The organism is Streptomyces sp. Z423-1 (assembly GCF_013009255.1).
GTDB classification, from domain to species: domain Bacteria; phylum Actinomycetota; class Actinomycetes; order Streptomycetales; family Streptomycetaceae; genus Streptomyces; species Streptomyces gossypiisoli.
Genome location: NZ_CP053109.1, coordinates 2,272,501 through 2,387,843, shown reverse-complemented (window position 1 = coordinate 2,387,843; position 115,343 = coordinate 2,272,501). Strand labels below are relative to the sequence as shown.

Below are 115,343 nucleotides of genomic sequence, written 5' to 3'. Positions count from 1 at the left end.
TGCGGCTCCAGTTGGAGGGCCAGCGGCGCGAGGTCGCCGAGGCCGTGCGGTGGCTCGACGACGAGGACCGGCAGCTGCTGTCGCTGTGGTGGCTGGAGGTCGCCGGCGAACTCACCCGGCGCGAACTGGCCGCCGCCGTCGGCGTCACCCGCCAGCACGCCGCCGTCCGCGTCCAGCGGATGAAGGAACGGCTGGAGACCGCCCGAGGCATCGTCCGCGCCCTCGACGGCGCCTGCCCCGACCTGCGCGAGCTGACCGCCCGCTGGCCCGGGCGGCCCGACTCCGTGTGGCGCAAGCGGCTGGCCCGGCACATCCGGGGCTGCGGCTACTGCTCGGACGCCCGCGAGTCCGTCGTACCGGCGGAACGGCTGCTCGTCGGCATCGCGCTCGTCCCGGTCCCGGTCGGTTTCACGCTGTCGCTGGCGTTCGGCGGCAAGACCGCCGTGGCCGCCACCTCCGTCGGCTGGTCCGCCAAGGTCATGACCGCGCTCACCAAACCGGCCGTCGCGGTGACGGCCGGAGCGACGATCGCCGCGGGCGGCGCGTACGTCGTCACGCAGACCCCGGAGGACACACCGCGCCCCCCGCAGGCCGCGGCCCCCGCCGTCCCGACCGCGACGAGCACGCCCGCCCCACCGGCTCCGTCGTCCCCGTCGTCCCCGTCACCCACGCCGTCGCCCTCGGTGACGCAGCGGAAGACCGACCTCTACGGCACGGTCGTCGACGCCGTGGACCGGGCGCCGGACCCGAACGCGCGCCCCGCCGCCCTGCCGCGCCGCCCCGAGACCGGGATCACCAGCACCGGCGGCGCGCACGCCGTGATGAACCACCGCGGCGACAGCGTCACCCTCACCGGCCGGGGCTATGTCCTCGTCCGCTGGCAGATCTCCCCGAAGTACCGCCCCGGCGCCCTCGTCATGCCCACCTGGACCGGCCTCGACGGCAAGCTCTTCCACGTCGCCTCCGGCGGCGGCCGCCGGATGGACGACCCGCTCCAGGGCAGCCCCGACGGCTACGCCACCGGCATGGGCGGCCCGGACATCGGCTACGCCGAACTGCCGCCCGGCACCCAGCAGATGTGGCAGAACGAGTACTTCTACGTCGACGGCGCCGTCACCCTCACCGTCAACGAACGCGGCGCCGACTACGGCGTCAGCGTCTTCCCCTCGACCTGGGACGACGTGACCGAGGACGTCAACCATGGTCCGCCCGACGGCGCGATCCGCTACGGCCTCGTCCGCGACACCGGCAGGGACGACACACCCGTGCCGCAGTACGTCACCCGCGACCGCCCGGCCGACCCGGCGACCGTCCCTCAGCGCTCCCGCGTGTAACGCTCCTGCGCGGCCATCAGGTTCTTCCCAGCGGGGTGAGTTCGTACGTGCGGGGCGCGCGGGCCCTCTGGAGGCGACGGCCGCGCTGTTGACCGGGCTGTGGGAGGGGGAGGGCGCGGACGCGCAGGCGGTCGCGCCGCCCCTCGCCTATGCGACGGGCGGCTGAGCGGTGCGCAGGGCGCACAGGGCGTCGACGCGGTTGGTGGTGATCGAGTCGACGCCCAGGGCGAGCAGGCGGCGCATGGTGCGGCGGGTGTCGGGGGTCCACACGGACAGCAGGTAGCCGTCCTTGTGGACGCGGGCGGACAGGTCGCGGCTCACCAGGCCGAAGCGGTAGTTGAGCCAGCGCGGGCGCACCGCGTCCAGCAGGGCCGGGCGCGGCGGGGCCAGCGTCGTCCACGTGAGGGCGATCTCCGCGGCCGGGGCGGCGGCCCGTACCGCGAGCATCGCGGTGGCGCCCGCGCAGTAGTACACGCGGTCCGCCGCCCCGCACTCCCGTACGACGTCCACGACCCGGCGTGCGGCCCGGACGTCGGGCGTGCCCGGCAGATCGAGCATCACCCGGTGTCCGTCGGTCGCCGTGAGCGCCTCCGCGAGCGTCGGTACCCGGCCCGCCGTCAGCCCGCGCACCTCGTCCGCCGACAGCGACAGCAGCGGCCGGTCGTGCTCCCACAACCGCTTCAGCGTCTCGTCGTGCAGCAGCACGGGCACACCGTCCCGGGTCAGCCGTACGTCGATCTCGACCGCGTCCGCGCCCAGTCGGAGCGCGGAACGCAGCGAGTCGATCGTGTTCTCGCGGAAGTGGTAGGGGGCACCGCGGTGGGCCACGGCGGTCACGTTCGGCATGGGGCCATTGTGGTGGGTCAGCGCGCGAGCCACGCCGCTGTGTAGGTGTCGATCTCGGCCTTGATACGGCTCTTGCCGGCCTCGTCGAGGAAGGAGGCCTCGACCGCGTTCCTCGCGAGGTCGGCGAGGCCCCGCTCGTCGAGGTCGAGCAGCCGGGCGGCGACGGCGTACTCGTTGTTGAGGTCGGTGCCGAACATCGGCGGGTCGTCGGAGTTGATGGTGACGAGGACGCCGGCCCGGGTGAACTCCTTGATGGGGTGCTCGTCGAGCGTGCGGACCGCGCGGGTGGCGATGTTGGAGGTCGGGCACACCTCCAGCGGGATCCGGTGCTCGACGAGGTGCGCCAGCAGCTTCGGGTCCTGGGCCGAACTGGTGCCGTGGCCGATGCGCTCGGCGCGCAGGTGGGTCAGCGCGTCCCACACCGTCTCCGGGCCGGTCGTCTCACCGGCGTGCGGCACGGAGCGCAGTCCGGCGGCTATGGCCCGGTCGAAGTACGGCTTGAACTGCGGCCGCGGCACGCCGATCTCGGGCCCGCCGAGCCCGAAGGAGACCAGTCCCTCGGGCCGCAGCTTGTCCTCGGTGGCCAGCCGCGTGGTCTCCTCGGCCGCCTCCAGCCCCGCCTCGCCGGGGATGTCGAAGCACCAGCGCAGTACGGTCCCGAAGTCGGCCTCGGCCGCCTTGCGGGCGTCCTCGATCGCGTCCATGAACGCCTGCTCCTCGACACCGCGCCGGGTGGAGGAGAAGGGGGTGATGGTCAGCTCGGCGTACCGCACCTGCTGGCGGGCCATGTCCCGGGCCACCTCGTACGTCAGCAGCCGGACGTCCTCCGGGGTGCGGATCAGGTCGACGACGGACAGGTACACCTCGATGAAGTGGGCGAAGTCCGTGAACGTGAAGTAGTCGACCAGGGCCTCGGGGTCGGTGGGGACCTTGGAGTCGGGGTGGCGGGCGGCTAGTTCGGCGACGATCCGGGGGGAGGCGGAGCCGACGTGGTGCACGTGGAGTTCGGCCTTGGGCAGTCCGGCGATGAAGGCCTTCAGGTCCCGTGGGGCACGGGGGTCGACGAGATGCTCGGTCAAGGGTTCCTCCCCGGAACGGCGCCCCTGCCGGCGCGTGGCGGGCGGGGTGCGGGTGATCGGCTGATCGGTGACTCGGGGTCATCGTAGGCGGTGGGGCGGCGCCGCTTTCAGAGGGTGGGCCAGAGCCGCTTTCAGGGGGTGCGGCTCCGCCGCTGTGTGCGGCTCCGTCGCGGGGGCTGCGAGGAGCCTCCACACACCCGCATGTGGCTCGCAGCGGACGGCCCCGTAGCATGGCGACACGATCGACCCAGGGGGGATGCGACATGACGGACGCGACGCAGCCTGGCGGAGGCGGCCACGACCCGTGGGCGCCTCCCCAGAGCAAGAGCCCGCTGGAGAAGAATCAGGCGCCCGACGCCGCACCGTCCACACCGCAGCCGCCCTCCGTGCACGACCATGCCACGGTCACCTCGATGCCGGGCGCGGGTTTCACCCCGCCCGCCGGGACGACACCGTTCGACCACTCCGGCACCGGCTCCGGCCCCGCCGTCCCACCCCCGCCCGTCGCCCCCACCGGCCCGGGAGCAACCGGCGGCTACGGCTACGGCTACCCCGGCTATCCCCAGGGCGGCTACGGCTGGCCCGGGATGCCCAGGCCCCCTCAGAACGGGATGGGCATCGCGGCGATGGTGCTGGGCATCGTCTCGTGCACCCTGTTCTGCCTGTACGGCGTGGTCTCGGTCGTGACCGGCATCCTCGCCGTCGTCTTCGGTCTCAAGGGCCGCAAGCGGGCCGAGTCCGGAGTGGCCGACAACCACGGTCAGGCCCAGGCAGGTCTGATCATGGGCATCATCGGGATCGTCCTCGGCCTCGCGGTGATCGTCCTGATCGCCGTCGGGATCACGGCCGCCATCAACAGCGACCAGCCGTACGAAGACGACCCGTACTACGGCGCCCCGGCCCCCGTGGCCACCGCCCCGGCCCACCACTGAAACAGCCACCCGCCGCGACGATCAGGGTCACTGCGGTGCCCGCGCAGCCGAGCAACGGCATGAGGACCACGGGCCTGGTGCTGGGCATCATCCGCGTGGTGTGCAGCGCGGTGAGGCCCCCAACAAGGGCGCGGCGACTGTCGGCCTCGCCGGCATCATGGGCGGGGTCGGCGTAGCCGCTCCCGCGCCTCCATCAGCGCGAACCCCAGCAGATTCGGCCCCCGCCACCGCTCCGGATCCGACGCCGCCTCGTCGTCCGCGGCCAGCCCGATGCCCCACACGCGGTCCACGGGGCTCGCCTCCACCAGCACCCGCTCCCCGGTGCCCAGCAGAAACTCCCGCAGATCGGCATGCGCGGCGAACTTGTGGACGCTGCCCTCGGCCACGATCCCGAACCGCTCGCGCTCCCACACGGCCTCGTCGAAGCCCCGCACCAGCCGCCCCGCCTTCTTCGCCTCGGCGGGATGCCCGGCCGCCAGCACGCGCCGCTCCGCCTCCGCGTCGTCGAAGAGCCGTGCCTTGCCGGCCATCATCCAGTGCTCCGCCGTCGCGTACTCCACCCCGTCCACGGTGAACGGCGACGGCCACCACTGGCTCAGACAGCTCGCGCCGATCCGCCCGTCCGGTCGCGGCCGGTGCCCCCAGAAGTGCAGATACTTGATCCGAGCGCCCGCGCGGACCTCCCTGACCAGCGCATCCCGGGAATTGATCACTCCCCGGACCCTGTCCGTCCTCTCCATGCATGCGAGTCTGGCAGGCACCACTGACACTCCGTCCCCCCTTTTAAACGCCGACTCGACACCTGGTCGACAGATTCCGTCGCTTAACCAAAAGGCAACAACGGAATCACTTGTTGGACGCCCGCCCCTCTGTCAGGATCGGCACTCAAATCGAGCTGGAGCTACGCCACCCGCCCCCAGGGACAGCGGGGCGACGGCGGAGGAGAGCGACATGCACAACCCGGGCAGGAGCACCCCGGAACGATTCCCCGCCCAGGACCGTTTCGCGGACGGCGCGCAGTACATCGCGGGCCGCCTCACGAAGGGCACCTCGGGCCGGACCCACGCGGTCGTCGACCCAGCCACCGGCGAGGAGGTCCTCACGTACGACCTGGCGGGCACGGACGACGTGGACGCGGCCGTCGCCGCCGCCCGCGAGGCGTTCCCGGCGTGGGCCGGCGCCACCCCCGGTGAGCGTTCCGACGCGCTGCACCGCTTCGCCGCCGTGCTCGCCGAGCGCGCGGAGGACTTCGCCCGCGCCGAGTCCCTGCAGTGCGGCAAGCCGCTGAAGCTGACCCGCGAGTTCGACGTGCCGGGCACGATCGACAACACGTCCTTCTTCGCGGGGGCCGCCCGGCACCTCCAGGGCCAGTCCGCCGGTGAGTACTCCGGCCACCACACCTCGTACGTCCGCCGCGAGCCCATCGGCGTCGTCGGCTCCGTCGCGCCCTGGAACTATCCCCTCCAGATGGCCGCGTGGAAGATCCTCCCGGCGATCGCCGCGGGCAACACGATCGTCCTCAAGCCCGCCGAGCTGACCCCGCTGACCTCCCTGCTGTTCGCGCAGGCCGCCACCGACGCCGGGATCCCGGACGGTGTCGTCAACATCGTCACCGGCACCGGCAAGGAGGCCGGCGAGCACCTCGTCGGTCACCCGGACGTGGCCATGACGTCCTTCACCGGCTCCACCGCCGTCGGCAAGCGCGTCGCCGAGATCGCCACCGCCACCGTCAAGCGGCTGCACCTGGAGCTGGGCGGCAAGGCACCCTTCGTGGTGTTCGACGACGCCGACCTGGAGGCCGCCGTCCACGGCGCGGTCGCGGGCGCGCTGATCAACACCGGCCAGGACTGCACCGCCGCCACGCGCGTGTACGTACAGCGCCCCCTCTACGAGGCGTTCGTCGACAAGACCTCCGCCCTCATGGAAACCGTCCGCCTCGGCGACCCCTTCGCGGCGGGCACCGACCTCGGGCCGCTCATCTCGCACGTCCAGCGGGACCGCGTCGCCGGTTTCGTCGACCGGGCGCGTGCCTACGCGCGCGTGGTCACCGGTGGGGAAGCCCCGCAGGGCGAGCTCAAGAACGGCGCGTACTATCGGCCCACCCTCGTCGCGGACGCGCCCCAGGACAGCGAGATCGTCCAGTCCGAGATCTTCGGACCGGTCCTCGTGGTCCTGCCCTTCGACACCGACGACGAAGGGATCCGGCTCGCCAACGACACCCCGTACGGTCTCGCGGCCTCTGCCTGGAGCCGTGACGTCTACCGCGCGAACCGCGCCACCCGCGAGATCAAGGCGGGCTGCGTGTGGGTGAACGATCACATCCCGATCATCAGCGAGATGCCGCACGGCGGATACAAACAGTCCGGCTTCGGCAAGGACATGTCCGTGTACTCGTTCGACGAGTACACGCAGCTCAAGCACGTTATGTTCGACAACACGGCGGTCGCTCGGAAGGACTGGCACCGCACGATCTTCGGGGACCGATGACCACTTCAGGCCGCCCGAACCGCGGCCGCCCATCCCGAAAGGGCACCACGCGCATGGAGCAGTACGAGCCCGACCGCCCGTCCGCGGCCCAGGTGGCCGCCATGCGGCGCAGCCTGCGCAGCGGCAGGGCCTCCCTCACCCGCCGTTCGCTGTTGCGCGCCTCCGCCGGTGGCGCGCTCGCGGTCGGTGGCCTGGGGGCGCTGAGCGCCTGCGGCATTCCGCCGGCGGCGCAGACGTCCGGAGTGTCGTCCGAGGACCACTCGGCGAAGGAGAAGACGGTCAGCTTCTCCAACTGGACCGAGTACATGGACGTCGACGAGAGCGGCAAGCGTCATCCGACGCTCGACGAGTTCAGGAGGCGCACCGGCATCACCGTCAAGTACACGGAGGACATCAACGACAACGTCGAGTTCTTCGGCAAGATCAAGCCGCAGCTGGCGGCCGGCCAGGACACCGGCCGTGATCTGATCTGTGTGACCGACTGGCTCGCCGCGCGCCTCATCCGCTTCGGCTGGGTCCAGAAACTGGACGCGTCCAACCTGCCCACCGCGTACGCCAACCTCTCCCAGCAGTTCCGCAGCCCCGACTGGGACCCGGGACGGGCGTACTCCTACCCCTGGACCGGCATCTCCACGGTCATCGCCTACAACAAGAAGGCGCTGGACGGCGTCGAGGTGAAGTCCGTCTCCGACCTGCTCGACAACCCCAGGCTCAAGGGCCGCGTCGGCTTCCTCACCGAGCTGCGCGACACCGTCGGCATGACGCTGCTGGACATGGGCAAGGACCCGGCCACGTTCACCGACGACGACTTCGACGCGGCGATCGCCCGTCTGCAGAAGGCTGTCGACAAGGGCCAGATCCGCCGTTTCACCGGCAACGACTACACCTCGGACCTCAGCAAGGGCGACTTCGCGGCCTGCCTCGCCTGGGCCGGGGACGTCGTCCAGCTCAAGGCGGACAGCCCGGACGTCGACTTCGTCATCCCCGACAGCGGTTACATGACGTCGACGGACAACCTCCTGGTGCCCAACAAGGCCCGCCACAAGACCAACGCCGAGCGGCTCATCGACTTCTACTACGAGCCGGGGCCGGCCGCGCAGCTCGCCGCGTACATCAACTACGTGTGCCCGGTCGACGGGGTGAAGGCGGAACTCGCCAAGATCGATGAGGACGCGGCGAACAACCCGCTGATCATTCCCGACGAAGAGATGGCCGCCAAGTCTCACGCCTTCCGCTCGCTGAGCTCGAAGGAAGAGACGGCGTACGAAGAGAAGTTCGCGAAGCTCACAGGGGCGTGACGACGACGATGACGACGAAGGACAGCAGCGGCGACGTCCGCCTCTCCGGAATCAGCAAGACCTACGGCTCCTTCACCGCCGTACATCCGCTGGACCTGACCGTCCCGCAGGGCTCCTTCTTCGCCCTGCTCGGCGCCTCGGGCTGCGGCAAGACCACCACCCTGCGGATGATCGCGGGACTCGAGGAGCCGACGAGCGGCACCGTCTCGCTCGGCGACCAGGACGTGACCGCGCTGCCGCCGTACAAGCGGCCGGTGAACACGGTCTTCCAGTCCTATGCCCTCTTCCCGCACCTCGACATCTTCGAGAACGTCGCCTTCGGTCTGCGCCGGCGCGGCGTCAAGAGCGTGAAGAAGCAGGTCGAGGAGATGCTCGACCTGGTCCAGCTCGGCGAGCAGGCCCGCAAGAAGCCGCACCAGCTCTCCGGCGGCCAGCAGCAGCGCGTCGCCGTCGCCCGCGCGCTGATCAACCACCCCAAGGTGCTGCTCCTCGACGAGCCCCTCGGCGCCCTGGACCTGAAGCTGCGCCGGCAGATGCAGCTGGAGCTCAAGCGCATCCAGACCGAGGTCGGCATCACCTTCGTGCACGTCACGCACGACCAGGAGGAGGCCATGACGATGGCCGACACGGTCGCCGTGATGAACGCGGGCCGGGTCGAGCAGCTCGGCGCCCCCGCCGAGCTGTACGAGAACCCGCGCACCACCTTCGTCGCCAACTTCCTCGGCACCTCCAACCTGATCGAGGCCGAGGTCGACACCAAGTCGGGCGACGACGTCGTCCTCAAGGCGGGCGGCGGCAAGCTCATGCTCCCCTCGGAGCGCTGTTCCGCGTCCACCGCGACCGGCGGCAAGGTGCTGGTCGGCGTGCGCCCCGAGAAGATCTCCCTCGTCCACGCGGACGACGCCGGGGAGATCCCGGAGGGCCGCAACCGGGTCACCGGCACCATCGCCGACGCCAGTTTCATCGGCGTCTCCACGCAGTACGTCATCGACAGCCCCGTCTGCCCCGAGCTCGCCGTCTACGTGCAGAACGTCGAGCGCGACGGCCGCCTCACGCCCGGCGCCGACGTCGTCCTGCACTGGAGCCCCGCGCACACCTTCGGCCTGGACGCCACGCAGGACATCGACGCGGGCACCGAGGAAGAGGCCGCCTGATGACGACGCTCACCGAGGCGCCACCGCCGCTGGTGCCCGCACCGGCGAAGAAACCACCGCGCAGACGCGGCCGCCTCACGCCGTACTGGCTGCTGCTGCCCGGCATCCTCTGGCTGCTGATCTTCTTCGCGCTGCCGATGGTCTACCAGGCCTCCACGTCCGTGCAGACGGGCTCCCTGGAGGAGGGCTACGAGGTCACCTGGCACTTCGTCACGTACTGGAACGCGCTGTCCGAGTACTGGCCGCAGTTCCTGCGCTCGGTGGTGTACGCCGGGTCCGCGACGATCCTGTGTCTGCTGCTGGGCTATCCGCTGGCGTATCTGATCGCGTTCCGCGCGGGCCGCTGGCGGAACCTGATCATGATCCTGGTGATCGCGCCGTTCTTCACCAGCTTTCTGATCCGTACGCTCGCCTGGAAGACGATCCTCGCGGACGGCGGCCCGGTCGTCGGCGCCCTCAACGCGCTGCACGTCCTGGACGTCACCAGCTGGCTCGGCATCACCGCCGGGGAGCGGGTGCTGGCCACCCCGCTGGCGGTCGTGTGCGGTCTGACGTACAACTTCCTGCCGTTCATGATCCTGCCGCTGTACACCTCGCTGGAGCGGATCGACGGCCGGCTGCACGAGGCGGCGGGCGACCTGTACGCGAAGCCGTTCACGACCTTCCGGAAGGTCACCTTCCCGCTGTCGATGCCCGGTGTCGTCTCCGGCACGCTGCTGACCTTCATCCCGGCCGCCGGTGACTACGTGAACGCCGATCTGCTCGGCTCCACCGACACCCGCATGATCGGAAACGTCATTCAGTCGCAGTTCCTGCGGATTCTGGACTATCCGACGGCCGCGGCGCTGTCCTTCATCCTGATGTTCGCGATCCTCATCATGGTGACGCTCTACATCCGCAAGTCCGGCACGGAGGATCTGGTTTAAATGGCCTTCGTCAACTGGCTCAAGCGCCATCTCGTCGTCATCGCGGGGATGTTCACGCTCGGATTTCTGCTGCTGCCGAACGTCGTCGTGACGGTTTTCTCCTTCAACCAGCCGAAGGGCCGTTTCAACTACGAGTGGCAGGAATTCTCCACGGCCGCCTGGACCGATCCGTGCGGCGTCGCCGACCTGTGCGGCTCGCTTTCCCTGAGTCTCCAGATCGCCCTCTGGGCGACGCTGGGCGCCACGGTCCTCGGCGCGATGATCGCCTTCGCGCTGGTGCGGTACCGCTTCCGCGCGCGGGGCGCCGTCAACTCGCTGATCTTCCTGCCCATGGCGATGCCCGAGGTGGTGATGGCGGCCTCGCTGCTGACGCTCTTCCTCAACATGGGTGTCCAGTTGGGATTCTGGACGATCCTGATCGCGCACATCATGTTCTGCCTCAGCTTCGTCGTGACGGCCGTCAAGGCGCGTGTGATGTCGATGGACCCGAGGCTGGAGGAGGCCGCGCGCGATCTGTACGCCGGTCCGTTCCAGACCTTCGTCCGGGTCACGCTGCCGATCGCCGCCCCCGGAATCGCGGCGGGCGCGCTGCTCGCCTTCGCGCTCTCCTTCGACGATTTCATCATCACCAATTTCAACGCGGGCTCGACCGTCACCTTCCCCATGTTCGTCTGGGGCTCGGCACAGCGCGGCACGCCTGTTCAGATCAATGTCGTCGGTACGGCCATGTTCGTCGTCGCCGTACTGTTCGTCCTGGCCTCCATGGCCCTCGGCAGCCGCCGAAAGCGCCAGAAGGCGATGCACCCGTAGGCCAGAAGGCGTAGCGCATCCGTAGGGAGTTGAAATCATGGCCCCAAGCGCCATGAGCCGTGGCAACGACAACGACACCTGGACGAAGTCCCTTTCCGAAGCACAGCCGGTCGCGTACTGGCTGGACGACCCCGGCAGGCCCCACCCCGAGCCCGCGCTGACCGGCGCCGAGACCTGCGACCTGCTGGTCGTCGGCGGCGGCTACAGCGGGCTGTGGACCGCGCTCAATGCCAAGGAGCGCGACCCCGGGCGCGATGTCGTCCTGCTGGAAGGCCGTGAGGTGGGCTGGGCCGCCTCCGGCCGCAACGGCGGCTTCTGCGCCGCCTCCCTCACCCACGGCCTGCCCAACGGCCTGACCCGCTGGCCCGACGAGATCCACAAGCTCCACGAGCTGGGCGCCCGCAACCTCGACGGAATCGAGGCGGCGGTCGCCCGGTACGCCATCGACTGCGACTTCGAGCGCACCGGCGAGATCGACGTCGCCACCGAGACCTACCAGGCGTGGGAACTGCGCGACTGGTACGAGAAGATGGAGCGCGAGGGCCTCGCCGAGGGCGTGGAGTTCCTGGACGCCGAGGCGGTGCGGGCACAGGTCGACTCGCCGACGTTCCAGGCGGGCCTCTGGGACCGCCGCGGCGTCGCCATGCTCAACCCCGCCAGGCTCGCCTGGGGCCTGAAGCGGGCCTGCCTCGACCTCGGCGTGCGCATCCATGAGCACACCCCCGCCCTCACCCTCAGGCCGTACGGCGCCGGAATGGCCGTACGCACCCCCTACGGCCAGGTCCGTGCCCGCAAGGTCGCGCTCGGCACGAACATCTTCCCGAGCCTCGTCAGACGCGTCCGCGCGTACACCGTCCCGGTCTACGACTACGCCCTGATGACCGAACCGCTCACCGCCGAGCAGCTCGACGCGATCGGCTGGAAGAACCGGCAGGGCCTCGGGGACAGCGCCAACCAGTTCCACTACTTCCGGCTCTCCGCCGACAACCGCATCCTGTGGGGCGGCTACGACGCCATCTACCCGTACGGCGGCCGGGTGCGCGCCGAGTACGACGACCGCCCGGAGACGTACGCCAAGCTCGCCGGGCACTTCTTCACCTGCTTCCCGCAGCTGGAGGGCGTCCGCTTCACCCACGCCTGGGGCGGCGCGATCGACACCTGCTCCCGCTTCTCGGCGTTCTTCGGCACGGCGCACGGCGGCAGGGTCGCGTACGCGGCGGGCTACACGGGGCTCGGCGTGGGGGCGACGAGATTCGGCGCCGACGTCATGCTCGACCTGCTGGCCGGAGAGCACACGGAGCGCACCTCGCTCGACATGGTCCGCAAGAAGCCGCTGCCGTTCCCGCCGGAGCCGTTCGCCTGGACCGGTATCGCCCTCACCAAGTGGTCGCTGGCCAGGGCGGACGCCCACGACGGGCGGCGCAACCTGTGGCTGAAGACGCTGGACAGACTGGGGCTCGGCTTCGACAGCTGAGCGTGACTCGGTTCACTCCCATGGGGTGCGGAAAGCCGCGTAATGCCCGGCAGGAGACCTCCCTCTCCCTCGTGACGCGGCCAGCGTCCACGAACAGAGAGGGAGGTTTCCTCATGACAGGGGCGAAGACGGCCGTCGAGTGGCTGGCATCCGTCGCACCGGACCCCGAGGCCTGCCGGTGGGAATGGGAGCGCAACCCCCTGGGGGTCGCGCTGCTGCCCGCCGGCCGGGTCTGGGACGTACTGATCCTGCCGGGCAGGCTCGGCCATCGCACGCTCGACGTCCTCACCCGCATCCTCGACCGACCGGGCCCGGTGCTCGTCGACTTCGGCGACGCCCGGATGGGGTTCTTCGTACCGCCGGGCACGGCGTGCCGCTGGATCGGCACGGGCATCCGCACCGCCGGAGCCGGCGTCTGGATCGTCGTACCGTACCCGGGCCGCTCCATCGGCAAGGTGCGCTGGCTGGTCCCCCGGACGGCTCGGGCACGCTGACGGACCCGACGCTGCTGGAACTGGCAATGCACGAGGCAGCGGCGGGCCTGGCGACGCAGGAGGGGGGCTAGCCGACGAGAACCCTTGACAAGCGAGATTGGTCTGGACCAAGTTGTGGGCGCTCCACCCTCCAATTCCCCCCTGCCTGGAGGCACTTGTGGACCGCTTCAGACCCCTCGCCCTCCTCACCGCCGCGGCACTGATCCTGCCCGGCGTCACCGCGCTCTCGTCGGCCGCCCGTGCGGCCGACGCGGACCTCGCCCGCAACGGCGGCTTCGAATCCGGCCTCGACGGCTGGACCTGCACCTCCGGTACGACGGTCAACTCACCCGTGCGCAGTGGCAGTTCCGCGTTGCAGGCGACCCCGGCGGGCAGTGACAACGCCCGGTGCGCGCAGACGGTGACCGTGCGGCCGGACTCCTCCTACACGCTCAGCGGTCACGTCCGCGGCTCCTACGTCCACCTCGGCGCCTCCGGCACCGGCACCACCGACGTATCCACCTGGACCCAGTCCGCCCCCGCCTGGCAGCAACTGACCACCACCTTCCGCACGGGCCCGTCCACCACGCGCGTCACCATCTACACGCACGGCTGGTACGGCACCGGCGCCTACCACGCCGACGACATCACCCTGATCGGCCCCGGCGGCGACGTCGGACAGCCGCCCGCCCCGCCGACGGGGCTGAAGGTCGGCACGGTGACCTCCGCCGGCGTCGCCCTGTCGTGGTCCGCGGTGACGGGTGCGTCCGGTTACGCCGTCTACCGCGACGGTGTGCAGGTCCAGACGGTGAGCGGCACTTCGGCCACGGTGACCGGACTGTCGCCGCAGACGGCGTACGCCTTCCAGGTCGCCGCCGTCAACGACGCGGGCGAGTCGGCGAAGTCGGCGACCGTGATCGCGACAACCACCCAGGGCGGCGGCAGTTCCCCCGACCTCCCGCCGCACGCCCTGGTCGGCTATCTGCACGCCGGCTTTGCCAATGGCTCCGGCTACACCCGCCTCGCCGACGTGCCCGACAGCTGGGACGTCATCGACCTGGCCTTCGGCGAGCCGACCTCGGTCACCTCCGGCGACATCCGCTTCGACCGCTGCCCGGTCACCGAGTGCCCGAACGTCGAGAGCGACGCCGAGTTCAAGGCGGCGATCCGGGCCAAGCAGGCGGCGGGCAAGAAGGTGCTGATCTCGATCGGCGGCCAGAACGGCCAGGTACAGCTGACGACCACGGCGGCCCGCGACACCTTCGTGGCGTCGGTGTCGAGGATCATCGACGAGTACGGCCTGGACGGCCTGGACATCGACTTCGAGGGCCACTCGCTGTCCCTGAACGCCGACGACACCGACTTCAAGAACCCCAAGACCCCGGTGATCGTGAACCTGATCTCGGCGCTGAAGACCCTGAAGGCCCGGTACGGCGACGACTTCGTGCTGACCATGGCGCCGGAGACCTTCTTCGTCCAGCTCGGCTACCAGTACTACGGCACCGGCCAGTGGGGCGGCCAGGACCCGAGGGCGGGCGCGTACCTCCCGGTCATCCACGCGATGCGCGACGACCTCACCCTGCTGCACGTCCAGGACTACAACTCGGGCCCGATCATGGGCCTGGACAACCAGTACCACACCATGGGTGGCGCCGACTTCCACATCGCCATGACCGACATGCTGCTCACCGGCTTCCCGGTCGCGGGCGACCAGAACAACGTCTTCCCGCCGCTGCGCCCGGAGCAGGTGGCGATCGGCATGCCGGCGTCCACACACGCGGGCAACGGTCACGTCCCCCCGGCCGAGGTCGTGAAGACCCTCGACTGCCTGACGAAGAAGACCAACTGCGGCTCGTACACCACCCACGGCACCTGGCCCGCTCTGCGCGGACTGATGACGTGGTCGATCAACTGGGACCGGTACGCGAACTGGGAGTTCCAGCGGACGTTCGACGGCTACTTCGGCTGAGTGGGTCGACGCGTCCGGCGTGTCCGGCACGTCCGACGCGTCCGGCGCTGCCGACGTACAGCACATAGCCGGTGATCAGCACCGTACAGAGGCACCAACTGGCCACGACGTCCAGTGGCCAGTGGTAGCCGCGCCGGACCAGCCCGAAGCCGACGCCGAGATTGAGGGCGAGGCAGACGGCGAGCAGCGCGCGGCGGACGAGCGGGCCGCCCGGCCGGGAGAGGAGGAGCAGGGTCGCGCAGCCGTAGGCGACCGCGGCCGTCGCGGTGTGCCCGGAGGGGTAGTAGCCGGTGGCCGGGGGCTCGACGGGGGTGCCGGGGCGGTCGGTCAGTTCCTTGAGCGGGACGACGAGGGCCGGGACCAGGGCCATCAGGACGACGGCGGCGGCACCCGGCAGCCACCAGCGGTGCGTCCCCGCGCCCCGGGCCCGCCACGCGCTGTACCCCGCGACCAGGACGAGCACGGGGACGGCGATCTGGACGTTGCCGAGATCGGCGAGGAGTTCGGAGAACCGGTCCGGCTGGACGAGCGCGCGGCTGAGCCGCTCGTCCAGCCGGACCAGCGGCCCGTCGGCGACGACCTGCCAGGTGATCAGCACGAACAGGACGGCGGGCAGGGCGAGCAGCAGAGGAAGCACGGGGAACAGCTTCGCAGGTGGCAGCAGCCACCCTCACAGGTCTGGACGACTGGCACGCCAAAACACACCCCAAACACGCCGAAAGGCCGACGCAAGGGGGGGTCTGCGCCGGCCTTCAGGGGCGTACCGCTCCCAGGCGGCCGTCCGGACCGGAACGTCGCGCGCCCCGGGGGGTTTGGGGCGAGCGACCGTCCGATCGGTGAGGAGACCCGGAGCCGAGGGCCCCGGTTGTGTGCGCGAGGCACGACCAGGTCGAAGCTGGGGAGGCCCCGGCCTGATGTCACCCACAGTTCCCTGTGGGCGGGGTGTATCTCATCGCGTCAGAATTTACGGCAGGCGCCGCGGGTGCGACAGACGCAATCCCGACCCGCCATCCACCTCGCACACGTTCTTCACACGCTCTGACGTGGGGCGCCGGATGAACAGGCCCGTGCTCATGCCCGTGCTCAGATGCGTGCTCAGGCCCGTACTCAGATGCGTGCGAACGCCTGCTCGATGATGTCGAGGCCCTCGTTCAGCAGGTCCTCGCCGATGACCAGCGGCGGCAGGAAGCGCAACACGTTGCCGTAGGTGCCACAGGTCAGGACCAGCAGGCCCTCGGCGTGGCAGGCCTTGGCGAGCGCGGTGGTGGCCTCGGGGTTGGGCTCCTTGGTGGCGCGGTCCTTGACCAGCTCGATGGCGATCATCGCGCCCCGGCCGCGGACGTCGCCGATGATGTCGAACTTCTCGGCCATGGCGGTGAGGCGGGCCTTCATGACCGCCTCGATGTTCTTCGCCCTGGCGTTGAGGTCGAGCTCCTTCATGGTCTCGATGGCGCCGAGCGCACCGGCGCAGGCGACCGGGTTGCCGCCGTAGGTGCCGCCCAGGCCACCGGCGTGCGCGGCGTCCATGATCTCGGCGCGGCCGGTCACGGCGGCGAGCGGCAGACCGCCCGCGATGCCCTTGGCGGTGGTGATCAGGTCGGGGACGATGCCCTCGTCCTCGCAGGCGAACCACTGGCCGGTGCGGCAGAAGCCGGACTGGATCTCGTCGGCGACGAAGACGATGCCGTTGTCGGCGGCGAACTGCCGGATTGCGGGGAGGAAGCCCTTGGCCGGCTCGATGAAGCCACCCTCACCGAGCACCGGCTCGATGATGATCGCGGCGATGTTGTCCGCGCCGACCTGCTTGGACATCTGGTCGATGGCCTGCGCGGCGGCCTCCGGGCCCGCGTTCTCCGGGCCGGTCGGCCAGCGGTAGCCGTAGGCCACCGGCACCCGGTACACCTCGGGCGCGAACGGGCCGAAGCCGTGCTTGTACGGCATGTTCTTGGCGGTCAGCGCCATGGTGAGGTTCGTCCGGCCGTGGTAGCCGTGGTCGAAGACGACGACGGCCTGCCGCTTGGTGTACGCGCGGGCGATCTTGACGGCGTTCTCGACGGCCTCGGCGCCGGAGTTGAACAGCGCGGACTTCTTGGCGTGGCCGCCCGGCGTCAGCTCGGCGAGCGCCTCGGCGACCTCGACGTACCCCTCGTACGGCGTGACCATGAAACAGGTGTGCGTGAAGTCGGCGAGCTGGGCGCTCGCCCGGCGTACGACGGCCTCGGCGGACGCGCCGACGGACGTCACGGCGATACCGGAACCGAAGTCGATGAGGCGGTTGCCGTCGACGTCCTCGATGATCCCGCCGCCCGCGCGCGCGGTGAACACCGGCAGCACGGAGCCCACGCCCTGGGCGACCGCGGCGGTACGACGGGCCTGCAGTTCCTGCGACTTCGGGCCGGGGATGGCGGTGACGACGCGGCGCTCCTGCGGGATTGCGGTCATGAGGGGCTCCCTGGTTGATCTTGCGAACCGGATCATTCCGAACCGGATCATTCCGGTGAACCGGACGTTCCGGGTGGGGGTTTTCGGACGCTTGCCTTGTTTCTTCGCAGGCTAGGGCCGGGGGTGGGGCGTGGGCATGCTCCATGTGGGCGTTGTCGCCGGAACGGGTTGTCCGTGGTGGACATAGCAAGGTGGGGGCGCCTCATCGCCACCCCGGCGCGCAATCGCCGAACTGCCCCTGCGAGGGCGTTAGATTGACTCGCTGATGGTGGACGGAGCGGCTGGTCAGGGGGCAAGGGCGATGGACAGCGACGGGACGCAGGACGCGCGGCGCGCACAGGCCAACCCTGTGCCACGCCCGGCGGGGCCGCCCCCCATGCCGGCGATGCCGCCGCGGCCGGACGGCTCCGCCTTCCTCGCCTGGCTGCGCACGCCCCGGCCGGAGGCGGCGCCCGGGGTGTGGCGATTCGGGTACCGGCCGCGGCCGGAGCAGGAACCCGAGGCAATTCCCGCGCGGCAGTTGCTGAGCGGTGCGCTGATCGCCTTCCTGGTCGGCTGGCTGATCTGGTCCCTGCTGCAGAACGGCTACCTCGGCACCTGGTGGTGGATTCCGTTCGACCTGATCGTCCCCGACTCCTGGCGCGGCGGCGACAGTCAGATCGGCGAGGTGGGCACCTTTCTCGTGTACCGGGGCTACCAGGTGCTCGTGGCCTTGACGATCATGGTCGGAGCGGGTCGGCTCGGACGCTGGAACGAGGTGTGGCGCCGCTTCCTGGCCCCCCGCTTCCGGCGCCCGCGGCCCCAGGAAGCGGTCCCCGCCCCTGCGGACGACCCCGCCGGGTGGAACCAGCTCCGGGCCGCCGGTGCGGTCGAGGTCGCCGAGCGGCTGGCGGGTGACGCGCGGGCCGGGCTCATGCGGGACGTCGACCACGCGCGAATCACGCGGGCCTGGCAGGGGGTGCGCAGCGGGCGGCACAGCCTCGCCACGTTCACCTCGGCCGTGCTGAAGGACGGCGCCATGGCCTGTCTGCACCCCTCCGGGGAGCGAGACCTGCCCGGCCGGCTGGCCCAGCACGACCTGGTCACCGGGCAGGTGCGGCTGGGGGTCACCGTCGACGACCCGCGCAACCCCTATGCCTACCGGGGCACCGGCCTCGCCCTCGGCCCCGATCTGCTCGGCACCTCACTGCTCGCCGTCGGACCCGCCGGTTCCGGCAAGACGGGGCGCGTCGTGTGGCCCGTCGCCGAGTCGCTGTGCCTGCACGCGCTCGCCGGACGCGCCGCCGTCGTGGTCGTCGGAGCAGCGGGCGCGAGGCTCGGCCCGGCCGACGCCTACGACGTCGTCGTCCGCATCGGCAACCCGGAGTCCGTCCACGACCTCGACCTGTACGGCGGCACCACCGACCCCGACGAGGCCGCCGCCATACTGGCCGAGGCGCTGGTCGGGGACCTCGCCGACCCGCACCCCGGCAGCGACAGCCGCCGCTCCACCACCGTGCTGGCCCAGCTCCTCGGCCCGTTCCGCGCGGTCCACGGCCGCTTCCCCTCCGTACCGGAACTGCGCGGACTGCTCGATGGCGCGCCCGGGCCGATGAGTGAGCTGCGGACGGCGCTGCAGGACGCCGGGCAGGACTCCCTGCTGCGGGAACTCGACGCCCGCGAGCGGCAGCTGGGCCACCCGGGAGACGTGGGCTGCGTGCTCGCCGACCGGGTGGCGCTGCTGGACCGTCCCGCCTTCGCGGGCTTCTTCGACACCTCCGGACAGTCCCGGCCGTTCTCGCTGAAGGCCCTCGACCACCCCGTGCGGGTCCGCATCGACCTGCCCGAACGCGGGCACGCCGACGCCTCCCGGATGCTGGCGCGTCTGGTCCTCGCCCAGTTCACGGCGAGCGTGACGGTACGGGAGGACCGCTCGCTGTTCGCCTGCCTGGTCCTGGACGACGCGACCGGCGTCGTGACGCCCGAGGCCGTCCGGGGCATCCAGCGGCTGCGGTCGGCGCACGCCGGGGCCGTGCTGACGCTGCGCACCCTGGACGACGTACCGCGCCCGCTGCGTGGACCCCTGCTCGGGGCCACTGGGTGCAGGGTCGCCCTGTCCGGGCTCACCCCGTGGGACGGGCAGGACTTCGCCGAGGTGTGGGGCACGGAGTGGACCGAGACCCGGGACGTCACCGACCGGCAGATCATCGCCGAAACCCCGGCGGGCAAGGCCGTGCACATGCTGCGCCGGGTGATCACCGGCAAGGCGCCGACCGCGCGGGCGGTCACCGTCCGGCAGGTCGAGCGGGAGCGGTGGTCCGCGTCCGAGCTGGCGCACGCGGTGCCGCCCGGGCATGCCGTGCTGTCGCTCACGAACGTGAAGGGTGAGCACGCGCCGCCGCTGCTGGTGGATCTGCGCGACTGAGGATTTCGGGGTGCCGGGACCGTACGGTGAGGCAGAATCGACACAGGTCGTTCATACGTGGCGGCCAAAAGATCACAATGATCAGCCCACCCCCGCAGACCTGAAGGCCCGATGCCCCCCACGCTCGCCTCCCTCGTCCACCACTCCGCGCTCAAGCTCACCGTGCGGGCGGGCGAGGACCGCCTGGACGTGCCCGTGCGCTGGGCACACGTCAGCGAGCTCGCCGACCCCGTGCCGTACATGGAGGGCGGGGAACTGCTGCTGATCACCGCGCTCAAGCTGGACGCGGAGGATCCGCAGACCATGCGGCGCTATGTGAAGCGGCTGGTCGGGGCGGGCGTCGTCGGGCTGGGCTTCGCGGTCGGGGTGAACTACGACGAGATCCCCAAGGCCCTCGTCGACGCGGCCGAGGAGGAGGGTCTGCCGCTGCTGGAGGTGCCCCGCCGCACCCCCTTCCTCGCCATCACCAAGGCCGTGTCGGCCGCCATCGCCGCCGACCAGTACCGGGCGGTGACGGCGGGCTTCGCCGCGCAGCGCGAGCTGACCAGGCAGGCGCTGAGCGAGGGCCCCGAGGGGCTGCTCGCCGTGCTCGCCGGACAGGTCGACGGATGGGCGGCGCTGTACGACGCCTCGGGCGCCGTCGTCGCCGCCGCGCCGGAGTGGGCCGGCCGCCGCGCCGCGCGGCTCACGGCGGACGTGGAGCGGCTCCGGGACCGGCCGGCCCCGGCCAGCTCGGTGGTCGGCGGCCCCGAACACGAGGACCGCGTCGAACTGCACACCATCGGCACCGGCCGCCGCCCCCGCGCCGCCCTCGCCGTCGGCACGGCGGCCGCCCTCGGCACCGCCGAACGGTACGCCCTGCACTCGGCCATCGCCCTGCTCACCCTGACCACCGAACGCTCCCGCTCCCTGCAGGCCGCCGAGCAGCGGATCGGGGCGGCCGTGCTGCGGATGCTGCTCGCCGGTCAGCCGGACCACGCCCGCGCCGTCGCCGGTGATCTGTGCGGCGGCCTCCTCGACGCGCCCTACCGGATCGTCCTCGCCGAGTCAGCCTCGGGGCACGCGGGCATCGCCGAGGCGGTGGAGGCGGCCGCGGCCCGGTCGGGGGAGTCGGTGCTGGTCGTACCCGAGGCGGACGGGGAGCGGCTGGTGGTGCTGGCCGCGGACGGGGGCGGGGCGGTCGCGGCGTGCGGGGAGTACGCGGCGGCGCGGGAGGCCGCGCGGGCCGGGGGCCAGGAGCCGTCGGCGGGGGAGGAGGACGACCTGGTCATCGGCCTGTCGGCGCCGGCCGGGCCGATCGCGGCGGCCGCCGCGTACAAGCAGGCCGAGCAGGCGCTGTCGGTGGCGCGGCGCCGGGGCCGGGTGCTGGTCGAGCACGAGCAGCTGGCGGCGGGGTCGGTACTGCCGCTGCTCGCCGACGACGCGGTCCGCGCCTTCGCGGACGGCCTGCTGCGCGCGCTGCACGAGCACGACGCCACCGGCCGGGGCGACCTGGTCGCCTCCCTCCGGGCCTGGCTGTCCCGGCACGGCCAGTGGGACGCGGCCGCCGCCGACCTCGGCGTCCACCGGCACACCCTGCGGTACCGGATGCGCCGCGTGGAGGAGATCCTCGGGCGGTCGCTGGACGATCCGGACGTTCGGATGGAGCTGTGGCTGGCGCTGAAGGCGACGTCGGCGGAGTAAGCAGTCTCTTGTCGGTGTCGGCTGTCGGCTGTCCCCTATCGGCTATCGGCTATCGGACTGTCGGCTATCGGCCATTGGCCATCGGTGGCTGTTGGCGCAGCGAGGAGGCCAAAGCGGTGCACCCCCGCCCTCCACTGCTACGAATCGGACAACCGCACCACCCGCCCCGCACCCCTACCGTGGACCGGGAACGCCGAACTTCAAGCACACCTCTACGCGGAAGGGGCCGGGACTCATGACCTCCACCCACGCCTTCTGGCTCGCCGGCCGTCAGGCCACCGGCCAGGACACCTTCGACGTCACCTCCCCGTGGGACGGCCGCCTCGTCGGCCAGGTCGGCGTGCCGACCGCGGCCCAGGTCGAGGAGGCCGTGGCCGCCGCGTACGCCGTACGGGACGCCTTCGCCGCGACTCCCGCCCATGTCCGCGCCGCCGCCCTGGACCACGTCAGCAGGCGGCTGGTCGAGCGCACCGAGGAGATCGCCCGGCTGATCTCCGCCGAGAACGGCAAGCCGGTCAAGTGGGCGCGCGGCGAGGTCGGCCGTGCGGTGTCCGTCTTCCGGTTCGCCGCCGAGGAGGCCCGCCGCTTCAACGGCGGCGAGGCCCAGCGCCTCGACACCGACGCCGGCGGTCAGGGCCGGCTCGCCCTGACCCGGCGCTTCCCGAAGGGCGTCGTCCTCGGCATCGCGCCCTTCAACTTCCCGCTCAACCTGTGCGCCCACAAGGTCGCCCCGGCCATCGCCGCCGGCGCCCCGATCATCCTCAAGCCGGCGCCCGCCACCCCGCTGTCCGGCCTGATCATCGGCGAGCTGCTCGCCGAGACGGACCTCCCGGCGGGCTCCTGGAGCATCCTCCCGGTCCCGAACGAGGCCATGCCCGCCCTCGTCCAGGACGAGCGCCTGCCGGTCATCTCCTTCACCGGTTCCGAGAAGGTCGGCTACGCGATCATGGACTCGGTGCCGCGCAAGCACTGCACGCTGGAGCTGGGCGGCAACGGCGCGGCCGTCGTCCTCGCCGACTACGCGAGCGACGAGGACCTGGACTGGGCGGCGAACCGCATCGCCACCTTCTCCAACTACCAGGGCGGCCAGTCCTGCATCTCGGTGCAGCGCGTGATCGCCGACGCGTCGCTGTACGACCGTCTCCTCCCGCGCATCGTCGCCGCCGTCGAGGCGCAGGTCACCGGCGACCCCTCCGACCCCAGGACGGACGTCGGCCCGCTGGTCAGCGAGGACGCCGCCCAGCGCGTCGAGTCCTGGGTCGACGAGGCGGTCCAGGCGGGCGCCAAGCTGCTGACCGGCGGCAAGCGCGACGGCGCCTCGTACGCGCCGACCGTCCTCACCGACGTACCGGCCGATGCCACGATCTCCTGCGAGGAGGTCTTCGGCCCGGTCCTGACGGTGCAGAAGGTGGACGGCGAGTCCGAGGCCTTCGCAGCCGTCAACGACTCCAAGTACGGCCTCCAGGCGGGCGTCTTCACCCATGACGTCCAGGTCGCCTTCCGCGCCCACCGCGCCCTGGAGGTCGGCGGCGTGATCATCGGCGACGTCCCCTCCTACCGCGCGGACCAGATGCCGTACGGCGGCGCCAAGCAGTCGGGCGTGGGCCGCGAGGGCGTCCGCTTCGCGATGGACGACTACACCTACGAGCGCGTCCTGGTCCTCACCGGCCTGGCGCTCTGACACACCCCACGGTCCAACGGCCGGAGCCCACTGTGCGGGGGCTCCGGCCGTTGTCGTACGTCTGCGTTCTCACCTGCGGCAACTGGCGCGAGCTTCAGGCAACTCGAAGGTCAACGCCGATACCTCTATCTAATGGGAACCATTTTCAGGTAGGCTCTCCGGTGACGCGAGCTCGTCGTCCCGAAGGGGCCCGGCACCGATGCCTTCCGGTGCCGGGCCCCTTCCCTGTGTCGGCCTGGTCCGGACCCTCAACCGGAGAAGCCGACATGCGCCAGCCGCAGCGGGCCGCGCAGTCTGAGGTGGACGTCGTGGACGCCGGCGGCGGTGACAGCGGCGGACGCTGTCGTGTAGTCGTGCGGGCCCGGAGTCGGCGTACCCAGGGTGAGCGTCGCCAGCGTCGGGCCCCCGTCGAGAGACAGTTCGACCTCGCCCTCGCCCGCCACCCGTACCGTCACCTCGGCGACCCCGGTCCCGAAGTCGCAGGCCCGATAGACGAGTTCGCCGGTGCCGCCGCCCGCCGGCGTCACCGCGTCGCCCGAGGTCTTCGTGCGATCGACGATCTCCGTGCCGCTCTGCTCGTCGAAGTCCGCCGCGTCCAGGCCGCGTCGGACGACGGCACGCGGCGTCGCGGGCTCGCCGTCGAGCGTCACGGTCGTACGGAGGCGGATGTCCTCGCTGGAGGCGCCGATCAGGACGTCGTACGGGCCCGGGGCCAGGCGCCACCTGCCGTGGGCCACGTCCCAGTACGAGAAGGAACTCAGGGGGAGGTCGAAGGTCAGCTCCTCACGCGCGCCGGGGAGCAGTGTCACGCGCCGGTGGGCGAGCAGTTCGCGGCGTGGGCGGATCACCGACGGGTCGGTGGCGTGGCCGTACACCTGGGCCACCTCGTCGGCCGTGGTGTCGCCGGTGTTGGTGACCGTGAACGAGACGTGCACCGTCTCGCCCTCGACACGGGCCGTGACGTCGGCGTACGAGAAGGACGTGTACGACAGGCCGTGGCCGAAGGGGAACAGGGGCGTTCCCTCGAAGTAGAGGTACGTCTGCCTACCGCCGATCACGTCGTAGTCGAGGAGGTCGGGCAGGTCGGCGTCGTCGGCGTACCAGGTCTGGGGGAGGCGGCCCGCCGGGGAGACGTCGCCCGCCAGGACGCGGGCCAGGGCGGTGCCCGCGGACTGGCCGCCGTGTGCCGTCCAGAGGATGGCCGGGAGCGGGGTCGTGTCGATCGCGTACGGGTAGGCGGAGATCAGTGTCAGCACCGTGCGCGGGTTCGCGGTGCGGGCGGCGCGCAGCAGGCGCTGCTGGTGCTCGGGCAGGCGTAGCGTCGTACGGTCCTCGGTCTCGCGGCCGTTGATGTGCGGGTCGTTGCCCGCGACGACCACGACGACGTCCGCCCCGGCCGCGGCCCGCGCCACCGCGTCCTCGCCGCGTTCGACGTGGACGACCTCGAAGACCTCCGGGTTCTCCGCGGCAACCTTCACCCCGTCGGCGGCAACAGAGACATGGTGGCCCGTGCCCAGATGCCGGAGGAGGTGACCGTTCTCGTGGGGTTCGAGGTGGAAGGTCTCCTGGACCACCCAGCCGCCGGGCTGGTCGGCCGACGCGCGTACGTAGCCGTCCTCGGCGACGGACAGGTAGCGGCCGTCGGGTGCGCGCAGGGTCAGGACGCCGCCGCCCCAGTCGATCAGGGCGAGTTCGGTGCCGGTGGCGTCGGTGGTGAGGGGCGGGAGGTCCGTGCGGCCGGCGAGGAGGGCCGGGTCGAGGGCACCCTCGGCGCCGCGCACCTCGTCGGCGGCGTCCGCCGCGGGCACGTGCAGGAACGTACCGGCGGATGTCCTCAGCCGCACCCGGTCCACGCCCTCCGCGAACTCCACCCGGTCGGCGCCGAACCGCTGGTACAGGCCCTCCAGAGGTGTGGACCGGTGCAGGAGCGTGCCGCTGTACCAGTCGAGCTTGCACTCGTCGGCGAGCAGACCGACGACCGCGATGCGGGTGTCGGGGGCGAGCGGCAGCAGACCGTCGTTCCGCAGCAGGACGATCGCCTGCTCGGCGGCCTCCTGGGCGAGCGCGCGGTGCTCAGGAGTGTCGAAGGCGCCCGCCTCCTTGTACCCGTCCTCGTCGAACTCGCCGAGCCGGAAGCGCACCGAGAGCTGACGGCGCACGGCCGTGTCGATGTCGGCCTCGGTCAACAGGCCCTGTTCCAGGGCGCCTCGCACCCGCCCGATGATCTGCGAACTGTCCGTGCCGTGGTCGGTGAAGCTGTCGACACCGGCGAGCAGCGCGGCCGCCGTCGCCTCCTCGTGCGTGTCGAAGTAGTGCTCGGAGTCCACCAGGTTGGAGGGGGCGCCCGCGTCCGAGCAGACCAGCAGGTCCTCGTCGATCCAGGTGCGCAACTGCTCGCGCAGATACGGCGAGAGGTGGTTCGGGCGGCCGTTGACCAGGTTGTACGCCGGCATCACCCCGGCCACCGCGCCCGCCTCGATGGTCTCCCGGAAGGCGCGCAGGTCGTACTCGTGCAGCACGCGCGGGCGCACCGAGCTCGACGAAGTGGAGCGGTCCGTCTCGTTGTTGTGCGCGAGCCAGTGCTTCAGGACGGGCGCCGTGCGCCAGTACGTCGGGTGGTCGCCGCGCAGGCCGTGGGTGTAGGCGGTGGCGATCGCCGAGGTGAGCTTCGGATCCTCGGAGTAGCCCTCCTCGTTACGGCCCCACAGCGGGTGGCGCAGCAGGTTCACCGTCGGCGCCCAGACGTTGAGGCCGATCCGCTCGTCGCGGGTGCGCATGGCGCGCACCTCCTTGGACACGGCCTCGCCGACCCGTCGTACGAGGTCCGGGTTCCAGGTCGCGCCGAGCCCGACCGCCTGCGGGAACACCGTCGCCGGGCCCATCCACGCCACGCCGTGCAGCGCCTCCTGGCCGGTGCGGAAGGCCTTGACGCCGAGCCGTTCGACCGCGGGCGCGAACTGGTGCAGGAAGGCGACCTTCTCGTCCAGGGTGAGCCGCGACAGCAGGTCGTCGATGCGCTTCGCGAACGGCAGGCGCGGATCGCGGAAAGGCGGCGGAGGCGGCGTTTGTGCGGTCACGTGGGGTTCCCCTTGCGATGGAGCGGCGAGGCGCTTTCGAAGCGCTTCGATGCTCAATCGACGGGCCGGTGGGTGTCAAGGGAAAGGCATCGTCACTTCAAGTGGTGCACGAGGAAAGGTCGCTTGCGGTGCCCCGGAGGAATCTTGGAAGCGACCCTTGTGCACCCCCGGGTGTTCACTTAACCTCACAGCAACATCGAAGCGCTTCGACTACACCGGCCCCTTGGTCGCGGGGCGAAGGAACGCTTCAGCTCAGCCAGTTCCACTCAAGACACCGCAGCCGACGGCTCCACCGCCGGGTGTCCTGGTGCGCCACGAAGGGTTGACGCAATGACGCCGAACGCCGCCTCCGCCGCCCCGAGCCGGAGAAACTTCCTCGCCTCCACGGCGGTCGCCGCCGTCGCGGTGGGCGGGGGGATGCCGTTGCTTGCCGCCTGCGGGGGATCGCAGGAAGGCCGGAAGGACGGTACGACCTCCGGGAAGGACGCCCAGAAGATCCTTCCGGCGTTCGTGGCGTCGAGCGTGGTGGCGCCGGACATTCCGGCGAAGAACGGGTCGGCGGCCGGATTCACCAAGGCGATCGCGACCGCCGACCTGAAGACCTCGGTGCCGAAGAAGCTGGGCAGCGGCGGCAAGCTCACGGTCATGTCCCCGTTCTGGGGCACCCCGCCGAAGGGCGACAACCCGTACTACACGGCGATGAACGAGGCCATCGGCGTCGAGGTCACCTGGCAGAACCAGGACGGCGTCACCTACGACCAGAAGCTCGGCGCGGTCCTCGCCGGCAGCGGCATCCCCGACGTCGTGGTCGTGCCCGGCTGGAACCTGAACGGCCGGATACCCAGCGCCATCAACGCCAAGTTCGCCGACCTCGGCCCCTACCTGTCCGGCGACAAGGTCAAGGACTACCCGAACCTCGCCGCCGTCCCCACCGAGGCCTGGCAGCGCGGCATCTTCGGCGGCCAGCTGCGCGCGGTCCCGATGCCCGGCTCGTACGTCACCGACATCGCGCCCCTGTACCGCCGGGACCTCTTCAAGGAGAAGGGTTACAGCATCCCGAAGAGCCCCGACGAGTTCCTGTCCTGGGCCAAGGAGGCCACCGACGCCAAGTCGAAGGTCTGGGCCTGCGACGACATGAAGTGGTCGGCGTTCAACATCTTCAGCGTCTACCCGGGCAGCGACAAGGCGCTGTGGTGGAACCTGCGGGACGGCAAGCTGGTCAACCGCATCGAGACGGAGGAGTACCTCGAAGCCCTGGAGTGGGTCCGGAAGCTGTACGCGGCCGGGGTGGTCCACCCGGACGCGGTCCAGGGCAAGGCCGGCGGCACCGCGGGCAACCGCTTCACCGCCGGGGAGGTGCTGGTCTACAACAACAACATCTCCGACTGGTGGGGCAAGATGGCCGAACAGCGCACCCAGAACGCGGACTTCGACGTGGCCGCGTTCGACATCTTCGGCGCCGACGGCGGCGACCCCTCGCTGTGGGCGAACCAGCCGGCCAACATCTTCACCTTCGTGAGCAAGAACGCGTCCGAGCAGCAGATCAAGGACTTCCTCGCCGTCTGCAACTACTGCGCCGCGCCGTACGGCACCAAGGAGTTCATGCTCACCGCCTACGGCGTCGAGGGCACCGACTACGACATGAAGGACGGTCTGCCCGTCAAGACCGAGCAGGGCGTCAACGAGGTCAACGGCGCCTTCGACTACACCGGCAACCCCGCCCCGTACGTCGCCTACCCCGACTTCCCCGACGTCACCAAGGGCATCGTCGAGTGGCAGCAGCGCATGGGCGCCTTCACCAAGAAGACCTCCTTCTTCGGGCTCACCATCACCGAGCCCAACCGCTGGAGCAACCTCGCCGACAACTTCGAGCAGTTGGAGGACGACGTCGTGCGCGGCCGCAAGAAGATCAGTGATGTGCAGCAGGCCGTGTCCGACTGGAAGAGCAAGGGCGGCGACGGCCTGCGCGACTGGTACCAGAAGCTGCTCGACGACTCCGGCTCGGCGAACTGACCCGGGACGGACGCAAGGAGAAGGCCGTGTCCCACAGCACGGTGCCTCGGAGCAGGTCCGAGGCGAAGACGCCCGAGAAGACTCCGGTGGCCCCCGGCGGCGGGAAGCAGCCGGGGCGGTCGGGAAAGCTGGGTTTCGGGCTCAGATTCCGGCGCGACCGCACACTGCTCCTGATGACCGTGCCGGCGGTGCTGCTGGTCCTGGTCTTCAACTACGTACCGATCCTCGGCAATGTGGTCGCCTTCCAGGACTACGACCCCTACCTCAGCGAGAACGGCTTCGTCGCCATCCTCGAAAGCCCCTGGATCGGCTTCGAGCAGTTCGAGCGGATCTTCGGGGACGCGGCCTTCTGGCACGCGGTGCAGAACACCTTCGTGTTCTTCTTCCTCCAGCTCGTGCTCTACTTCCCGATCCCCATCCTGCTCGCGCTGCTCATCAACAGCGTGGTCAGGCCCCGGGTGCGGGCGATCGCCCAGGCGGTCATGTACCTCCCGCACTTCTTCTCCTGGGTCCTCGTCGTCACGGTCTTCATGCAGATCTTCGGCGGCGCGGGCATCATCGCGCAGACCCTCCGCCAGCACGGCTACGAGGGTTTCGACCTGATGACCGACCCGGAGCTGTTCAAGTACCTGGTCACCTTCGAGACCATCTGGAAGGACGCGGGCTGGGGCATCATCGTCTTCCTCGCGGCGCTCTCGTCGGTCTCCAACGACCTGTACGAGGCCGCCGCCATGGACGGCGCCGGACGCTGGCGGCGCATGTGGCACATCACTCTGCCCGCCCTGCGCCCCGTGATCGCCCTGCTGCTGGTGCTGCGCGTCGGCGACGCCCTCACCGTCGGCTTCGAGCAGTTCCTGCTCCAGCGACAGGCGGTGGGCGTCGACGCGTCCGATGTCCTCGACACCTATGTGTGGTGGAACGGCATCCGCAACCAGGACTTCAGCTATGCCGCCGCCGCCGGCCTCATCAAGGGCGTGGTGGGCCTGGCGCTGGTGCTGACCGCGAACAAGGTCGCCCATCTGATGGGTGAGCAGGGGGTGTACAAGAAATGAGCGCCGTCCTCGACCAGCGGGCGGACGACAAGCCGCGCGTCAAGAAGCCCAGCCCCTGGGCGGCACCGCCCCGGCCGGTCTGGGAGGAAGAGCCGTCCAAGGCTGGACTGGCGGGCAAGGGCCTCGTCCTGGGCATCGCCTGCTTCGCGATCCTCTTCCCCCTGTGGATCGTCATCGTCACCAGCCTCCAGTCGAAGAAGACCATCGACGAGGCAGGCGGTCTGGTGGTGATCCCGAAGGGCATCACCTTCGTCGCCTACCAGGAACTCCTCAGCGGTGGTCAGGTCCAGAAGGCCGCGCTGGTCAGCGTCGGGGTGACGGTGGTCGGCACGCTGTTCAGCATGACGGTCTCCGTGCTGTGCGCCTACGGCCTCTCCCGCAGTGGCTCGCTCGGCCACCGCTGGATCCTGATGACGCTGCTGGCCACCATGTTCTTCGGGGCGGGCCTCATCCCGACCTACCTGCTGGTGCAGGCGCTCGGACTGATGGACACCTATCTCGCGCTGATCCTGCCCAGCGCGGTGAGCGTGTTCAACATCCTGGTCCTGCGTGCCTTCTTCATGAACATCTCCCAGGAACTCATCGACAGCGCACGCATCGACGGCGCGGGCGACTGGCGCATCCTGTGGAAGATCGTGCTCCCGCTGTCGCGTGCGGTCCTCGCGGTGATCGCGCTCTTCTACGCGGTGGGCTACTGGAGCGCCTGGTTCAACGCGTCGATCTACCTGACGGACCAGGAGATGATGCCGCTGCAGAACGTCATGATCCAGCTGGTCCAGATGCAGGAACGCCCCGTCGGCCTTCAGACGCAGATCAACACCGGTCAACTCTCCCCGATCGCCATCCAGATGGCCGTCATGGTCCTGGCCCTTCTCCCGGTCGCCGTCCTCTCTCCCTTCGTCCAGCGGCACTTCAAGAAGGGCATGCTCACGGGGGCGGTCAAGGGCTGAAGCCCGAGCTGGTGGGGTGCGGGGGGCTTCCGTTGTGTTTCGGCTGCGGTTTCGTCGTGGCTGGTCGCGCCCACGTGGCGGAGCCGCACATCGATACAGCCCGCGCCCCTAAGGGCATTGACCGTCCCCCCAAATTCGTAGCGAGGTATGTCATGCACATGTTCCAGCCCAGCAGACGCGCCGTTCTTGCCGGGGTCGCCGCCGGTGCCGCGCTCACCGCTGTTCCCGGCATTGGAATCTCGGCCGCCCACGCAGCGACCGCCCCCACCTACCGCTGGCGCAACGCCGTCATCGGCGGCACCGGATTCATCACCGGCGTGCTCTTCCACCCCTCCGTGCGCGGCCTCGCCTACGCGCGCACGGACATCGGGGGTGCCTACCGGTGGGACGACCGCGCCGCGCGCTGGACGCCGCTCACCGACCACCTCGGCTGGGACGACTGGAACCTCCTCGGCGTGGAAGCCATGGCCGTCGACCCCGTTCACCGCAACCGCCTCTACCTCGCCCTCGGCACCTACTCCCAGTCCTGGGCCGGCAACGGCGCCATTCTGCGTTCCGAGGACCGCGGCGCCACCTGGACCCGTACCGACCTCACCGTGAAGCTCGGCGCCAACGAGGACGGCCGGGGCACCGGCGAGCGGCTGCTCGTCGATCCGCGGGACTGCGACACCCTGTGGCTCGGCACCCGGCACGACGGACTGCTCAGGTCCACCGACCGGGGGGCCACCTGGGCAGCCGTCGGCGGCTTCCCGGTCACTCCCACCGCCGACGGCCAGGGCGTCACCCTCCTCGTCGCCGCCGGGCGGGCCGTGTACGCCGGTTGGGGCGACGGCGACGGCACCTCCGCCAACCTGTTCCGCACCACCGACGGCACCACCTGGACGGCCGTCCCCGCTCAGCCCACCGGCGCGCACGCCAAGGTCCCGATCCGCGCCGCCTACGACCGCCACACCCGCGCGCTGTACGTGACGTACGCCAACGCACCCGGCCCCAACGGCCAGTCCGACGGCAGCGTGCACCGGCTCGCCACCGCGACCGGCACCTGGACCGACGTGACCCCGGTCAAGCCGGGCGGGACCGCCTCCGACGGCTCCACCGACAGCTTCGGCTACGGGGGCGTCGCCGTCGACGCCCGCCGCCCCGGCACCGTCGTCGTGTCCACCAACAACCGGTGGGCCGCCGTCGACACCCTCTACCGGTCCACCGACGGCGGACGCAGCTGGACCTCCCTCAAGGACACCGCTGTGTTCGACGTGTCCGAGACTCCTTTCCTCAAGTGGGGCGCGGACCAGCCCAAGTTCGGCTGGTGGATCCAGGCGCTCGCCGTCGACCCGTACGACTCGAAGCACATCGTCTACGGCACCGGCGCCACCCTGTACGGCACGCGGGACCTGAGGCACTGGGCCCCGCAGATCCGTGGCCTGGAGGAGACGTCCGTGCGCCAGCTGATCTCGCCCCCGGTCGGAGAGGCGCACCTGATCAGCGGATCCGGGGACATCGGCGTGATGTACCACGAGCGGCTCACGGCATCCCCCTCCCGCGGCATGGCGACGAACCCCGTGTTCGGGTCGGCGACGGGACTCGCGCAGGCCGCGGGCAGGCCGGCGTACGTCGTGCGCACCGGGTGGGGCGACCACGGCAACGGCGCCTACTCGAACGACGGCGGGCGGACCTGGGCGCCCTTCGCGGCCCAGCCCGACATCGCCAAGAGCGCACCGGGGCCGATCGCCACCAACGCCGACGGCAGCGTGCTGCTGTGGTCCTTCGTGCACTGGGACGGCACGAAGTACGCAGCCCACCGGTCCGCCGACAACGGCGCGACCTGGTCCGAGGTCTCCTCCTTCCCGAAGGGCGCCACGCCGGTCGCCGACCCGGCCGACCCGACGCTCTTCTACGCGTACGACACCGACACAGGAACGCTGTACGCCAGCACTGACAGTGGCCGTTCGTTCACGGCGCGTGCGACCGGGCTGCCCTCGGGGGACAGCCAGTTCAAGCTGGTCGCGGCGCCGGGCCGGTCCGGTGACCTGTGGCTGAGCGTCAAGTGGAACGGCCTCTATCGGTCCACCGACGGCGGGGTCACCTTCACCAAGGTCGACAGCTGCTGGGCCTCGTACACCCTAGGCTTCGGCAAGGCCGCCGACGGCGCCACGTACCCGGCGATCTACCAGGTCGGCTCCACCGAGGACATCACCGCCGTCTACCGCTCCGACGACGAGGCGAAGACCTGGGTGCGGATCAACGACGACCGGCACCAGTGGGGCTGGATCGGCGAGACCATCACCGGCGACCCGCGCGTGTACGGCCGCGTGTACCTGGCCACCAACGGGCGCGGCATCCAGTACGGGGAGCCCGCCTGATGCCGAACCTGACCGACGCCACCCGCTCCCGCCTCCTCTTCGGCGGCGACTACAACCCCGAGCAATGGCCCGAGGAGACCTGGCCCGACGACGTACGCCTCATGAAGGCCGCCGGCGTCAACTCCGTCACCCTCGGCGTCTTCTCCTGGTCCGAACTCGAACCGGCCCCGGGACAGCGCACCTTCGGCTGGCTCGACCGCCTGATGGACCTCATGCACGAGAACGGCATCGGCGTCGTCCTCGCCACCCCCACCGCCTCGCCACCCCCCTGGCTGGGCCGGCTGCACCCCGACACCCTGCCCCGCGACGCCGACGGCCGCGTCGAACTCTGGGGCGGCCGCCAGCACTTCTCCCACTCCAGCGCCACCTACCGCCGTTACGCCGCCGCCATCACCGAGGACCTGGCCGCCCGTTACGGCAGCCACCCCGCCCTCACCATGTGGCACATCAACAACGAGTACTGCACCTTCGACTACGGCGACGAGGCCGCCGAACGCTTCAGAAACTGGCTGAAGGCCAGATACGGCACCCTCGACGCCCTCAACACCGCCTGGGGCACCGCCTTCTGGAGCCAGCGCTACGACACCTGGGCCGGCATCCTGCCGCCACGCCACGCCCACTACATGAAGAACCCCACCCAGCTCCTCGACTTCCGGCGCTTCACCTCCGACATGCTCCTGGAGTGCTACGTCGCCGAGCGCGACATCGTCCGTCGCCGCACCCCGCACATCCCGGTGACCAGCAACTTCATGCCGCTGTGGATCGGCCAGGACGCCTGGCGCTGGGCGGAGGAGGAGGACGTCGTCTCCGTCGACCTCTACCCGGACCCGCGCGACCCGCTCGGCGCACAACAAGGCGCGCTGATCCAGGACATGACCCGCTCCCAGGCCCGCGGCCCCTGGATGCTCATGGAACAGGCCGCCGGTCCCGTCAACTGGCGCGGCGTGAACCACCCCAAGCCCCGCGGCCTCAACCGCCTGTGGTCCCTCCAGGCCGTGGCCCGGGGCGCGGACGCCGTCTGCTACTTCCAGTGGCGGCAGTCCCGGCAGGGCGCGGAGAAGTTCCACTCCGGGATGGTCAGCCACGCGGGCGAGCAGGGGCGGACGTACCAGGAGGTCAAGCAGCTCGGCGCCGAGCTCAAGACCATCGGCCCGCACGTGTCGGGCAGCCACAGCACCGCCGACATCGCCGTCCTGCACGACTGGCACTCCTGGTGGGCCGGCGTCCAGGACGGCCGTCTGTCCACCGAGGTCGACTACCCGGCCGTACTCCGCGCCTGGCACCGCGCCCTGTGGGAGGCCCACCTCACCACCGACTTCGCGCACCCCGAGCACGACCTGTCCGGCTACCGCCTCGTGGTCGTCCCGCAGCTCTACCTCCTCACGGACGCGGCGATCGAGAACCTCCTCGCGTACGTCCGCCAAGGCGGCACCCTCGTCTGCGGCTTCCTCACCGGCGTCGCCGACGAGGACGACCGGGTACGCACCGGCGGCATGGACGCCCGGCTGCGCGACCTGTTCGGCATCCGCACCCTGCACGAGTGGTGGCCGCTGGACGCGGGGGAGTCGGTGTCCTGCGACGGTTTCGACGGCACCCTGTGGTCGGAGGAGATCGAGGCGGAGCCGTCGGTCACCGAGACGATCCCGTACAAGGGCGGCGAGCTGGAGGGCCTCCCCGCCGTCCTCCGCAAGGACCGCGCCTGGTACGTCTCGACGCTCCCGGAACCGGACGCGCTGCGCGAGCTGCTCGCCCGTGTCGCCGCCGACGCGCGGGTCCGCCCGGTGCTCGACGGACTGCCCGCCGCCGTGGAGGCCGTACGCCGGGGCGATCTGCTCTTCGTGCTCAACCACGGGCGCGAGCCGGTCACCGTCCCCGTCCCGGGCACCCATCACGACCTGCTCACCGATACGACCGTCCAGGACGAGGTCCGTCTGGACCGCTACGGAGTGGCGGTGCTGAAGCCATGACACAGCCGGGCCCTGTCCACGGCACCTGGGAGCCGCACCCGGCCGCCCGCTGGGAGGACGCCTTCCTGAGCGGCAACGGCCACCACGGCATCCTCGCGTTCGGTGACCCGAACGACGACCGTGTCATCGTCACCCATCACACCCTCGTCCGCCCCAACGGCTCCGAGCGCGCCCGCCCTCCGCAGCTGGCCGGGGAACTCCCCGCCCTCCAGGACCGGTTGCTCGCCGGTGACCTCACCGCGGCGGAGGACTTCACGGACGGGCGGCCGACACTGTGGGTGCAGCCCTTCCATCCGGCCTTCCAGATCCGGCTGAAGCGCCGGACCGGGGAGCCGACCGACTACCGGCGACATGTCGACTTCTCCACCGGCGAGGCGACCGCCCGCACCACCGACTGGACCAGCCGCCTCTTCGTCTCCCGCGCCGACGACGTCATCGTCCACGAGATCACGTCCCCCGGCCTGACCCTGGAGGTCCACCAGGACCACCACCTCCCCAACGCCCCCACCCGCCTGGCCCTCAGCCACGGCTCCCTCCTCACCCCCGAGGGCGCCGCCCTCACCCTCCGCGCCCGCTACCCCGACAGCGATCGCGCGTACACCGGCCTCACCCTCGTCGCGGTCACCGGCGGCCGCACCACCCTCGCCCCACCCGGCGTCCGCGTCGAGGGCGCCACCTCGGTCCTCCTCCTCACCCGCACCAGACGCCACACCGCCGAGCTGGACGTCGTGGCGGAGACCCGGGCCCTGCGCACGCTCGTCCGGCCGTACGACGAACTGCTCGCCCGGCATCTCGCCCACCACCGCACCGCCTACACCCGCGTCACCCTCGACCTCTCCGCCGACCAGGACGAACGCGCCCTCCCGGGCTCCGAGCTGCTCAAACACCCCCAGAGCCCGGCCCTGCTCGAACGCCTCTTCGCCGCCGGCCGCTACCACCTGCTCTCCTCCAGCGGCCTGAAACCACCCCGCCTCCCCGGCCTGTGGACCGGCGACTGGGACACCGCCTGGTCCGGCGCCTTCACCACCAACGCCAACCTCAACCTCCAGACGGCATCGGCGGCCTGCGCCGCCCTGCCCGAAGTCACCGAGGCCCTCGCCTCCCTGATCCACGGGCAACTGCCGCACTGGCGTGACAACGCCCGCGCGCTCTTCGGCGCCCGGGGCATCGTCGCGCCCACCCACACCGACGGCGAGTCCGGGCACGCGTACCACTTCTCCCGCCCATACCCCCTGCACCTGTGGACGGCGGGCGCCGACTGGCTGCTCAAACCCCTCGTCGACCACGACGAGACCCGCGGCGAACGCGACGCCCGCACCGCCGCCGCCCTCGCCGAACTCGCCCAGTTCTACGAGGACTTCCTCACCCGCACCGACGCCGACGGCCACCTGGTCGTCGTCCCCTCCTACTCACCCGAGAACCGCCCCGCCAATGCCAGTTGGGGCGCGATCAACGCGGCCATGGACCTCTCCGCCGCCCGGCACGCCCTCCGCACCGCCGCCGCGTACCACCCGGACACCCCGGAAGCCGACCGCTGGCGCGCCCTCGCCGGCCGACTCCCACCGCACCGCGTCAACGCCGACGGCGCCCTCGCCGAATGGGCCTGGCCGGGACTGGAGGACTCCTACGACCACCGCCACCTCAGCCACCTCTACGGCGTCTGGCCGCTGGACGAGATCAACCCCTACGACACCCCGGACCTCGCGGCCGCCGCCCACCGCGCGCTCGAACTGCGCGGCGCGGAGAACGACTCCGCGCACGGTCATCTGCACCACGCCCTGATCGCCGCCCGCCTCCGGGACGGCGAACGGGTCGCCCACGCGCTCGGCCAGGTGCTCCAGGGCGACTACTTCCACGCGTCCCTGATGAGCGCGCACTACCCCCACCGGGACGTCTACAACGCGGACGCCGCCCACGCCCTCCCGGCCGTGCTGATCGAGACGCTGATCCAGTCCACCCCCGACCGGCTGGTCCTGCTCCCCGCGCTCCCGGCAGCCCTGCCGCACGGCCGCCTCCGGGGCGTCCGCACCCGCTTCGGGGCGGAGGTCGACCTCACCTGGGAGCCCGACGGCGCCACGGCGGTCGTACGACCCACCCGCACCCTCCGCATCGAACTGAGGACTTCCTCCGGCGCACAGCCGCTCGACCTCGTCGCCGGAGAAGACCGTGTCCTCCCCCTGGAGGCGCGGTAATCCCCGCAACTCCCCCCACACCCATGGAAGGGACACCATGGCAACACGCACCCTGAGCAGCAGAATCACCAAGGCCCTGCTCGCCCCCGCGCTCGCACTCGGCGCCACCGTCGGTCTCGCCTCCGCCCCGGCCCATGCCGCCGTCTGGAACTCCTGCGACCAGTGGGGCAACACCAGCCTGAACGGCTACACCCTCTACAACAACATCTGGGGTCAGGGCGCCGGCAGCCAGTGCATCTGGGCCAACTCCGGCACCAACTGGGGTGTCTGGGCCAACCACCCCAACACCGGCGGCATCAAGTCCTACCCCAACGCCAAAAAGGTGATCAACAAGTCGATCACCTCCCTGGGCTCGCTGAACAGCAGCTACAACGTCACGGTGCCGTCCGCGGGTGCGTACAACACCTCGTACGACGTCTGGGACACGGACTACGACTACGAGATCATGCTCTGGGTCAACTACAACGGTGACGTCGGCGCGCTCGGCGACTACCAGGGCAACGCCACACTCGGCGGCCACAACTGGAACGTCTACAAGGGCCGGGTCTACCGGGCCGACGGCACGTACTGGGACGTCTTCTCGTTCCTGCGCACGTCCGACTCCACCTCCGGCACCGTCCAGATCCTGTCCATCCTGAAGTGGATCAAGGACACCAAGCGCTGGATGGGCAACGAGACGATCGGGGACGTGCAGTTCGGCTTCGAGATCACCTCGTCGTCCGGCGGCCTGGACTTCCGCACCAACAACCTGACGGTCAGCAGCAGCTGACGGGTGATCCGGATTCGGTCGGCCGTGCCGTCAGGCGCGGTCGACCTCGGCCCGCAGGGCGTTGTAGTCCGCGAATGCCGACTCGACGTCGGCGCGGGTCAGGCCGTAGCGGGACAGGTCGTAGCGGTGGGGGCGGGTGCCCTTGGGACGGGCCGTGATCCCGGGGAGCCGGGCGGCCTCCGCCTCGGTCCAGCGGGCGCCGACGGCGGCGTAGAGCTTCGGGGCGCCGAGGGCGGGGTCGGACCCGAGCCAGGAGTACGGGACGTCCACCAGGGCCTCTCGCGGGATGGCGGCACGGGACGCCAGGCCGCGCGCCGCGGAGCGGCTCAGCAGTTCGAGCCAGGTGGCGCCGATGCCGTGCAGGTCGACGGGGCGGGTGCTGAGGGCCATGCCGTGCTCGACGAGGCTGCAGAACGACGCCATGACGGTGGCCGGGTCGCGGTGGGTCCATACGATCGTGGCGTCCGGGAAGACCGTGCGCAGCGCGTCGAGGTTCTCCAGGTGCATGGGGGACTTCAGGATCCAGCGGCGGCGCGGGCGGCCGTACTGAAGGACCTGGTAGACCTGCTTGAGGTGGCGGTAGTCGGGGACGAAGTCCCGCTCGTAGTGCCAGGCCTGGTACTCGGGTATGCGGGCCGAGGACAGCGGCATCAGGGCGTGCGGGAGGGCGAAGGTGCACTCCTCGGGACCCTCGGCGACCAGGGGATGGATGTCGCGGAAGCGCGGGGCGAACAGATTGGTCCCCTGGACCAGGTGACGCGCGGGCGCCGTCGCCTTGCGCCGCCGGCCGGGCGGTACCTCCAGGTCGGGCGTGAGCAGCTCCCACAGCAGGGGGCTGCGGTGCTCGCCCGAGAGGGACAGCACGCCGTGGGTGAGTGTCGTCGCGGTGCGCGGCAGGCCCACCACGAACACCGGCTTCTCGACCGGCTCCTGCTCGATCGAGGGACACTCGGCGATCAGCCGCCGGATCCGGGCCCGGTTGGTGAGATGCCTGCGGACGTGGGTCTGCGCGGACTGCCAGCCGACCGGAGTGAGGTTCTCCGCCTTGGCCCAACAGCGCAGCAGGAACCGGAAGTCGTCGACGAACTGCTGATCCCCCTCCGCCTGCCCGGCCTTGGCGACGAGCCGGTCGAAGACCCGGTCGGGCACGCGCCGGGAGCCGAACCCCGGCCGGAGCAGCAGATCGGCCAGGGCGAGGGGGAGCGGAGCGGAGGACATCGGGGACGGCTTCCCTTCGTGGGCGAGACGACGGCAGGCTCGACGGGGGCGAACGTATCTCATCGAACGGGCTTGCTGTGCCTATAAGTACACAGTGCCTATAAGTACACAGGGAGGGCCGCCTATGCGCCCGAAGTGAGCCGGACCAGCAGCACGCCGGGCGTGCGCGGCAGCGACACCCTCAAGCCGTCGCCGTCGCCGTCGCCGTCCCAGACCGCCGAGCCGGCGCCCGGAGCAGACGGATGCAGGATCTCCGTACGGACCTCGCGGGCCGCCAAGTGGGCCATCCGGCCAATCCCCAGGCGGAGTTCGGTCCGGCGTGAGGTCCCGCCCTCGGCTTCGCCGCCCCGCCGCCACACCAGCACATACGACGGCCCGTCCGGCACCCGCATCCCCAGCGCCACCCACTCGTCCGTCCACCCCGGCAGCCCCAGCGGCCAGAACGGCTCCGTCCGGGCGAGGTCCCCGCGGATCGCCTTGTACGTCGCCACCGCGTCCCGCACGAGTCCGAGCTGCCGCTGTGACATCCGGTCGAGGTGGCCGGAGAGATGGATGCGGCCGAGCAGCGCCCCGCCCAGCGTGAAGGCGATCAGGTCGTCGTCGAACTCCGGCTGCGGGTAGGCCCAGACGGCGCTCTGCTCGGGCGGCACGGCACTCGGCGCGGCGGCGGCGATGGGCGGGTAGCGCAGAGGGTCCTGCTGGTCGCTGGTGGACTGGAGCTGGGTGACGGCCAGGCTGGCCCCGTCCATCCGCATGCCGCCCGAGGCGCAGTTCTCGATCACCAGGCCGGGGTACCGGTCCAGCACCTCGGACAGCCACTCCAGGTACGCCCGGGCGTGGCCGAGCAGCCCGGCGCCCGGTGCGAGGTCCCCGGGCGCCTGGGTGCCGGGGGAGACCACGATGTTGTAGTCCAGCTTGAGATAGCCCACCCCCCAGTCGCCGACGATCCGGTCCACCGTCTTGTCGAGGTGCGCCCGGGCGGCCGGATGCCGCAGGTCGAGCTGATGCCGCCCCTGCTCGGTGAGGCGTACGCCGTCCCGCTGGAAGAAGGCCTCCGGCGGCAGCGCGGCCGCGACCGGGCTGCGCACCCCGACGACCTCCGGCTCCAGCCACAGCCCGGGCACCATGCCGCGTTCCCGGATCCGGTCCAGGACCGCGACGATTCCCCCGTCCGGGAAGCGCCGAGCCGACGGCAGCCACTCGCCGACACTGTCCCACCAGCCCCGCGTGTCGTCGTCGTACCAGCCGGAGTCGATGCAGAAGTACTCCGCGCCGGCCTCGGCGGCCGCGTCGATCAGCGGCAGCAGTTTCTCCGTCGTCGGGTCGCCCATCAGCGTGTTCATGTAGTCGTTGAAGACGACCGGCAGGGTGGTGTGGTCCGGGTGGGGGCGGCGTACGGCGCGGCGGTACGAGGTCAGCGCGGCCAGCGCCGCGTCCAGGCCGGAGCCCAGCGCCAGCACCCCGGGCACCGTCGTGAACTCCTCGCCCGGTGTCAGCCGCACCCGCCACTGGTGCTCGGCGTCCGTGGGGCCGTTCAGCGCGAGATACGTGCCGTGCGCGCGTTCCCCCAGGTCCCAGCGCCAGCCCGCCGGGGACTCCACCTGCCACACCCAGGCCCGTCCCGCGCCGCCCCGCTCCGTCAGCGCCCCCATCGGCAGATGGCCGTCGGTGGGCCAGCTGCCGCGCCCCACCAGGCAGAGCGCCGCCCGGCTGTCGTGCTGATGGGCGCCGGCGTTGATGTCGGCGACCGCCGCCCGCAGCGGCTCGGCGTACCAACGGCACTCCGCCAGCCAGTCGTTGCGGGCCCGGTGCACGTCGAGGGTGTCGGGGGAGGGCAGGCCGCCGAGCAGCAGGCTGCTGACGGACTGGACGACGAGGGGTTCGGTGCCGTCGTTGCGCAGCCGGACCCGGGAGCGCAGCACCGGCAGTCCGGTGGGGGAGGAGAGTTCCACCGACGCCGTCAACCCGGTCAGGGGGTCGTGGAGTTCGACCGTCAGCCACTCCCAGCCCGCCCGCGTGCCGCTGCGGTGACCCCGGTGGCGCAGCCGCGTCCCGAGGGCCGTACCGGTGAAGCGGGGTCCGGACCAGCCACTGCCGTGTCCCAGGGCGGTCAACTCGACCAGGGGGAGGGCGGCTTCGAGGTCGCCGGGCGCGGGCCCGCCGCCCAGCCGGACCAGTCGCAGGGGCCCGTCCGAGGCCGTCGCGAACTCGACGTCCAGCGCCGAGTGCCCCCAGGAAAAGCGGTTCCACGTCCCGTCCGCCGCCGTACCGGTCAAGGTGCCCCCTCCCGGCCCCGCGCGTTGCCCGCTTCGGCCGTGTGAATCCGTCGTTACGGTGTCTTGACGACCCCTGTGTGACCGGTCACAATCCTGGCATGAATGTGACCGGTCACACAAGGAGACCGGCGAGCATCAGGGACGTGGCGACCGCCGCCGGCGTCTCGTACCAGACCGTCTCCCGGGTGATCAACGGCCACCCCAGCGTCAAGCCGTCCACCCGGGAACGCGTGCTCGCCGCCATCGAGGAACTCGGCTTCCGCCGCAACGCCACCGCCCTCGCCCTGGCCAGCGGACGCACGCGGGCCGTGACCGTGCTCACCGCCAACACCACCCACCACGGCTACGCCTCCATCCTCCAGGGCATCGAGGAGGAGGCCCGCGCCGCCTCGTACACGATGGCGATCGGCGTCCTGGAGTCGGCGGAGGAAGCCGCCGTCGCCGCCGCGGTGCAGCGGGCGGCGGACGCGGGCGGCGGGCTGATCGTGATCGCCTACGATCCGGCAGGCGTCCGCGCCCTGGAGGCCGTCCCCGCCGAACTGCCCGTCGTCGGCGTCGTCGAGACCCCCGCGGGGCGGCCCGGCGACGACCGGCCCTGGGTGTGGACCGACGACCGCGAGGCCGCCTACCAGGCGACCCGCCATCTGCTCGCCCTCGGCCACGAGACCGTGCACTACGTCGCCATCCCGTCCAGCACCCGCCGCACCAGCGCCCGTACGACGGGCTGGCGGCAGGCGCTGCGGGAGGCCGGAGCCCCCGAACCCCGTCCGTTGCAGGGCTCTTGGGGCCCGGCGGGCGGATACGCGGCAGGCCTGCGACTCGCCGAGGACCAGAACGTCACCGCCATCCTGTGCGGCAACGACGACCTCGCCCTCGGCGTCCTGCGCGCCCTGCACGAGACCGGCCGCTCCGTCCCCGGCGAGATCAGCGTGGCCGGTTTCGACGACGCCCCGCACTCCGCCTATCTGACCCCGTCCCTGACGACCGTACGCCTGGACTTCACCGGCCTCGGACGGGCCGCGTTCGCCCTGCTGCACGGGGTGTTGGAGAAGTCCGCGCGGATCGCCCCGCACCCCGTCTCCGTACCGGAACTGGTGGTGCGGGAAAGCTCGGGGCCGCCGCCCGCCCACGACTGAACAAGCCCGGTACCGCCGCCTCCTGGACCCCCGTTCGTGAAAGGCACGTGAGGTACGTGATCATGAGACGAGCCCTCCCCGCGCTGGCCCTGATATGCGTCTCCGCCCTGGCCGCCACCGCGTGCAGCGACCCCACCGCGGGCGACGCCGGTACGGACGACAAGCAGGCGGTGGTCGACCCCACCGCCCGCCTGGACGGCGTACGGCTGACGATGTGGACGGCGCAGAACACCGTCAACGCGCCGAAGCAGGTCATCGACGCCTTCGAGAAGGCCACCGGCGCCCAGGTGGAGACGCAGGCGATCCCGGACCTCTACGAGCAGAACGTGCCGACGAAGCTGGCCTCCGGCGACCGGCCCGACCTGATGTTCTGGCAGCCGTCCATCTCCACGCTGCCGTTCGTGCAGCCGCAGCAGAACCTCCTCACCCTCGACGGCGAGGAGTGGGTCTCGAAACTCGGCGACACCGAGCGGTCCCTCGGCGTCATCGACGGCAAGCGGTACGCGGCGATCGTCACCAGCCCCGCCATGCTCGGCGTCTACTACAACAAGGACGTCTTCAAGCAGGCGGGCCTCGGTGAGAAGGACTTCCCGCAGTCGTACGACGAACTGCTGGCGCTCGGCCACCAGGTGGTCGACAAGACCGACGCGGCCGGCTTCTACGAGGCCGGCGGCGACAAGTGGCCCCTGCAGTGGCAGATGCAGGTCCAGCTCACCGACCTCGACCAGCAGTGGTGGGCGGACCTGAACCGGAACAAGGAGAAGTGGACCGCCCCGGCCGTCGTCGGCGCGATCAAGAAGTACAAGGAGCAGCTGCTCGACGCCGGACTCGCGCAGAAGAACTACCGCACCGGCACCTTCACCGGCCAGGCCGACGCCCTGTGGAAGGGCGAGGCCGGCATGGTCCTCAACGTCACCTCCTTCCAGAGCCAGTTGCAGGCCAAGTACTCCACCGCCGAGATCGACCAGAAGATCGGCTGGTTCCCGATCGCCAACTCCTCCGCCACCGGCATGTACTCGCCCGACCAGACCAACGGCGTCGTCGCGTTCAAGACCGGTGACGAGAAGCGGCAGAACGCCGCCCGGCAGTTCCTCGCCTTCTGGCTCGGCCCCGACTACCCCGCCTACATCGAGGAGATGAAGATCCCGTCCGTGCAGCCGTCCGTGCCCACCCCGGACGGGCTGCCGCAGACGGCCAAGGACCAGGTGGCCGCGCTGCCGACGGCGATCGGCGTCTTCCAGGCCAAGGCGATCGTCGCCCCGGACACGCACCTCTACCTCGCCGACATGCTCTACGACAAGAAGACGCCGGAGCAGGTCGCCCAGGCCATCCAGGACCAGTTCACGCAGGTGGCGAAGGCCCAGGGCGCACCCGGGTTCCAGCCATGACGGACACGGTCGTACGCACCGAGCCCCCGCCCGTGACGGGCGTACCGAAGAAGGCCGGGCGGCTGCCGCGTGCCGCCGTCCACCACCCCTGGTGGTTCGCGCTGCCCGCGATCGCCGTCTTCGCGGGCTTCTTCCTGGTGCCCAACCTGCTCAACTTCTACTACCCGTTCACCGACTGGTCCTCCTACCACGCGGACATCGCCTTCACCGGCCTCGACAACTTCCGCACCATCGCCGCGGACGGCTCCCTCCTCCGCGCGATCCGCACGACGCTGCTCTACGCCCTGCTGGCGGCGCTCTTCCAGAACGGCTTCGGGCTGGTGCTCGCGCTGCTGCTGGAGTCCGACACCCGCTTCAACCGGTTCTTCCGGGCCGTCTTCTTCCTCCCGGTGCTCATCTCGGCGCTCGCGACCGGTTACGTCTTCCAGACCCTCCTCGACCAGGACGGCGCCGTCAACTCGGTGCTGGGCACGGACATTCCGTGGCTGGGCTCGACGACCTGGACGCTCGTCCTCGTCACGGTCATCCACGGCTGGAAGTGGATGGGCCTGTCGATGCTGATCTATCTCGCCGGGCTGAAGGGCATCCCCGGCGACATGCTGGAGGCCGCGAAGTGCGACGGCGCCGGCCCCTGGCGGACCTTCTGGTCGGTGCGCTGGCCGATGCTCGCCCCGGCGGTCACCTTCAACGTCACCACGGCCCTGATCGGTTCGATGAACACCTTCGACATCGTGCAGGCCACGACCGGCGGCGGCCCCGCGGCCTCCACCGAGGTCTTCAACATCTACATGTTCCGGATCTTCGGCCAGGGCCTGTACGCCCAGGCCTCCGCGATGAGCCTCGTGCTGTTCCTGGTGGTGGTCGTCATCGCGATCCCGTTGGTCGTCGGCCTGCGGCGAAGGGAGCAGCTGCTGTGACCGCGGTGGTGTGGCGGTACGGCCGCCCGGCCCTGGTCGTCCTGCTCGCCGGGCTCGCCGTCGGCGTACCGCTGTGGCTGGTCCTGGTCACGTCCGCCAAGCCGCAGGCCGAGGCCATCAAGCCGAACCTGGACATGCCCGGGCACTGGCAGCCGGGCGGCAACTACCAGGACGCCGTCAGCCAGGGCGAGATGCTCCGCGGCTTCCTCAACTCCCTGCTCGTCGTGGTGCCGTCGGTCGTCCTCGTCCTGATCCTCGGCGCGGGCGCCGCCTGGGTCTTCGCGCGCCGCAGGTCGAAGCTGGTCTCGGCGGCGTACGCGCTGTGCATCAGCGGACTGCTGCTGCCGCCCGCCGTCATCACCATCGTGATGGAGCTGCGCCAGCTCGGCCTGGCGGGCACCCGCCCAGGAATGATCGCCGTCTACACCGGCATGTACCTCTCCACCTCCATCTTCTTCATGACCGGCTTCATCCGGTCGATCCCCATGGAGCTGGAGGAGGCCGCGCGGATGGACGGGGCCGGGCCGCCGCGGATCTTCCTGCGCATCATCCTGCCGCTGCTCAGGCCCGTCATCGCCACCGCGACGATCATGGTGATGCTCTATGCCTGGAGCGACATCTTCTACGCGTTCTTCGTCCTCGGCGGCGGAGAGCGGGCGACCCTCCCGCTCAACCTCTACAAGGTCGCCAGTACCCAGCTCTACCTCAACAACTGGCATCTCGTCTTCGCCTACGTCGTGGTGATGAGCCTGCCGATGGTCGCCGTGTTCCTGGTGGCCCAGCGAAAGATCGTGTCCGGAATCACCAGTGGAGCCGTCAAGTAGCACTCAGTCAACGGAGGTCCAGCGTGAGCCCCCGCACCAGATCCCGCACGAGATCCCGTACCAGAACCGCCCTGGTCACAGCCGCACTTGGAGTCGCCACCATGGCAGGCACACTCCCCACCGCGGGACCGGCCGCAGCTGCCGGCCCGCAGCGCCTCACCGTCGACCTCGCCGCCTCCGAGGGCCCGGTGACGCTCGGCGCCAACGGCGCGCTCTACGGCCTCAGCGACGACGGCGTGCCCAGCGACGCGGCCCTGGAGCCCCTGAAGATCACCAGCATCTCGCAGAAGCCGGAGGGCGGCGCCCAGCACCCCAACGGCGACGCCCTCACCGTCTCCCAGTCGTTCTTCCGCAACGGCGGCGGCGAGATCAACGTCATGATGCAGGACATCTACGCCAAATGGCCGTACGAGGACCTCGGCATCGACGACTACCTCCCCAAGGTCGACAAGATCGTCAAGCAGGTGGCGGCCGACCCGAACAGCGACCGTTTCGTCTACATCCCGTTCAACGAGCCCGACCAGATCTGGTACCACCTCGGCGTCTCCGACCAGGCCACCTACGAGAAGAACCGCGACCGTTTCTTCCAGGACTGGAAGACGGTCTACCACCGCATCCGCGCCATCGACCCGGACGCGAGGATCGCCGGTCCCAATGAGGCCGCCTACCACACCCGTCTGCTCCGCGACTTCCTCGCCTTCGCCAAGCGCGAGAACGTCCTCCCGCAGATCATGACCTGGCACGAGCTGGGCCCCGGCTCGCTGCGCGACTTCCAGGCGCACTACGACAACTACCGCACGCTGGAACGCGAGGCGGGCATCGCACCCCTGAAGATCAACATCGATGAGTACGCCAACCGCCGCGACCTGTCCGTGCCCGGACAACTCGTCCAGTGGGTCTCGATGTTCGAGCGCAACAAGGTGTACGCCAACGCGGCCTACTGGGACGCGGCCGGCAACCTCAGCGGCCATGTCGTGCGCAGCAACATCCCCAACGGCGGCTGGTGGTTCTTCCGCTGGTACGCCGGGCTCACCGGCGACACGGTCAAGGTGACCCCGCCCCAGCCCCACACCGTCGACACCCTCCAGGGCCTCGCCTCCCTCGACCGCTCCCGCCGCCAGGCCCAGGTCCTGCTCGGCGGCTCCGCCGGCGACTCCGACGTGGTCGTGCACAACGTCCCCCGGTCGCTCTTCGGCCGCACGGTCACCGCGGCCGTCGCCGAGGCCGCCTGGTCGGGGTACGAGGGACAGCACGCGGCGCCCCGCGTCCTCGCCCGCACGAAGCTCACCGTCGCGGCCGACGGCACGGTGACGGTCCCGCTGCGCGGCATGCACAAGATGTCGGCGTACCGGATCGTCCTCACCCCCGGCGGCTCCGGCACCCCGGCCGCCCCCGCCGTCCCGTGGTCCGCCTCGTACGAGGCCGAGGACGCGGCGATCACCGGCGGCCGCGTCTACACGCAGGGCACCGTCAGCAACGCCAACGGCTACGCGGCCTCCGGCACCAAGGACGTCGGCTCGCTCAACACCCCCACCAGCAAGGTCGACTTCACGGTGACGGTGCCCGAGACCGGCACCTACGACCTGGCGATCCTCTACGGCAACCAGTCCGGCGCCCCCGCCACCCAGAAGCTGTCGATCGACGGCGGGGAACCGGTGACGGTCACCTACCCGTCCACCGAGAACTGGACCTACCGCGCCAAGCGGGACGTCACCGTCCGGCTCCCCGCCGGAACCCACGTCCTCACCCTGGCCAAGGGCGACGCCGAGGTCACCCTCGACCGCATCGACCTGACCGCCCGCACGGGCGAGCCCTCGACGTCGTACGAGGCCACCCTCGCGGACATCAGCGGACGGCCCTCCTACGACTACTCCTCCTCCACCGGCGTCGGCACCGGCGCGCTCGTCCTGCGGGGCGGCGACAAGGCGGTCTTCGACGTGTACGCACCGCGCGACGGCTACTACACGGTGGTGCCGAGGGCGTCGGCGGCGGTGCGGATCGCGCTGCACGGAGAGACGGTGACGGCGGCACCGGGACGGCCCCTGCGCCTCTACCTCGTCGCGGGCAACAACCGCGTCGCGATGACCGCGGGCCACGCCGCCGTCCGCTCCCTCGACGTCTCGGGCGGCGGCTCCACCGCGGGCACGCTCTCCTACGAGGGCGCCACGGCCACCCTCGCGGGCGGTGCCCGGCTGGTGGAGTCGGCGTACGCCTCCGACGGGTCGTACATCGGCCGGCTGGGCAACAGCGCCGACAGCACCGCCGAGTTCACGGTCGACGCGCCCAGGCCCGGCCGCTATCTGCTGGTCGTCCACTACGCGCACAACGACCGGCGCGACAACGGCCACGCCTACAACACGGACATCATGTCCCGTACGGCGGACATCACCGTCGGTTCCGGCGCTCCCCGGAAGGTCACCTTCAAGAACACCTGGAGCTGGGACGACTACTGGACCCTCGGGGTCCCCGTCGACCTGAAGAAGGGCTCCAACAAGGTGACGTTCGGCAACGCGACCGCGTGGGCACCGGACATCGACCGGATCGAACTGGGCCGGGTCGTCGGATAGCCGTCTCCGCGGGGCCTTGGCCGCCGGGACCTCCCGGCGGCCAAGGCCCTTCGCTACTCGGCGACCGGCAGCGAGACCCCGTCCCGCAGGAACAACGGGATACGGTCCAGCGGGGCGTCGACCGTCACGGTCGCACCGCCCTCGTACGACTCACCGGTCCACGCGTCCGTCCAGCGCGCGCCCTGCGGAAGATACGTCGTCCGGGCCGTCGCGCCCGCCGTCAGCACCGGCGCCACCAGCAGATCCCGGCCGAAGAGGTAGGCGTCGTCCACCGACCAGGTCGCCGGATCCTCCGGGAACTCCAGGAACAGCGGCCGCATCACCGGCAGCCCCTCCTCGTGGGCCTCGCGCATGACGTCGAGGACGTACGGCTTCAGGCGCTCACGCAGCCGCAGGTACTTCTCCAGGATCGCGCCGGCCTCCTCGCCGTACGACCACACCTCGTTCGGGCCGCCGGTCATCTCAGGGCCCAGCGGCATGCCCGGGTCGCGGAAGCCGTGCAGGCGCATCAGCGGGGACAGCGCGCCGAACTGGAACCAGCGGACCATCACCTCGCGGTACTCCGGGTCGTACGGGTCGCCGCCGTGGAAGCCGCCGATGTCCGTGTTCCACCAGGGGATGCCGGAGAGCGCGGTGTTGAGACCGGCGGCGATCTGGCGGCGCAGGGTCGGGAAGTCGGTGCCGATGTCCCCGGACCACAGGGCGGCGCCGTAGCGCTGACTGCCCGCCCAGGCCGAGCGGTTGAGGGTGATGATCTCGTCCTCGCCGGACGCCTGGAGGCCTTCGTGGAAGGCGCGGGCGTTCTCCGCCGGGTAGAGGTTGCCGACCTCCAGACCAGGGCCCGCCCAGTAGCGCAGGTTCTCCTGGAAGCCCGGCTTCAGCTCGGGCTCGCAGGCGTCCAGCCAGAAGGCCTTGATGCCGTACGGCTTTAGGTAGTTCGCCTTCACCCGCGACCACACGAACTCCCGGGCGTCCGGGTTCGTGGCGTCGTAGAAGGCGACCTGGACCGTCGACGCCACCTCCTTGTCCGGCCAGTCGGCGTGGGCCAGCGGGCCGTACTGGGTGCCGATGAAGTAGCCGCGCTGCTCCATCAGGGAGTGGTTCTCGGACAGCGGTGAGACCGAGGGCCACACGCTGACCACCAGCTGCACGCCCAGCTCGGCCAGCTCGCGGACCATCGCCGCCGGGTCGGGCCACTCCTTCGGGTCGAACTTCCACTCGCCCAGGTGGGTCCAGTGGAAGAAGTCGCAGACGATCACGTCGAGGGGAAGCCCGCGCCGCTTGTACTCCCGTGCCACGGCGAGGAGTTCGTCCTGGGTGCGGTAGCGCAGCTTGCACTGCCAGAAGCCCGCCGCCCACTGAGGCAGCATCGGCGTCCGGCCCGTGACCGCGCTGTAGCGGCGCTGCGCGTCGGCCGGGGTGCCCGCGGTGATCCAGTAGTCGATCTGGCGGGCCGAGTCGGCGACCCAGCGGGTGCCGTTGTGCGCCAGCTCCACGCGGCCGATCGCCGGGTTGTTCCACAGCAGGGTGTAGCCCCGGCTGGAGGTGAGCACCGGGATGCCGACCTCGGCGTTGCGCTGGACCAGGTCGATGACCAGGCCCTTCTGGTCGAGCCGCCCGTGCTGGTGCTGGCCGAGGCCGTACAGCTGCTCGCCCTCGTAGGCGGCGAACCGCTGCTCCAGCCGGTGGTGGCCGTTGCCGACGGCCGTGTACAGGCGGGGGCCGGGCCACCAGAAGTGGGCGCGCTCCTCGGCGAGGAGTTCCTCGGAGCCGTCGGTGCGCAGGAAGCGGATGAGCCCCTCGGCGTCGACGTGCACGGTCAGTGCCCCGACCGTCAGCTGCCCTTCGCCGTCACCGATCTTGACCGTGCTCTCGGTGGCCGGGGCCTCGGCCGGCAGCGCGCCGGGCAGTCCGTCAAGGATCGGGCCGCCGAGCCGCGCCCGGACCCGGACCGCGTCCGGTCCCCACGGCTCGATCCGTACGGTCTCCTGGCGGCCGCTCCACTCCAGAGCGCCGTCCCGCTCCCGGAACGTGCCGACGGTGGGGGAGGACTGCGCGAGGCTGACCGCGCCTGAAGGGGTCTGGTTTTCGGCAGGCTGATTCACGTGGCGTGCTCCTGGGGGAGTGCAGACAGGGCAGGGCAGTGCAGTACAGGGAGGTGCAGACAGGGAGGTGCCTTCGAAGCCACTCGTAGGCCACTCGTAGGCCGCTCGAAGGCCGCTCGAAGGCCTGGAAGGTGCGGGTCAGGACCCGGACGGCACCGGGCCCGTGCTCGCCCGGACCGTCAACTCCGGGGCGAGCAGCAGCACTTCGTCGCTGCCGCGCCCGTCCAGCTTGGCGACCAGGTGTTCCACGGCGTGCCGGCCCATCTCCTGCGCCGGGATGGCGACCGACGTCAGCCGCACCGACGCCTGGGTGGCGACCTGGTCCGGGCAGATCCCGACCACCGACACGTCCTCCGGCACGGCCCGGCCCTGCTGGCGCAGCAGCGCGAGCAGCGGTTCGACCGCCGACTCGTTCTGCACGACGAAGCCCGTGGTCGCCGGGCGCTCGTCGAAGACCCGGGCGAGCGTCGCCGCCATCGCGTCGTACCCGCCCTCGCACGGCCGGTGCAGCACCCTGAGGCCCAGCTCCCGGGCGCGGGAGCGGAGCCCGTCGAGGGTGCGCTCGGCGAAACCGGTGTGCCGTTCGTACACCGCGGGCGCCTCACCGATGACAGCGATGTCACGGTGACCCAGCATCGCCAGATGCTCGACGCACAGCGCGCCGGTCGCCGCGAAGTCGAGGTCCACGCAGGTCAGGCCGGTGGTGTCGGCGGGCAGCCCGATCAGGACGGACGGCTGGTCGGTGCCGCGCAGCAACGGCAGCCGGTCGTCGTCCAGTTCCACGTCCATCAGGATCATCGCGTCGGCGAGCCCGCTGCCGGTGACCCGGCGTACCGCGTCGGGGCCCTCCTCGCCGGTGAGCAGCAGGACGTCGTACCCGTGGGTGCGGGCGGTGGTGGCGACGGCGATGGCGATCTCCATCATCACCGGCACGTACATGTCCGTGCGCAGTGGGATCATCAGCGCGATGATGTTGGACCGGCTGCTCGCCAGGGCGCGGGCGCCGGCGTTCGGGTGGTAGCCCAGCTCCCGGATGCTCTGCTCGACCCGGTGCCGGGTGGTCGCGGAGATGGACCGCTTGCCGCTGAGGACATAGCTCACCGTGCTCGCCGACACTCCGGCGTGCTGGGCGACCTCGGCGAGGGTGACCATCCAGCTCTCCAAGCTTTGTGAAGCGCTTCGACAGTGCGCAGGGCGAACAACGGCGGGTGAGGGTGGTTCGACAGTAGCTCCAGCGGGGGTGGGTGTCCATAGTCAGTCGAAGCGCTTCGACACGGAATCTTCGACCAGAAATCTACGACCAGAAATCTACGACCCGGAATCTACGACCCAGAAACTTCGACACGGAATCCCGGGCAGCGGGCGACGCCTGCCGGTGCGGTCGCTCGAACGGACGTACCTGCACCGTCTCCCGGAAGGGCCCCTGGTGCAACGGGTCCGCGGGGCCGAGTTCGGCTGAACGGTTGCGCGCGGGGTGGTGGCCGCGCCCGGGATCGGGTACATACGAACGGGTAGCACCCGTCGGTAACCACATCGGATCCTCATCCCTCTTCGCGGCGAGGTGACCCTCATGTCCGCAGCTCCCACCACCCGACCCACCGTCACCGAACGTGAGGCCCGCCAGGTGGCGGAGGCGGCCCGGGAACAGCAGTGGCGCAAGCCCAGCTTCGCCAAGGAACTGTTCCTCGGGCGTTTCCGCCTCGACCTCATCCACCCCCACCCCCTGCCTCCGGACGAGGACGCCCAGCGCGGCGAGGAGTTCCTCACCAAGCTGCGCGACTTCTGCGAGACGAAGATCGACTCCGCCCGCATCGAGCGGGACGCGCGGATCCCCGACGAGGTGATCGACGGGCTGAAGGAGCTCGGCGCCTTCGGCATGAAGATCGACACGAAGTACGGCGGCCTGGGCCTGACGCAGGTGTACTACAACAAGGCCCTCGCCCTGGTCGGCTCCGCCAACCCGGCCATCGGCGCGCTGCTGAGCGCCCACCAGTCGATCGGCGTACCGCAGCCGCTGAAGATCTTCGGCACCCAGGAGCAGAAGGACGCCTTCCTGCCGCGCTGCGCCCGCACCGACATCTCCGCCTTCCTGCTGACGGAACCGGACGTCGGCTCCGACCCGGCCCGGCTCGCCACCACCGCCGTCCCGGACGGCGACGACTACATCCTCGACGGCGTGAAGCTCTGGACGACGAACGGCGTCATCGCCGACCTCCTGGTCGTGATGGCACGCGTGCCGAAGTCCGAGGGGTACAAGGGCGGCATCACGGCCTTCGTCGTGGAGGCGACCGCGGAGGGCATCACCGTCGAGAACCGCAACGCCTTCATGGGCCTGCGCGGCCTGGAGAACGGTGTCACGCGCTTCCACCAGGTCCGCGTCCCGGCCGCCAACCGGATCGGCCCGGAGGGTGCGGGCCTGAAGATCGCCCTCACCACCCTGAACACGGGCCGGCTGTCGCTGCCCGCGATGTGCGTGGGCGCCGGGAAGTGGTGCCTGAAGATCGCGCGGGAGTGGTCGGGCGCCCGGGAGCAGTGGGGCAAGCCGGTCGCGCTGCACGAGGCGGTCGGTTCGAAGATCGCGTTCATCGCGGCCACGACCTTCGCGCTGGAGGCCGTACTGGACCTGTCGTCCCAGATGGCGGACGAGGACCGCAACGACATCCGCATCGAGGCCGCGCTCGCCAAGCTGTACGGCTCCGAGATGGCCTGTCTGATGGCGGACGAACTGGTCCAGATCCGCGGGGGCCGCGGCTTCGAGACGGCCGAGTCCCTGCGGGCCCGGGGCGAGCGCGCGGTGCCCGCCGAGCAGATCCTTCGCGACCTGCGGATCAACCGTATCTTCGAGGGCTCGACCGAGATCATGCACCTGCTGATCGCCCGCGAGGCGGTCGACGCCCATCTCTCGGTCGCAGGTGATCTGATCGACCCCGACAAGTCCCTGCAGGACAAGGCGAAGGCGGGCGCGCAGGCCGGTGTCTTCTACGCCAAGTGGCTGCCGAAGCTGGTGGCGGGACCGGGGCAGATCCCGTCGTCGTACGGGGAGTTCAAGCACGGCATCGACCTCTCGCCGCATCTGCGGTACGTCGAGCGCACCTCCCGCAAGCTGGCCCGGTCCACCTTCTACGCCATGTCCCGCTGGCAGGGCCGGATGGAGACCAAGCAGGGCTTCCTGGGCCGGATCGTGGACATCGGCGCCGAACTGTTCGCGATGAGCGCGGCCTGCGTCCGCGCCGAACTCCTGCGCAGCCGGGGCGAGCACGGCCGTGAGGCCTACCAACTCGCCGACGCCTTCTGCCGCCAGTCCCGCATCCGCGTCGACGAGCTCTTCGGCCGGCTGTGGACCAACACCGACGACCTCGACCGCAAGGTGGTCAAGGGGGTCCTGGCGGGCAGCTACGAGTGGCTGGAGCAGGGCGTCGTCGACCCGTCCGGAGACGGACCGTGGATCGCGGACGCGACCCCCGGCCCTTCCCGGAAGGAGAACGTGCACCGCCCGATCCGGTGAGAGCCCGCAGGGTGTCCTCCCGGGAGGGGACACCCTGCCCGGCGGCCGGGCCTCGTACCCGTCCCCGCGATGCTCGGCGAGGGATCACGCCGCATAGGGTGCGGCGATGGGACCGAGTACGCCGCCCGATCGGGTCGTCACCCGCCTCCGCGCGCACGGAGAGCGCATCCGCCTGCGGACTCGTCGAAGAAGCGGTGGCCGGCCCGGTGTCGGTGATGCGCGTCGTTCCGGCGACCTTCCGCAACACACCCCCGTGAGGGGGACACCCTGTCTGCGCACGCGCGCGTGCGGCCACAATGGAGCAATGAGTGACAGTCCCGCACCCCTCGCCGACCCGCACCTGGTCCACGACCCCGTAACGGGCGACGGCCCGAAGGACGTGGTGATCCTCGGGTCCACCGGGTCGATCGGCACGCAGGCCATCGACCTCGTCCTGCGCAACCCGGACCGCTTCCGGGTCACCGGCCTGTCCGCCAACGGCGGCCGGGTCGGCCTCCTCGCCGAGCAGGCGTACCGGCTCCGGGTCCGGACCGTCGCGGTGGCCCGCGAGGACGTCGTACCGGCGCTGCGGGACGCGCTGAGCGCGCAGTACGGCGCGGGGGAGCCGCTCCCCGAGATCCTCGCCGGACCCGACGCGGCCACCCAGCTCGCCGCCTCCGCCTGCCACACGGTGCTGAACGGCATCACCGGCTCCATCGGCCTCGCCCCGACCCTCGCCGCCCTGGAGGCGGGCCGCACCCTCGCGCTCGCCAACAAGGAGTCGCTCATCGTGGGCGGCCCGCTGGTCAAGGCCCTCGCCAAGCCCGGCCAGATCATCCCCGTCGACTCCGAGCACGCGGCGCTCTTCCAGGCGCTCGCCGCGGGCACCCGCGCGGACGTCCGCAAGCTCGTCGTCACCGCGTCCGGCGGCCCCTTCCGCGGCCGGACGAAGGCGGAACTGGCGAACGTCACCGTCGAGGACGCCCTCGCCCACCCCACCTGGGCCATGGGACCCGTGATCACGATCAACTCCGCGACCCTCGTCAACAAGGGCCTGGAGGTCATCGAGGCACACCTGCTGTACGACATTCCCTTCGAACGCATTGAGGTGGTCGTGCATCCGCAGTCGTATGTCCACTCGATGGTTGAGTTCACGGACGGATCCACGATCGCCCAGGCGACGCCCCCGGACATGCGCGGGCCCATCGCCATCGGCCTCGGCTGGCCCGAGCGCGTCCCCGACGCGGCGCCCGCCTTCGACTGGAGCACGGCGTCGACCTGGGAGTTCTTCCCGCTCGACACCGACGCCTTCCCGTCGGTCGGCCTCGCCCGGCACGTCGGAGAGCTCGCGGGCACCGCCCCGGCGGTGTTCAATGCCGCCAACGAGGAGTGCGTGGACGCGTTCCTGCGTGGCACGCTGCCGTTCAACGGAATCATGGAGACGGTCACCCGGGTCGTCGACGAACACGGCACTCCCGGCACGGGAACCTCGCTCACCGTGCCGGACGTCCTCGAAGCGGAGACCTGGGCCCGCGCCCGGGCCCGTGAACTGACGGCACAGACCGGACATACGGCGCAGACAGCCACCGCGGAGGCGCGTGCATGACGACCCTGATGATGATCCTCGGCATAGTCGTGTTCGCGGTCGGCCTGCTGATCTCGATCGCATGGCACGAGCTGGGGCATCTGTCCACCGCCAAGCTCTTCGGCATCCGCGTCCCGCAGTACATGGTCGGCTTCGGCCCGACACTGTTCTCACGCACCAAGGGCGAGACCGAGTACGGCATCAAGGCCATCCCGCTCGGCGGCTACATCCGTATGATCGGCATGTTCCCGCCCGGCCCCGACGGCCGCGTGGAGGCCCGCTCCACCTCGCCCTGGCGCGGCATGATCGAGGACGCCCGCTCGGCCGCCTTCGAGGAGCTGCGGCCCGGCGACGAGACCCGCATGTTCTACACGCGCAAGCCGTGGAAGCGGGTCATCGTGATGTTCGCGGGCCCGTTCATGAACCTGGTCCTGGCGTTCGTCCTCTTCCTCATCGTGCTGATGGGCTTCGGCATCTCCCAGCAGACCACCACCGTCAGCTCGGTCTCCCAGTGCGTGATCGCACAGAGCGAGAACCGCGACACGTGCACCTCGGCGGACCGGCCCTCCCCGGCCGCCGCGGCCGGCCTGAAGGCGGGCGACAAGATCGTCTCCTTCAACGGCGTCCGGACCGACGAGTGGAACGCACTGTCGGACCTGATCCGCGCCAACCCCGGCAAGGAGGTGCCGATCGTCGTCGACCGCAAGGGCGAGGACGTCACCCTGCACGCGAAGATCGCCACCAACCAGGTCGCCAAGAAGGACTCCAGCGGCCAGATCGTCCAGGGCGAGTACGTCACCGCCGGCTTCCTCGGCTTCAGCGCCGCCACCGGCGTCGTCCGGCAGGACTTCGACGAGTCCCTGGTGTGGATGGGCGACCGAGTCGGTGAGGCCGTCGACTCCCTCGCTGCCCTGCCCGGCAAGATCCCGGCCCTGTGGAACGCCGCCTTCGACGGTGCCGAACGCGAACCCGACTCCCCGATGGGCGTGGTCGGCGCGGCCCGCGTCGGCGGCGAGATCTTCACCCTCGACATCCCACCCACCCAGCAGCTGGCGATGGCCCTGATGCTGGTGGCCGGTTTCAACCTCTCCCTGTTCCTGTTCAACATGCTCCCGCTGCTCCCGCTCGACGGCGGGCACATCGCGGGCGCGCTGTGGGAGTCGCTGCGGCGGAACCTGGCGAAGGTGCTGCGGCGGCCCGACCCGGGCCCGTTCGATGTGGCGAAGCTGATGCCGGTGGCCTACGTGGTGGCGGGGATCTTCATCTGCTTCACCGTCCTCGTCCTGATCGCGGACGTGGTTAACCCGGTGAGAATCTCCTAGCCATACGGAGTTGGCGGCGGCCCGGCATGCTGGATGCCGGGCCGCCTTCCATCGAGTGGGTTTACGGGGCGTGAGGTGCTGACGCACAAACGCGTGCCGTAATCTCGAAGCCTGGAGCCCGCTGCTGACGGGACCGGACCTTGATCCACGACTTGGGGTTGCACAGCAGATGACTGCGATTTCTCTCGGCATGCCGTCCGTTCCGACCAAGCTCGCCGAGCGCCGGAAGAGCCGGCAGATCCAGGTCGGCTCGGTGCCGGTCGGCGGGGACGCGCCGGTCTCGGTCCAGTCCATGACCACGACCCGTACGTCGGACATCGGCGCCACCCTTCAGCAGATCGCCGAGCTCACCGCCTCCGGCTGCCAGATCGTCCGCGTGGCCTGCCCCACCCAGGACGACGCCGACGCCCTCGCGACCATCGCCCGCAAGTCGCAGATCCCCGTCATCGCCGACATCCACTTCCAGCCGAAGTACGTCTTCGCCGCGATCGAGGCGGGCTGCGCCGCGGTCCGGGTGAACCCGGGCAACATCAAGCAGTTCGACGACAAGGTCAAGGAGATCGCCAAGGCCGCCAAGGAGCACGGCACGCCGATCCGCATCGGCGTGAACGCCGGCTCCCTGGACCGGCGCCTGCTGCAGAAGTACGGCAAGGCGACGCCGGAGGCCCTGGTCGAGTCGGCCCTCTGGGAGGCCTCGCTCTTCGAGGAGCACGACTTCCGGGACATCAAGATCTCCGTCAAGCACAACGACCCGGTCGTGATGATCGAGGCCTACCGCCAGCTCGCCGCCCAGTGCGACTACCCGCTGCACCTCGGCGTCACCGAGGCGGGCCCCGCCTTCCAGGGCACGATCAAGTCGGCGGTCGCCTTCGGAGCGCTGCTCTCGCAGGGCATCGGCGACACGATCCGGGTGTCGCTGTCGGCGCCGCCCGCCGAGGAGGTCAAGGTCGGCATCCAGATCCTGGAGTCGCTCAACCTCAGGCAGCGCGGCCTGGAGATCGTCTCCTGCCCGTCCTGCGGCCGCGCCCAGGTCGACGTCTACAAGCTGGCGGAGGAGGTCACGGCCGGCCTCACCGGCATGGAGGTCCCGCTCCGCGTCGCCGTCATGGGCTGCGTCGTCAACGGCCCCGGCGAGGCCCGCGAGGCCGACCTCGGCGTCGCCTCCGGCAACGGCAAGGGCCAGATCTTCGTCAAGGGCCAGGTCATCAAGACCGTCCCGGAGTCCAAGATCGTCGAAACCCTCATCGAGGAGGCCATGAAGCTGGCCGAACAGATGGAGGCGGACGGTGTGACGTCGGGCGAGCCGTCGGTGTCAGTCGCCGGCTGAACAACGCCCTAAGGGGCGCGGGGAACTGCGCGAGAAACCACACGACACCCGCACCCGCCAAGCAAACAGAAACCACCCGAGTCAGTAGGCGCACACCAACACCCCCCACCTCAAAACGGGCGGTACCTCACGCAGGGCGGCACGGCTCAGCTTCCGCAGGTACAGTGCGGAGATCAGCAGATCCCACCCGTGAGGCCCCGCCCGTGTTGACCCAGACCACCTCCCGGGTCCTCGAACCGAGCGACCTGGACGCCGCGCTCGCCGTCCTCGACCGCGAGCCGGTGGCCAACGCCTTCGTGGCCTCCCGGGTCCAGGTCGCCGGCCTCGACCCGTGGCGGCTCGGCGGCGAGATGTGGGGCTGGTACGAGGACGGCATGCTGACCTCCCTCTGCTACGCGGGCGCCAACCTCGTCCCCATCTGCGCCACCCCCCGCGCCATCCGCGCCTTCGCCGACCGCGCCCGCAGGGCGGGCCGCCGCTGCTCCTCCGTCGTCGGCCCCGCCGAACCCACCGCCGAACTCTGGCGGCTCCTCGAACCCCACTGGGGCCCGGCCCGCGAGGTGCGCGCCCACCAGCCGCTCATGGTCACCGACCGCATGCCCGCCGACATCGCCCCGGACCCCTACGTCCGCCGCGTCCGCAAGGACGAGATGGAGACGATCATGCCGGCGTGCGTGGCGATGTTCACCGAGGAGGTCGGCGTCTCCCCGCTGGCCGGCGACGGTGGCCTCCTCTACCAGGCCCGCGTCGCCGAACTCGTCGGCTCCGGCCGCTCCTTCGCCCGCCTCGACGACCACGGCAAGGTCGTCTTCAAGGCGGAAATCGGCGCCGCGACGGACCGGGCCTGCCAGATCCAGGGCGTCTGGGTGGCCCCCGAGTACCGGGGCAGGGGCCTGGCGGCCCCCGGCATGGCAGCGGTCCTCCGCTACGCCCTCGCGGAGGTCGCCCCGGTGGTCAGCCTGTACGTCAACGACTACAACACGGCGGCGAGAAGGACGTACCGAAGGGTCGGCTTCCAGGAGGTCGGCGCGTTCATGAGCGTGTTGTTCTGAGACGTGCTGTTCCATCCAGCCCGCACTCCGCGGACAACCGAAACCCCCCTGTAAGCTCCCGCCATGGACCTCGTCATCGGCCCCTTGGACCTCCCCGCCCACGTAGACGAGGCCCTCGCAATCCAAGCCGCAGCCTTCGGCCTCGGCCCCGACGAGGTAGCCGTCCGCCGCCAGATCGTCCTGCGCCACATGACCTACCCCGGCGCGAGAGCCCTCGGCGCGACAACGGAAGGCCGCCTGGTCGGTTTCGTCTACGGCATGCCCAACGACCGCACCCACTGGTGGTCCACCGTAGTGGAGCCCTACCTCCGCGCCCAGGGCCACGCCGACTGGCTCGACAACTCTTTCGTGATCACCGAGCTGCACGTCCTTCCCCGCTACCAGAACCGCGGTATCGGCCGGGCCCTCATCACCGCGATCACCGACACGGCGAGCGAAACCCGCTCCATCCTCTCGGCGATCGACACCGACAGCCCCGCCCGCGGCCTCTACCACTCCCTCGGCTACCAGGACCTGGCCCGCCAGGTCCACTTCCCGAGCGCCCCCAAGCCGTACGCCGTCATGGGCGCCCCACTGCCCCTGCGCCGTTAACCGATTTCCACCGCCAGGTGCCCCCCGGCTAACCTCCTGCCATAACCCTTACGCAGCAGGAGTACGAGAACCATGGCGAACGCATCGGTCCAGCGCATGTCCCAGTTGATGGCGAAGACGCTGCGCGACGACCCGGCGGACGCCGAGGTCCTCAGCCACAAGCTGCTCGTCCGCGCCGGCTACGTCCGCCGTACCGCCGCCGGCGTGTGGTCCTGGCTGCCGCTCGGCAAGAAGGTCCTCGCCAACGTGGAGCGGGTCGTCCGCGAGGAGATGGACGCGATCGGCGCCCAGGAGGTGCTGCTCCCCGCGCTGCTGCCGCGTGAGCCGTACGACGCGACCGGCCGCTGGGACGAGTACGGCCAGGAGCTGTTCCGGCTGAAGGACCGCAAGGGCGGCGACTACCTCCTCGGCCCCACCCACGAGGAGATCTTCACCCTGCTGGTGAAGGACCAGTGCACGTCCTACAAGGACCTGCCGGTGATCCTCTACCAGATCCAGAGCAAGTTCCGGGACGAGGCCCGCCCGCGCGCGGGCATCCTGCGCGGCCGTGAGTTCCTGATGAAGGACTCCTACTCCTTCGACCTCGCCGACGAGGGCCTCGCCGAGTCGTACGCCCTGCACCGGCAGGCGTACCAGAGGATCTTCGAGCGCCTCGGCCTCGACTACCGCATCTGTGCCGCGACCGCCGGCGCGATGGGCGGCTCCAAGTCGGAGGAGTTCCTCGCCCCGGCCGAGGCCGGCGAGGACACCTTCGCGGACTGCCCGAACTGCGACTTCGCCGCCAACACCGAGGCGATCACCTACGAGCTGAAGCCGGTGGACGCCTCCGGCGTCCCCGCCGCCGAGGACATCCCGACCCCGGACACCCCGACCATCGAGACGCTCGCCGCCTCCCTCGGCGTCCCGGCCTCCGCCACTCTGAAGAACCTCCTGGTGAAGGTCGACGGCGAGGTCGTCGCCGTCGGCGTGCCCGGTGACCGCGAGGTCGACCTGGACAAGGTCGAGGCGCACTTCGCCCCGGCGGTCGTCGAGATGGTCACCGAGGCGGACTTCGCGGCCCGCCCGGACCTGGTCCGCGGCTATGTCGGCCCGCAGGGCCTGGGCGAGAAGGTCAAGTACGTCGCCGACCCGCGCGTGGCGCCCGGCACGGCCTGGATCACCGGCGCCAACAAGGAACACACGCACGCCAAGAACGTCGTCGCGGGCCGTGACTTCGAGGTCGACGAGTACATGGACGTCGTGGTGGTCCAGGAGGGCGACCCGTGCCCGAAGTGCGGCACGGGCCTGAAGCTGGACCGCGCCATCGAGATCGGCCACATCTTCCAGCTGGGCCGCAAGTACGCCGACGCGCTCAAGCTCGACGTCCTCGGCCAGAACGGCAAGCCGGTCCGCGTGACCATGGGCTCGTACGGCATCGGCGTCTCCCGTGCGGTCGCCGCGCTCGCCGAGCAGACCGCCGACGACAAGGGCCTGTGCTGGTCCAAGGAGGTCGCCCCGGCCGACGTGCACGTGGTCGCCGCGGGCAAGGCCCTGCAGACCGAGCTGGCCCTGGAGGTCTCCGACAAGCTGGCGGCGGCCGGTGTGCGCGTCCTGGTGGACGACCGCGCGGGAGTCTCCCCGGGCGTGAAGTTCACCGACGCGGAGCTGATCGGCGTACCGCAGATCCTGGTGGCCGGGCGGCGCGCGGGCGAGGGCGTGGTCGAGCTCAAGGACCGCAGGACGGGTGAGCGTGAGGAACTCCCGGTCGACGAGGCGATCGCCCGCCTGACGGCCGCCTCCTGACACGGCATCACCCGACGGGACCTCGGCCCGTTCAGGGCCGAAGCGGTGGCCTGGGGGCGGCAGCCCCCAGCACACCAGCCGCAACGTCTGCAACCACTACAACCACGCGGCGAACTCCAGCAACAACTCCGAGTCACCCCGCCGCCCCACGCGCAGCGCCCGCACGCCCGACTCCACGGCCCGGAACAGCGTCCAGCCGCGCAGCCGCTCCTGGTCGACGTCCAGGGACTCCGCGAGCCGCTTCACCCGCCGCCGGGTCGTCGCCGCCCCCGACGGCGTGGCGATCAGGTCCTCCACCCGGTCCCGGACGAGCCGTGCCAGGTCGAAGGCGCACTCGCCGACCACCGGATCGGGGCCGACCGCCAGCCACGGAATCCGGTCCCCGGCGAGCACCTTGCTCTGCCGGAACGTGCCGTGCAGCAACCGCTGCTCGGGCGGCGCCGCCAGCAGCTCCTCCCGGGCGGCGAGGGCCGCGTCCACCAGCGGGACGAGGTCCGCGTCGGCGCTCGCCCGCATCGCCTCGGCCTGCCGCCCGGTCCGCCCGGCCACGGTTTCGAAGGGATACCCCGGCGGCGGCTCCACCCACAGCTTCCGCAGCGTCCCCGCCGCCTCCAGCAGCGCCTTGGCCTCGGGCAGCGACCGCACCGACATCTCCGGATGCAGTCGCTCCAGCAGCAGCGCACGGTCCGCGGCGGCCGGTTCGAGCAGCTGTACGGCGCCCCGGCCGCCCCAGTGTGCCAGCGCGGCCCGCTCGCTCTCCGGGCGGGCCCGGGGCGGGGCCAGCTTCAGCACCGCCGGCGTGCCGTCCGCCCGCCGCACCAGCAGCACGAGGCTGCTCCGGCCGCCCGGCACCTGCACCCGTTCCACGGTCAACTCGCGTAGAGCCACGGCCTGTTGCGCCGCCTCGGGCAACTTCTGAAGCCAGTCGTCACCGTCCGGCGCCGTCTCACCGAGCGCTCTGACCAGACGCTGCGGCGGTTCGAAAGCCATACGCGAGGTTTCCCCTTCCAGTACGCGTCACGCCGTCGGTGTCGCCGGCGCCGAGGTGACGCCGGCCCGCTCGGCGAGCCCAGGGAAGGCTACGCTCCGGCCGCGCCAGCGCGCCGCCCGCACCGCCGCCTCGCGCAGCGCGGCCGCGGCCGAGCCCCGCCGCCCACCGTCGGCTGCCCGCACCAGGTCGGAGTACACCCCGGCCACACGTTCCTCCAGCTCGGCGGCGAGTCGTACGGCCGTCTCCGGGTCGGTCACCGGGAACGGCAGCGCGTACCCGGCGGCCGCGGCCACCGGCTCGGCGCCCAGCGCCCGCACCTCGCGCACCAGGGCATCCCGCCGCGCGCGATGGCCGTCGTACGCCGCCCGCGCCTCCGCACGCCGCTCCTCATCGATCCGCCCACCGACCACGCCGTACCCATACACCGCGGCATGCTCAGCCGCCAGCGCAGCCTGCAGGGCCCGCAGCTGCCCGTCCTTCGCCTCGCTCATGCCTTGCCTTCGCTTTCCGTGAGCAGATCCGGGTGCGCCGCTCGGATGGCCGTCGGAGTCCCCTGCAGGCGCGCGGCTGGGTCGGCGACCGGAGTCGCCTGTAGGTACGCGGCGCCGGTGGCCGCCGGCGCTGCCTGGAGGGCCCGCAGTTCCCCGCCCTTGGCCTCGCTCATGCCTCGCCCTCGCCCTCCGTGAGCAGATACGCGTGCGCCGCCCCGGCCGCCGCCACCGACGCCAGCAGGCGGGCCAGTTCGCCCGGTACGCCGAGCAGCGCCTTGGCCCGCTGGTCCGCCAGCGCCCGTTCGGCGGTGGCCAGGTCGGTGAGGGCGGCCTGTTCGGTGTCCGGGACGGTCAGGGGGGCCTTCTCGGTGGCCGGGGCCGAGGCCGACACCGTGGGAGAGGGCTGCGCCGCGACGCCGCCGAACGCCTCCGCGTGCCGCACCGCCTCGTCGCGCAGCGGTCGCAGCCGCTCCGTGAGCCCCGGGTGGGCGGCCATCACGGCGTCGTACCGTGCGACCAGCCCGTCGCTGTCCCGGGCCGCACGCGCGCGTGCCCGGTCGGCGGCCGACGGGCTGCCGCCCGTGGTGTCGGAGTCGGCGGGGCCGGGCGAGCAGCCGGTGAGCAGGGCGACGCCCGCGGCCGAGGCGAGCAGGGTCCTTCTGCGCGGCCCCGAGGGCATGCGCGGCGACAGGGGAAACGACACGGCTGACGTCCTCGAAGGCTCGTACGAAAGGACTGGGCGGCACGCCCAATGATCACCGTACCCGCGCATGTGTCCGAGGCCAGTCATCGGCACCGTCCCGACCGAGGTGGACGGCATCACTGCCCGGGACCGGATACCCTTTGACCAGACACGCGACCTTCCCACAACAGCACACGCGGCCGAGGAGTCACCCGGATGAGCACCACCCAGAGCGAGAGGCTGCGAGAACTGCTGGAACCGCTCGTCACCTCCCAGGGGCTGGATCTCGAGGAGATCGCGGTGGACTCGGTCGGACGCAAGCGAGTGCTGCGTGTCGTCGTCGACTCCGACACCGGAGCGGATCTCGACCGGATCGCCGATGTGAGCCGTGCGCTCTCGGCGAGGCTCGACGAAACGGACGCGATGGGCGAGGGCGAGTACACCCTCGAGGTCGGAACCCCGGGCGCGGAACGCCTCCTCACACAGCACCGGCACTATGTGCGCGCCACCGGCCGGCTGGTCAGATTCCAGCTGACGGAGGGCGAAGAGCTGGTGGCCAGAATCCTCACCGTCGACGACGAGGGCGTCGACATCGAGGTACCCGGGGTCAAGGGGCGCAGGCCCACGGCGCGCAGGCTCACCTTCGACGACATCGCCAAGGCGCGCGTCCAGGTCGAGTTCAGCCGCAAGGACAAGCAGGACCACAAGGACATGACGGAAGAGGAGGAGGCGTAGCCGTGGACATCGACATGAGCGCCCTGCGGGGCTTGGTCCGGGAGAAGGAGATCTCCTTCGACCTGCTCGTCGAGGCGATCGAGGCGGCCCTCCTCATCGCCTACCACCGCACCGAGGGAAGCCGCCGGCACGCGCGCGTGGAGCTCAACCGGCAGACCGGACATGTGACCGTGTGGGCGAAGGAGGACCCCGAGGACCTGGAGCCGGGCCAGGAGCCCCGCGAGTTCGACGACACGCCGTCCGGTTTCGGCCGGATCGCCGCGACCACCGCCAAACAGGTCATCCTGCAGCGGCTGCGCGACGCCGAGGACGACGCCACGCTCGGCGAGTACGCCGGCCGCGAGGGCGACATCGTCACCGGCGTGGTCCAGCAGGGCCGCGACCCGAAGAACGTGCTCGTCGACATCGGCAAGCTGGAGGCCATCCTGCCGGTGCAGGAGCAGGTGCCCGGCGAGACCTACCCGCACGGGATGCGGTTGCGGTCGTACGTCGTCCGGGTGGCCAAGGGCGTCCGCGGTCCGTCGGTGACCCTGTCCCGTACGCACCCGAATCTGGTCAAGAAGCTGTTCGCGCTGGAGGTGCCGGAGATCGCCGACGGGTCCGTCGAGATCGCCGCCATCGCCCGCGAGGCCGGTCACCGCACCAAGATCGCCGTCCGGTCCACCCGGGCGGGCCTGAACGCCAAGGGCGCCTGCATCGGCCCCATGGGCGGGCGGGTGCGCAACGTGATGGCCGAGCTGAACGGCGAGAAGATCGACATCGTCGACTGGTCGGACGACCCGGCCGAGATGGTGGCGAACGCGCTGTCCCCCGCTCGGGTGTCCAAGGTCGAGGTCGTTGACATGACGGCCCGCTCCGCGCGCGTGACGGTGCCCGACTACCAGCTGTCCCTGGCGATCGGCAAGGAAGGGCAGAATGCCCGACTTGCGGCCCGGCTCACCGGCTGGCGGATCGACATCCGTCCGGACATCGAACAGCCGGGGGAATAGATCTCGGCCCCTGGTGGGTTGGATCACGTCAGTTATACCCCTGCAACTGTTCGATCTCTGCCCCAAAGGGGTGAGGTCGTTACGGGGAGGTAGACTTAGGAGTGTCTGGCCGGACGCGTGACCGCGCATGCCCGGAACGTACCTGTGTGGGATGCCGGGAGCGAGCGGCCAAGACCGAGCTGCTGCGCATCGTGGCGATCAAGGACGCATGCGTCCCCGATCCTCGCGGTACGCTGCCCGGCCGGGGTGCCTATGTACACCCCGTCTTGGTCTGTCTCGACCAGGCGATACGTCGCCGGGCGTTCACGCGGGCACTGCGCGCCCCGGGAGCGCTCGACACAAAGGCGTTGCGCCGGTACGTCGAGCGGACAACAGTTGCTGAGCAGGCAACACGGTAAGAAAGCGTGCCGTACGGAACCCCCCGTGCGGCCTGGTACCTCGCGAGTCGAAAGCAGGTCGAGATTGCGATGAGCACTCGATGAGTACGCGATGAGTACGCCCATGAACTAGCGACGGTCCGGCCGCAACCCGGACCTCAAAGGAGCGAAGTGGCTAAGGTCCGGGTCTACGAACTCGCCAAGGAGTTCGGTGTCGAGAGCAAGGTCGTCATGGCCAAGCTCCAGGAGCTCGGTGAATTCGTCCGATCGGCGTCTTCGACGATCGAGGCGCCCGTAGTACGCAAACTGACTGACGCCTTCCAGCAGGGCGGTGGCAACGGCAAGTCCGCCGCGAAGCCCGCGCCTCGGAAGGCCGCCCCCAAGCCCGCCGCGCCCTCTCCGGCGCAGGCGGCTCGTCCGGCTGCCCCGAAGCCGGTCGTCCCCAAGCCTCCGGCTGCCCAGCAGCCCGCGGCCCCGGCGGCTCCCGCCGCTCCGGCGTCCGCGCCGACCCCCGGCCCGCGTCCGACGCCGGGCCCGAAGCCCGCGCCCGCGCCGCGTCCGGCCCCGGCCGCCCCGGAGTTCACCGCTCCGCCGTCGGCCCCGGCCCCGGCCGCAGCATCCGGCCCCAAGCCGGGCGCCCGTCCCGGTGCCCCCAAGCCCGGCGGCCGTCCGGGTGGCCAGGACCGTCAGGGCCAGCGCCCCGGTGGTCAGGGCCAGCGTCCCGGCGCTTCCGCGCCGCGTCCCGGTGCCCGCCCGGCCGGTCCGCGCCCGGGCAACAACCCCTTCACCTCCGGTGGCTCCACCGGCATGGCGCGCCCCCAGGCGCCCCGTCCGCAGGGCCAGCGTCCCGGCGGTGGCCCCGGTGGCTCCGGCGCCGGTCCCCGTCCGCAGGGCCCCGGTGCCCAGGGCGGCGGTCCGCGTCCGCAGGCTCCGGGCGGCTCCCGGCCGAGCCCCGGCTCGATGCCGCGTCCGCAGGGTGGCGCCCCGCGTCCCGGCGGCGGTCCCGCCGGTCCCCGTCCGAACCCGGGCATGATGCCGCAGCGTCCCGCTGCCGGCCCGCGTCCGGGCCCCGGCGGCGGCGGTCGCGGCCCGGCCGGTGCCGGTCGTCCCGGCGGCGGCGGTCGTCCCGGTGGCGGCGGCGGTTTCGCCGGTCGTCCCGGTGGCGGCGGCGCCCGTCCGGGTGGCGGCGGCGGTTTCGCCGGTCGTCCCGGTGGCGGCGGTCCCGGTGGTGGCGGCGGCTTCGGCGGTGGCGGCGGTGGCCGTCCCGGCTTCGGCGGCCGTCCCGGCGGTGGCCCCGGCGGCCGTGGTGGCACGCAGGGTGCCTTCGGGCGTCCCGGTGGTCCCGCGCGTCGTGGCCGCAAGTCGAAGCGGCAGCGCCGTCAGGAGTACGAGGCCATGCAGGCCCCGTCGGTCGGCGGTGTGATGCTGCCTCGCGGCAACGGCGAGACCATTCGCCTGTCGCGCGGTGCCTCGCTCACCGACTTCGCGGAGAAGATCAACGCCAACCCGGCGTCGCTCGTCGCGGTCATGATGAACCTCGGCGAGATGGTCACGGCCACGCAGTCCGTCTCCGACGAGACGCTCCAGCTCCTCGCCGACGAGATGAACTACACGGTTCAGATCGTCAGCCCGGAGGAGGAGGACCGCGAGCTGCTCGAGTCCTTCGACATCGAGTTCGGTGAGGACGAGGGCTCCGAGGAGGACCTGGTCGTCCGTCCGCCGGTCGTGACCGTCATGGGTCACGTCGACCACGGCAAGACCCGCCTGCTCGACGCCATCCGCAAGACGAACGTCATCGCGGGCGAGGCCGGTGGCATCACCCAGCACATCGGTGCCTACCAGGTCGCGACCCAGGTCAACGGCGAGGACCGGGCGATCACCTTCATCGACACCCCGGGTCACGAGGCGTTCACCGCCATGCGTGCCCGCGGTGCGAAGTCGACCGACATCGCGATCCTCGTGGTGGCGGCCAACGACGGTGTGATGCCCCAGACGGTCGAGGCGCTGAACCACGCCAAGGCGGCCGACGTGCCGATCGTGGTCGCGGTCAACAAGATCGACGTCGAGGGCGCGGACCCGACCAAGGTGCGCGGTCAGCTGACCGAGTACGGCCTGGTGGCCGAGGAGTACGGCGGCGAGACGATGTTCGTCGACATCTCCGCCAAGCAGGGCCTGCACATCGACAGTCTGCTGGAGGCGGTCGTCCTGACCGCCGACGCCGCCCTGGACCTGCGGGCCAACCCGAGCCAGGACGCGCAGGGCATCGCGATCGAGTCCCGTCTCGACCGCGGCCGCGGTGCCGTGTCGACGGTCCTCGTCCAGCGAGGCACGCTGCGGGTCGGCGACACGATGGTGGTCGGCGACGCGTACGGCCGTGTCCGGGCGATGCTCGACGACACCGGCAACAACGTCGCCGAGGCGGGTCCCTCGACGCCGGTCCAGGTCCTGGGTCTGACCAACGTCCCGGGCGCCGGCGACAACTTCCTCGTGGTCGACGAGGACCGCACGGCCCGCCAGATCGCCGAGAAGCGCGCGGCGCGCGAGCGCAACGCGGCCTTCGCCAAGCGCACCCGCAGGGTCTCCCTGGAGGACCTGGACAAGGTGCTCAAGGCCGGCGAGGTCCAGCAGCTGAACCTGATCATCAAGGGTGACGCTTCTGGTTCCGTCGAGGCCCTGGAGTCCTCGCTGCTCCAGCTCGACGTCGGCGAAGAGGTCGACATCCGCGTCCTGCACCGCGGCGTCGGTGCGGTCACGGAGTCCGACATCGACCTGGCGATGGGCTCGGACGCCATCGTGATCGGCTTCAACGTGCGCGCCGCCGGGCGTGCCGCGCAGATGGCCGAGCGCGAGGGCGTGGACGTCCGCTACTACTCGGTCATCTACCAGGCGATCGAGGAGATCGAGGCGGCCCTCAAGGGCATGCTCAAGCCGGAGTTCGAGGAAGTCGAGCTCGGTACGGCGGAGATCCGCGAGGTCTTCCGCTCGTCCAAGCTGGGCAACATCGCGGGTGTGCTCATCCGCTCCGGCGAGGTCCGGCGCAACACCAAGGCGCGCCTCCTCCGCGACGGCAAGGTCATCGCGGAGAACCTCACCATCGAGGGTCTGCGTCGCTTCAAGGACGACGTCACCGAGATCCGCGAAGGGTTCGAGGGCGGTATCAACCTCGGCAACTTCAACGACATCAAGGTCGACGACGTCATCGCGACGTACGAGATGCGCGAGAAGCCGCGCGCGTAACAGCACGTGGTAGGCGGTGGCCGACGGGACATTGCTCCTGTCGGCCACCGCAGTTTGCCGGGGCGCAGCCCCAGGCAAAACCCGGTCGAACCCCCGGCGGGCCTCGCGGTACCGTTCTTGAGGGCTTCATCGATCCCGTACCGGCGGGTGAACCGGTTACACATGTATGTGGGGACGCTGTCCTTCGACCTGCTCCTCGGCGACGTACGGTCGCTGAAGGAGAAGCGCTCCGTCGTCCGCCCGATCGTCGCCGAACTCCAGCGGAAGTACGCGGTGAGCGCGGCCGAGGTGGACCACATGGACCTCTACCGCAGGGCCCAGATCGGCCTGGCGGTGGTCTCCGCCGACGCGGCGCACGTGAGCGACGTGCTGGACCGGTGCGAGCGGCTGGTCGCCGGGCGCCCAGAGGTGGAACTGCTGTCGGTCAGGCGCCGCTTCCACGGCGACGACGACTGACCCAGAGAACGTAGATCAGGAAAGAACGGGAGACGGACCAGTGGCCGACAACGCGCGTGCCAAGAGGCTGGCGGACCTCATCCGAGAGGTGGTGGCCCAGAAGCTGCAGCGCGGGATCAAGGACCCGCGGCTCGGCTCTCACATCACCATCACGGACACCCGGGTGACGGGCGATCTGCGGGAGGCGACCGTCTTCTACACCGTGTACGGGGACGAGGAGGAGCGGACGGCCGCGGCCGCCGGACTGGAGAGCGCCAAGGGCATCCTGCGCTCCGAGGTCGGCAAGGCGGCCGGCGTGAAGTTCACGCCGACGCTGACCTTCGTCGCCGACGCCCTCCCGGACACCGCCCGGACCATCGAGGACCTCCTCGACAAGGCCCGCCAGTCCGACGAGAAGGTGCGCGAGGCCTCGGCGGGCGCCACCTACGCCGGTGACGCCGACCCGTACAAGAAGCCGGGTGAGGACGAGGACGACACCACCGCATGACCCAGAAGCACACCACGCCCGACGGCCTTGTCATCGTCGACAAGCCGTCGGGCTTCACTTCGCACGACGTGGTCGCCAAGATGCGCGGCATCGCCAGGACGCGCCGCGTCGGCCACGCCGGCACCCTCGACCCGATGGCGACGGGCGTCCTCGTCCTCGGTGTCGAGAAGGCGACCAAGCTCCTCGGGCACCTCGCGCTGACCGAGAAGGAGTACCTGGGCACGATCCGCCTGGGCCAGACGACCGTCACCGACGACGCCGAGGGCGAGATCACGGGATCGGTCGACGCCTCGAAGACCACGCGGGACGCCATCGACGCCGGGATCGCCAAGCTGACCGGCGACATCATGCAGGTGCCGTCCAAGGTCAGCGCCATCAAGATCAACGGCGTGCGCTCCTACAAGCGGGCCCGGGAGGGCGAGGACTTCGACATCCCGGCCAGGCCCGTCACCATCTCGTCGTTCAGTGTGTACGACGTCCGGGACGCCGTCGCCGAGGACGGCACCCCCGTGCTCGACCTGGTCGTGTCGGTGGTCTGCTCCTCCGGCACCTACATCCGCGCCCTCGCCCGTGACCTCGGCGCCGACCTGGGCGTCGGCGGCCACCTCACGGCGCTGCGCCGGACGCGCGTCGGGCCGTACAAGCTCGACTCGGCCCACACCCTGGAGCAGCTCCAGGAGGAGCTGACCGTGATGCCGATCGCCGAGGCGGCCGCGGCCGCGTTCCCGCGCTGGGACGTGGACGGCAGGCGAGCCCGGCTGCTCACCAACGGCGTGCGGCTCGACATGCCCGACGAGTACGCGGGCGCCGGGCCGGTGGCCGTCTTCGATCCCGAGGGCCGCTTCCTCGCGCTCGTGGAGGCACAGCGCGGCAAGGCCAAGAGCCTCGCCGTCTTCGGCTGACGCCTGCCGAAGCCGCTGGAGCGGTCTCGTCATGGCTTGCCCGTGGAGCGGCGGTCACGGGGTTCTGCGTTCCCGCCGCTCCACGGTCCCCCCTCGGTTCCCCCACCCCTAGGGTGTATCCAGCGACCCCGGTCCGTTCACCCGACCAGGCAGGCGCTCGGAGTGAACCAGGGGAGCGCAAGGGGGCGCGTTCGCCACGCGTGCTGTTTCCCTGATCATCTCGCCCCTACCGTCGATCTCAGGGCACAGATGTACGGCGGTACGGCGGGGAGGCTCGACCATGGCGGTACAAGGCCGGGGGGCCGCACCGAAGGACGGCGGGCTCGGCCCGCGCGACGACGTCCTCGTCCGTATCCACGACCTCGCCGGGCGTCCACGCGGCACCGGCGTCGTAGCCGACCACCACGGCACCGTCCTCACCAGCCACGAGGCCGTCGACGGACTGGCCCGGCTGGTCCTGCGCGCCGGGGACATCAGCCATGTCGTGCCCGCCGACGCGGTCACCGCGCTGCCGGAGCGGAACCTGGCCCTCGTACGCACCGAAGGGCTGGGCGTGGAGCCGCTGCCGATCACCGTGCGGGACGAGGTCGAGACCGGCGCGTACGTGCGCATCGCCGCGGGCTGCTGGCGTGAGGCGCGGGTGCTGGGAGCGGTGACGGGTGTGACGTACACGGCCACGGATCGCTTCCGTCAGCTCGACGACGTACTGGAGCTGGCGATCGGCACAGCCGGGCGGGACGCGCTGCGGCTGGGTGGTGGGGCGGCCGGGGGGCCAGTGGTCGACGCCGGTACCGGTGCCGTGATCGCCGTGCTCGGAACCGCGCTGCACACCGGCCGGCGGGACTGGGGGTTCGCCGTGCCGCTGCGGCCCGCGGTGAGCGGTCCGCTCGCCGACCTGCTCGCCCGCAACGCGACGACCGTGCCCGCGTACGGGGCTGATCTCAATCTCGCCGGGGTGCTCGAACTGACGGCCACGGCGGTGGCGCAGGACGGTCCGCCGGAGGCGTCGGCAGGTCACCTCGGCGGGGAAGGGGCCGTCGCGCCGGTTGAACGAGCGGCGGTGGTACGGGAGTTCGCCGCGTTCGCCGAGGGGCCGGCCGCCGTCCTCGGGCTCGTCGGGCCGCCGGGCAGCGGTCGTACGACGGAACTCGCGGCGCTTGCCGCCCGGCGCGGCCGGGGTGCGGAACCGGCGCCGACGGTGTGGCTGCGGGGGGCCGATCTGAGGGAGGAGGACCGGTCGGTGGGGGACGCGGTTCGGCGGGCGCTGAGCCGGGCGGCCCGGGGTGTGGCGGCGGCTGAGGGTGGGGGGTTGGTTGGCGGGGCCCTACATGACGGAGTCGTTCATGACGGCGTCGTTCATGACGGGGCCTTGCTCGACGGGGCCCCTCTTGATGGGACCTTGCTCGACGGAGCCCTTGTTGACGGGGCTCCTCTTGGCGGGCCTTCTCTTGGCGGGCCTTCTCTTGGTGCCGCCGACGGTGCCCCTCTCGGTGACACCGGCCCCGAACGCCTGGCCGCGCTCGCCCGTGCCGCCGGGCGCCCCCTGCTCCTGCTTCTCGACAGTCCCGAGGAGATGCCTCCGGCTCTGGCCCATCGTCTCCCCGAGTGGACCGAGGGGACCGTGCGGTGGCTTCGGGACACAGGGGTGCGGCTGGTCGTGGCGTGCCGGGCGGAGTACTGGGAGCGGGCGGGGGCGGAGTTTCCCGAGGAGTGCCTGTACCCGGGCGCGCGACAGCCCGGTGGCCTGCCGCCCTGCGTCCCCCTCGGTGACCTCGACGAGGACGAGGCCCGCCGCGCCCGCGCGACGTACGACCTGCCCGAAGGCGCCCTCGCCGCCACCGACGCCCGCCACCCCCTCACCCTCCGCCTTCTCTCCGAGATCCTCGCCGCTGTCCCGGACGCCCGGCTCGATGGCCCGCTCGACCGGCACGACGTTCTCGCCGCTCACCTGGACCTGATGTGCCTGCGCGTGGCCGTACGGCTCGCCGCCGAGGACGAACTGCGCGGCACCGCCGTACGACGGCTGGCGGCGAAGGTGGCCGGGCAGGTGCACGAGGCCGCCCGGCGCAGCCTCGGGCCCGGGCAGGGGGAGCTGGACCGGGAGGCGTTCGAGGCGCTGTTCCCCCGGGGCCCGGCCCGGCTCGGCGGCGGCACCGACTGGGCGTCCGCCGTCCTCACCGAGGGCCTCCTCGTCCCGGCCGGCACCGGCTACCGCTTCGCCCACGAGGAACTGGCCGACTGGCTCCAGGGCACGCACCTCGACCTGGACGAGGCCCTGCGCGCCCTGGTCCACCACCGCCGGGCCCCCGACGCCGAACCGCCGGCGTCCCTCCCGCACCACCGCATCGGCCCCGTCGTGCAGGCCCTGCTCCTGCTCGCCCGACAGCACAGCACGCACCGCCTCGCCGTCCGCCTGGAGGAGCTGGTGCACGCCCTGGACGACGACCCGCGCTCCTGGTGGGCCGCCCGGCTGCTCGGCGCGACGCTGCGCCAGGTGCCGGACGCCATGCCGTATCTCCGGGTGCTGAGGCTGCTCGCCGACGCGATCGTCGACTGGCGGTGGCGGGGGCGGCCCGTGCCGGGGGAGTTCGGGCCCGGCTTCTGGACCGAGCCGGTGCTGCCCGACGGCGAGCGCTTCGACCTGCTGCGCCGGCTGGTCCTCGCCGACACCGGCCCGGCCGACGGGGGCCGTTACCTCGACGCCGCCGCCCAGCTGCTCGCCGCCGACCCCACCGCCGTACAACCGCATCTCATGCGCTGGTTCGACGACGAGCGGCCGCTTCCGGCGGCGCCGCACGCGACCGTGGCTACGGCCGCGCAGGCGCTGCTGCACACGCATCGGCACCGGGCGCTGGACGACCTCATGGAGGCGTTGGTGGACAGTGGGCACCGGCGGGGCGACGAGCTGCTCGGCGTGCTCGCCGAGGAGGAGCCCTCCGCCGTGTGTCGGGCCGTGGACCGGTGGGCGCACGACGAGCGGGGGGCGCGGCGGGTCGCGGCGGTGGCGTACGGGTTGCGCGCCGCGCCGCACGCCCGCAGCGAGGCCGACCGCGAGCTGCTGCGCTACGCCGCCCTCGCCCTGCTCGCCCGCCCCGCCGACGGCAGCCTGCACGGCGGGGCGCTCGCCCTCCTCGTACGCGATCCGCACACCCGGGCCCGGCACCTGCCACGGGCCGTCGAGCACTTCGCGGCCGGTGATCCACAGCTGCCCGCGAGCGCGCTGGTGACCGCCCTGGCCACCCACCCGGAGCCGGTGCTCGGCGCCTTCCGGGCCCGGCTGCACCGACCGGACGCCGTGGAGGCGCTGTTCACGCTGGCCGACGCGGCGACTCCGGCGCTGGCGCGGCGGGTCGCCGACCTCGTGCGGGATGCCGTGACGCCGCGCCCGGACCGGGCCGCGCCCGTGGCCGCGTACGTCGACCGGCGCCTCGACGCCGGGCCCGCCGCCAGGACCGTACTGTTCCCGCTGGTCACCGGCCTGCTGAACGGCGGACCCGAGCAGCTGCGGGTGGCGCTCGCCGCCGTCCTCGGCGCGCCCGGCGCGCCCGCCTCCCGCGCCCTGCGCCGCGAACTGTGCGACTTTCTCCTCGTGCACGAGCACGCCCCGCCCGTGCTGGAAACCCTGCTGCGTACGGCCGCCCGGCACGGCGGGGACGAGCTGCGCGCCCTGGTCCATCGCACCGGCATGCTCCTCGTCCGCACCCCGGCCGGCGCGACCCGTTTCGACCGCACCCTCCTCGACCTCGGCCGCGAGGTCCCCGGCTTCGCCGCCCGGGTCGCGCACTGGCTGAACGAGGCCCCGCAGGACTGGGCCGCGGTGGTCGGCCCCAGCACCCGCAGGATGATCGAGAAGGTGGTCGGCGGACGGGTTCCCGCATGACCTCGGGAGTGCACGTGCGTCGGGTCACAGCCCCCATGCCGGTGCGGGCCGGGCCCCCTCGGCATGGCACCCTTAGACCTGCGTAAGAGGCATAGACGGACACGGGTTCGAGGAGCGGTCACAGTGCAGCGCTGGCGTGGCTTGGAGGACATCCCCGAGGACTGGGGGCGCAGCGTCGTCACCATCGGCTCCTACGACGGTGTCCACCGCGGACACCAGCTGATCATCCGGCACGCCGTGGAACGCGCCCACGAACTGGGCGTCCCCGCCGTCGTCGTCACCTTCGACCCGCACCCGAGCGAGGTCGTCCGCCCCGGCAGCCACCCGCCGCTGCTCGCCCCGCACCATCGCCGCGCCGAACTGATGGCGGAGCTGGGCGTGGACGCGGTGCTGATCCTGCCCTTCACGGCGGAGTTCTCGAAACTCTCGCCGGCCGACTTCGTCGTCAAGGTTCTGGTCGACAAGCTGCACGCCAAGGCGGTCGTCGAGGGCCCCAACTTCCGCTTCGGCCACCGCGCCGCCGGAAACGTGGAGTTCCTCGCCGAACAGGGCAAGGTCTACGACTTCGAGGTCGAGGTCGTCGACCTGTTCGTGTCGGGCGATGCGGGCGGCGGCGAGCCGTTCTCGTCGACGCTGACGCGGCGGCTGGTGGCCGCGGGGGACGTGGAGGGCGCCGCGGAGATCCTCGGCCGCCCGCACCGGGTCGAGGGTGTCGTCGTACGCGGCGCTCAGCGCGGCCGTGACCTGGGCTTCCCCACGGCCAACGTCGAGACGCTGCCGCACACCGCGATCCCGGCCGACGGGGTGTACGCGGGGTGGCTCGTGGTGGACGGCGAGGCGATGCCTGCCGCGATCTCCGTGGGCACCAACCCGCAGTTCGACGGGACCGAGCGCACGGTGGAGGCGTACGCCATCGACCGGGTGGGGCTGGATCTGTACGGGCTGCATGTCGCCGTCGACTTCCTGGCCTTTGTGCGGGGGCAGGCGAAGTTCGAGACGCTTCAGGCTCTGCTGGAGCAGATGGCGGACGATGTGAAGCGGTGCCGGGAGCTGATTGGGGCGGCGGAGGGGGCGGCATAGCCGCTGCGACAGCTTTTCCGAGACAGCTTCTCCGACGTGAAGGGCGGCCGGTGCCTGTGGGCACCGGCCGCCCTTGTTGTTCACGGCCGTTCGCTACTGCTGGGGCGGGCCTTCGGGCTGACCGGGCTGGGGGTAGCCGTAGCCGTGGCCCGGGTGCTGGGGGTGGGGAGCCTGCTGTCCGGGGTGGCCCGGCTGGCCCGGCTGGCCCGGCTGTGGCGGGTAGGGCTGGCCGGGGGCGTACTGCTGGCCGGGCATGGGCTGGCCCGGCATGGGCGGCTGGCCAGGCATCGGCTGTCCTGGCATGGGCTGGCTGGGCAACGGCTGGCCCGGCATCGGCGGGGCGGCGACCGGGGGCGGGTTGCCGTCGCTGGTCCACAGGCCGTGCATCTGCTGATGGCGTACGAAGTCCTCGGCGACCATGGCCGCGAGGTTGAAGTACGCCTCCCGCACCTTCGGCCGCATCATGTCGAGGTCGACCTCGGCACCGGCGGCGAGATGCTCGTCGAACGGCACGACGATGACGCCCCGGCACCGCGTCTCGAAGTGCGCCACGATGTCCTCGACCTTGATCATCTTGCCGGTCTCACGGACGCCGGAGATGACGGTGATGGAACGTGAGACCAGGTCGGCGTACCCGTGCGCGGACAGCCAGTCCAGCGTCGTACTGGCGCTGCTCGCACCGTCCACGGACGGCGTCGAGATGATGATGAGCTGGTCGGCGAGGTCGAGCACACCGCGCATGGCGCTGTAGAGCAGGCCGGTACCGGAGTCGGTGAGGATGATCGGGTACTGCTTGCCGAGTACGTCGATCGCGCGCCGGTAGTCCTCGTCGTTGAAGGTCGTCGAGACGGCAGGGTCGACGTCGTTGGCGATGATCTCCAGGCCGGAGGGGGCCTGGGAGGTGAACCGCCGGATGTCCATGTACGAGTTGAGGTACGGGATCGCCTGGACCAGGTCACGGATGGTGGCCCCGGTCTCCCGGCGGACGCGGCGGCCGAGCGTACCGGCGTCCGGGTTGGCGTCGATCGCGAGGATCTTGTCCTGGCGCTCGGTGGCGAGGGTGGAACCGAGGGCGGTGGTCGTCGTGGTCTTGCCGACGCCGCCCTTGAGGCTGATCACGGCGATGCGGTAGCAGGACAGCACCGGCGTCCGCATCAACTGCAACTTCTGCTGACGCTCGGCCTCCTCCTTCTTGCCGCCCAACTTGAACCGGGAGACGGCCGCGCCCGGACGTCCGCTCTTCGCCTTCTGCTTCTTGTTGTTGAGCAGCCGGTCGGAGGACAGCTCTACGGCCGCGGTGTAACCGAGCGGCGCGGCACCGGGGTTGGTGGGCTGGCGCTGGTCGTGCTGGAGGGGTTGCGGCCAGGCGGTGCCGAGGCGGGGGTCTGCGGGTGGGGTGGGGGGTTGGTGGGGGTGAGGCTGGGACTGGGCCTGGTGTGGGGGTTGGGTTTGGTGTGGGTGTTGGGGCTGAGCTTGGGGCTGGTGCGGGGGCTGGGGGAATCCCTGGGGGGCGCCAGTGGGGGACTGGGCCGGGATTTGCGGGTTTTGCGGGGTGTGGGCGTTGTGTGGGTTCTGGGCGTCGGGCTGCGCGGGGATGCCGGGGTGGGGGGCCTGGTGCTGTGCCTGGTGCTGCGCCGGTGGCTGGGGGAAGCCGTAGCCGCCCTGGGGGGTGGGGACGCCGGGGTGGGGGAAGCCGTAACCGCCCTGGGCGTTGGGGGTGCCGGGGTGCGGGAAGCCGTAGCCCTGCTGGGCGTTGGGGTCGGGGATGGCCGGCTGCTGGGGGTTGGGGGTGTTGGGGTCCGGTGCCTGGGTCGGCGGGGTCCATGCGGGCTGCGGCGGCTGGTGCTGGAAGGGCGGCTGCTGCGGAGGCAGGAGCGGTTGGCCATGCGCGGCGGTCGGCTGGGGCTGCGGCTGCGTGGAGGGCGTGCTCGGGTCCGGCTGCTGCGGCTGGGGCTGCGGCTGTGCGGGCCACTGGGCGGCGGGGGCCGGGGCCGCAGGCTGGTACGACGGCGGCAGCGGCGGAACCCCGGTCTGCGGGGCGGGCGGGGGAGTCCAGGCCGAGGGCGCCTCGGGCGTGGCCGGTGCGTCGGCCTGGGGGGTGTTGTCCTGGGGAGCGTGGTCGTGCGGCGCCGCGTCGGAGGATTCCGGCTCGGCCGGGTCGGCCGCATCGCTGGACTCGGCGTCGGTGGAAGCGGTGTCTTCCGTCCCGTCGGCGGAGGCCTCTGACTCGGCTGACTCGGCCAGGTCGGCGCCGGCGTCGGCGCCGGGACCGTCGTCGGTGTCGACGTCACCGTGCTCGGTGGCGCCCGCCTCCTCCGGCTCACCCTCGGGCCGCGCGTCAGCCTTGGCCTCGGCGTCGGCAGCCGCGTCGGCCGCGGCCGAGAGGTCGGCGATCTCCTGCTTCAGAGAGGCCGCGGAGAACCGCATGGTGGCGCCGCTCTCCAGGTCCCCGTTCCCGGACTCGGCCTCCTCGGAAGCCTTGGGAGCGTCCGGTGCAGGGGCGACCGGCGGCTGGGGCTCGAACCCACTCCCCTCGGGAAGCCTGGGCACACCTCCGGACTCCCCGCTCGACGACACGGGCGGCGGCGGGAAGGGAACCCCCGGCTCGGGAGCGGGCGCAGGCGGCGTGAACGGCACTCCAGGCATCGGCACGGGCGCGGGCGGCGCAAAAGGCGCCGCCGGAGCGGAGTGAGCCGACGGCCCGAAGTCCGCGGAGGGGGTGGAGGGGGTGGAGGGGGAGGGAGGCGTGGGCGCCGAGGGCACCGCAGAAGCGGAAGCACCTCCAGAAGGCCCAGGAGACCCAGAAGGCCCAGAAGGCTCGGAAGGCCTAGAAGCCGCAGACTCGGACGAACCAGCACCCGAATCCGCCGAGTGCCCCGAATCCCCCGAGCCCCCGGACGCGTTCTGCGTGTACCAGGCAGGCGGCGCATAGTCGATGGTGAACTCGCCCGTCATGTCGACGGCCGCCTCCGCGTCGGGCTGGTCATCGCCGGGCGTCGCCCAGCCCCCGCGGATCCCGTCCCGATCGCTGCTCACAATTCCTCCTGGTGTGGTCGAGCACCCTCATGCCGTGCTGGGGCGACCATTGCTGTCGTTCGATTCACAGGGCGGTCCCCCCGGGTCACCCCCGGAACGCGCATCACCCTGTGCCGGGTACTCGCTACGTGCCCCGCCCCAGCCTAATCAAGAAAGGGGCGGGCACGGCAGGCGCGTCTGCGCCCCGACGCGCGTCCGGCACAAAGCCGGGTGGTCGCCGTCGATCGACAGTCACATGGGCACAGATCCGCCAGTCGTCCTTCCCGGTCAGTCCATCCGGCGGGCCACGCCCAGCAGACCGATCTCGGCGTCCGTGGGCTGTGTGACCACGTACTGGCGATCGCCGTCAGTGCACCAAAGAGTGATGCCGTCGCCAAGGGTGGGCAGCGGTTCGTACTCGGCGCGGGGCAGGCCGATCACCCGACCGACTTCCGCCGCCTCGTCCGGCGACACCCGCTGCACTCCGATCAGCCGCGCCTGACGCATCAACCGGGGCGCCACGGGGCTGAGATAGGGCAGCAGCGTCAGCACCGACTGCCAGGGCGCCGACACCACGCGTCCGCGTGGCGGCCGCATGCCGCAGTCCCGGATCACCAGGACCGGGCTGCCTGCCGAGGCGCCGAGCGGAGGAACCCGGCCAACGTCGTGCACGGTCATCCCGGACTGGCCGCCGCCCACCGCCTGCACCACCTGCGCCCAGTGCTGGGCGCGGCCGGTCTCGACGGCGACCCTCGCGCCCGTCGCCGCGGCGCGCAACGCGAGCACCTGGGCCGTCCACAGGCCACCGATCAGCAACACGTCGTACGGCGTGGGACGGTTCACCCCGAGCACGGCGGGCTGGCCCTCGGCGGTGACGCCGACGACCACGCCGTCGTCGCCGATGGGAAGCGACAGCGCGTCGAACTGATCGACCGGCAGGGTGTGCCGCGGGTGCCGGGGACCGAGCAGTCCGAAGCCGGTGCGCAGCCGCTCCGCGAGGCCGCCGCCCTCGGATCCTGTCAGGGACGACGCGGTCGACGTCGACGTCGATGTCGTCATGGCGGCCATCAGCGGGCACCTCCGAGCGGCAGGGTGGCGAGGACTCCGGGCAGTTGCTCGCGGTCCAGACGGGCGAGTCCGGTCCGCGTCTGCCGCGCGACGCGTTCCAACTCCTGCCGCGAGACGGCAAGTTCGGTGCTGCTGCGCCCGGTGATCCGTACATGCCCAGTGAGGGCGACGTCCCGCTGCCCACCCCTGGCCAGCGTCAGGCTGAGCGTTGTCGCCAGTGCGGGCACGGAGGTCAACTGCGCCACCAACTGCGGCAGACCGGTGCCGGAGCCGCCGAGCGCGGGCCAGCGGCGCACCCAGTACGTGGTGTGTCTGCGGTTGTCGCAGCGCCAGCTGCGACTGGTCTCCTCGGTCCGCCGCCGGGGCGCATCGCTCTGCCCGGCCTGGGCGGTCACCATGGGGTTGGCGCAGGCGGAGGTCGCGATGGCGGCGGTCACCTCGTCCTCGGTGAGCACGCTCACCCGGAATCCGGCGCCCGTCAGCCGGCTTGCCAGATGCTCCGCCGACCGCACCAGGCACTTCTGCGCGCCGACGAGGCCGCCGCCGCGGGCGGTCACCGCCTCCGGGCACAGTTCGGGGTCCAGCTTCAGCGCGATCCACGTCACGCGGACGGCGGGGGAGGCGGTCTGCGCCTGGAGCTGCTGGTAGTTGGTCACCACGACCGACTGCTGGGGCAGGTGCGGGGCGGGCGCGGGCTGGGTGTGCAGCACGATCTGTGCGGATTCCAGGCGGATTCCGTCGACATCCAGTGCGTCCCGCACCAGGGCGAGGGGAAGCGGCCGGCGGCTGCGCTCGGCGCGCAGCGCCCCGAAGTCCGCCTCCACTTGGAGAACGGCTGTAAGGAACCCGCCGTCACCGACCATGCCGACGGGCCGTTGGTCGCGGTCGTTGCCGCGGTTGTAGCTGTAGGTGCGCAGGTTCGGGTCGCACTCGACGGCGGGGGCCAGCCCAGAGTCGGTGCCCGGCGGCACCGGGGTGCCCGCGGCCTTGCGGCGGCGGGAGCGCAGGGCCTGCACGCCGGCCAGCCACTCGGGCAGCGAGCGCCCTCGGCGCCGTACGAGCGCGAGTGCCACGAGATGCGCGGCGACCACGGCGGCCGGAACCAGCGCGTACGTACCGATCACCCAGCCGCACACCACGAGCGCCGCCGCCAGTTCGAGCAGCACCAACCGCTGCACGGCGAACGAGCCTGCGCGCCCCGAACGTTCCCTCAGGTGCGGTGTGACAGCGCCTTCGGTGGCAGGGGTGTCGCGGGACCCCGCCGGACCGGCGCTGCCCGATCGTGACCTCGATTGCGATCGCGACCCGGCCCGCGGTGCGGAAGCCATCACTCCAAAACCCCCGAATCTCTCCCGAAAACCCTTGTCCACACGCTCCTGCGAGTCCTGAGCGCCCTACCCATGACAAACGCACGGTCACGCAACAGGCATAGTAGGGGCCGGGTCTGACAACCGAGGCACCAGAGGCAACCAAGGGCGGGCGACGGCACTTTCACCGTCCCCAGGGCTCCGCAACGGGGAGAGAGCGGACACAGATGGCATCACGCCGCGATGAACTCAACGCCTACACCTTCGCGAAGCGCCGCACACTCGCGTCTTTCCTGCGGCCCTCGCCGTCGGGTTCGGAGGAGGGCGCGCCGAAGCCGCTTAGCGCGGTCTGGCCCGGTGTCGTCGTCGGCGTGGTGATCCTCGCGGTGTTCGGCGCCATCGGCCTCTTCAGCCCCACCGCACGCAAGGGTTGGGACAATCCGGGCGAACATGTCATCGTCGCCAGTGACTCGACGACCCGCTACGTCGTACTGAAGACGGACGGCAAGACGCAGCTGCACCCGGTGCTCAACATGGCCTCCGCGAAACTGCTGTTGGATCCCGGCAAGAACAGCATCATCACCGTCGACGAGAAGGTCCTCGACAGCGGCAAGCCCCCGCACGGCGCCACCATCGGCATCCCGTACGCGCCCGACCGGCTGCCCTCCGCCGACGAGGCGGAGACCCCCAAGCGCTGGGCGGTCTGCGAGCGCCCCGGTGACGGCGGCCGGGCCATCCAGAAGGCGGCGTTCGTCCTGGCCGAGAAGGAGTGGTCGAAGACCGAGGGCAGCAACAAGCTCTCCGGGGGCGACCTGATGTACGTCGTCGGCCCGGACGGCAAGACGCGGTACGTCGTCGACTCTCGCGGCTACGCCTACCCGCTCGAGGACCCCACAGACAACGAACTCCTCAAAGCCCTCGACACCCAGGGCCGCGCCCCGCAGCGCGTCTCCCAGGACTGGCTCGACACCCTGCACAAGGGCGACCCCCTGTCGATCCCGTCGATCAAGGGCACGCCCGGCGCCGATGCCGGTGCGTCCGACATGCTCGGCAAGTACGACAAGGTCGGCATGGTCATCAAGGCCTACGACGGCTCGCGCATGCAGTACTACGTCGTCCTCCCCGGCGAGGTCGCCCGGATCACCGAGTTCACCTCCACGCTCCTGCTCAACAGTGGCGCCCTCGTCGCGGTCGGCCAGACCGGCGAGGCGCAGCAGGTCAGCCCCGGCGCGGTGGCCGACAGCACGACCTTCCTCGGCGACAGGAAGTGGCCGACGTACAGGCCGAAGACGGTCAACAACGGCACCAGCACCACCACCGGCCGTAACGCCGTCTGCAACGTCTTGCGCTCCGTGAACGCCGAGAGCGGCGCGACGACCCTGTCCACCTGGGCGGGCACCGACTTCCCCGCGCAGTTGCCGACCGGCTCCTCCAGCGCGTACGTCACCCCCGGCTCCGGACAGCTTTACCGCCAGTTCCAGGGCCAGGAGACCAAGGCGGGCAGCGTCTTCCTGGTGACCGACACCGGCCTGCGCTACGCCCTGCAGTCCAACAGCGACAGCGCCACCGAGGACAAGGGCATCGGCACCTCCGCCGAGCAGCGCAAGCAGGAACTGACCGAGGCCAAGATCGCCCAGACCAGGCTCGGCTACGAGAAGGTCGCCCCGGCGCCCGTCCCCGCGGCCTGGTCGACGTTCCTGCCCACCGGCCCCCGCCTGTCGGAGGCGGCGGCGCGGCAGCCGCAGGGTTCTTAGCGGAAGGGCCTTGGTGGAACTCATGCTGAAGACAAGCGAGATGAGGCCCAAGAGCCGCACGGTCGTGGCCACCCTGCTCGCCACGACAGCCCTCACGATGACGACGCAACTCGCCCTCCCGGCCCCCGAGGCACGGGCGGACGACAGCGACCAGTGCACCTTCCCCTCGCAGCCGTACGAGGGCCGCCCCTGGGCGCTGCAACGCGTCAACCTTGATGAGCTGTGGGCCCAGTCGAAGGGCGCGGGCGTCCAGGTGGCCGTGATCGACACGGGCGTCGACATCAAGAACCCCCAGCTCACCAAGGCCGTCGACGCATCCAAGGGCAAGAACTTCCTCCCTCCGAAGAACAGCAAGGGCGAGGAGATCGAACGCGGCAACGCGAGCGGCACCACGGACACCGTCGGCCACGGCACCCGCGTGGCCGGCATCATCGCCGCACGCCCCGCCCAGGGAACCGGCTTCGTGGGTCTGGCCCCCGAGGCCACGATCATCCCGATCAAGCAGAACGACGCCGAGGGCAACGGAACGGCGGCCACCCTGGCGAGTTCGATCCGCCACGCGGTGGATGTAGGCGCGGACGTCATCAACATCTCCCAGGACACGGCCAAGGCGATCAAACCCGACGCGAGCCTGGAGCAGGCTGTGAACTACGCTTTCTCCCGGGAGATCGTCGTCGTGGCGTCGGCCGGCAACGACGGCCTCGGCGGCAACGTCAAGATCACGTACCCGGCGTCGTACAAAGGCGTCCTGGCCGTAGCCTCCTCGGACCGTAACAACGAACGGGCCCCCTTCTCCCAGTCCGGCGAATTCGTGGGCGTGGCGGCCCCGGGCGTCGACATGATCTCCACGGTCCCCGGCAACGGCCACTGCTCCGACAACGGCACCAGCTTCTCCGCCCCCTACGTCGCAGGCGTGGCCGCCCTGCTGAAGGCCAAGTACCCCAAGTGGACGGCCCAGCAGATCGTCGCCCAGATCGAACAGACGGCGGAACGCTCGATCCCCGGCCATGACCGCCTGGTCGGCTGGGGCGTGGTCGACCCGGTCAAGGCCCTGACCGACGTCGACCCGGCCAACCCGATCGAGTCCCCCCAACCCGAGCAGAACCTCAAAGGCGCGAGGGCCCCCTCGATCGCCCCGGTCCACTTCGGCGAAACACCAGACGAACGCAACATCCGCCTGGGCACGTACGTGGTCGTCGGAGGCCTGGTCCTGGTCGCGGGCCTCGGGGGGACGGCGGTGGCGGTACGGGATGCGCGGCGTCGGCGGCGGGGCCTGGGAGGCCCGGCATGCTGACGGAGCTCTCCATCACGCTCTTCGTCCTGTCTGCCCTGCTGATCCTGATGGCCTGCCTGAAGGCGGACCGTGTCCGGAGATGGAGGGAATCCGTCAACCCCTCCGCCCCCGAGATCCCCGACGCGGCGTTCGTGGTCGCCCGCATCACCCTGATCGGAGTGGCGGTGGCCTGCGTCGTCTCTGGCGTCCAAGGCCTGGGCGTCGAGGACGACTCGAAGTGGAGCGACGATGAGTTGACCAGCGCGGTACAGGGCGCTACGGAGGCTCTGGACGGCAGTTTCACCTATGGCGGCCCGTTGGACGACGGCGCCTCGGTCGACTTCGGCGGCGAATACGCCATGAAGGTCGAGGACGAGGTTGTCGAGCACGGCGGCGGCGACGCACCCCAGTACGGTGTGGACGCCGAGTTCATTGGCGAGGCGACGTCCGACAAGGCCCGATACCGGATCACGGCCGACGGCGCTGGGACATCCTTCTGCATGCACGTCAAGCGCACACACGACGGGTACATCGAGACGGTGGCCCCTGGATTGTCCGGTGACTCGGCAGTGGTCAAGAAGCCAAAGTACACCTTCGCTGTGTCCAGCCGAACTGGGGAATGCTGACCGTCAGGCGACGTCGCCCAGGGTGACGGAAGGCTGCTCGCTTCGCTGTCCTTTCAGACGGCTTGGGGCTCTTCAAAGTTGAGCGGTGCGGAGGTGTCCACGGGCTCGGCGGGTGGTGACGCAGCGCGTGCGTAGGCGTTGGTTGGCGGGGTTGCGGAAGCCGTGGGCGGCACGGGCGGTGAGCTTGATCATGCGGTTGATGCCCTCGCTCTTCGCATTGCTGTGGCCGGTGGCGATGAATGCTTCTATCTCGGGCCACCAGCGGTCGACGGTGACGGCGAGCTGACGGACTTCGGGGATGTCGGAGTCCGCGCACCAGGTGAGGAATTTGAATCGGAGCCTGCCGATGCGGTGCCGGTCGGCGCCGGTGCGGGCGGTGGCGAGCAGGTCGCGCAGCCGTTCCTTCACGATCCAGGCGGTCAGCAGAGTCATGCCGATGGTCCCGGCGTCGATGAGCGCGTTCCACATGCTGGTGAACTGCTGGTCGGTCAGGTCGTCGCGGTTGCGCAGGAGCCGGCGCCGGGCCTTCCACTCAGGGTCGGTGGCCCGGCCGCGCCGGCCGCGCAGGGTGGCGGTGGTGCGGCGGCGGACGATGTTCAGCATCTTGTTCGCGACCTGGACCACGTGGAAATGGTCGACGACCACGGTGGCGTGCGGTAGGCCCGTGCGGATCGCGGCGCGGTAGGTGGTGGACATGTGGGTCTTCGAATTTAGGCGGGGTGGAGGTATCCGCGGGCTCGTCGGGTGGTGACGCAGCGTGTGCGTAGGCGTTGGTTGGCGGTGTTGCGGAAGCCGTGGGCGGCCCGGGCGACGAGCTTGATCACGCGGTTGATGCCTTCACTCTTGGCGTTGCTGTGGCCGGTGGTGATGAATGCGGCGATCTCGGTCCACCAGCGGTCCACCGTGGTGGCGAGTTGGCGGACTTCGGGGATCTCGGAGTCGGCGCACCAGGTAAGGAACTTCCACCGCAGGTGGCCGATGCGGTGGTGGTCGGCGCCGGTGCGGGCGCAGGCGAGCAGGTCCCGCAGCCGTTCTTTGGCGATCCAGGCGGTCAGCAGTGTCATCCCGATGGTCCCGGCGTCGATCAGTGCGTTCCACATGGTGCTGAACTGGGCATCGGTGAGGTCCTCGCGGTTGCGCAGGAGCCGGCGCCGGGCCTTCCACTCTGGGTCGCAGGCCCGTCCGCGCCGTCCGCGCAGGGCGGCGGTGGTCCGGCGCCGGACGATGTTGAGCATCTTGTTGGCGAGCTGGACCACGTGGAAGTGGTCGACCACGACGGTGGCGTGCGGCAGGCCGGTGCGGATCGCGGCCCGGTAGCCGGGGGACATGTCGATCGCGACGTAGCGGATCTGCCGGCGCCACTCCAACGGGGTGGTGGCCAGCCAGGCCAGCACGTCCGAGGGTGCGCGGCCCTCCACCTGCCCGAGCAGGCCCTGGACGCCGAAAGCGTCAACGAAGCCGGTGTGCCAGCGGTCTGCGGCCGGTTCCCACCTGCTGGTTTCCGGGTTCTGGCGCCATTGCGTGCGGCCGCGGCGGGTCTCGTCGATCCCGAGGACCTCGACCGGTTCGAGGGCCGCAGCTGTCACCGCCTGCCCGGCGGTGCGGAAGGCATCCATCACCGTGGGCCAGGACAGGCCCAGGTCCCGGGCCGCCTGGACGACCGTGGAACCGGCGTCACGCACCGCCGCCCGGCCGCGCGGCGCAGCCGCTCGGTGATCCTTGCCCCGGCCGGGACCTGGCTCACCTGCTCGGTGAAGGTCCGGCGCGGGCAGCCCGGCTCGGTGCAGTACCAGCGGCGTTTGCGCCACACCAGCTCCAGTTTCCGCTTGCCGTAGGGCAGATCGCGTGGGCGGGTCTGCACGAAACCCTTGACGCGTACGGCGAATACCCCGCAGGTGGGGCAGGCCCGCGCGGCCTCGTCCGCGGTGGTCAGGTGCACCCGCCGGGTGCCGTCCGCGAGCCGCTCGACCTTCTCAACGGCCAGGCCGTCCAGGTCGAGCAGCAACGTCGTATTGTTGTCCAAGCCCGTGTGTCCAGGTGATCAAGCTGCGTAGAGAACAGTCATGATCACCCACGACCGCGGGCTTCCTGCATTCAGGGCCAACTCGCCTGACTAGCACGTCCCGTGACGACGCGGCAGGCCACCCGCCGTCACACCCCGCTCAACTTCGAAGACCCGGACATGTCGATGGCGACGAAGCGGATCTGCCGACGCCACGGCATCGGAGTGCCGGCCAGCCAGGCCAGCACGTCGCTGGGGGCGCGGCCCTCCACCTGTCCGAGCAGGCCCTGGACCCCGAAGGCGTCGACGAAGCCGGTGTGCCACTGGTTGGCGACCGGCTCCCAGCGGCCAGAGTCCGGGTTCTGCCGCCACTGCGTGCGCCCGCGCCTAGTCTCGTCGATCCCCAGCACCTCGACCGGTTCCAGCGGGGCCGCCGTCACAGCCTGCCCGGCGGTGCGGAAGGCGTCCATCACGGGGGGCCAGGACAGGTGCAGGTCACGAACCGCCTGAATGACCGTGGACCGGGCGTCGCACACACGTCGGCCCGCCGCGTTCCGCAGCCGGGTGGTGATCCGTGCCCCGGCCGGGACCTGGCTCACCTGCTCGGTGAACGTCCGGCGCGGGCAGGCGGGTTCGGTGCAGTACCAGCGGCGCTTGCGCCACACCAGTTCCAGCCCGTGCTCGCCGTAGGGCAAGTCACGCGGCCGGGCGACGGGGTCGAGCCCTTGGCCCTCACGGCGAACACCCCACACTCGGGGCAGGCCCGCGCCCCCGCGTCGGCCGTGACCAGGTGCACCCGGCGAGTGCCGTTCTCCAGCCGCTCGATCCGCACGACGGCCAGGCCGTCCAGGTCGAGCAGCAACGTCGTATCGTTGTCCAAGCCCGTGGCTTCCGATGATCGTTCTGCGTAGAGAACAGAAATGATCACTCATGGCCACGGGCATCCTGCTGCCCGGCCCCCAACGCCCGGTACTCTCACGCAGCGTGACAGTCAGTCAGTCGGCCAGGGATGACGCACCGCCCAAGTTCGAAGACCCGCTTTGGGATCTTTAGGTGCCGGGCATGGCCGAGTTTCTTCGCCTTGTCCTGGAGATAGGCGATGGACTCGTCGGGCCTCGACCGCATTGCTGCCGCAACCAGCCACGAACGCTCGGACGTCTACCGCAGTGGTGCGTCGGCTCGGTCGGCGAATTGGATAGGTGTGAGTGTTAGCCCACCGTGGACGGCATGTCACATTTGGCCTTGCCGTGCGCATACGAAGCTGCATTCTTGGCCAGCTTGATCAGTGCTGAACGGGCTTTGGCAGTCTCCGAATCTCCCATCTCCTTCAGTTGCACGACAACACTGAGGTTGTATTGCCCGCCCGGAATCTTTCCCTCGGAGGCACAAGGTACGAGGACGGCGGCCACCGATGACGATGCCACGCCCTTCGCTCCGGCCTCGAACGAGGTGAGCGGACTTGAGTCCTTTGCATACTGCTCAATTTCGTCCCCCACCCAGCTCTGGGCAGATTCGGCACGCATCATCTGGGTTCGTGCACTCATGAGTTCCTCGCCGTCGCCGGAGACGAAGCACGCCGAGGTGTAGTTATCGTCGCGGTCACCCACGCGCAGGTTCACCTCGTCATCGAATGTGTAGGAGGCCGCCTGGGGCAGCACAGACTTGAGCGCAGCTACCGACTGGTGGTCTGGCCCCAGAGATTCACATACTGCGCTCTGGGAAATCTCCCCCACCTGGTCCTCAAACGGGGGAATCTTGAAAAGATATGCTGCGCACCCTAGGAGGCCTGCCGCTACGACAGCTCCAACGGCAAGCAGAATTTTCCCTCTTGCAAGGTTCACGTCTCAGTTCTCCTTGTCGAGCTGCCTGGGTACGCCCTCGCCCTCAAACGCGTCGTGGACGTTCTTACTTGCATTGTTGAAACCTGCTTCCGCTGCGGTCGCCGCGGCGGAAACGATCATTGGTGACGGGTTGTCCGTGCTGTCTCCCGCTTTCTTCGCAGCCATCTCCACGAGCTGGTAAGTCGACTCCTTGGTCCCGTCCAAATCTTGGCCATTGCGGTAAATCACGTCGCCGGCGCTGTCCTTCATCGCGCCATCTGTGATGGCACCGATGATTTGGTTAGCGGCCGTGCCGGCTACACCGCCGATGACGATGCCGCCGGGACCAGTCATCGGGGCGGTGATCAATCCGACACCAATGCCGATACCCGCGCCTCCCCACGTACTAGCATTCTCAAGGGCCGAGTTGTAATCCGCGTCTTTCTTGCCACCCTCGATTTCGGCTTCATAGGCCCGGCCTGCTCCGATGGTGCCTTCGACCTCGCCGGCGACCCTGGCGATGTCTTCGATGGTCTTCCTGAGGTTCTCGGGCTCGGAGAAGTTCTTGTCGTTGATGTACGAGTTGGGGTTGTCGAAGTGGTGGTGCATCAGGTGAGTCGTATAGCTGTGCTGCCCCAGGTTGACTACGGCATAGCCCTCCGGATTGCGTCCAACGGTGTAGAGGAAGCGTGTGGTGTCGACCTCGCTGAGGCTGGCTGCAGTACCTGCGGTGGGGAAGAGCTTGTCCTCGCCTTCAGTGCCGGGGTGCAGAGCTCGGTGAATATCCGGCATGTATTCGGCGGCGATCTGGCCCATGCTGTCGGACATGTAGCTCTTGTCCATGAGGCGTGATGGGTTGTCCGAGATGGAAGCGACGATGCTCTGCATGAGCTTGGCTTGGTCGGCGCTGTGCGCAGGCGTGTCCGCGGTCGGCATCTCGCCCGCCGGGTGCCCTGTGGTGGCCGCCTCCAGCGCCAGCGCGAGGTTGTTCTGGCCCGTGTGAAGATCGTCGCCCTTGAGGTTGGTCTCCTTCGGCCAATCCCGCTCCTCGAAGAGGTACTGGAAGTTGGACAGCGTGACCTTGCCCTTCTTCTCGTCGCCGTCCTTGTCCCGTTCGAAGGGGTTGTCCGGGTCGCTCCTGGAGATGAACTCCTGGTTGAAGAAGTCCGTGGCCGCGTCAGGACTGTTGGACAGTCCCTTCAGATAGCCGGTGAGCGGGTCGGAACCGCTGTCCTCGCCGATGCGGTTCAGCCACGGTTCCATACCCGTGTGCTGCCACGCCAGGTTGGCGTGCTCGCCGTTGCCGGTGAGCTTGCGCTCGGTGGCCATGAGCTTGTTGCCGTAGTCCTTCAGGAACTGGTCGTCGTAGTCCCCTGTCCGCATCAAGTTGCTCATGACCTGGAAGCCGATGGGGCCGCCGCTGTTGCCGTAGATCGGCTTGTCGCCGATGTCGACCATCGTGCGCTTCCACTCGGTCATCGTGATTGAGTCGCTCTGCGTGGCGTTGGCGAGCGTGGTCCCCAGCACACGCTGGAGATCGTCGAACTGCTCGTGGCGCTGCCGCCCCAGCTCGTAGTTGCCCCGGTGCGGGTCGCTGACCCCGATCCAGAACTCCAGCGTCTTCTGCGGGCCGAGCGTCGTGGCGAACCGCTCGGCGAACAGATCGTCGTTGCCGTACGTGTTGAGGCCCATGAGAAGCCGGTCGAACTCCTCGGGTGTGAGGTCCTTGGGGTCTTTCCGCGCCAGTTTGGCCAACGCGTCGGCCTGCTTGATGGCCTCGGCGGCGCTGTCCCGGTCCTTGTACGAGGCGTCCGAGAAGCCGAGCTTGCTCTGGTCGGCGATGGCCTGCAGGACCGTCTTGGCCGAGTTGTCGCTCTCGGTCGCCTTATCCAAAATCCTCTGGAGTTGGTCGCGGAGCGCGGTGATCTCGGCCTGGTTGTCCTTGTCCTGTTGCGCCCGCCCCTCCGGCGGTACATTCGTGGTGACGGTGAATCCACCCTCGTAACCGATGACCGTCAGATTGTTCTTCCGGCCGCCCTCGATGGCATCCACGAGGTCCTGGTGATACTTCTTCAGCTCGCTCCGCGTGTCGTCCAGGATCTTGTGGATGGTCGTGGCCTGGGTGTGCGCATCGCTGAACTCGCCGGCCGTCTTACCGATGAACTCCTTGGTCACCTGAGAGTTCACACCGGCCCAATCTGCCTTGTTCGCGGCTTGGTGCAGTTCGTCCTCGGCGTCCTTCTTCAACGTCTCAAGGTGCGTGACCAGGGTCGACCAGTCCTTGACAGCATCGTCGAGCAGCTTGAAGTTGGCGTTGCGCAGAGTGTCGAGGTCCATCGGTCCCTATCCCCAGAGGTGTCGAGCAGCGGCTGAGTGAGTCGGTGGGGTCGTGTCGGTCCGGGGATGCGACGGCAATCGTCGTCGTCCATCCCGTCCGCCGCTACTCTTCCTTCTTCTCCTTCTTGTCCCCGTAGATCGGGTTCTTCTCGCCGGGCTGCCCCACGCGCTCGTCGAAGCCGGCGTCAAGGGTGGCGATGCTGCTCATCTGGCGCACGATGTAGTTGTCGTCACTGGCGTGGATGTTCTTGGTGCGCTGCAAATGATTCGTGATCTGCGCGCAGGCGTCCATCAAGGATTTGAGCTGCTGTTCCCACCGGTTCGATACATGCTGCAATCCGGCTCCGAGCGCGAAGCCCTGCTTCGACAGATCACTGGCCGCCGAGTCGCTGGTGGGAACGGCGACACGAGCCCTGTCCCACAACTCGTTGTAGAGGGTGTGCGCGGACTTGCTGATCTTGGTGAGCGAGGCGTTCGGGACCTCCAGATCGCCGTACGTGCTCGGACCTCCGGCCGTCCCCGGCGACCCGTCGCCCGGGTCGAGCTGGTTCAACTGCATCTGCGCCGACTGCCGCTCGGCAGCCTCAGACTTGAGCTGTTCCCACTCGTCCCACGCCATGGGTGGACCCCTTCCCCCGTGCTGCTCTGCTCGGCTGCCGGAGCTCGTGTCAGATGGATGCCCTGGTTCCGATGCTGTAGTTGTGGCCAACTTAGCAACCTGATAGAGGGCAGACCTGGGCCAGGCCAGTTATGGGTGGTCTGTCCGGCGTGGAGGCTTGAAAGAGAGGCGTTCGGAGCCAGCAGCGTGTGTAGCAACTGCGCAGATGGGCAAGCCCCGAGAGGCGAGCAGTTGCGATGCAGACCCATCGCACGGAGAAGCTCTGCGAGGATCGCAAAGTGTCCGCTGTCAGCGGGCGGGCCGTGCCTCAGCGAAGCGGCAAATCGGTCAAACCATGGTCCGTGCGTCAACATTGTGGCTGAGTCAGAACCTGCGTGCTTGGGCCCGTTGTACAAGTTGACTAGAGTGGCAAAAGCGTTGTCTGACGCAGCTCGCTTTGCGATCGTACGGCGAGCGAGTGACCGGTCCCGATCTGATCGAGGCCGGTGGATGTCACGGGGAAACGGGGAGGAGCGTCGTGCTTCCGGCAGACATGGTGGGGGGCGTGTCGGCGGCCAGGGCGGCGGACTTGGAGGCCAGCGGTGAGGCGCTTGGCGAGTTCGTGTCGCGCGTGGACGCGGTGCTGCGGACGCTTGAGGAGTCGGCCGGCGATCCGGCGAAGGTGGGCGCACAAACGATCAGGGCGTCGTCCCTGAGTAACGGACGGGCTGACGTCTTTCCGGAAGCCCAGAGCCTGTACACCCAGTACAACAGCGTCCACGAGCAGCTCACCACCTTGTCCAAGACGCTGCATCTGCAGATCGAGGCGATCGGTATCGCGGTCAAAGGTGCGGCCAACGGCTTCGACAAGCTTGAACTCGAACAGCGTCAGCGGTTCTGGGCGATCCAATGGGAGATCGACCGGATCCAAGGCCAGAAGAGTGGCCAGTACTCTGGCGAGGGCAAGTCCGAGATGGAGCTCTGACGATGACCGACGAACAGCACAAGGCAGATCTGGAGCGCGTCTCCAACCAGAACTCCTTCGCCGACATTGCCCGGAACGTCGAGCACTTGCCCGGCAGATCGTTCTTCACTCAGCTGGTGACCGATCCTCTGCGAGCGGCGGTCGGGTCCACCGCTCCTGGCAAGGCCGTCTTCGTCAGCACGGACTTCGCAGCGAAGGATCTCGACCTCAACGCAATGATCGATCTGGTCGAGGAGGCGGACCCCGAGGACTTGGAGTCGTCCGGTCGCGCGCTGTGGGAGGCACGCTCCGCCATCAAGTCGGCCGCGGACGAGCTTCGTGGCCGTATCGACAACGTTCGTTGGGTTGGGGAGGCCGGCAATGCCTTCCGCGAGTGGGGTGCCTCCCTCGTCACGAGCACGACGGATCTGAGTGAATACGCTGGGAAGGCGGGCGACCAGCTCTCCGCTGCCGCGATGGGGCTGGCGTCGGTACGCAAAGCCATGCCGGCGCGTGACCCGATGAATCTGAAGCGCCCCGAAGGCTTCACCGACGCCGAGAAGGCTGCGAAGAAGGAAGACTACGACGCTGCCGTAAAGGTGGAGAAGGACCGCCAAGAGGCGATCAACCAGATGAACCGGTTGGCGTCGTATTACGCGGTGTCGAGTCAGCAGCTTGCGGTGTTGCAGGAGAATCCTCCGACGTTTCGACCGATGCCGAACATCGGCATGCCACCCGCCAGCATGCCTGGTGCCGAGTCGGTTGGCGCAGGCAGTGGGAACCAAAGGGCAGCTGCCGCCTATTATCACGCGCGGGTTGAGTCGCAGGGCCGCAGCGGCGTGCCTGACGTGAGCGACACACCCACTTCCTCGTCGTCCGTCACAGGAAAGGTGACGTACCCCGACAACCCCGTGGGTACGACTATCGACAGCGTTGGCACTCTGCCGCCGAGCACGACCACACCCGCCACCGGGCACACGCCGCCGGTCACCGGAACCCCACCCCAGGTGAGCGGTCAGCCCGGCATGTTCCACAGCCTCGGGCCTTCCATCCCGAGCAAGGCTTCCGGCAGGACTACGGGTGCAACGAGCGGCCCCCGTACTCCTACCTTTGGCCACGGGCGCACTAATCCCGGCTTGACCAATCCCGCCACCGGGCGGACGACGGGGCCGGGTGCCACGAATCAGATCGGGCGTCCCACGGCTACTGGTCAACCGGTCGCCAGGGGGAACGGTTCCGGATCAAAGCCATTCCCGATGGGACAGCCGGGCGTATCTGGGGGTACTCCCCGCCCGGGCGGTGCTACAGGACCGCGGGCGACCGTCGGGCCGACTACTGGAGCAGGCCGCGCGAACGGTGTGGTCGGTGGGCGACCTATGACCACTGGGGGTGCCACGGCGAAAGACGGGCCGAGGATCCCCCGTGGCACGGTGATCGGCACGGGTCCGACGGCCAATCCCCGGCCGCCGACCGGTGGTGCCCGACAGCGTGGAGTCTTCGGAGCACCCTCTCCCTCAAGCGCAAGGTCGGGTGCTGGCGCCGGTGCTGCTTCTCGGAGCGGCGCCACGGGAGGGTCCAAGCCTGTCATCGGCCGCCCCACAGGGCGCAACTCTTCCGTCCAGGCGGAGCGGAACGGCATGACGCGCGGTGGCTCGGGCCTTGTCCGCAGGCCTGGTGGCAAGGGCAGCCCCGACGAGGGCGACCCGCAGGGGACACAGCGTCCCCGCGATGTGGTCGAGGACGAAGAGACGCACCTGCCCAACAACTCCCGGCGACATGTGCCGCCGGCCGTCAATTGAGTGCTAGCGAGGACTAACAACGCCATGAAGTCAGGGACGACACTTCTTGGGACATGGTGCGGTAGGTGCGTGCGTGCTGTGGGCGCGATCGTCGGGACCCTGGCTGTCGTGAGTGTGGGGCTGGCCCCGAACGCCGCTGCCGAGGACATCCAGTCGCAGCAGTGGTACTTGGGGCCGATGCAGACCGAGCAGATGTGGAAGGTCAGCACGGGTGAGGGCGTCAAGGTCGCCGTCATCGACAGCGGGGTGAATGCGAGCACTCCCTCGTTGAAGGGGCAGGTTCTGGCCGATGAAGTCCCCAAGTCGGTCGCATATCACGCCACCGACGACTACTCCGGCCATGGCACAAGCATGGCCGAGCTGATCGCCGGCACGGGCGAAGGCGGCGGCCTCCAAGGCTTGGCCCCAGGGGCGAAAATCGTCCCCTACCGAGTGCAACTTGCTGATCTCGAGAGTGGAGCGGAGAGGGAGAAGACGCCTCTTACCTGGGAAGCTCTGAGGGCGGCGGCGGACAGTGACGCAAAAATCATCAGCATGTCCCTCGGAGGCATGACTTCCGAAGAGGACAGAGCCGCCATCAAATACGCTGCCTCCAAGGGCAAGCTGCTCGTGGCAGCCGTAGGAAACGACGGCATTCCCGACGCGCCAGCTCGCTACCCGTACGTGATCGGTGTCGCGGCGGTCGACTCTTCTAACACGGTGTCGAAGTTCTCGGAGAAGTCGTCTCAAGGCTTTGCGGACCTTGCGGCGCCTGGCGAGGGGATTCCCGCATGGTGCGACGAGAACTTCCGCTCCTACTGTGAAGGCAAGGGAACGAGCCAGGCAACCGCCCTCGTCTCCGCCGCCGCCGCCCTCATCTGGTCCGCTCACCCCGACTGGACCGTCAATCAGGTCACCCGCGCCCTGATCGACACCGCCAGCCGCTCCTGGCCCAAGGAAAAGCCGAGCAAATACGCGGGCTACGGGCTCATCCGCCCTCGCCTTGTCCTCGAGAACCCCGATTACGACGCAGGCGCACCGGACGTCGACCCGCTGGCCGAGGTGAACGGCGGCGATGTGCTGGCCAAGGCCGGTGAAAGGGACGCGAACAACACAGACAACGCGGGCAACTCATCCTCCGCGCCGTCCACTTCTGCATCAGCCCCGTCACAGGCCCCGGAAGAGTCTTCAACCGGCGGCACGTCGGCAGCAGGATCAAACGCGGAAGCGGCCGCCGCCGACGACAACACCCTGTGGATCAGCCTGGGCGCCGCAGCCGCAGTGCTCGTGATCGGCGTTGCCGGTGCGGCCGTGCTGCGGGCGCGGCGTGTGAGGTGAGGGGACCAGCCGCCCCAGGCGAGTGAACACCTCGCCATGGGGCCTCGGTTCGGCCTCAACAACGCGTTCGCCTCGTCGAATGAGATGACGCGGACCAATCGACCGGACAACAGACAGTGGAAAGGATGGCTGGTCATGTCTATGGACCAGAAGCTCGAAGATGCAGCAGTAGTCAGGCTGCAGAAGCAGATGTACGAGAAGTACGAGAACATCCGAAAGCGGGTCCACAAGCTTCAGGGCGTCATCGACAGCCTCGAAGGCGGCCAGTGGCAGGGCATCGGTCGTGCCCAGTTCGACCTGAAGCAGGCTGAGATCAACCAGTCGCTGATCAAGATCGGCAACATTCTCGGTGAGGTCATGGAAGCCATGACCACGGCACGCAACATCAAGGATTCCAAAGAGGACGAGGTGCGCGCGGCGGTCAGCCGAATCAGCATCCAGGACGGTGCTCCCACGGTTCCGCCGTCTGCTTTCAACTCGATGTGAGCGCCCTGAACCAAGCCCCTTGGTTCAAGGTATCGAGCACGACATTTGTCAGCACATCACCCGGCACACGATCGAGACGAGGTAGGCAGGCATGAGCCGTAACAACGATGGGCTTTCCGTCTCTTATGACGCACTGGACTTCGCGGCCACCAACATCGGCAACGAGGCGAAGCAGCTGGAGCAAGACCTTCAGGAGCTCCGGAAAATGGTCGAGAGCAGCCAGCAGTACTGGACGGGCGTGTCCCAGGAGGAGTACCGCCAGAAGCTGGCCCGTTGGGACACGGAAGCCAACGACATCCACCAGGCCCTGACGGGCATCGGCCAGGTCGTCGGGCAGGCCGGTGGTACGTACATGGAAGGCGACAAGAAGGCCGCCAGCTACTTCCTGTAGGACGGTCGGTTCTCAGCGCAGTTCAGCAGTCCGGGGTGGGCGCGCGCGGGAGGCGCCCACCCTGCTGTTGTGTGGGGCGTGGGAGTCGGCGACGAGGACCTGCCTGTCAGCGAACGGGGGTCTTCGAAGTTGAGCGGGGTGTGACGGCGGGTGGCCTGCCGCGTCGTCACGGGACGTGATAGTCAGGCGAGTTGGCCCTGAATGCAGGAAGCCCGCGGTCGTGGGTGATCATGACTGTTCTCTACGCAGCTTGATCACCTGGACACACGGGCTTGGACAACAATACGACGTTGCTGCTCGACCTGGACGGCCTGGCCGTTGAGAAGGTCGAGCGGCTCGCGGACGGCACCCGGCGGGTGCACCTGACCACCGCGGACGAGGCCGCGCGGGCCTGCCCCACCTGCGGGGTATTCGCCGTACGCGTCAAGGGTTTCGTGCAGACCCGCCCACGCGATCTGCCCTACGGCAAGCGGAAACTGGAGCTGGTGTGGCGCAAACGCCGCTGGTACTGCACCGAGCCGGGCTGCCCGCGCCGGACCTTCACCGAGCAGGTGAGCCAGGTCCCGGCCGGGGCAAGGATCACCGAGCGGCTGCGCCGCGCGGCCGGGCGGCGGGTGCGTGACGCCGGTTCCACGGTCGTCCAGGCGGCCCGGGACCTGGGCCTGTCCTGGCCCACGGTGATGGATGCCTTCCGCACCGCCGGCAGGCGGTGACAGCTGCGGCCCTCGAACCGGTCGAGTCCTCGGGATCGACGAGACCCGCCGCGGCCGCACGCAATGGCGCCAGAACCCGGAAACCAGCAGGTGGGAACCGGCCGCAGACCGCTGGCACACCGGCTTCGTTGACGCTTTCGGCGTCCAGGGCCTGCTCGGGCAGGTGGAGGGCCGCGCACCCTCGGACGTGCTGGCCTGGCTGGCCACCACCCCGTTGGAGTGGCGCCGGCAGATCCGCTACGTCGCGATCGACATGTCCCCCGGCTACCGGGCCGCGATCCGCACCGGCCTGCCGCACGCCACCGTCGTGGTCGACCACTTCCACGTGGTCCAGCTCGCCAACAAGATGCTCAACATCGTCCGGCGCCGGACCACCGCCGCCCTGCGCGGACGGCGCGGACGGGCCTGCGACCCAGAGTGGAAGGCCCGGCGCCGGCTCCTGCGCAACCGCGAGGACCTCACCGATGCCCAGTTCAGCACCATGTGGAACGCACTGATCGACGCCGGGACCATCGGGATGACACTGCTGACCGCCTGGATCGCCAAAGAACGGCTGCGGGACCTGCTCGCCTGCGCCCGCACCGGCGCCGACCACCACCGCATCGGCCACCTGCGGTGGAAGTTCCTTACCTGGTGCGCCGACTCCGAGATCCCCGAAGTCCGCCAACTCGCCACCACGGTGGACCGCTGGTGGACCGAGATCGCCGCATTCATCACCACCGGCCACAGCAACGCCAAGAGTGAAGGCATCAACCGCGTGATCAAGCTCGTCGCCCGGGCCGCCCACGGCTTCCGCAACACCGCCAACCAACGCCTACGCACACGCTGCGTCACCACCCGACGAGCCCGCGGATACCTCCACCCCGCCTAAATTCGAAGACCCGCGAACGGTGACGAGCATCCGCGGCAGCAGTCTTCCGGCAATGGAGCGCGAGGGTACGTTTCCTGTGCGCACCGTGTTCTGAGCCCCGTCCAGGCACCCGGACGGCAGTAGGGCCGCGCCTGCCGAAGCGGGCGCGGCCCCAATGCTCGTACGGTCGCCGTCACCGATGGGCGTCCGGCACCAACCCCACCTGAACCAACGGCTTCCCCCGCTTCCGCGACACGAACACGCCCCGCCCCGCGGGCATCGAACGCGGTCGTACGCCGCCCAGCAGGTCGCCCTCGTTCGGGTCGCCGGCAAGGACCACGCCCTGGGCGCCGAGTTCCCTCATGCGCTGCATGAACGGCTCGTAGCCCGCGCGGCCCGCGCCCGCGGTGGAGCGGGCGATGATGAAGCGGACTCCGACGTCCCGGGCGAACGGGAGTAGTTCCGTGAGGCCGGACAGCGGGTTGCCGCTGGACGTGGACACCAGGTCGTAGTCGTCGATGACGATGTACACAGTCGGGCCCTGCCACCAACTGCGGTTGCGCAACTGCTCTGGAGTGACGTCGGCGGTCGGCGTGCGGCGCTGCATCAGGTTGGCCAGCGCGTCCATGTGGTGCTGCATCTGGTTGGACATGGGGATGTACTCCGCCAGATGCGAGTCAGGGGTCACGCCGAGCAGGGAGCGGCGGTTGTCGACCACGAAGAGCTTCGCCTCGTTGCCGTCGTACCGCTCGGTCAACCGCTGGATGAGCAGCCTCAGCAGGTTGGACTTGCCGGACTCGCTCTCACCGAAGACGAGGAAGAACGGGTCCTGCTCGAAATCGACGAACACCGGCTCCAGGTTGTCCTCGTCGAGCGCGAAGGCGATGCCCCGGTTGGGGAAGCGGTTGCCCGGCGGGAGCTGCTGGGCGGGGAACTCGCGGGGCAGCAGCCGCACTTCGGGCGCGCCGGGCTGCTGCCAGTGCCGGGAAACCTCCGCCGCCAGCGCCTGCGTCGCCTCGGCCAGGTCCGTGTCCGAGGACAAGCCGTCGATGCGCGGGACCGCCGCCATGAAGTGCTGTTTCTGCGGGGTCTGGCCCCGGCCCGGCACGCCGCTCGGCACGTTGGCCGCGATCTTCCGGTCGAACTCGGAGTCCATGGTGTCGCCGAGCCGCAGTTCCAGGCGGTTCATCAGGTGGTCCTTGAGATTGGAGCGGACCTCCATCGAACGCGACGCGGTGAGGATCAGGTGCATGCCGTAGCCGAGGCCGCGCGCGGCGATGTCCAGGACGGCCGGCTCCAGTCCGTCGTAGTCGGAGCGGAAGTTGCCCCAGCCGTCGATGACCAGAAAGACGTCGCCCCACGGCTGGTCGGTCGTCGAGATGTCGCCGCGGGCCCGGCGGGCGCGGAACTCGGCGATGGAGGAGATACCGGCGGCGCGGAAGTACTCCTCGCGGCGGGTCATGATGCCGTACACCTCGGCGACCGTACGCCGGACCTTCTCCGGGTCGAGGCGCGAGGCGATCCCGCCCACGTGCGGCAGGCCCGCCACGGACGCCAGGCCGCCACCACCGAAGTCGAGACCGTAGAACTGCACTTCCTGCGGGGTGTGGGTGAGCGCGAAGGAGGCGATGATCGAGCGCAGCAGGGTCGACTTGCCGGACTGCGGGCCGCCGAGGATCTGCATATGGCCGGCCGCGCCGCCGAAGTCGGTCCACAGCGGGTCGCGGCGCTGCTCGTACGGTTTGTCGACGATGCCGACGGGGATGACCAGCCGGCCCGCGCCCTCGTAGCCGGGCTGAGTGAGCCCTCGGCCGGGCACGGCGGCCAGGCCGGGCAGCAGGAAGTCCAGCGACGGCGGGCTGTCCAGCGGAGGCAGCCACACCTGGTGGGCCGCCGGGCCCTGCGCCTCCAGCCGCCGCACGATGACGTCCAGCACGGTGTCGGCGAGCGCGTCGTCCGTCTGGTCCGGCTCGTCCTCCTGCCGCTGCTGGGGCAGCACCGCCACGTACTGGACCGGCACCTGCGACGCCGTGAACAGCACAGGCCTGCGGTCCACCGGGAGCGGACCGCCGTACGACGCGGCCTGCTGGGCGCTGGAGCGGTACACCCCGGAGACGTACGCGGCCTTGAAGCGGACCATTTCGTCCGTGCCGAACTTCAGGAAGCCGGAACCGGGCACGTTCGGCAGTTCGTAGGCGTCCGGCACGCCGATCGCGGCACGCGACTCGGCCGCCGAGAACGTGCGCAGACCGATCCGGTACGACAGATACGTCTCCAGACCACGCAGACGGCCTTCCTCCAGGCGCTGCGAGGCCAGCAGCAGATGCACGCCGAGTGACCGGCCGATACGGCCGATCTGCACGAACATCTCGATGAAGTCCGGCTTCGCGGTGAGCAGTTCGCTGAACTCGTCGATGACGAGGACCAGCGAGGGGATCGGCTGCAGCGCGGCACCGGCCGCGCGGGCCTTCTCATACGCGTGGATGTTGGCGTAGTTGCCCGCGTTCCGCAGTATCTCTTGACGGCGGTTCAGCTCACCTCGAATCGAGTCACCCATGCGGTCGACGAGGGTCAGGTCGTCGGCAAGGTTGGTGATGACTGCGGCCACGTGCGGCAGTTGAGCCATGCCCGCGAAGGTCGCACCGCCCTTGAAGTCGGCGAGGACGAAGTTCAGCGTCTCGGAGGAGTGGGTGACCGCGAGGCCGAGGACCAGGGTGCGCAGCAGCTCCGACTTGCCGGAACCGGTCGCGCCGACGCACAGACCGTGCGGGCCCATGCCCTCCTGCGCGGCCTCCTTGAGGTCGAGCATCACCGGTCGGCCGTCCTCGCCGACGCCGATCGGCACGCGCAGCCGCTCGGACTGCGAGCGCGGCCGCCAGGTGCGCCGCGGGTCCACGGTGGCCGCATCGCCGAGGTTCAGCAGGTCCGTGAACTCCAGGTTCGCGAGCAGCGGTTCGTCGTCGTCCCCGCCCGAGGCGATCCGCAGCGGCGCCAGCTGCCGGGCCAGCGCCTCCGCAGCCTCGTACGACAGGACGTCAGGCGTGCCCTCGTAGACCATGCCGTGTGCCGACTCCAGGCGCAGCTCGCGCGGGTGCACGACGATGGAGAGGTCACCGCGCCCGGTGGTGAGTTCGCCCGGCACCACCTCCAGGACCGTCACGCCCTGTAGCCCCTCCGGGCTGGCGAGCAGCGAGGTGGGCGGCAGCGAGACACCGTCGAGGACGACCACAAGATGCGGCTGCTCGGGCACCGGCGGCGCGCTCGGATGGAAGCGCGGACGGCCCTGGAGCCGGGCGGCCAACAGGTCCTCCAGCTCGACCGGATTGGTGGTGATCAGGCGCAGGCTGCCCGCGCCGTCCGCCTCGCCCTTGGCCTGCACGTGCGGCAGCCACTTGGCCCACTCCCACTCGGGCGCGGACTCCCTGTCGGTGGCGACGGCGATGACGAGGTCCTCGGGGGAGTGCAGTGAGCCGAGGGCGGCGGTCACCGCGCGGGCGGCGCCGCGCACGGTGACCGGCTCACCGCTGATCGACACGTGGTAGAAGGCCCGCAGCGAGACCGCCATCGGCAGGTCCTCGAGGGTGCTGTGCGTGGCCACGAAACGCTCCATGGCGCCCGCCGTCAGCGGCTCCAACTGGTCCACCGGCGCGGTCTGCGGTGGGACCAGGGGAGTGGCCAGAGCCTGCGGGCCGAGACCGACGCGCACTTGCCCGAAGTCCTCGTCGCCGGCCCGGCGCTCCCACACGCGGCTGCCCTCGGCGACCAGCGCCCACAGTTGCTCCGGTGAAGGGTGCAGGTAGTACTGGGCGTCGCGCTGCGCCTTGGCGGTGTCCTGTGCCTCCCGTCGGGTCTGCGACAGATACCGCAGGTAGTCGCGGCGGATGTCGGCGATCTGCCCCTGGTTGCCTCGCCGGTAGCGAATCAGCATCGCGACGCCCATGGCGATGGTGGAGGCCACCATCACCATGCCCATGATCTTCATGAAGGGCTGGGCCTGGGGGTTGAAGAAGAACACCACGGACCCGCCCATGCCGAGCATGGGCAGGAGCTGCATCAGAGCGCCTTCCTGCTGCCCGCGCGGGAGCTCCGGCGGCGGCTGCAGCACGACCTCGTTCGTGGGCACTTCCCGCGGCAGTGCCCTCGGTGGGCGCTTGACGACGATGTGGCTCACTTCGCACCAATTCCCTTACCGGCTCGACCGTTCCATCCGCCGCCCCGTGTCCGGCGAACGTCGATCGCGAAGCGCGATCCTACTGAGAACCACTGACAATGGTGGGCGGTAGGGTGCCCGTGAGACGTGTGAGCAGTTGCGAATCGGGCCCAAGGAAACCAGACAATCCGCACTGTTCGTTGTGAGTGCTCCTCGCCTGCACCCGGGCAACGCGGCGCATGCGGCCGACGGCGCGGGCGGCAAGGCACAACCTACACAGGATCGTTACAGGCGCTCTTGCGTTCGACGCCGTGATCGCCGTACACCGACGAGGGGGAACAGCAGGTGAGCATGACGGCCTCCGCGCCGACCGGCGCGACCGGCGGAGCAGGCACCGGAGCTCCTTCCGGGGCGGGCACCGGGTTCGGGTTCTGCCGGGTCACCATCGTGGCGCCCGACAGCCGCATCGACGTGGCGTTGCCCGACGATGTGTCAGTCGCCGACCTCTACCCGGAGATCCTGCGGCTCTCCCGGCAAAGCCCTGCCGAGGGCGCCCCGGTCGGCTACCACCTCGTACGCAGGGATGGCACCGTCCTCGACGGATCCCGTTCCTTCGCCGCCCAACGCATCCTGGACGGCGAGCTGCTGACGCTGCGTCCGTTCGCCGAGTCGCTGCCGCCCGCTGTCCACGACGACGTCTCGGAGGCGGTCGCCTCCGCCGTCACCCAGGACCGCACCCTGTGGAACGGCACCCTCACCCGCGCCGCCGGCCTGATCGCCGGCGGGATCCTGTCCGCACTGCTCGCATTCGTGGTCTGGAGCTCGCAGCTCCGCCACGACATGCACAGCCTCCAGGGCATCCTCGCCGCCGTCGCCGGAGTCCTCCTGGTCGCCGTCGCGTGCGTCCGCGCGCGGGTCTACGACGACCGCGGCTCGGCCGTCGCCCTCGGCCTGGGGGCCCTGCCGAACATCGCCGTGGCCGGCTCCGGACTGCTCCCGCTGTCGGAGGGGCAGGGTGTCGGACGGCTGCAGTTCCTGCTCGCGTGCGCGGCGGTCCTCGTCGCCTCCGTGGTGCTCACACTGGTGTCGCCCAGCGGGGACGGCCCTTTCGTGGCGTTCGTGTTCGCCTCGACGATCGGGTTGCTGACCACCTTCCTTGCGATGCTCACGCATCTGAAGCCCATCGAGACGGCCGCTGTCTGCGCCCCGCTCGCTGTCTGCGCCCTCGCCTTCCTGCCCGGCCTGTCCATGCGGTTCGCACGGCTGCCCATCGGCTTCGAACCGCCCAATCCCGGTCGCGGCTACACCACCGAGGAACCCGCCGCCCAGCAGGAGCCCGTCGACCCCCGGCGCATCGCCGCCCAAGTCCGCCGCGGCCACGAACTCCTCGTCGGCCTCGTCGGCGGCTGCGCGCTCGTCACAGTCGGCGCGTCGATCGTCCTCAGCTTCTCCGGCAACGTCTGGGCGCAGCTCCTCGCCCTGGCCACGGGCATCGCCATGCTGATGCGCGCCCACCTGTTCCGCTACACCGCGCAGGTCGGCGCCACGCTCTCCGCCGGGCTCGCCGCCCTCGTCTTCCTCGGCCTCGGGCTCGCCATGAACCCGCCCACGGAGTTCCTGCGCGACGCCCTCCAGGGCGACACCACCGGCCTCGACATCCGCAGCGTCTGGCTCGCGGCGGCGATCGCCGGAGCCACCACCCTCGTCACAGCGATCGGCCTGATCACTCCGCGACGCGGCGTCAGCCCCTTCTGGGGACGCTTCATGGAGATCGCCGAGAGCTTCGTCCTGCTGACCCTGGTGCCGTTGGCTCTCGCCGTCTTCGACGTGTACGCGGCCGCCCGCGCGATGGCGAGCTGAACGCCGTGCAGCAAGCAGGCGACGAGCTGACCGCACGGCACGGAAAGGAATTCGGGACGTGAGCTTCGGCCCACCACCTTCGATATACACGCAGTCCGCAACGTCCGCGGAGGCGGCCCGTATCAAGCGCCGCCGCAAGATGTTGGTGTGGCCGCTCGCCCTCCTGCTGGTGGCGGCACTAGGCACCGGCGGCTGGCTCCTCTGGGGCGGCGAGAGCGGTGGCTCAAGGACCAAGACGCAGGCCAACGCGGCAGAGAGCCGCCTCGACGTCCGCGAGACCGTCGAGAAGCGACCCGCGAGCACCGTTGGGAAGATGGCGTTCCGTTTCTCCGTGGTCGACATGAGCGCGGGCGAGCAGTATGAAATGCCGGGCATGTGGGCCACGGACAAGATCCTCGCCAAGGGCATCAACAAGACCCTCGTCGGCCTGGCCATCGGCACCGACGCCAAACCCGGCGACGAGAAGTGGAAGCTGCCCCTCGACGGCCCCATCTGCGGCTACACCCGCCATGTCACCGGCGAGAACCGTACGGCCGTCCTGTACCGCGCGAATGACAGTGAGGAGGAGAGGGCCTACTGCGACCGTGTCGCCTTCTTCGACCTCGACGACGGCCGCAAAAACTGGTCCCACGACTTCCCCGCCTCCGCGACCGGCACCCGCCCCGGTGCCCCCTCGAACGGTGCCGTCCAGGACACCCCCAGCGTGACCCTGGTCCACGACACGGTCGCCGTCACCTGGGGCGGCGGCACTATTGCGTACGGCATGGATCGCGGCGAGATCCGCTGGAGCACGAAGGCCACCGGCGCCTGCCAGGACGCTGGTGCCGCCGGCGGAGGGGCGCTGCTCGTGCGCGAGCAGTGCTGGAGCAACGACAAGAGTTTGCCCCCCGGCTCCTGGGAAGCCATCTCGTACAAGGTACGCAGGGTCGATCGGGCCACGGGCCGCACGCTCTGGTCATACTCGGCCGCAAAGGGCGTCCGCGACGTGAGCGTCCCATCCTCGGATCCGGTTGTCCTCGCCGTCTCCGCGGGCGACACCGGCATCACCGAACTACTCCCCTTCGACGATGACGGCAAGAATCGCGTAACGATCCGCCTCCAGCAAGGCACGTACGTGGGGGAGTGCTCGTACGGGTCCTATCTCGTCATCGACTACTGCCCTACGGTCGCCGTCGGCGACAACCAGGTCTTCCTCCGCATCGAGGACGACATCGGGGTGCACACCTCCAACTGGGTCATCGGCTTCGACCTGGCGACCGGGAACACCACGACGAAGTTCGAGTCCGGTCCCAACGCCCTGCTGATCCCGGTGCGGATGAGCGGCGACAAGCTCCTCGCCCTGCGCGAGAGCCAGGACAACATCACGCCCACCGCGCTCGTCAGCCTCGACCCGGAGACGGGCAAGGAGACGCCGTTCTTCTACTTCGACCTGCCGGCCGAGGCCGAGACTTTCACCTTGATCGACTTCAACGACGTCCTCGTCCAGGACGGCCGCCTCTTCTTCGGCGCCAAGTCGGCCATCGGCCCCGGGCCCGACCAGCCGGAGTGGGTCTACCTGGTGCTCGGCATCGAGTCCAACGCACGGAAGACTCCGTGACCACGGCCCGGCGGCGGCCGACACATCGGCCGCCGCACACGGCTACTGCGCGGCAAGTCCGCCGTTGTGCTCGGTGGGCTCCAGATCGAACTCCCCGTCCCGAGCCCCCAGCACAAACGCCCGCCACTCCGCCTCCGTGTACCGCAGCACGGTGTCGGGGTCGAGTGACGACCGCATGGCGACGGCGCCGCCGGGCAGGTAGGCGATCTCGACCCGTTCCTCGTGCTCCTCGGTACCCGGCGCGCTGTGCCACTCGACGCCCGAGATGTCGAGCGCGTACAGCTCGTCCCGCTCTCGCTCCTTGCGTGCTTTGAGTTCCTGGTCCTGCGCATCGGCCATAACGGCTCCGGTCCTTCCGTCTGTGCGAACGAGCTGTTCCGTTACCCTACTTGCCGACGTTCCCCAGGTCAGAGGTTTGCCTGAGTCGCACTGTCGCACTCACGTACACCCCACCTCGTCCTGGGCACGTCGGCCGCCGAGCAGCGTCAACGTGACATTGACGGACGGTGTGATCGCCGTCGCCCGGAGCGAGGGCTCGGCCGCGTACGGGGAGCGTCGGCCGGGGGAGGCCGGTCCGCGCGGACCAGGGCACCCGGCCGCCCTGGTACCCTGAGTGACGGCCGTATGTGTACGCACCCCCGGAGCCCGCTCTGGAGGCCGCGCCCAGCGGATCCCCGCCTTCCGAGTCATGGAAGATCCCCCGAGAAGAAGACCGGGGGCACTCGGTGGCCAGTCACAGACCATGAGGAGTACGCGTGTCGCTCGACGCCGCTACGAAGAAGCAGATCATGTCCGAGTTCGGTACCAAGGAGGGTGACACCGGCTCCCCCGAGGTCCAGGTCGCTCTGCTGTCCCGTCGGATCTCCGACCTGACCGAGCACCTCAAGACCCACAAGCACGACCACCACTCCCGCCGCGGTCTGCTGATCCTGGTCGGTCAGCGCCGTCGCCTGCTGCAGTACCTCGCCAAGAAGGACATCCAGCGCTTCCGTACGCTGGTCGACCGCCTCGGCATCCGCCGCGGTGCGGCGGGCGCCAAGTAAGACGCCGTGAAGGGAGCGGTTCCCACTTCGAGGGGGCCGCTCCCTTTGCTGTACGTGCGGAGTGTCACTGCCCCTTTGTAGTGTGGTAGCACAACGCAATACGCACGACATGCGTACGCACGACACGCGTACACGACAGGCACTACGCACGACACGCACGACACACACGAGACACCGTGATTCCGCGTACCCACCGGGGTAGGCGGCATCGCAAGACGAACGAGGAGGAGCGCGCCTCGCCGCCGCCGGTCCTCGGTAGTGGCCCCCGGGGGAAGCGAGCCCCGGGTGCTTCGATCGAAGACCGGCCCGCACCAGACGGAGCGCTTCTCCGCCACCGTCCCCCCGCCACCACGGGCGAGGAGGGACGAAGACGAGGAGAAAACGCTAGTGGAGAACGAGACCCACTACGCCGAGGCCGTTATCGACAACGGCGCCTTCGGCACCCGTACCATCCGCTTCGAGACGGGCCGCCTGGCCAAGCAGGCCGCCGGTTCCGCCGTGGCGTACCTGGACGACGACACCATGGTGCTGTCGGCCACCACCGCCTCCAAGAACCCGAAGGACCAGCTCGACTTCTTCCCGCTGACGGTCGACGTCGAGGAGCGGATGTACGCCGCCGGCAAGATCCCCGGCAGCTTCTTCCGCCGTGAGGGCCGGCCGTCCGAGGACGCCATCCTCACCTGCCGCCTCATCGACCGCCCGCTGCGCCCGTCCTTCAAGAAGGGCCTGCGCAACGAGATCCAGGTCGTCTGCACCGTCATGGCGCTCAACCCCGACCACCTGTACGACGTCGTGGCGATCAACGCCGCGTCCGCGTCCACGCAGCTGGCCGGTCTGCCCTTCTCCGGCCCGATCGGCGGCGTCCGCGTCGCGCTGATCCGCGGCCAGTGGGTCGCGTTCCCGACGCACACCGAGCTCGAGGACGCCGTCTTCGACATGGTTGTCGCGGGCCGAGTCCTGGAGGACGGCGATGTCGCGATCATGATGGTCGAGGCCGAGGCCACCGAGAAGACCATCAAGCTGGTCGACGGCGGTGCCGAGGCCCCCACGGAAGAGGTCGTCGCCGCCGGTCTGGACGCCGCGAAGCCCTTCATCAAGGTGCTCTGCAAGGCCCAGTCGGACCTCGCCGCCAAGGCCGCCAAGCCGGTCGGCGAGTTCCCGATCTTCCTGGACTACCAGGACGACGTCCTGGAAGCGCTCACCGCCGCCGTCAAGCCGGAGCTGGCCCAGGCGCTCACCATCGCGGGGAAGCAGGAGCGCGAGTCCGAGCTGGATCGTGTGAAGACCCTCGCCGCCGAGAAGCTCCTGCCGGAGTTCGAGGGCCGCGAGAAGGAGATCTCCGCCGCGTACCGCTCGCTGACCAAGACCCTGGTCCGTGAGCGCGTCATCAAGGAGAAGAAGCGCATCGACGGTCGTGGCGTGACGGACATCCGTACGCTGGCCGCCGAGGTCGAGGCCATCCCGCGGGTGCACGGCTCCGCGCTGTTCGAGCGTGGCGAGACCCAGATCCTGGGCGTCACCACCCTGAACATGCTCCGCATGGAGCAGCAGCTGGACACCCTCTCCCCGGTGACCCGCAAGCGCTACATGCACAACTACAACTTCCCGCCGTACTCCACCGGCGAGACCGGCCGCGTCGGCTCCCCCAAGCGCCGCGAGATCGGCCACGGCGCCCTCGCCGAGCGTGCGCTCATGCCGGTGCTGCCGACGCGCGAGGAGTTCCCGTACGCGATCCGTCAGGTGTCCGAGGCCCTCGGCTCCAACGGTTCGACGTCCATGGGTTCGGTCTGCGCCTCCACCATGTCGCTGCTGAACGCCGGTGTGCCGCTGAAGGCCCCGGTCGCCGGTATCGCCATGGGTCTGATCTCCCAGGAGATCGACGGCGAGACGCACTACGTCACCCTCACCGACATCCTCGGTGCGGAGGACGCCTTCGGTGACATGGACTTCAAGGTCGCCGGCACCAAGGAGTTCGTGACCGCCCTCCAGCTCGACACCAAGCTGGACGGCATCCCGGCCTCCGTGCTCGCCGCCGCCCTGAAGCAGGCCCGGGACGCGCGTCTCCACATCCTCGACGTGATGATGGAGGCCATCGACCGGCCCGACGAGATGTCCCCGAACGCGCCGCGGATCATCACCGTGAAGATCCCGGTCGACAAGATCGGCGAGGTCATCGGCCCCAAGGGCAAGATGATCAACCAGATCCAGGAGGACTCGGGCGCCGAGATCACCATCGAGGACGACGGCACGATCTACATCGGCGCCGCCGACGGCCCGTCCGCCGAGGCCGCTCGTACGGCGATCAACTCCATCGCCAACCCGACCATGCCGGAGGTCGGCGAGCGTTACCTGGGTACGGTCGTGAAGACCACCACCTTCGGCGCGTTCGTCTCCCTGCTGCCCGGCAAGGACGGCCTGCTGCACATCTCGCAGATCCGCAAGCTGGCCGGCGGCAAGCGCGTGGAGAACGTCGAGGACGTGCTCGGCGTGGGCCACAAGGTCCAGGTCGAGATCGCTGAGATCGACTCCCGCGGCAAGCTCTCCCTGATCCCCGTGATCGAGGGCGAGGAAGGTTCCGAGGCCGACAAGGACGACGCCGACCAGTGACGTCCCGTAGCTCCAAGGTGACGGCCCGCCCCTCTTCGGAGGCGCGGGCCGTCGCCCGTACCCAAACCCTCATCAAGGGTCTCAACGGCATCGGCACGGTGCGCAAGACCACCCTCCCCGGCGGTCTCCGCATCGTCACCGAGACCTTGCCCTCCGTGCGCTCCGCCACCTTCGGCATCTGGGCGCACGTCGGCTCCCGCGACGAGACGCCGTCCCTGAACGGCGCCACGCACTACCTGGAACATCTGCTCTTCAAGGGCACGCAGCGGCGCAGTGCCCTGGACATCTCCTCCGCCCTCGACGCCGTCGGCGGCGAGATGAACGCGTTCACGGCGAAGGAGTACACGTGCTACTACGCACGCGTGCTCGACACCGACCTGCCGCTCGCGATCGACGTCGTCTGCGACATGCTGGCCGGCTCTCTCATCCTCGAAGAGGACGTCAACGTCGAGCGCGGCGCCATCCTCGAAGAGATCGCGATGACCGAGGACGACCCGAGCGACTGCGTGCACGACCTGTTCGCGCACACGATGTTCGGCGACAACCCGCTCGGCCGCCCGGTCCTCGGCACGGTCGACACGGTCAACGCCCTCACCGCCGACCGCATCCGCCGCTTCTACAAGAAGCACTACGACCCGACCCACCTCGTGGTCGCCTGCGCCGGCAACATCGATCACAACAAGGTCGTACGACTGGTCCGCGCCGCCTTCGAGCAGGCCGGCGCCCTCAAGGACCCCGCCGCCCAGCCCATTACCCCGCGCGACGGCCGCCGCGCCTTGCGCACCGCCGGCCGGGTCGAGCTGATCGGCCGCAAGACCGAGCAGGCCCATGTCGTGCTCGGCATGCCGGGCCTGGCCCGCACGGACGACCGCCGCTGGGCCCTCGGCGTGCTGAACACCGCCCTCGGCGGCGGCATGTCGTCACGGCTCTTCCAGGAGGTACGGGAGAAGCGCGGCCTCGCCTACAGCGTCTACTCGTACACCTCCGGCTTCGCCGACTGCGGCCTGTTCGGCGTGTACGCGGGCTGCCGGCCGTCGCAGGTGCACGACGTGCTGAAGATCTGCCGGGACGAACTCGACCACGTCGCCGAGCACGGCCTGTCCGACGACGAGATCGACCGCGCCATCGGCCAGCTCCGCGGCTCCACGGTCCTCGGCCTGGAGGACACCGGCGCGCTGATGAACCGTATCGGCAAGAGCGAGCTGTGCTGGGGCGAACAGATGTCCGTCGACGACATGCTGGCCCGGATAGGGGCCGTGACCCCGGACGACGTCCGCGCGGTCGCGCGCGACATCCTGGGCCAGCGGCCCTCGCTGTCGGTCATCGGCCCGCTGAAGGACAAGCAGGCGTCGCGTCTGCACGACGCCGTCGCCTGACACCCGTATCCGGTAAGACACCCGTATCCGGTAAGGAAGCAACAACATGAGCAAGCTGCGCGTGGCGGTCCTCGGTGCCAAGGGCCGGATCGGTGCGGAGGCGGTACGAGCCGTCGAGGCCGCCGAGGACATGGAGCTGGTCGCCGCCCTCTGCCGGGGCGACAAGCTGGAGACGCTGGCCGAGACCCGCGCCCAGGTCGCCGTCGAACTCACCACGCCGGCCTCGGTGATGGGCAACCTCGACTTCTGCGTACGGCACGGAATCCACGCCGTCGTCGGTACGACGGGCTGGACCGACGAGCGCCTCGCGCAGCTGCGCGGCTGGCTGGAGCAGTCCCCGGAGACGGGCGTGCTGATCGCGCCCAACTTCTCCATCGGGGCCGTCCTCACCATGAAGTTCGCGCAGATCGCCGCGCCGTACTTCGAGTCCGTCGAGGTGGTCGAGCTGCACCACCCCAACAAGGTCGACGCCCCGAGCGGCACCGCCACCCGCACCGCCCAGCTCATCGCGCAGGCCCGCCGCGAGGCGGGTACGGCCCCGGCGCCGGACGCCACGGTCACCGCCCTGGACGGCGCGCGCGGCGCGGACGTCGACGGCGTCCCGGTCCACGCGGTGCGCCTGCGCGGCCTGCTCGCACACCAGGAGGTCCTGCTCGGCGGCGAGGGCGAGACCCTCACCATCCGGCACGACTCGCTGCACCACAGCAGCTTCATGCCGGGCATCCTGCTGGGCGCCCGCCGTGTGGTGAGCACTCCGGGCCTCACCTTCGGCCTGGAACACTTCCTGGACCTGGGCTGAGCCGGACCCTCATGCGCGCCAAGCTCTCCTACCTCGTCACGGCCGCCGTTCTGGTCTTCTACTTCTTCCTGGTCGGCAGCCGTGGCGTGCTGCTCATCAAGACCGGCTCGCTCCTCGCCGTGACCTTCGGTGTCGCGGTGCTGATCCTGCCGCTGATCGGCCTGTGGTTCCTGTGGAAGAACACCCAGTTCGTCCGCCGGGCCAACGCCCTCGCCGCCGAACTCGACGCCGAGGGCGGCCTGCCCGTCGACGAACTCAAGCGCCTGCCCAGCGGCCGTATCGACCGTGACTCGGCCGACGAGGTCTTCACCCGGCGCAAGGCCGAGACGGAGGCGGCGCCGGACGACTGGCGCACCTGGTTCCGCCTGGCCATCGCGTACCACGACGCCCGCGACACCCCCCGCGCCCGCAAGGCGATGCAACGCGCGATCGCCCTCCACGACGGCAAGCCCGTCGAGGCCTGACCCCGACCGGGGAGCCCGGCCCCGGTGTGCGGTGACTCAGCCCCGCCGGTACTCGTCGGCCCACGCCTCCACCGCGTCCGCCGCCCGGTCGAACGCCGTCGGCCGGGCCAGGAAGTCGGAGTTGTGCGTGGTCAGCAGAGTGGGCAGGTCGTCCGCGGGACTGTCCTTGCGTACGAGGATCAGGGCCTGCCCCTGCACCGTGCGCGGCAGCCCCAGCCAGCGCACCGGCTGCTGCACCGTCCGCACCGCACTGACCCGCTCCCACGGCAGCGTCCGGGTGTGCAGGAAGCGCACCTGACGCAGCCCGTGCGCGCTCACCCACACGCCCATGCGCAGCAGCCGCAGGGCGATGGCGATGATCGCCAGCGCGATGCCGAACACCACCCCGGCGGCGGTCAGCGTGTCGGTCAGCGCGATGATCATCGCTGCGAACAGCACGTAGGAGGCGAGCAGCAGCCAGATCGCGGCCACGCCCACCCGCCAGGGACCGGGGCGGTAGGGGCGCCGCCAGCGGTCGCGGTCGTCGAACGGCAGCGCGACATCGTCCGCGGTGTCGAAGGCGCGGTCGTCCGTAAGGAAGGGCAGGGGCACGGCTGGGTCCTCACTCATGCATGCATGGGCTGTGCCCGGTGAGGCTATCGACCCGTGTCCCCGCTCACCACCCTCGGGGGTCCGTCCGAGTCAGGCCCCGCTCAGCGTCCGTCGGACGCCTGGGACTGCTGCGTCGGCGTGGACGAGTGGTCCAGCTCCAGCGCCGGCATCCCGACCACCAGGGAGCTCACGAGCGCGGCCACGATGGTGAGCCCCATGAGCCAGCGCCCGGCTATCTGTCCGACGCTCGCGCGCTCGCGGGGCGGGGGAGTGACATTGCTGCGGAACCGCTCAGCTTCGGCGAGGAAGGCGAAGGGTACGGGTTCGCGCCGACGGAACATCGGGGGTCCTGCTCCTCTCTCGACTCGAATCTCCGGACTCGAATCTCTGGACTCGAATCTCCGGACTCGAACGAATCGCTGTCACCAACACAGACGAGCGAGTGCCGCGAATGGTGCCCGGTTGAGCCGGATTGGCAGAACTTTCACCGAGGTTCGCCGAAGATGTCGCGCCCCGGCACCGAACGCCCCGATGTCATAGCCGGGCCGGGCCGTAGAGTGGGCGCCGCCCGAGAGAAGTGGATGGAAGGAACCCTCCAAGCCGTGACCGACACCCCCGCCGACGCACCCAAGGACGCCCCGGATCTCAAGCCGAGCTTCCGCAGCGATGTCACCGTCGAGCTGGTCAAGCACACCGCCTCGGACGCCGACGTGCTCTTCGCCGCCCGCGTCTCGACCCTCGGCGAGCAGTCCCTGGACGAGCTGAACAAGGACCCGGAGCGCTCCAAGGGCCTCATCAACTACCTGATGCGGGACCGGCACGGCAGCCCCTTCGAGCACAACTCGATGACCTTCTTCATCAGCGCCCCGATCTTCGTCTTCCGCGAGTTCATGCGGCACCGCGTGGGCTGGTCGTACAACGAGGAGTCCGGCCGCTACCGCGAGCTCCAGCCGGTCTTCTACGTCCCCGACGAGTCCCGCAAGCTGGTCCAGGAGGGCCGCCCCGGCAAGTACCGCTTCGTCGAGGGCACGCAGGCCCAGCAGGAGCTGGTCGGCCGCGTCATGGAGGACTCGTACCGCCAGTCCTACGAGGCCTACCAGGAGATGCTCGCCGCCGGTGTCGCCCGCGAGGTCGCCCGCTCCGTCCTCCCCGTGGGCCTGTACTCGTCGATGTACGCCACCTGCAACGCCCGCTCGCTGATGCACTTCCTCGGCCTGCGCACCCAGCACGAGCTCGCCAAGGTCCCGTCCTTCCCGCAGCGCGAGATCGAGATGGTCGGCGAGAAGATGGAGGCGAAGTGGGCCGGGCTCATGCCGCTCACGTACGCCGCCTTCAACGCCAACGGCCGGGTGGCGCCGTAACGCACGTGTGCTTGCCCGGTGGTTTTCCGGTGGGCGCAGATGTACGCATCAGCCGGGCGAAGTATCCGTATTGCGGCATTTGGAGAAGTTCATCTAGCCTGATCAAACGGACCCGGCACTGCTTGAACCCCCGAGCAGGCAGTGCCGGGCTCCATCTTTGTCCTGACTTATCCCGCACCCCGAGGGCAGACCACGCCTTGAGCAACGAGTAGCGTGTAACCCATGGCTCCGACCTCCACTCCGCAGACCCCCTTCGGGCGGGTCCTCACCGCCATGGTCACGCCCTTCACGGCGGACGGCGCACTTGACCTCGACGGCGCGCAGCGGCTCGCCACGCACCTGGTGGACGCAGGCAACGACGGCCTGATCATCAACGGCACCACCGGCGAGTCCCCCACCACCAGCGACGCGGAGAAAGCGGACCTCGTACGAGCGGTCCTGGAGGCCGTGGGCGACCGTGCCCACATCGTCGCCGGTGTCGGTACGAACGACACCCACCACAGCATCGAGCTGGCCCGCGCCGCGGAGCGTACCGGCGCACACGGCCTGCTCGTCGTGACCCCGTACTACAACAAGCCCCCGCAGGAGGGCCTCTACCGGCACTTCACGGCCGTCGCCGACGCCACCGAGCTGCCGGTCATGCTGTACGACATCCCCGGCCGCAGCGGCGTCCCGATCAACACGGAGACACTGGTCCGCCTCGCCGAGCACCCGCGGATCGTCGCCAACAAGGACGCCAAGGGCGACCTCGGCCGCGCCAGCTGGGCCATCGCCCGCTCCGGCCTCGCCTGGTACTCCGGCGACGACATGCTCAACCTGCCGCTGCTCTCCGTCGGCGCCGTCGGCTTCGTCTCCGTCGTCGGCCACGTGGTCACCCCCGAGCTGCGCGAGCTGGTCGAGGCGTACACCAGCGGTGATGTCCAGAAGGCGACCGAGATCCACCAGAAGCTGCTCCCGGTCTACACCGGCATGTTCCGCACCCAGGGCGTCATGACCACCAAGGCCGCTCTCGCCCTCCAGGGCCTGCCCGGCGGCCCGCTGCGGCCGCCCATGGTCGAACTCACGCCCCAGGAGATCGAGCAGCTCAAGATCGATCTTGCCGCCGGCGGGGTACAGCTCTGACATCAGACTTCGCCCGACCGGGCGCGCATGGACTTCACAACTGAATACGCAGGACACCGGTGCCTGCACCCCACAACGACAACTGCTTCTGCACGAACGTCACGCGCGCCACGTGCCCGACCGGTACGTGGCGCGTGTGGTGAGGAGAGTCTTTTGAGTCATCCGCATCCTGAACTCGGCGCGCCCCCGCCGCTCCCCGAAGGCGGCCTGCGGGTCACCCCGCTCGGCGGCCTCGGTGAAATCGGCCGGAACATGACGGTCTTCGAGTACGGCGGCCGTCTGCTGATCGTCGACTGCGGAGTGCTCTTCCCTGAGGAGGAGCAGCCCGGAATCGACCTGATCCTGCCGGACTTCTCATCCGTCCGGGACCGCCTCGACGACATCGAGGGCATCGTCCTCACTCACGGTCACGAGGACCACATCGGCGGCGTCCCCTTCCTGCTCCGCGAGAAGCCGGACATCCCGCTGATCGGCTCCAAGCTGACCCTCGCCCTGATCGAGGCCAAGCTCCAGGAACACCGCATCCGCCCGTACACGCTCGAGGTCGCCGAGGGCCACCGCGAACGCATCGGCCCCTTCGACTGCGAGTTCGTCGCGGTCAACCACTCGATTCCGGACGCGCTCGCGGTCGCCATCCGCACGCCCGCCGGCCTGGTCGTGCACACCGGCGACTTCAAGATGGACCAGCTTCCGCTGGACAACCGCCTGACCGACCTCCACGCGTTCGCACGGCTGAGCGAGGAAGGCATCGACCTCCTCCTCAGTGACTCCACGAACGCCGAGGTCCCCGGATTCACCCC

The 115,343-nt window shown here is 70.3% G+C and carries 88 protein-coding genes and 2 pseudogenes (2 of these 90 only partly in view); 62 read left to right on the top strand and 28 right to left on the bottom strand.

Features of this window, described 5'->3' with window-relative positions; translation table 11 throughout:
- Positions 1–1,334 carry the 3' portion of a sigma-70 family RNA polymerase sigma factor gene (locus tag HJD23_RS10695; protein ID WP_171114464.1) on the top strand. 352 nt of this gene lie to the left of the window's left edge, so only the last 1,334 of its 1,686 coding nucleotides appear in the window; its start codon lies off the left edge, out of view; its stop codon occupies positions 1,332–1,334.
- A 55-nt stretch (positions 1,335–1,389) separates the two neighbouring features.
- Positions 1,390–1,500, top strand: a pseudogene (locus tag HJD23_RS43690) (NADP oxidoreductase); the annotation flags it as partial.
- Here HJD23_RS43690 and HJD23_RS10690 read toward each other — a convergent pair.
- Positions 1,482–2,180, bottom strand: coding sequence for a glycerophosphodiester phosphodiesterase (locus HJD23_RS10690; protein ID WP_171114465.1), 699 nt, complete (start codon positions 2,178–2,180; stop codon positions 1,482–1,484). The pseudogene HJD23_RS43690 and the gene HJD23_RS10690 sit on opposite strands and share 19 nt — an antisense overlap.
- A 17-nt stretch (positions 2,181–2,197) precedes the next feature.
- Complete coding sequence (locus HJD23_RS10685) at positions 2,198–3,316, bottom strand: adenosine deaminase (RefSeq protein WP_171118818.1); 1,119 nt, start codon at positions 3,314–3,316, stop codon at positions 2,198–2,200.
- Between the two features lie 206 nt (positions 3,317–3,522).
- Between HJD23_RS10685 and HJD23_RS10680 the strand changes: the two genes are divergently transcribed.
- Positions 3,523–4,191 carry a DUF4190 domain-containing protein gene (locus tag HJD23_RS10680; protein WP_171114466.1) on the top strand — a complete coding sequence of 223 codons (669 nt, stop codon included), beginning with the start codon at positions 3,523–3,525 and terminating at the stop codon, positions 4,189–4,191.
- A 155-nt stretch (positions 4,192–4,346) separates the two neighbouring features.
- On the opposite strand, the gene HJD23_RS10675 is transcribed toward HJD23_RS10680, so the two are convergent.
- Complete coding sequence (locus HJD23_RS10675) at positions 4,347–4,931, bottom strand: NADAR family protein (RefSeq protein ID WP_171114467.1); 585 nt, start codon at positions 4,929–4,931, stop codon at positions 4,347–4,349.
- Positions 4,932–5,142: 211 nt separating this feature from the next.
- Between HJD23_RS10675 and HJD23_RS10670 the strand changes: the two genes are divergently transcribed.
- The 8 genes and pseudogenes from HJD23_RS10670 to HJD23_RS10635 all read left to right on the top strand — a co-directional run bounded on the left by HJD23_RS10670 (position 5,143) and on the right by HJD23_RS10635 (position 14,782).
- Entirely contained in the window at positions 5,143–6,678 is a 1,536-nt protein-coding gene (locus HJD23_RS10670) for a gamma-aminobutyraldehyde dehydrogenase (protein ID WP_171114468.1), read from the top strand.
- Between the two features lie 53 nt (positions 6,679–6,731).
- On the top strand, positions 6,732–7,976 hold the full coding sequence (locus HJD23_RS10665; protein WP_171114469.1) for a spermidine/putrescine ABC transporter substrate-binding protein: 1,245 nt from the start codon (positions 6,732–6,734) through the stop codon (positions 7,974–7,976).
- An 8-nt stretch (positions 7,977–7,984) separates the two neighbouring features.
- The gene (locus tag HJD23_RS10660; RefSeq protein ID WP_171118820.1) at positions 7,985–9,130 is read left to right on the top strand and encodes an ABC transporter ATP-binding protein; all 1,146 of its coding nucleotides are present in this window, start codon (positions 7,985–7,987) and stop codon (positions 9,128–9,130) included.
- A complete protein-coding gene (locus HJD23_RS10655; RefSeq protein ID WP_171114470.1) occupies positions 9,130–10,056 on the top strand; it encodes an ABC transporter permease in 927 nt (308 codons plus the stop codon). Before HJD23_RS10660 ends, HJD23_RS10655 begins: the two co-directional genes overlap by 1 nt.
- A complete protein-coding gene (locus tag HJD23_RS10650) occupies positions 10,057–10,866 on the top strand; it encodes an ABC transporter permease (RefSeq protein WP_171114471.1) in 810 nt (269 codons plus the stop codon). It abuts the gene before it with no gap.
- A gap of 37 nt (positions 10,867–10,903) precedes the next feature.
- Positions 10,904–12,340, top strand: a complete 1,437-nt coding sequence (locus HJD23_RS10645; RefSeq protein ID WP_171114472.1) for an FAD-dependent oxidoreductase — start codon at positions 10,904–10,906, stop codon at positions 12,338–12,340.
- A 113-nt stretch (positions 12,341–12,453) separates the two neighbouring features.
- Positions 12,454–12,905: pseudogene (locus tag HJD23_RS10640) on the top strand (hypothetical protein).
- Positions 12,906–12,991: 86 nt separating this feature from the next.
- Positions 12,992–14,782 carry a glycoside hydrolase family 18 protein gene (locus HJD23_RS10635; protein WP_171114473.1) on the top strand — a complete coding sequence of 597 codons (1,791 nt, stop codon included), beginning with the start codon at positions 12,992–12,994 and terminating at the stop codon, positions 14,780–14,782.
- Here the strand turns inward: HJD23_RS10635 and HJD23_RS10630 are convergent.
- Both HJD23_RS10630 and gabT read right to left on the bottom strand, forming a co-directional pair.
- Positions 14,721–15,419 carry a phosphatase PAP2 family protein gene (locus HJD23_RS10630; RefSeq protein WP_171114474.1) on the bottom strand — a complete coding sequence of 233 codons (699 nt, stop codon included), beginning with the start codon at positions 15,417–15,419 and terminating at the stop codon, positions 14,721–14,723. The genes HJD23_RS10635 and HJD23_RS10630 overlap by 62 nt on opposite strands.
- 470 nt (positions 15,420–15,889) lie before the next feature.
- Positions 15,890–17,224 (bottom strand): 4-aminobutyrate--2-oxoglutarate transaminase, encoded by a 1,335-nt coding sequence (gene gabT, locus HJD23_RS10625; protein ID WP_171114475.1) that lies wholly within the window; start codon positions 17,222–17,224, stop codon positions 15,890–15,892.
- Positions 17,225–17,525: 301 nt separating this feature from the next.
- On the opposite strand from gabT, the gene HJD23_RS10620 reads away from it, so the two are divergent.
- The 3 genes from HJD23_RS10620 to HJD23_RS10610 all read left to right on the top strand — a co-directional run bounded on the left by HJD23_RS10620 (position 17,526) and on the right by HJD23_RS10610 (position 22,992).
- A complete protein-coding gene (locus tag HJD23_RS10620) occupies positions 17,526–19,628 on the top strand; it encodes an ATP-binding protein (protein ID WP_171114476.1) in 2,103 nt (700 codons plus the stop codon).
- A 111-nt stretch (positions 19,629–19,739) separates the two neighbouring features.
- Positions 19,740–21,311: a PucR family transcriptional regulator gene (locus HJD23_RS10615; RefSeq protein ID WP_171114477.1), complete on the top strand. Its 1,572-nt coding sequence runs from the start codon at positions 19,740–19,742 to the stop codon at positions 21,309–21,311.
- Between the two features lie 235 nt (positions 21,312–21,546).
- Positions 21,547–22,992, top strand: coding sequence for an aldehyde dehydrogenase family protein (locus HJD23_RS10610; protein WP_171114478.1), 1,446 nt, complete (start codon positions 21,547–21,549; stop codon positions 22,990–22,992).
- Positions 22,993–23,240: 248 nt separating this feature from the next.
- Here the strand turns inward: HJD23_RS10610 and HJD23_RS10605 are convergent, their stop codons facing one another.
- Complete coding sequence (locus tag HJD23_RS10605) at positions 23,241–26,069, bottom strand: glycoside hydrolase family 3 C-terminal domain-containing protein (RefSeq protein WP_171114479.1); 2,829 nt, start codon at positions 26,067–26,069, stop codon at positions 23,241–23,243.
- A 330-nt stretch (positions 26,070–26,399) separates the two neighbouring features.
- Here HJD23_RS10605 and HJD23_RS10600 point away from each other — a divergent pair, with 330 nt between their 5' ends.
- The 7 genes from HJD23_RS10600 to HJD23_RS10570 all read left to right on the top strand — a co-directional run bounded on the left by HJD23_RS10600 (position 26,400) and on the right by HJD23_RS10570 (position 37,372).
- Positions 26,400–28,082 (top strand): extracellular solute-binding protein, encoded by a 1,683-nt coding sequence (locus tag HJD23_RS10600; protein WP_171114480.1) that lies wholly within the window; start codon positions 26,400–26,402, stop codon positions 28,080–28,082.
- Between the two features lie 26 nt (positions 28,083–28,108).
- Positions 28,109–29,134, top strand: a complete 1,026-nt coding sequence (locus HJD23_RS10595; RefSeq protein ID WP_171114481.1) for an ABC transporter permease subunit — start codon at positions 28,109–28,111, stop codon at positions 29,132–29,134.
- Complete coding sequence (locus tag HJD23_RS10590; RefSeq protein WP_171114482.1) at positions 29,131–30,084, top strand: carbohydrate ABC transporter permease; 954 nt, start codon at positions 29,131–29,133, stop codon at positions 30,082–30,084. Before HJD23_RS10595 ends, HJD23_RS10590 begins: the two co-directional genes overlap by 4 nt.
- 152 nt (positions 30,085–30,236) lie before the next feature.
- On the top strand, positions 30,237–32,444 hold the full coding sequence (locus HJD23_RS10585) for a sialidase family protein (protein ID WP_171114483.1): 2,208 nt from the start codon (positions 30,237–30,239) through the stop codon (positions 32,442–32,444).
- The gene (locus HJD23_RS10580) at positions 32,444–34,411 is read left to right on the top strand and encodes a beta-galactosidase (RefSeq protein WP_171114484.1); all 1,968 of its coding nucleotides are present in this window, start codon (positions 32,444–32,446) and stop codon (positions 34,409–34,411) included. The genes HJD23_RS10585 and HJD23_RS10580 overlap by 1 nt, the downstream gene beginning before the upstream one ends.
- Entirely contained in the window at positions 34,408–36,603 is a 2,196-nt protein-coding gene (locus HJD23_RS10575) for a glycoside hydrolase N-terminal domain-containing protein (protein ID WP_171114485.1), read from the top strand. Before HJD23_RS10580 ends, HJD23_RS10575 begins: the two co-directional genes overlap by 4 nt.
- A 37-nt stretch (positions 36,604–36,640) precedes the next feature.
- Positions 36,641–37,372 carry a hypothetical protein gene (locus HJD23_RS10570; protein WP_171114486.1) on the top strand — a complete coding sequence of 244 codons (732 nt, stop codon included), beginning with the start codon at positions 36,641–36,643 and terminating at the stop codon, positions 37,370–37,372.
- A 30-nt stretch (positions 37,373–37,402) separates the two neighbouring features.
- On the opposite strand, the gene HJD23_RS10565 is transcribed toward HJD23_RS10570, so the two are convergent.
- Together HJD23_RS10565 and HJD23_RS10560 are read right to left on the bottom strand one after the other, a co-directional pair.
- Positions 37,403–38,590 carry a sulfotransferase gene (locus HJD23_RS10565; protein ID WP_171114487.1) on the bottom strand — a complete coding sequence of 396 codons (1,188 nt, stop codon included), beginning with the start codon at positions 38,588–38,590 and terminating at the stop codon, positions 37,403–37,405.
- 122 nt (positions 38,591–38,712) lie between these two features.
- On the bottom strand, positions 38,713–40,866 hold the full coding sequence (locus HJD23_RS10560) for an alpha-galactosidase (protein WP_171114488.1): 2,154 nt from the start codon (positions 40,864–40,866) through the stop codon (positions 38,713–38,715).
- A 77-nt stretch (positions 40,867–40,943) separates the two neighbouring features.
- On the opposite strand from HJD23_RS10560, the gene HJD23_RS10555 reads away from it, so the two are divergent.
- The 5 genes from HJD23_RS10555 to HJD23_RS10535 all read left to right on the top strand — a co-directional run bounded on the left by HJD23_RS10555 (position 40,944) and on the right by HJD23_RS10535 (position 47,698).
- Positions 40,944–42,002 (top strand): LacI family DNA-binding transcriptional regulator, encoded by a 1,059-nt coding sequence (locus HJD23_RS10555; protein WP_240980682.1) that lies wholly within the window; start codon positions 40,944–40,946, stop codon positions 42,000–42,002.
- Positions 42,003–42,061: 59 nt separating this feature from the next.
- Positions 42,062–43,390: an ABC transporter substrate-binding protein gene (locus HJD23_RS10550; RefSeq protein WP_171118821.1), complete on the top strand. Its 1,329-nt coding sequence runs from the start codon at positions 42,062–42,064 to the stop codon at positions 43,388–43,390.
- On the top strand, positions 43,387–44,307 hold the full coding sequence (locus HJD23_RS10545; RefSeq protein ID WP_171114490.1) for a sugar ABC transporter permease: 921 nt from the start codon (positions 43,387–43,389) through the stop codon (positions 44,305–44,307). Before HJD23_RS10550 ends, HJD23_RS10545 begins: the two co-directional genes overlap by 4 nt.
- Positions 44,304–45,131 (top strand): carbohydrate ABC transporter permease, encoded by an 828-nt coding sequence (locus HJD23_RS10540; protein WP_171114491.1) that lies wholly within the window; start codon positions 44,304–44,306, stop codon positions 45,129–45,131. The genes HJD23_RS10545 and HJD23_RS10540 overlap by 4 nt, the downstream gene beginning before the upstream one ends.
- 101 nt (positions 45,132–45,232) lie before the next feature.
- The gene (locus tag HJD23_RS10535) at positions 45,233–47,698 is read left to right on the top strand and encodes a CBM35 domain-containing protein (protein ID WP_171114492.1); all 2,466 of its coding nucleotides are present in this window, start codon (positions 45,233–45,235) and stop codon (positions 47,696–47,698) included.
- A 53-nt stretch (positions 47,699–47,751) separates the two neighbouring features.
- Here HJD23_RS10535 and HJD23_RS10530 read toward each other — a convergent pair whose 3' ends face one another.
- Both HJD23_RS10530 and HJD23_RS10525 read right to left on the bottom strand, forming a co-directional pair.
- Positions 47,752–49,803 (bottom strand): glycoside hydrolase family 31 protein, encoded by a 2,052-nt coding sequence (locus HJD23_RS10530; protein WP_171114493.1) that lies wholly within the window; start codon positions 49,801–49,803, stop codon positions 47,752–47,754.
- Between the two features lie 138 nt (positions 49,804–49,941).
- Complete coding sequence (locus HJD23_RS10525) at positions 49,942–50,955, bottom strand: LacI family DNA-binding transcriptional regulator (protein WP_171114494.1); 1,014 nt, start codon at positions 50,953–50,955, stop codon at positions 49,942–49,944.
- A gap of 418 nt (positions 50,956–51,373) precedes the next feature.
- On the opposite strand from HJD23_RS10525, the gene HJD23_RS10520 reads away from it, so the two are divergent.
- The 7 genes from HJD23_RS10520 to HJD23_RS10490 all read left to right on the top strand — a co-directional run bounded on the left by HJD23_RS10520 (position 51,374) and on the right by HJD23_RS10490 (position 60,946).
- Entirely contained in the window at positions 51,374–53,308 is a 1,935-nt protein-coding gene (locus HJD23_RS10520) for an acyl-CoA dehydrogenase family protein (protein ID WP_171114495.1), read from the top strand.
- A 304-nt stretch (positions 53,309–53,612) separates the two neighbouring features.
- Positions 53,613–54,893, top strand: a complete 1,281-nt coding sequence (dxr, locus tag HJD23_RS10515; RefSeq protein WP_171114496.1) for a 1-deoxy-D-xylulose-5-phosphate reductoisomerase — start codon at positions 53,613–53,615, stop codon at positions 54,891–54,893.
- 8 nt (positions 54,894–54,901) lie between these two features.
- Entirely contained in the window at positions 54,902–56,194 is a 1,293-nt protein-coding gene (locus HJD23_RS10510; RefSeq protein ID WP_171118823.1) for a site-2 protease family protein, read from the top strand.
- Positions 56,195–56,363: 169 nt separating this feature from the next.
- Positions 56,364–57,521, top strand: a complete 1,158-nt coding sequence (gene ispG / locus HJD23_RS10505) for a flavodoxin-dependent (E)-4-hydroxy-3-methylbut-2-enyl-diphosphate synthase (RefSeq protein ID WP_171134012.1) — start codon at positions 56,364–56,366, stop codon at positions 57,519–57,521.
- 203 nt (positions 57,522–57,724) lie between these two features.
- The gene (locus HJD23_RS10500; protein ID WP_171108877.1) at positions 57,725–58,573 is read left to right on the top strand and encodes a GNAT family N-acetyltransferase; all 849 of its coding nucleotides are present in this window, start codon (positions 57,725–57,727) and stop codon (positions 58,571–58,573) included.
- Between the two features lie 63 nt (positions 58,574–58,636).
- A complete protein-coding gene (locus HJD23_RS10495; protein ID WP_171108875.1) occupies positions 58,637–59,164 on the top strand; it encodes a GNAT family N-acetyltransferase in 528 nt (175 codons plus the stop codon).
- 72 nt (positions 59,165–59,236) lie between these two features.
- A complete protein-coding gene (locus HJD23_RS10490) occupies positions 59,237–60,946 on the top strand; it encodes a proline--tRNA ligase (RefSeq protein ID WP_171108873.1) in 1,710 nt (569 codons plus the stop codon).
- A 96-nt stretch (positions 60,947–61,042) separates the two neighbouring features.
- Here HJD23_RS10490 and HJD23_RS10485 read toward each other — a convergent pair whose 3' ends face one another.
- Genes HJD23_RS10485 through HJD23_RS10470 form a run of 4 tightly spaced genes read right to left on the bottom strand, consistent with a single transcriptional unit; the run spans position 61,043 to position 63,131 of the window.
- A complete protein-coding gene (locus tag HJD23_RS10485; protein WP_171108871.1) occupies positions 61,043–61,936 on the bottom strand; it encodes an aminoglycoside phosphotransferase family protein in 894 nt (297 codons plus the stop codon).
- Between the two features lie 27 nt (positions 61,937–61,963).
- A complete protein-coding gene (locus HJD23_RS10480; RefSeq protein ID WP_171108869.1) occupies positions 61,964–62,428 on the bottom strand; it encodes a ferritin-like domain-containing protein in 465 nt (154 codons plus the stop codon).
- Positions 62,425–62,601 carry a hypothetical protein gene (locus tag HJD23_RS10475; protein ID WP_171108868.1) on the bottom strand — a complete coding sequence of 59 codons (177 nt, stop codon included), beginning with the start codon at positions 62,599–62,601 and terminating at the stop codon, positions 62,425–62,427. The genes HJD23_RS10480 and HJD23_RS10475 overlap by 4 nt, the downstream gene beginning before the upstream one ends.
- Complete coding sequence (locus tag HJD23_RS10470; RefSeq protein WP_171134011.1) at positions 62,598–63,131, bottom strand: hypothetical protein; 534 nt, start codon at positions 63,129–63,131, stop codon at positions 62,598–62,600. The genes HJD23_RS10475 and HJD23_RS10470 overlap by 4 nt, the downstream gene beginning before the upstream one ends.
- Positions 63,132–63,326: 195 nt before the next feature.
- Between HJD23_RS10470 and rimP the strand changes: the two genes are divergently transcribed.
- The 9 genes from rimP to HJD23_RS10425 all read left to right on the top strand — a co-directional run bounded on the left by rimP (position 63,327) and on the right by HJD23_RS10425 (position 75,253).
- Positions 63,327–63,845: a ribosome maturation factor RimP gene (gene rimP / locus HJD23_RS10465; protein WP_171108866.1), complete on the top strand. Its 519-nt coding sequence runs from the start codon at positions 63,327–63,329 to the stop codon at positions 63,843–63,845.
- A gap of 2 nt (positions 63,846–63,847) precedes the next feature.
- Positions 63,848–64,834, top strand: a complete 987-nt coding sequence (gene nusA, locus HJD23_RS10460; RefSeq protein ID WP_171108864.1) for a transcription termination factor NusA — start codon at positions 63,848–63,850, stop codon at positions 64,832–64,834.
- 101 nt (positions 64,835–64,935) lie between these two features.
- A complete protein-coding gene (locus tag HJD23_RS10455; RefSeq protein WP_171108862.1) occupies positions 64,936–65,232 on the top strand; it encodes a YlxR family protein in 297 nt (98 codons plus the stop codon).
- Positions 65,233–65,382: 150 nt separating this feature from the next.
- Complete coding sequence (gene infB / locus HJD23_RS10450; protein WP_171108860.1) at positions 65,383–68,448, top strand: translation initiation factor IF-2; 3,066 nt, start codon at positions 65,383–65,385, stop codon at positions 68,446–68,448.
- 162 nt (positions 68,449–68,610) lie between these two features.
- Positions 68,611–68,904 carry a DUF503 domain-containing protein gene (locus tag HJD23_RS10445; RefSeq protein WP_171111457.1) on the top strand — a complete coding sequence of 98 codons (294 nt, stop codon included), beginning with the start codon at positions 68,611–68,613 and terminating at the stop codon, positions 68,902–68,904.
- A gap of 40 nt (positions 68,905–68,944) precedes the next feature.
- Entirely contained in the window at positions 68,945–69,391 is a 447-nt protein-coding gene (gene rbfA / locus HJD23_RS10440; RefSeq protein ID WP_171108859.1) for a 30S ribosome-binding factor RbfA, read from the top strand.
- Positions 69,388–70,293: a tRNA pseudouridine(55) synthase TruB gene (truB, locus tag HJD23_RS10435; RefSeq protein WP_171108857.1), complete on the top strand. Its 906-nt coding sequence runs from the start codon at positions 69,388–69,390 to the stop codon at positions 70,291–70,293. Before rbfA ends, truB begins: the two co-directional genes overlap by 4 nt.
- Positions 70,294–70,573: 280 nt before the next feature.
- Positions 70,574–74,173, top strand: a complete 3,600-nt coding sequence (locus HJD23_RS10430) for a trypsin-like peptidase domain-containing protein (protein WP_171108856.1) — start codon at positions 70,574–70,576, stop codon at positions 74,171–74,173.
- Between the two features lie 123 nt (positions 74,174–74,296).
- Positions 74,297–75,253, top strand: a complete 957-nt coding sequence (locus HJD23_RS10425; protein ID WP_171108853.1) for a bifunctional riboflavin kinase/FAD synthetase — start codon at positions 74,297–74,299, stop codon at positions 75,251–75,253.
- 93 nt (positions 75,254–75,346) lie between these two features.
- On the opposite strand, the gene HJD23_RS10420 is transcribed toward HJD23_RS10425, so the two are convergent.
- The 3 genes from HJD23_RS10420 to eccE form a co-directional block, all read right to left on the bottom strand.
- A complete protein-coding gene (locus HJD23_RS10420; RefSeq protein ID WP_171134010.1) occupies positions 75,347–78,289 on the bottom strand; it encodes an SCO5717 family growth-regulating ATPase in 2,943 nt (980 codons plus the stop codon).
- Between the two features lie 267 nt (positions 78,290–78,556).
- Complete coding sequence (locus HJD23_RS10415; protein WP_171119187.1) at positions 78,557–79,327, bottom strand: hypothetical protein; 771 nt, start codon at positions 79,325–79,327, stop codon at positions 78,557–78,559.
- An 8-nt stretch (positions 79,328–79,335) separates the two neighbouring features.
- Complete coding sequence (eccE, locus tag HJD23_RS10410) at positions 79,336–80,664, bottom strand: type VII secretion protein EccE (RefSeq protein WP_171117772.1); 1,329 nt, start codon at positions 80,662–80,664, stop codon at positions 79,336–79,338.
- Positions 80,665–80,870: 206 nt separating this feature from the next.
- On the opposite strand from eccE, the gene eccB reads away from it, so the two are divergent.
- The 3 genes from eccB (at position 80,871) to HJD23_RS10395 (ending at position 84,296) form a co-directional block, all read left to right on the top strand.
- The gene (gene eccB, locus HJD23_RS10405; protein WP_171117770.1) at positions 80,871–82,397 is read left to right on the top strand and encodes a type VII secretion protein EccB; all 1,527 of its coding nucleotides are present in this window, start codon (positions 80,871–80,873) and stop codon (positions 82,395–82,397) included.
- A gap of 97 nt (positions 82,398–82,494) precedes the next feature.
- Positions 82,495–83,691, top strand: coding sequence for a type VII secretion-associated serine protease mycosin (gene mycP, locus HJD23_RS10400; RefSeq protein WP_232107615.1), 1,197 nt, complete (start codon positions 82,495–82,497; stop codon positions 83,689–83,691).
- Positions 83,685–84,296 carry a hypothetical protein gene (locus HJD23_RS10395; protein ID WP_171117765.1) on the top strand — a complete coding sequence of 204 codons (612 nt, stop codon included), beginning with the start codon at positions 83,685–83,687 and terminating at the stop codon, positions 84,294–84,296. The genes mycP and HJD23_RS10395 overlap by 7 nt, the downstream gene beginning before the upstream one ends.
- A 72-nt stretch (positions 84,297–84,368) precedes the next feature.
- Here the strand turns inward: HJD23_RS10395 and HJD23_RS10390 are convergent, their stop codons facing one another.
- The 7 genes from HJD23_RS10390 to HJD23_RS10365 form a co-directional block, all read right to left on the bottom strand.
- Entirely contained in the window at positions 84,369–84,992 is a 624-nt protein-coding gene (locus HJD23_RS10390) for a transposase (protein WP_171117763.1), read from the bottom strand.
- 14 nt (positions 84,993–85,006) lie between these two features.
- Positions 85,007–85,978 carry an ISL3 family transposase gene (locus tag HJD23_RS10385; RefSeq protein WP_206352696.1) on the bottom strand — a complete coding sequence of 324 codons (972 nt, stop codon included), beginning with the start codon at positions 85,976–85,978 and terminating at the stop codon, positions 85,007–85,009.
- Positions 85,912–86,319: a transposase family protein gene (locus HJD23_RS43035; protein WP_206352695.1), complete on the bottom strand. Its 408-nt coding sequence runs from the start codon at positions 86,317–86,319 to the stop codon at positions 85,912–85,914. Before HJD23_RS43035 ends, HJD23_RS10385 begins: the two co-directional genes overlap by 67 nt.
- Before the next feature lie 128 nt (positions 86,320–86,447).
- A complete protein-coding gene (locus HJD23_RS10380) occupies positions 86,448–87,050 on the bottom strand; it encodes a transposase (protein WP_171114373.1) in 603 nt (200 codons plus the stop codon).
- Between the two features lie 456 nt (positions 87,051–87,506).
- Positions 87,507–88,031, bottom strand: coding sequence for a hypothetical protein (locus HJD23_RS10375; RefSeq protein ID WP_171114374.1), 525 nt, complete (start codon positions 88,029–88,031; stop codon positions 87,507–87,509).
- Between the two features lie 111 nt (positions 88,032–88,142).
- Positions 88,143–90,455: a hypothetical protein gene (locus tag HJD23_RS10370; RefSeq protein WP_171114375.1), complete on the bottom strand. Its 2,313-nt coding sequence runs from the start codon at positions 90,453–90,455 to the stop codon at positions 88,143–88,145.
- Positions 90,456–90,558: 103 nt separating this feature from the next.
- Positions 90,559–91,074 (bottom strand): hypothetical protein, encoded by a 516-nt coding sequence (locus HJD23_RS10365; RefSeq protein ID WP_171114376.1) that lies wholly within the window; start codon positions 91,072–91,074, stop codon positions 90,559–90,561.
- A 517-nt stretch (positions 91,075–91,591) separates the two neighbouring features.
- Between HJD23_RS10365 and HJD23_RS10360 the strand changes: the two genes are divergently transcribed.
- The 7 genes from HJD23_RS10360 (at position 91,592) to HJD23_RS10335 (ending at position 97,594) form a co-directional block, all read left to right on the top strand.
- Positions 91,592–92,038: a hypothetical protein gene (locus tag HJD23_RS10360; protein ID WP_171114377.1), complete on the top strand. Its 447-nt coding sequence runs from the start codon at positions 91,592–91,594 to the stop codon at positions 92,036–92,038.
- Between the two features lie 2 nt (positions 92,039–92,040).
- Positions 92,041–93,816: a WXG100 family type VII secretion target gene (locus HJD23_RS10355; protein WP_171114378.1), complete on the top strand. Its 1,776-nt coding sequence runs from the start codon at positions 92,041–92,043 to the stop codon at positions 93,814–93,816.
- Positions 93,817–93,885: 69 nt separating this feature from the next.
- Positions 93,886–95,133, top strand: a complete 1,248-nt coding sequence (locus tag HJD23_RS10350) for a S8 family serine peptidase (protein WP_332112384.1) — start codon at positions 93,886–93,888, stop codon at positions 95,131–95,133.
- Positions 95,134–95,268: 135 nt separating this feature from the next.
- The gene (locus tag HJD23_RS10345; RefSeq protein ID WP_171114380.1) at positions 95,269–95,619 is read left to right on the top strand and encodes a WXG100 family type VII secretion target; all 351 of its coding nucleotides are present in this window, start codon (positions 95,269–95,271) and stop codon (positions 95,617–95,619) included.
- Between the two features lie 91 nt (positions 95,620–95,710).
- A complete protein-coding gene (locus HJD23_RS10340; protein WP_171114381.1) occupies positions 95,711–96,010 on the top strand; it encodes a WXG100 family type VII secretion target in 300 nt (99 codons plus the stop codon).
- 272 nt (positions 96,011–96,282) lie between these two features.
- On the top strand, positions 96,283–96,723 hold the full coding sequence (locus tag HJD23_RS43030; RefSeq protein ID WP_206352694.1) for a helix-turn-helix domain-containing protein: 441 nt from the start codon (positions 96,283–96,285) through the stop codon (positions 96,721–96,723).
- Positions 96,695–97,594, top strand: coding sequence for an ISL3 family transposase (locus HJD23_RS10335; protein ID WP_206352693.1), 900 nt, complete (start codon positions 96,695–96,697; stop codon positions 97,592–97,594). Before HJD23_RS43030 ends, HJD23_RS10335 begins: the two co-directional genes overlap by 29 nt.
- Before the next feature lie 172 nt (positions 97,595–97,766).
- Here the strand turns inward: HJD23_RS10335 and eccCa are convergent, their stop codons facing one another.
- Positions 97,767–101,744, bottom strand: a complete 3,978-nt coding sequence (eccCa, locus tag HJD23_RS10330) for a type VII secretion protein EccCa (RefSeq protein ID WP_171110070.1) — start codon at positions 101,742–101,744, stop codon at positions 97,767–97,769.
- 330 nt (positions 101,745–102,074) lie between these two features.
- Between eccCa and eccD the strand changes: the two genes are divergently transcribed.
- Positions 102,075–103,583, top strand: a complete 1,509-nt coding sequence (gene eccD, locus HJD23_RS10325; protein WP_171111678.1) for a type VII secretion integral membrane protein EccD — start codon at positions 102,075–102,077, stop codon at positions 103,581–103,583.
- A 58-nt stretch (positions 103,584–103,641) separates the two neighbouring features.
- Positions 103,642–105,180: a PQQ-binding-like beta-propeller repeat protein gene (locus HJD23_RS10320; RefSeq protein WP_240980681.1), complete on the top strand. Its 1,539-nt coding sequence runs from the start codon at positions 103,642–103,644 to the stop codon at positions 105,178–105,180.
- A gap of 42 nt (positions 105,181–105,222) precedes the next feature.
- Here the strand turns inward: HJD23_RS10320 and HJD23_RS10315 are convergent, their stop codons facing one another.
- On the bottom strand, positions 105,223–105,519 hold the full coding sequence (locus HJD23_RS10315) for a DUF397 domain-containing protein (RefSeq protein WP_171110069.1): 297 nt from the start codon (positions 105,517–105,519) through the stop codon (positions 105,223–105,225).
- A 416-nt stretch (positions 105,520–105,935) separates the two neighbouring features.
- Between HJD23_RS10315 and rpsO the strand changes: the two genes are divergently transcribed.
- The 5 genes from rpsO to HJD23_RS10290 all read left to right on the top strand — a co-directional run bounded on the left by rpsO (position 105,936) and on the right by HJD23_RS10290 (position 111,469).
- Complete coding sequence (gene rpsO, locus HJD23_RS10310; protein WP_059415298.1) at positions 105,936–106,223, top strand: 30S ribosomal protein S15; 288 nt, start codon at positions 105,936–105,938, stop codon at positions 106,221–106,223.
- 387 nt (positions 106,224–106,610) lie between these two features.
- Entirely contained in the window at positions 106,611–108,830 is a 2,220-nt protein-coding gene (locus tag HJD23_RS10305) for a polyribonucleotide nucleotidyltransferase (protein ID WP_171110068.1), read from the top strand.
- Entirely contained in the window at positions 108,827–110,206 is a 1,380-nt protein-coding gene (locus HJD23_RS10300) for a pitrilysin family protein (protein WP_171110067.1), read from the top strand. The genes HJD23_RS10305 and HJD23_RS10300 overlap by 4 nt, the downstream gene beginning before the upstream one ends.
- 46 nt (positions 110,207–110,252) lie before the next feature.
- Positions 110,253–111,005 (top strand): 4-hydroxy-tetrahydrodipicolinate reductase, encoded by a 753-nt coding sequence (dapB, locus tag HJD23_RS10295; RefSeq protein WP_171110066.1) that lies wholly within the window; start codon positions 110,253–110,255, stop codon positions 111,003–111,005.
- A gap of 11 nt (positions 111,006–111,016) precedes the next feature.
- Positions 111,017–111,469 carry a hypothetical protein gene (locus HJD23_RS10290; protein WP_171110065.1) on the top strand — a complete coding sequence of 151 codons (453 nt, stop codon included), beginning with the start codon at positions 111,017–111,019 and terminating at the stop codon, positions 111,467–111,469.
- A 36-nt stretch (positions 111,470–111,505) separates the two neighbouring features.
- Here the strand turns inward: HJD23_RS10290 and HJD23_RS10285 are convergent, their stop codons facing one another.
- Positions 111,506–112,060 (bottom strand): hypothetical protein, encoded by a 555-nt coding sequence (locus HJD23_RS10285; RefSeq protein WP_171111674.1) that lies wholly within the window; start codon positions 112,058–112,060, stop codon positions 111,506–111,508.
- Positions 112,061–112,161: 101 nt separating this feature from the next.
- Positions 112,162–112,401, bottom strand: coding sequence for a hypothetical protein (locus HJD23_RS10280; RefSeq protein WP_171110064.1), 240 nt, complete (start codon positions 112,399–112,401; stop codon positions 112,162–112,164).
- Positions 112,402–112,662: 261 nt separating this feature from the next.
- On the opposite strand from HJD23_RS10280, the gene thyX reads away from it, so the two are divergent.
- The 3 genes from thyX to HJD23_RS10265 all read left to right on the top strand — a co-directional run.
- Positions 112,663–113,421, top strand: coding sequence for an FAD-dependent thymidylate synthase (thyX, locus tag HJD23_RS10275; protein WP_171110063.1), 759 nt, complete (start codon positions 112,663–112,665; stop codon positions 113,419–113,421).
- 222 nt (positions 113,422–113,643) lie between these two features.
- On the top strand, positions 113,644–114,543 hold the full coding sequence (dapA, locus tag HJD23_RS10270) for a 4-hydroxy-tetrahydrodipicolinate synthase (protein WP_171110062.1): 900 nt from the start codon (positions 113,644–113,646) through the stop codon (positions 114,541–114,543).
- A gap of 153 nt (positions 114,544–114,696) precedes the next feature.
- Positions 114,697–115,343, top strand: the 5' portion of a protein-coding gene (locus tag HJD23_RS10265; protein ID WP_171110061.1) for a ribonuclease J. It continues 1,039 nt past the right edge of the window; 647 of the gene's 1,686 nt are visible here — the first part of the coding sequence; it begins with the start codon at positions 114,697–114,699; the stop codon falls past the right edge of the window.

What these genes read in the sequence shown, in the direction of transcription:
- HJD23_RS10690 (WP_171114465.1), bottom strand. Translation starts at nt 2,180, where the DNA reads ATGCCGAACGTGACCGCCGTGGCCCACCGCGGTGCCCCCTACCACTTC.
- HJD23_RS10680 (WP_171114466.1), top strand. Translation starts at nt 3,523, where the DNA reads ATGACGGACGCGACGCAGCCTGGCGGAGGCGGCCACGACCCGTGGGCG.
- HJD23_RS10675 (WP_171114467.1), bottom strand. Translation starts at nt 4,931, where the DNA reads ATGGAGAGGACGGACAGGGTCCGGGGAGTGATCAATTCCCGGGATGCG.
- HJD23_RS10670 (WP_171114468.1), top strand. Translation starts at nt 5,143, where the DNA reads ATGCACAACCCGGGCAGGAGCACCCCGGAACGATTCCCCGCCCAGGAC.
- HJD23_RS10665 (WP_171114469.1), top strand. Translation starts at nt 6,732, where the DNA reads ATGGAGCAGTACGAGCCCGACCGCCCGTCCGCGGCCCAGGTGGCCGCC.
- HJD23_RS10660 (WP_171118820.1), top strand. Translation starts at nt 7,985, where the DNA reads ATGACGACGAAGGACAGCAGCGGCGACGTCCGCCTCTCCGGAATCAGC.
- HJD23_RS10655 (WP_171114470.1), top strand. Translation starts at nt 9,130, where the DNA reads ATGACGACGCTCACCGAGGCGCCACCGCCGCTGGTGCCCGCACCGGCG.
- HJD23_RS10650 (WP_171114471.1), top strand. Translation starts at nt 10,057, where the DNA reads ATGGCCTTCGTCAACTGGCTCAAGCGCCATCTCGTCGTCATCGCGGGG.
- HJD23_RS10645 (WP_171114472.1), top strand. Translation starts at nt 10,904, where the DNA reads ATGGCCCCAAGCGCCATGAGCCGTGGCAACGACAACGACACCTGGACG.
- gabT (WP_171114475.1), bottom strand. Translation starts at nt 17,224, where the DNA reads ATGACCGCAATCCCGCAGGAGCGCCGCGTCGTCACCGCCATCCCCGGC.
- HJD23_RS10620 (WP_171114476.1), top strand. Translation starts at nt 17,526, where the DNA reads ATGGACAGCGACGGGACGCAGGACGCGCGGCGCGCACAGGCCAACCCT.
- HJD23_RS10615 (WP_171114477.1), top strand. Translation starts at nt 19,740, where the DNA reads ATGCCCCCCACGCTCGCCTCCCTCGTCCACCACTCCGCGCTCAAGCTC.
- HJD23_RS10610 (WP_171114478.1), top strand. Translation starts at nt 21,547, where the DNA reads ATGACCTCCACCCACGCCTTCTGGCTCGCCGGCCGTCAGGCCACCGGC.
- HJD23_RS10600 (WP_171114480.1), top strand. Translation starts at nt 26,400, where the DNA reads ATGACGCCGAACGCCGCCTCCGCCGCCCCGAGCCGGAGAAACTTCCTC.
- HJD23_RS10590 (WP_171114482.1), top strand. Translation starts at nt 29,131, where the DNA reads ATGAGCGCCGTCCTCGACCAGCGGGCGGACGACAAGCCGCGCGTCAAG.
- HJD23_RS10585 (WP_171114483.1), top strand. Translation starts at nt 30,237, where the DNA reads ATGCACATGTTCCAGCCCAGCAGACGCGCCGTTCTTGCCGGGGTCGCC.
- HJD23_RS10580 (WP_171114484.1), top strand. Translation starts at nt 32,444, where the DNA reads ATGCCGAACCTGACCGACGCCACCCGCTCCCGCCTCCTCTTCGGCGGC.
- HJD23_RS10575 (WP_171114485.1), top strand. Translation starts at nt 34,408, where the DNA reads ATGACACAGCCGGGCCCTGTCCACGGCACCTGGGAGCCGCACCCGGCC.
- HJD23_RS10570 (WP_171114486.1), top strand. Translation starts at nt 36,641, where the DNA reads ATGGCAACACGCACCCTGAGCAGCAGAATCACCAAGGCCCTGCTCGCC.
- HJD23_RS10565 (WP_171114487.1), bottom strand. Translation starts at nt 38,590, where the DNA reads ATGTCCTCCGCTCCGCTCCCCCTCGCCCTGGCCGATCTGCTGCTCCGG.
- HJD23_RS10545 (WP_171114490.1), top strand. Translation starts at nt 43,387, where the DNA reads ATGACGGACACGGTCGTACGCACCGAGCCCCCGCCCGTGACGGGCGTA.
- HJD23_RS10535 (WP_171114492.1), top strand. Translation starts at nt 45,233, where the DNA reads ATGGCAGGCACACTCCCCACCGCGGGACCGGCCGCAGCTGCCGGCCCG.
- HJD23_RS10525 (WP_171114494.1), bottom strand. Translation starts at nt 50,955, where the DNA reads ATGGTCACCCTCGCCGAGGTCGCCCAGCACGCCGGAGTGTCGGCGAGC.
- HJD23_RS10520 (WP_171114495.1), top strand. Translation starts at nt 51,374, where the DNA reads ATGTCCGCAGCTCCCACCACCCGACCCACCGTCACCGAACGTGAGGCC.
- dxr (WP_171114496.1), top strand. Translation starts at nt 53,613, where the DNA reads ATGAGTGACAGTCCCGCACCCCTCGCCGACCCGCACCTGGTCCACGAC.
- HJD23_RS10510 (WP_171118823.1), top strand. Translation starts at nt 54,902, where the DNA reads ATGATGATCCTCGGCATAGTCGTGTTCGCGGTCGGCCTGCTGATCTCG.
- ispG (WP_171134012.1), top strand. Translation starts at nt 56,364, where the DNA reads ATGACTGCGATTTCTCTCGGCATGCCGTCCGTTCCGACCAAGCTCGCC.
- HJD23_RS10495 (WP_171108875.1), top strand. Translation starts at nt 58,637, where the DNA reads ATGGACCTCGTCATCGGCCCCTTGGACCTCCCCGCCCACGTAGACGAG.
- HJD23_RS10490 (WP_171108873.1), top strand. Translation starts at nt 59,237, where the DNA reads ATGGCGAACGCATCGGTCCAGCGCATGTCCCAGTTGATGGCGAAGACG.
- HJD23_RS10485 (WP_171108871.1), bottom strand. Translation starts at nt 61,936, where the DNA reads ATGGCTTTCGAACCGCCGCAGCGTCTGGTCAGAGCGCTCGGTGAGACG.
- HJD23_RS10480 (WP_171108869.1), bottom strand. Translation starts at nt 62,428, where the DNA reads ATGAGCGAGGCGAAGGACGGGCAGCTGCGGGCCCTGCAGGCTGCGCTG.
- HJD23_RS10475 (WP_171108868.1), bottom strand. Translation starts at nt 62,601, where the DNA reads ATGAGCGAGGCCAAGGGCGGGGAACTGCGGGCCCTCCAGGCAGCGCCG.
- rimP (WP_171108866.1), top strand. Translation starts at nt 63,327, where the DNA reads ATGAGCACCACCCAGAGCGAGAGGCTGCGAGAACTGCTGGAACCGCTC.
- HJD23_RS10445 (WP_171111457.1), top strand. Translation starts at nt 68,611, where the DNA reads ATGTATGTGGGGACGCTGTCCTTCGACCTGCTCCTCGGCGACGTACGG.
- truB (WP_171108857.1), top strand. Translation starts at nt 69,388, where the DNA reads ATGACCCAGAAGCACACCACGCCCGACGGCCTTGTCATCGTCGACAAG.
- HJD23_RS10430 (WP_171108856.1), top strand. Translation starts at nt 70,574, where the DNA reads ATGGCGGTACAAGGCCGGGGGGCCGCACCGAAGGACGGCGGGCTCGGC.
- HJD23_RS10415 (WP_171119187.1), bottom strand. Translation starts at nt 79,327, where the DNA reads ATGACGACATCGACGTCGACGTCGACCGCGTCGTCCCTGACAGGATCC.
- eccE (WP_171117772.1), bottom strand. Translation starts at nt 80,664, where the DNA reads ATGGCTTCCGCACCGCGGGCCGGGTCGCGATCGCAATCGAGGTCACGA.
- eccB (WP_171117770.1), top strand. Translation starts at nt 80,871, where the DNA reads ATGGCATCACGCCGCGATGAACTCAACGCCTACACCTTCGCGAAGCGC.
- mycP (WP_232107615.1), top strand. Translation starts at nt 82,495, where the DNA reads ATGACGACGCAACTCGCCCTCCCGGCCCCCGAGGCACGGGCGGACGAC.
- HJD23_RS10395 (WP_171117765.1), top strand. Translation starts at nt 83,685, where the DNA reads ATGCTGACGGAGCTCTCCATCACGCTCTTCGTCCTGTCTGCCCTGCTG.
- HJD23_RS10390 (WP_171117763.1), bottom strand. Translation starts at nt 84,992, where the DNA reads ATGTCCACCACCTACCGCGCCGCGATCCGCACGGGCCTACCGCACGCC.
- HJD23_RS10370 (WP_171114375.1), bottom strand. Translation starts at nt 90,455, where the DNA reads ATGGACCTCGACACTCTGCGCAACGCCAACTTCAAGCTGCTCGACGAT.
- HJD23_RS10365 (WP_171114376.1), bottom strand. Translation starts at nt 91,074, where the DNA reads ATGGCGTGGGACGAGTGGGAACAGCTCAAGTCTGAGGCTGCCGAGCGG.
- HJD23_RS10355 (WP_171114378.1), top strand. Translation starts at nt 92,041, where the DNA reads ATGACCGACGAACAGCACAAGGCAGATCTGGAGCGCGTCTCCAACCAG.
- HJD23_RS10345 (WP_171114380.1), top strand. Translation starts at nt 95,269, where the DNA reads ATGTCTATGGACCAGAAGCTCGAAGATGCAGCAGTAGTCAGGCTGCAG.
- HJD23_RS10340 (WP_171114381.1), top strand. Translation starts at nt 95,711, where the DNA reads ATGAGCCGTAACAACGATGGGCTTTCCGTCTCTTATGACGCACTGGAC.
- HJD23_RS10335 (WP_206352693.1), top strand. Translation starts at nt 96,695, where the DNA reads ATGCCTTCCGCACCGCCGGCAGGCGGTGACAGCTGCGGCCCTCGAACC.
- eccD (WP_171111678.1), top strand. Translation starts at nt 102,075, where the DNA reads ATGACGGCCTCCGCGCCGACCGGCGCGACCGGCGGAGCAGGCACCGGA.
- HJD23_RS10315 (WP_171110069.1), bottom strand. Translation starts at nt 105,519, where the DNA reads ATGGCCGATGCGCAGGACCAGGAACTCAAAGCACGCAAGGAGCGAGAG.
- dapB (WP_171110066.1), top strand. Translation starts at nt 110,253, where the DNA reads ATGAGCAAGCTGCGCGTGGCGGTCCTCGGTGCCAAGGGCCGGATCGGT.
- HJD23_RS10290 (WP_171110065.1), top strand. Translation starts at nt 111,017, where the DNA reads ATGCGCGCCAAGCTCTCCTACCTCGTCACGGCCGCCGTTCTGGTCTTC.
- HJD23_RS10280 (WP_171110064.1), bottom strand. Translation starts at nt 112,401, where the DNA reads ATGTTCCGTCGGCGCGAACCCGTACCCTTCGCCTTCCTCGCCGAAGCT.
- dapA (WP_171110062.1), top strand. Translation starts at nt 113,644, where the DNA reads ATGGCTCCGACCTCCACTCCGCAGACCCCCTTCGGGCGGGTCCTCACC.